This is a genomic window from Ensifer adhaerens, assembly GCF_002940685.1.
In the GTDB taxonomy this organism is placed as follows: Bacteria; Pseudomonadota; Alphaproteobacteria; order Rhizobiales; family Rhizobiaceae; genus Ensifer; species Ensifer adhaerens_E.
On the sequence record NZ_PNFP01000024.1, the window covers coordinates 1 to 84,625 of the forward strand.

General features: G+C 64.0%; 84 protein-coding genes and 1 pseudogene. 32 read left to right on the top strand and 53 right to left on the bottom strand.

The features are described 5' to 3' along the window. Positions 1-221 precede the first annotated feature (221 nt). The 4 genes from mmsB to C1A35_RS32030 form a co-directional block, all read right to left on the bottom strand. Positions 222-1,118 (bottom strand): 3-hydroxyisobutyrate dehydrogenase, encoded by an 897-nt coding sequence (mmsB, locus tag C1A35_RS32015; protein ID WP_104668275.1) that lies wholly within the window; start codon positions 1,116-1,118, stop codon positions 222-224. Positions 1,119-1,175: 57 nt separating this feature from the next. Next, on the bottom strand, positions 1,176-2,234 hold the full coding sequence (locus C1A35_RS32020; RefSeq protein ID WP_104668276.1) for an enoyl-CoA hydratase/isomerase family protein: 1,059 nt from the start codon (positions 2,232-2,234) through the stop codon (positions 1,176-1,178). Positions 2,235-2,257: 23 nt separating this feature from the next. Further along, positions 2,258-3,400, bottom strand: coding sequence for an isobutyryl-CoA dehydrogenase (locus tag C1A35_RS32025; protein WP_199773086.1), 1,143 nt, complete (start codon positions 3,398-3,400; stop codon positions 2,258-2,260). Positions 3,401-3,597: 197 nt separating this feature from the next. Then, positions 3,598-5,016 carry a helix-turn-helix domain-containing protein gene (locus tag C1A35_RS32030; RefSeq protein ID WP_104668277.1) on the bottom strand — a complete coding sequence of 473 codons (1,419 nt, stop codon included), beginning with the start codon at positions 5,014-5,016 and terminating at the stop codon, positions 3,598-3,600. A gap of 158 nt (positions 5,017-5,174) precedes the next feature. Between C1A35_RS32030 and C1A35_RS32035 the strand changes: the two genes are divergently transcribed. The 5 genes from C1A35_RS32035 to C1A35_RS32055 all read left to right on the top strand — a co-directional run bounded on the left by C1A35_RS32035 (position 5,175) and on the right by C1A35_RS32055 (position 12,692). Next, positions 5,175-6,707 (top strand): acyl-CoA carboxylase subunit beta, encoded by a 1,533-nt coding sequence (locus tag C1A35_RS32035; RefSeq protein ID WP_104668278.1) that lies wholly within the window; start codon positions 5,175-5,177, stop codon positions 6,705-6,707. An 8-nt stretch (positions 6,708-6,715) separates the two neighbouring features. Beyond that, the gene (locus C1A35_RS32040; RefSeq protein ID WP_234823092.1) at positions 6,716-7,009 is read left to right on the top strand and encodes a hypothetical protein; all 294 of its coding nucleotides are present in this window, start codon (positions 6,716-6,718) and stop codon (positions 7,007-7,009) included. 24 nt (positions 7,010-7,033) lie between these two features. Beyond that, positions 7,034-9,037, top strand: coding sequence for an acetyl-CoA carboxylase biotin carboxylase subunit (locus C1A35_RS32045; protein WP_104668279.1), 2,004 nt, complete (start codon positions 7,034-7,036; stop codon positions 9,035-9,037). A gap of 171 nt (positions 9,038-9,208) precedes the next feature. Continuing rightward, positions 9,209-11,347, top strand: a complete 2,139-nt coding sequence (gene scpA / locus C1A35_RS32050; protein WP_104668280.1) for a methylmalonyl-CoA mutase — start codon at positions 9,209-9,211, stop codon at positions 11,345-11,347. Positions 11,348-11,429: 82 nt separating this feature from the next. Then, entirely contained in the window at positions 11,430-12,692 is a 1,263-nt protein-coding gene (locus C1A35_RS32055) for a hypothetical protein (protein WP_104668281.1), read from the top strand. On the opposite strand, the gene C1A35_RS32060 is transcribed toward C1A35_RS32055, so the two are convergent. The 4 genes from C1A35_RS32060 to C1A35_RS32075 all read right to left on the bottom strand — a co-directional run bounded on the left by C1A35_RS32060 (position 12,673) and on the right by C1A35_RS32075 (position 15,070). Then, a complete protein-coding gene (locus tag C1A35_RS32060) occupies positions 12,673-13,212 on the bottom strand; it encodes a hypothetical protein (RefSeq protein WP_104668282.1) in 540 nt (179 codons plus the stop codon). The genes C1A35_RS32055 and C1A35_RS32060 overlap by 20 nt on opposite strands. Positions 13,213-13,222: 10 nt before the next feature. Further along, positions 13,223-13,816, bottom strand: a complete 594-nt coding sequence (locus C1A35_RS32065) for a hypothetical protein (RefSeq protein WP_104668283.1) — start codon at positions 13,814-13,816, stop codon at positions 13,223-13,225. After that, a complete protein-coding gene (locus tag C1A35_RS32070; protein WP_104668349.1) occupies positions 13,813-14,403 on the bottom strand; it encodes a hypothetical protein in 591 nt (196 codons plus the stop codon). The genes C1A35_RS32065 and C1A35_RS32070 overlap by 4 nt, the downstream gene beginning before the upstream one ends. 226 nt (positions 14,404-14,629) lie before the next feature. After that, positions 14,630-15,070: a hypothetical protein gene (locus tag C1A35_RS32075; protein WP_104668284.1), complete on the bottom strand. Its 441-nt coding sequence runs from the start codon at positions 15,068-15,070 to the stop codon at positions 14,630-14,632. 276 nt (positions 15,071-15,346) lie between these two features. On the opposite strand from C1A35_RS32075, the gene C1A35_RS32080 reads away from it, so the two are divergent. Then, positions 15,347-15,937, top strand: coding sequence for a VOC family protein (locus tag C1A35_RS32080; RefSeq protein WP_104668285.1), 591 nt, complete (start codon positions 15,347-15,349; stop codon positions 15,935-15,937). A gap of 90 nt (positions 15,938-16,027) precedes the next feature. Further along, positions 16,028-16,720 carry a glutathione S-transferase family protein gene (locus C1A35_RS32085; RefSeq protein WP_104668350.1) on the top strand — a complete coding sequence of 231 codons (693 nt, stop codon included), beginning with the start codon at positions 16,028-16,030 and terminating at the stop codon, positions 16,718-16,720. A 20-nt stretch (positions 16,721-16,740) separates the two neighbouring features. Here the strand turns inward: C1A35_RS32085 and C1A35_RS32090 are convergent, their stop codons facing one another. The 3 genes from C1A35_RS32090 to phnF form a co-directional block, all read right to left on the bottom strand. Then, complete coding sequence (locus C1A35_RS32090; protein ID WP_104668286.1) at positions 16,741-17,367, bottom strand: hypothetical protein; 627 nt, start codon at positions 17,365-17,367, stop codon at positions 16,741-16,743. 36 nt (positions 17,368-17,403) lie between these two features. Beyond that, positions 17,404-18,798, bottom strand: a complete 1,395-nt coding sequence (locus C1A35_RS32095; RefSeq protein ID WP_104668287.1) for a selenium-binding family protein — start codon at positions 18,796-18,798, stop codon at positions 17,404-17,406. A 169-nt stretch (positions 18,799-18,967) separates the two neighbouring features. Next, on the bottom strand, positions 18,968-19,699 hold the full coding sequence (gene phnF / locus C1A35_RS32100) for a phosphonate metabolism transcriptional regulator PhnF (RefSeq protein WP_104668288.1): 732 nt from the start codon (positions 19,697-19,699) through the stop codon (positions 18,968-18,970). A gap of 108 nt (positions 19,700-19,807) precedes the next feature. Between phnF and phnG the strand changes: the two genes are divergently transcribed. The 9 genes from phnG (at position 19,808) to C1A35_RS32145 (ending at position 25,903) form a co-directional block, all read left to right on the top strand. After that, positions 19,808-20,275, top strand: a complete 468-nt coding sequence (gene phnG, locus C1A35_RS32105) for a phosphonate C-P lyase system protein PhnG (RefSeq protein ID WP_104668289.1) — start codon at positions 19,808-19,810, stop codon at positions 20,273-20,275. Next, the gene (gene phnH, locus C1A35_RS32110) at positions 20,275-20,883 is read left to right on the top strand and encodes a phosphonate C-P lyase system protein PhnH (RefSeq protein ID WP_104668290.1); all 609 of its coding nucleotides are present in this window, start codon (positions 20,275-20,277) and stop codon (positions 20,881-20,883) included. The genes phnG and phnH overlap by 1 nt, the downstream gene beginning before the upstream one ends. Positions 20,884-20,886: 3 nt before the next feature. After that, the gene (locus C1A35_RS32115) at positions 20,887-21,996 is read left to right on the top strand and encodes a carbon-phosphorus lyase complex subunit PhnI (RefSeq protein WP_104668291.1); all 1,110 of its coding nucleotides are present in this window, start codon (positions 20,887-20,889) and stop codon (positions 21,994-21,996) included. Beyond that, positions 21,993-22,271 carry a hypothetical protein gene (locus C1A35_RS32120; protein ID WP_104668292.1) on the top strand — a complete coding sequence of 93 codons (279 nt, stop codon included), beginning with the start codon at positions 21,993-21,995 and terminating at the stop codon, positions 22,269-22,271. The genes C1A35_RS32115 and C1A35_RS32120 overlap by 4 nt, the downstream gene beginning before the upstream one ends. Beyond that, entirely contained in the window at positions 22,268-23,146 is an 879-nt protein-coding gene (locus C1A35_RS32125) for an alpha-D-ribose 1-methylphosphonate 5-phosphate C-P-lyase PhnJ (protein ID WP_104668293.1), read from the top strand. The genes C1A35_RS32120 and C1A35_RS32125 overlap by 4 nt, the downstream gene beginning before the upstream one ends. Beyond that, the gene (phnK, locus tag C1A35_RS32130) at positions 23,143-23,919 is read left to right on the top strand and encodes a phosphonate C-P lyase system protein PhnK (RefSeq protein WP_104668294.1); all 777 of its coding nucleotides are present in this window, start codon (positions 23,143-23,145) and stop codon (positions 23,917-23,919) included. The genes C1A35_RS32125 and phnK overlap by 4 nt, the downstream gene beginning before the upstream one ends. Before the next feature lie 3 nt (positions 23,920-23,922). Next, positions 23,923-24,630 (top strand): phosphonate C-P lyase system protein PhnL, encoded by a 708-nt coding sequence (gene phnL / locus C1A35_RS32135; RefSeq protein WP_104668295.1) that lies wholly within the window; start codon positions 23,923-23,925, stop codon positions 24,628-24,630. After that, positions 24,627-25,241, top strand: a complete 615-nt coding sequence (locus C1A35_RS32140) for a DapH/DapD/GlmU-related protein (RefSeq protein WP_104668296.1) — start codon at positions 24,627-24,629, stop codon at positions 25,239-25,241. Before phnL ends, C1A35_RS32140 begins: the two co-directional genes overlap by 4 nt. Positions 25,242-25,366: 125 nt before the next feature. Then, complete coding sequence (locus C1A35_RS32145) at positions 25,367-25,903, top strand: hypothetical protein (protein ID WP_158665220.1); 537 nt, start codon at positions 25,367-25,369, stop codon at positions 25,901-25,903. A gap of 28 nt (positions 25,904-25,931) precedes the next feature. Here the strand turns inward: C1A35_RS32145 and C1A35_RS32150 are convergent, their stop codons facing one another. The 8 genes from C1A35_RS32150 to C1A35_RS32185 form a co-directional block, all read right to left on the bottom strand. After that, positions 25,932-26,480, bottom strand: coding sequence for a DUF922 domain-containing Zn-dependent protease (locus C1A35_RS32150; protein ID WP_234823095.1), 549 nt, complete (start codon positions 26,478-26,480; stop codon positions 25,932-25,934). Positions 26,481-26,716: 236 nt separating this feature from the next. Further along, positions 26,717-27,241, bottom strand: coding sequence for a DUF992 domain-containing protein (locus C1A35_RS32155; protein ID WP_065773756.1), 525 nt, complete (start codon positions 27,239-27,241; stop codon positions 26,717-26,719). A gap of 339 nt (positions 27,242-27,580) precedes the next feature. Then, positions 27,581-29,299 (bottom strand): dihydroxyacetone kinase family protein, encoded by a 1,719-nt coding sequence (locus C1A35_RS32160; RefSeq protein ID WP_104668299.1) that lies wholly within the window; start codon positions 29,297-29,299, stop codon positions 27,581-27,583. A gap of 13 nt (positions 29,300-29,312) precedes the next feature. Further along, positions 29,313-30,251: a sugar phosphate isomerase/epimerase family protein gene (locus C1A35_RS32165; RefSeq protein ID WP_104668300.1), complete on the bottom strand. Its 939-nt coding sequence runs from the start codon at positions 30,249-30,251 to the stop codon at positions 29,313-29,315. An 89-nt stretch (positions 30,252-30,340) separates the two neighbouring features. Further along, positions 30,341-31,879 (bottom strand): tripartite tricarboxylate transporter permease, encoded by a 1,539-nt coding sequence (locus C1A35_RS32170; protein ID WP_104668301.1) that lies wholly within the window; start codon positions 31,877-31,879, stop codon positions 30,341-30,343. Between the two features lie 134 nt (positions 31,880-32,013). Continuing rightward, the gene (locus tag C1A35_RS32175; RefSeq protein WP_104668302.1) at positions 32,014-32,514 is read right to left on the bottom strand and encodes a tripartite tricarboxylate transporter TctB family protein; all 501 of its coding nucleotides are present in this window, start codon (positions 32,512-32,514) and stop codon (positions 32,014-32,016) included. A gap of 59 nt (positions 32,515-32,573) precedes the next feature. Then, a complete protein-coding gene (locus C1A35_RS32180) occupies positions 32,574-33,560 on the bottom strand; it encodes a Bug family tripartite tricarboxylate transporter substrate binding protein (protein ID WP_104668303.1) in 987 nt (328 codons plus the stop codon). A 78-nt stretch (positions 33,561-33,638) separates the two neighbouring features. Then, the gene (locus C1A35_RS32185) at positions 33,639-34,682 is read right to left on the bottom strand and encodes a 4-hydroxythreonine-4-phosphate dehydrogenase PdxA (RefSeq protein WP_104668304.1); all 1,044 of its coding nucleotides are present in this window, start codon (positions 34,680-34,682) and stop codon (positions 33,639-33,641) included. A gap of 203 nt (positions 34,683-34,885) precedes the next feature. Between C1A35_RS32185 and C1A35_RS32190 the strand changes: the two genes are divergently transcribed. The 3 genes from C1A35_RS32190 to C1A35_RS32205 all read left to right on the top strand — a co-directional run bounded on the left by C1A35_RS32190 (position 34,886) and on the right by C1A35_RS32205 (position 41,704). Continuing rightward, entirely contained in the window at positions 34,886-35,572 is a 687-nt protein-coding gene (locus C1A35_RS32190) for a GntR family transcriptional regulator (protein ID WP_104668305.1), read from the top strand. A 469-nt stretch (positions 35,573-36,041) separates the two neighbouring features. Beyond that, positions 36,042-39,698: a FecR domain-containing protein gene (locus C1A35_RS32200; protein ID WP_104668307.1), complete on the top strand. Its 3,657-nt coding sequence runs from the start codon at positions 36,042-36,044 to the stop codon at positions 39,696-39,698. Next, positions 39,698-41,704 (top strand): CHASE2 domain-containing protein, encoded by a 2,007-nt coding sequence (locus C1A35_RS32205; protein WP_104668308.1) that lies wholly within the window; start codon positions 39,698-39,700, stop codon positions 41,702-41,704. Before C1A35_RS32200 ends, C1A35_RS32205 begins: the two co-directional genes overlap by 1 nt. 22 nt (positions 41,705-41,726) lie before the next feature. Here C1A35_RS32205 and C1A35_RS32210 read toward each other — a convergent pair whose 3' ends face one another. The 5 genes from C1A35_RS32210 to C1A35_RS32230 all read right to left on the bottom strand — a co-directional run bounded on the left by C1A35_RS32210 (position 41,727) and on the right by C1A35_RS32230 (position 46,404). Further along, the gene (locus C1A35_RS32210) at positions 41,727-42,443 is read right to left on the bottom strand and encodes an ABC transporter ATP-binding protein (RefSeq protein ID WP_104668309.1); all 717 of its coding nucleotides are present in this window, start codon (positions 42,441-42,443) and stop codon (positions 41,727-41,729) included. Further along, the gene (locus C1A35_RS32215; RefSeq protein WP_104668310.1) at positions 42,424-43,188 is read right to left on the bottom strand and encodes an ABC transporter ATP-binding protein; all 765 of its coding nucleotides are present in this window, start codon (positions 43,186-43,188) and stop codon (positions 42,424-42,426) included. Before C1A35_RS32215 ends, C1A35_RS32210 begins: the two co-directional genes overlap by 20 nt. Beyond that, positions 43,188-44,192: a branched-chain amino acid ABC transporter permease gene (locus C1A35_RS32220; RefSeq protein ID WP_104668311.1), complete on the bottom strand. Its 1,005-nt coding sequence runs from the start codon at positions 44,190-44,192 to the stop codon at positions 43,188-43,190. The genes C1A35_RS32215 and C1A35_RS32220 overlap by 1 nt, the downstream gene beginning before the upstream one ends. Further along, positions 44,189-45,055, bottom strand: a complete 867-nt coding sequence (locus C1A35_RS32225) for a branched-chain amino acid ABC transporter permease (RefSeq protein ID WP_104668312.1) — start codon at positions 45,053-45,055, stop codon at positions 44,189-44,191. Before C1A35_RS32225 ends, C1A35_RS32220 begins: the two co-directional genes overlap by 4 nt. Before the next feature lie 176 nt (positions 45,056-45,231). After that, positions 45,232-46,404, bottom strand: a complete 1,173-nt coding sequence (locus C1A35_RS32230; protein ID WP_104668313.1) for an ABC transporter substrate-binding protein — start codon at positions 46,402-46,404, stop codon at positions 45,232-45,234. A 332-nt stretch (positions 46,405-46,736) separates the two neighbouring features. Between C1A35_RS32230 and C1A35_RS32235 the strand changes: the two genes are divergently transcribed. The 5 genes from C1A35_RS32235 to C1A35_RS32250 all read left to right on the top strand — a co-directional run bounded on the left by C1A35_RS32235 (position 46,737) and on the right by C1A35_RS32250 (position 49,780). Continuing rightward, on the top strand, positions 46,737-47,540 hold the full coding sequence (locus C1A35_RS32235) for a DUF899 domain-containing protein (protein ID WP_104668314.1): 804 nt from the start codon (positions 46,737-46,739) through the stop codon (positions 47,538-47,540). Next, positions 47,537-47,785 carry a hypothetical protein gene (locus C1A35_RS32240; protein ID WP_104668315.1) on the top strand — a complete coding sequence of 83 codons (249 nt, stop codon included), beginning with the start codon at positions 47,537-47,539 and terminating at the stop codon, positions 47,783-47,785. The genes C1A35_RS32235 and C1A35_RS32240 overlap by 4 nt, the downstream gene beginning before the upstream one ends. Before the next feature lie 304 nt (positions 47,786-48,089). Then, positions 48,090-48,440, top strand: coding sequence for a hypothetical protein (locus C1A35_RS36150; protein WP_158665221.1), 351 nt, complete (start codon positions 48,090-48,092; stop codon positions 48,438-48,440). 155 nt (positions 48,441-48,595) lie between these two features. After that, positions 48,596-48,916, top strand: a complete 321-nt coding sequence (locus tag C1A35_RS32245; RefSeq protein WP_051659531.1) for a FliM/FliN family flagellar motor switch protein — start codon at positions 48,596-48,598, stop codon at positions 48,914-48,916. 96 nt (positions 48,917-49,012) lie between these two features. Then, on the top strand, positions 49,013-49,780 hold the full coding sequence (locus C1A35_RS32250; RefSeq protein ID WP_104668316.1) for a 3-hydroxyacyl-CoA dehydrogenase: 768 nt from the start codon (positions 49,013-49,015) through the stop codon (positions 49,778-49,780). Between the two features lie 57 nt (positions 49,781-49,837). Here the strand turns inward: C1A35_RS32250 and C1A35_RS32255 are convergent, their stop codons facing one another. After that, positions 49,838-50,449, bottom strand: coding sequence for a helix-turn-helix transcriptional regulator (locus C1A35_RS32255; protein WP_104668317.1), 612 nt, complete (start codon positions 50,447-50,449; stop codon positions 49,838-49,840). A 167-nt stretch (positions 50,450-50,616) separates the two neighbouring features. Here C1A35_RS32255 and C1A35_RS32260 point away from each other — a divergent pair, with 167 nt between their 5' ends. The 3 genes from C1A35_RS32260 to C1A35_RS32270 all read left to right on the top strand — a co-directional run bounded on the left by C1A35_RS32260 (position 50,617) and on the right by C1A35_RS32270 (position 52,340). Beyond that, complete coding sequence (locus C1A35_RS32260) at positions 50,617-51,225, top strand: superoxide dismutase (RefSeq protein WP_104668318.1); 609 nt, start codon at positions 50,617-50,619, stop codon at positions 51,223-51,225. A 155-nt stretch (positions 51,226-51,380) separates the two neighbouring features. Beyond that, positions 51,381-51,977 carry a flavin reductase family protein gene (locus tag C1A35_RS32265; protein ID WP_104668319.1) on the top strand — a complete coding sequence of 199 codons (597 nt, stop codon included), beginning with the start codon at positions 51,381-51,383 and terminating at the stop codon, positions 51,975-51,977. Between the two features lie 30 nt (positions 51,978-52,007). Beyond that, the gene (locus C1A35_RS32270) at positions 52,008-52,340 is read left to right on the top strand and encodes a tetratricopeptide repeat protein (RefSeq protein WP_104668320.1); all 333 of its coding nucleotides are present in this window, start codon (positions 52,008-52,010) and stop codon (positions 52,338-52,340) included. A 66-nt stretch (positions 52,341-52,406) separates the two neighbouring features. On the opposite strand, the gene C1A35_RS32275 is transcribed toward C1A35_RS32270, so the two are convergent. The 6 genes from C1A35_RS32275 to kdgD all read right to left on the bottom strand — a co-directional run bounded on the left by C1A35_RS32275 (position 52,407) and on the right by kdgD (position 58,331). After that, positions 52,407-53,687, bottom strand: coding sequence for a TRAP transporter large permease (locus C1A35_RS32275; RefSeq protein WP_104668321.1), 1,281 nt, complete (start codon positions 53,685-53,687; stop codon positions 52,407-52,409). Further along, the gene (locus C1A35_RS32280) at positions 53,688-54,209 is read right to left on the bottom strand and encodes a TRAP transporter small permease (RefSeq protein WP_104668322.1); all 522 of its coding nucleotides are present in this window, start codon (positions 54,207-54,209) and stop codon (positions 53,688-53,690) included. A gap of 79 nt (positions 54,210-54,288) precedes the next feature. Next, entirely contained in the window at positions 54,289-55,266 is a 978-nt protein-coding gene (locus C1A35_RS32285) for a TRAP transporter substrate-binding protein (protein ID WP_104668323.1), read from the bottom strand. A 122-nt stretch (positions 55,267-55,388) separates the two neighbouring features. Continuing rightward, on the bottom strand, positions 55,389-56,261 hold the full coding sequence (locus C1A35_RS32290) for an amidohydrolase family protein (RefSeq protein ID WP_234823093.1): 873 nt from the start codon (positions 56,259-56,261) through the stop codon (positions 55,389-55,391). Next, a complete protein-coding gene (locus C1A35_RS32295; RefSeq protein WP_104668324.1) occupies positions 56,258-57,400 on the bottom strand; it encodes a mandelate racemase/muconate lactonizing enzyme family protein in 1,143 nt (380 codons plus the stop codon). The genes C1A35_RS32290 and C1A35_RS32295 overlap by 4 nt, the downstream gene beginning before the upstream one ends. Positions 57,401-57,419: 19 nt before the next feature. Beyond that, positions 57,420-58,331 carry a 5-dehydro-4-deoxyglucarate dehydratase gene (kdgD, locus tag C1A35_RS32300; RefSeq protein ID WP_104668325.1) on the bottom strand — a complete coding sequence of 304 codons (912 nt, stop codon included), beginning with the start codon at positions 58,329-58,331 and terminating at the stop codon, positions 57,420-57,422. Positions 58,332-58,622: 291 nt separating this feature from the next. Between kdgD and C1A35_RS32305 the strand changes: the two genes are divergently transcribed. Then, positions 58,623-59,411, top strand: coding sequence for an NAD-dependent epimerase/dehydratase family protein (locus C1A35_RS32305; protein ID WP_104668326.1), 789 nt, complete (start codon positions 58,623-58,625; stop codon positions 59,409-59,411). A gap of 111 nt (positions 59,412-59,522) precedes the next feature. Beyond that, complete coding sequence (locus C1A35_RS32310) at positions 59,523-60,260, top strand: FadR/GntR family transcriptional regulator (RefSeq protein WP_104668353.1); 738 nt, start codon at positions 59,523-59,525, stop codon at positions 60,258-60,260. 21 nt (positions 60,261-60,281) lie between these two features. Here C1A35_RS32310 and C1A35_RS32315 read toward each other — a convergent pair whose 3' ends face one another. The 5 genes from C1A35_RS32315 to pcaD all read right to left on the bottom strand — a co-directional run bounded on the left by C1A35_RS32315 (position 60,282) and on the right by pcaD (position 64,028). Further along, on the bottom strand, positions 60,282-61,337 hold the full coding sequence (locus tag C1A35_RS32315; protein ID WP_104668352.1) for a 3-carboxy-cis,cis-muconate cycloisomerase: 1,056 nt from the start codon (positions 61,335-61,337) through the stop codon (positions 60,282-60,284). 105 nt (positions 61,338-61,442) lie between these two features. After that, entirely contained in the window at positions 61,443-62,057 is a 615-nt protein-coding gene (pcaG, locus tag C1A35_RS32320) for a protocatechuate 3,4-dioxygenase subunit alpha (RefSeq protein WP_104668327.1), read from the bottom strand. After that, positions 62,057-62,806, bottom strand: coding sequence for a protocatechuate 3,4-dioxygenase subunit beta (gene pcaH, locus C1A35_RS32325; RefSeq protein WP_104668328.1), 750 nt, complete (start codon positions 62,804-62,806; stop codon positions 62,057-62,059). The genes pcaG and pcaH overlap by 1 nt, the downstream gene beginning before the upstream one ends. 12 nt (positions 62,807-62,818) lie before the next feature. After that, a complete protein-coding gene (gene pcaC / locus C1A35_RS32330) occupies positions 62,819-63,223 on the bottom strand; it encodes a 4-carboxymuconolactone decarboxylase (protein WP_104668329.1) in 405 nt (134 codons plus the stop codon). Beyond that, on the bottom strand, positions 63,216-64,028 hold the full coding sequence (gene pcaD, locus C1A35_RS32335; RefSeq protein ID WP_104668330.1) for a 3-oxoadipate enol-lactonase: 813 nt from the start codon (positions 64,026-64,028) through the stop codon (positions 63,216-63,218). The genes pcaC and pcaD overlap by 8 nt, the downstream gene beginning before the upstream one ends. A 93-nt stretch (positions 64,029-64,121) precedes the next feature. Here pcaD and pcaQ point away from each other — a divergent pair, with 93 nt between their 5' ends. After that, complete coding sequence (gene pcaQ, locus C1A35_RS32340; RefSeq protein ID WP_104668354.1) at positions 64,122-65,048, top strand: pca operon transcription factor PcaQ; 927 nt, start codon at positions 64,122-64,124, stop codon at positions 65,046-65,048. 34 nt (positions 65,049-65,082) lie between these two features. Here pcaQ and C1A35_RS32345 read toward each other — a convergent pair whose 3' ends face one another. The 6 genes from C1A35_RS32345 to C1A35_RS32370 form a co-directional block, all read right to left on the bottom strand. Further along, positions 65,083-66,768, bottom strand: coding sequence for a Na/Pi cotransporter family protein (locus C1A35_RS32345; protein ID WP_104668331.1), 1,686 nt, complete (start codon positions 66,766-66,768; stop codon positions 65,083-65,085). Positions 66,769-66,790: 22 nt separating this feature from the next. Beyond that, positions 66,791-67,396, bottom strand: a complete 606-nt coding sequence (locus C1A35_RS32350; protein WP_104668332.1) for a histidine phosphatase family protein — start codon at positions 67,394-67,396, stop codon at positions 66,791-66,793. Beyond that, positions 67,393-68,493: an ABC transporter ATP-binding protein gene (locus C1A35_RS32355; protein ID WP_104668333.1), complete on the bottom strand. Its 1,101-nt coding sequence runs from the start codon at positions 68,491-68,493 to the stop codon at positions 67,393-67,395. The genes C1A35_RS32350 and C1A35_RS32355 overlap by 4 nt, the downstream gene beginning before the upstream one ends. Beyond that, the gene (locus tag C1A35_RS32360; RefSeq protein ID WP_104668334.1) at positions 68,490-70,235 is read right to left on the bottom strand and encodes an ABC transporter permease; all 1,746 of its coding nucleotides are present in this window, start codon (positions 70,233-70,235) and stop codon (positions 68,490-68,492) included. Before C1A35_RS32360 ends, C1A35_RS32355 begins: the two co-directional genes overlap by 4 nt. A 57-nt stretch (positions 70,236-70,292) precedes the next feature. Further along, positions 70,293-71,411, bottom strand: coding sequence for an ABC transporter substrate-binding protein (locus tag C1A35_RS32365; RefSeq protein WP_440271584.1), 1,119 nt, complete (start codon positions 71,409-71,411; stop codon positions 70,293-70,295). A gap of 134 nt (positions 71,412-71,545) precedes the next feature. Beyond that, positions 71,546-72,382: a MurR/RpiR family transcriptional regulator gene (locus C1A35_RS32370; RefSeq protein WP_104668336.1), complete on the bottom strand. Its 837-nt coding sequence runs from the start codon at positions 72,380-72,382 to the stop codon at positions 71,546-71,548. Positions 72,383-72,898: 516 nt separating this feature from the next. Here C1A35_RS32370 and C1A35_RS32375 point away from each other — a divergent pair. Next, positions 72,899-73,945, top strand: a complete 1,047-nt coding sequence (locus C1A35_RS32375; RefSeq protein ID WP_158665222.1) for an ATP-binding protein — start codon at positions 72,899-72,901, stop codon at positions 73,943-73,945. Between the two features lie 96 nt (positions 73,946-74,041). Further along, a complete protein-coding gene (locus C1A35_RS32380) occupies positions 74,042-74,653 on the top strand; it encodes an outer membrane protein (protein ID WP_104668338.1) in 612 nt (203 codons plus the stop codon). A 156-nt stretch (positions 74,654-74,809) separates the two neighbouring features. On the opposite strand, the gene C1A35_RS32385 is transcribed toward C1A35_RS32380, so the two are convergent. The 11 genes and pseudogenes from C1A35_RS32385 to tdh form a co-directional block, all read right to left on the bottom strand. After that, entirely contained in the window at positions 74,810-75,280 is a 471-nt protein-coding gene (locus tag C1A35_RS32385) for an AAA family ATPase (RefSeq protein WP_104668339.1), read from the bottom strand. A 94-nt stretch (positions 75,281-75,374) separates the two neighbouring features. After that, on the bottom strand, positions 75,375-76,721 hold the full coding sequence (locus C1A35_RS32390) for an MATE family efflux transporter (protein WP_234823094.1): 1,347 nt from the start codon (positions 76,719-76,721) through the stop codon (positions 75,375-75,377). Next, a complete protein-coding gene (locus tag C1A35_RS32395) occupies positions 76,722-77,300 on the bottom strand; it encodes a peroxidase-related enzyme (protein WP_104668340.1) in 579 nt (192 codons plus the stop codon). Between the two features lies 1 nt (position 77,301). Continuing rightward, positions 77,302-77,808, bottom strand: coding sequence for a CMD domain protein (locus C1A35_RS32400; RefSeq protein WP_104668341.1), 507 nt, complete (start codon positions 77,806-77,808; stop codon positions 77,302-77,304). Positions 77,809-77,835: 27 nt separating this feature from the next. Further along, positions 77,836-79,305: an NAD(P)-binding domain-containing protein gene (locus C1A35_RS32405; RefSeq protein ID WP_104668342.1), complete on the bottom strand. Its 1,470-nt coding sequence runs from the start codon at positions 79,303-79,305 to the stop codon at positions 77,836-77,838. 13 nt (positions 79,306-79,318) lie between these two features. Further along, a complete protein-coding gene (locus C1A35_RS32410; RefSeq protein ID WP_104668343.1) occupies positions 79,319-80,389 on the bottom strand; it encodes an ABC transporter ATP-binding protein in 1,071 nt (356 codons plus the stop codon). Positions 80,390-80,394: 5 nt separating this feature from the next. Further along, a complete protein-coding gene (locus C1A35_RS32415; protein WP_104668344.1) occupies positions 80,395-81,186 on the bottom strand; it encodes an ABC transporter permease in 792 nt (263 codons plus the stop codon). Between the two features lie 10 nt (positions 81,187-81,196). Then, positions 81,197-82,177 carry an ABC transporter permease gene (locus C1A35_RS32420; RefSeq protein WP_051659597.1) on the bottom strand — a complete coding sequence of 327 codons (981 nt, stop codon included), beginning with the start codon at positions 82,175-82,177 and terminating at the stop codon, positions 81,197-81,199. Between the two features lie 76 nt (positions 82,178-82,253). Next, positions 82,254-83,354 (bottom strand): extracellular solute-binding protein, encoded by a 1,101-nt coding sequence (locus C1A35_RS32425; RefSeq protein WP_104668345.1) that lies wholly within the window; start codon positions 83,352-83,354, stop codon positions 82,254-82,256. A 63-nt stretch (positions 83,355-83,417) separates the two neighbouring features. Then, a complete protein-coding gene (locus tag C1A35_RS32430; RefSeq protein ID WP_104668346.1) occupies positions 83,418-84,413 on the bottom strand; it encodes a LysR family transcriptional regulator in 996 nt (331 codons plus the stop codon). A gap of 107 nt (positions 84,414-84,520) precedes the next feature. After that, positions 84,521-84,625, bottom strand: a pseudogene (gene tdh / locus C1A35_RS32435) (L-threonine 3-dehydrogenase); the annotation flags it as partial.

Consider the following 84,625-nt stretch of genomic DNA (forward strand, 5'->3'; position numbering starts at 1 on the left):
ACCAGGAAACTCTAGAGCGAAGGTCGTCGTCGCCAGCAGCGCCGCCGCCCTCGTCAGTGATCGGGCTTATAGACCCCACACCTCGCAGACGTCAACAGGGATTTTTGCGACCTCGATAGAAATTCCATAACACATTGAAAATGCGATATAAATTCTATTCACAGCCATGAACGGCAGATTTTCGCCCGGTTCGACGGGCGAAAATCGCCGCCACAGTCGGATCAGCCGGCCTTTGCCTCATCATTGCCGCGCAGCAGCCGGATCAGAGCGGAAAAGTCTTCGCCGCCATGGCCGAGTTTCTCGAACATCGAATAGAGCTGGGCTGCCTGAGCGCCCATCGGCGTCGACGCGCCGGCGGCGCTTGCGGCCTGCTGCGACAGCTTCAGATCCTTCAGCATCAGGCTCGCGGCAAAACCCGGCTTGTAGTCGTTGTTGGCAGGCGAGGTCGCAACCGGCCCCGGGACCGGGCAATAGCTCGTCAGCGACCAGCACTGACCGGACGAGGTCGAGGCAACGTCGAACAATGCCTGATGCGACAGGCCGAGGCGCTCGGCCAGAACGAAGGCTTCGCAGACGCCGGCCATGGAAATGCCGAGGATCATGTTGTTGCAGATCTTTGCCGCCTGCCCCGCGCCGGTTCCACCGCAATGGACGATCTTCTTGCCCATGGCATCGAGCAGAGGCTTGCCGCGCGAGAATGCCTCGTCGCCGCCGCCGACCATGAAGGTCAGCGTTCCGGCCGAAGCTCCGCCGGTTCCGCCGGAGACCGGCGCGTCGAGAGAGGGGCAGCCGATCTTTTCGGCGAGCGCATGCGCCTTGCGGGCGCTGTCGACGTCGATCGTCGAACTGTCGATCAGCAGCGTGCCGGGATCGACGAAGCCGAGAAGCTCATCCCAGACGTAGAGAACATGGGCACCGGCCGGCAGCATGGTGATCACGCATTCGGCGCCGCGCACCGCATGTGCAATCGAGCCGGCGACGGAGACACCGGTCTTTGCCGCGGCATTGCGCGAAGCTTCCGACAGGTCGAAGCCGGTGACCGTGTGGCCCGCCTTCACCAGATTGGCAGCCATCGGCCCGCCCATATTGCCAAGCCCGATAAAGGCGATCTTCGTCATGTCATTCCTCCTCGCATTGAAACTCGACCAGGCCGAAAGGGCGCCCATCCTCCGGCGCTAGAACAGCGGCGGGTGATCCTTGTTCGCAAACCGCGCGAGCATCGCGGGCGTGACGTCGGCCAAGCTCACCGACCATTTCGGATTGCGGTCCTTGTCGATGACTGCGGCACGCACGCCCTCGTAGAAGTCGGGATTGGCGAGCATTCCGAGCGTCGCAGAATATTCCCGTTCGAGGCATTCGTTCAGCGACGCGCTGCGGCGGCCGGCGCGCAGGAGATCGAGCGTCAGCTTCATGCTGAGTGCGGAGCGGGCGTTGAGGAGCGCAAGCGTCTCCCTGGCGAAATCGGAGCCGTCAGCCGTAAGCGCCGCCAGAATTTCTTCAACCGTGTCGAAGGCAAAGCAGCGATCGATGAGGTCAAGGTGGTGTTGAAGCGGCGTTGCCGGCGCTGCAGACGCGCGCCTGGCGATGGCCCGGTCAACATCGGAACTGCCCGCGGCCGGCTGCAGTGCGGCCAGATCCGCGATCAGCGCCTCCAGCGTGTCCGAAGCAACAAAGCTGTCGGCAAGGCGGGCATGGATCGCGTCTGCGGCAACGATATCCCGGCCCGTCAGACCGAGATAGGTGCCAAACTCGCCCGGCGCCTTCGGCAAAAGCCAGGTGGCGCCGACATCCGGGAAATAGCCGATGCCGGTTTCCGGCATAGCAAGCCGCGTCCGCTCGGTAACGATGCGATGGCTGCCATGGGCAGAAATCCCGACGCCACCGCCCATGACGATGCCGTCCATGATGGCGACATAGGGCTTGGCGAAGGCGCAGATGCGGCTGTTGACGACGAACTCCTCGCGCCAGAACTGCGCGCCCTCCTCCGGCCGCACGCGGCCGCTCTCATAGATCATGCGGATATCGCCGCCGGCGCAAAGCCCGCGCTCGCCCTCGCCGGTCACGAGCACGGCGGCCACCGCCGGGTCGTTCTCGAATTCGGTGAGAGCGGCCGCGATCAACCGGATCATCGGCACGTTGAGGCTGTTGAGCGCGCGTGTCCGGTTGAGCCTTATCCGGCCAAGCGCCCCCTGCCGCTCGACGATGACTTCCGGCGCTGGCGTCTGCATTTCCATGAATGGTCCTTCCCTGGTCCGACCTACTTCCGGCCGATGAGCGAGCGCGCAACGATCAGGCGCATGATCTCGTTGGTGCCCTCGAGGATCTGGTGCACCCGCAGGTCCCTGACAATCTTCTCGACGCCATAATCGGCGAGATAGCCGTAGCCGCCATGAAGTTGCAGCGCGTCGTTGGCGACGGCGAAGCAGCGGTCGGTGACGAAGCGCTTGGCCATGGCGCAGAGCTTGGTTGCCTCCGCGTCGCCGGCATCGAGCGCCGAGGCGGCGCGCCAGAGGAAGGTTCGGGCGATTTCGAGATCGGTCGCCATGTCGGCGAGACGGAACTGCAGGGCCTGGAATTCGCCGATCGCTTTGCCGAAGGCGCGGCGTTCCTGAACGTAGGCGAGCGCCCTTTCGAAGGCGGATTGAGCGCCGCCGAGCGAGGCGGCAGCAATGTTCAGCCGCCCGCCATCGAGCCCGCCCATGGCGATCTTGAAGCCGTCGCCCTCTCCGCCCAGCCGATTTTTCGCCGGAACCCGCACGCCGTCGAGCATCACGGCCCGGGTCGGCTGCACATGCCAGCCCATCTTCTTCTCGTTGGCGCCGAAGGTCAGGCCAGGGGTGTCCTTCTCGACGATGAAGGTCGAAATGCCCTTGGGGCCATCCTCGCCGGTTCGCGCCATGATCACGTAAAGACCGGATTCGCCGGCACCGGAGATGAACTGCTTCTGGCCGGTCAGGACATAATCATTGCCGTCCTTGACCGCTTTGGTCTTCAACGCCGCCGCATCCGAGCCGGAACCGGGCTCGGTAAGGCAGTAGCTCGCAAGCACGTCCATGGTCAAAAGCTTCGGCAGCAGCCGTTGCCGCTGCTCGTCCGTGCCGTAGCGGTCGATCATGCCGGCGCACATGTTGTGGATCGACATGAACGAGGCGACGGCCGGGCAGCCGGTCGCCAGCGCCTCGATGATGATGGCGGCGTCGAGCCGCGTCAGGCCCGTGCCGCCGACATCGTCGCGCACGTAGATGCCGGCCATGCCGAGCGCTGCGGCGCCGCGCAGCGTGTCGACCGGAAAATGCTTCTGCTGATCCCAGTCGATCGCGTGCGGGGCAATCTCGTCGCGGGCGAAATCGAGCGCCATCTGACGAATGGCCTCCTGTTCCTCCGACAGGCGAAAATCCATATGCATGTCCTCCCTGACCGCATACCGGCTGCAGGTTTGCTTGAAACCTGCAACCATTCAAAGTGCTACAGCGACCTTTGCGCGTCTCATGTGACGCGCCGCGCTACAGGCGATGAAGGCCTAGTTACACCAAACTTCGCACACGCCCATATGCAACTTCTCACAGGCCCTGTTCAAAAACGAACAGACGACCCCGATCAGCTCTCGCTTAGACGATACGGCAGAGCGCCGCGTAAGTCATGATCCACGATCAGGCGACGCTTCAAAGGCGGCACTGCGCGGCTCGCGCATTTCGTCCGCTCGCAGATGCGACAGGAAATGCCGATCGGATCGAAGGCCGCGCGGTTGCCGAGATCCATGTCGTCGGCATAGACGAAGGCATCGGCGTAGGAGACCTCGCAGCCGAGCGCCAGCGCATAACGCGGCTGCGCGGCACGGAACCCGCCACCGCCCTTGGTGATCTGGGTGGCGAGACAGAGGTAGCGGACACCATCCGGCGTCTCGGCCAGCTGGCGGATGATCCGGCCCGGCGTTTCGAAGGCCTGATGCACGTTCCAGAGCGGACAGGCGGCGCCGAAGCGGGCGAATTGCAGCTTCGCCGCGCTGTGGCGCTTGGTGATGTTGCCGGCACGGTCGATGCGGGCGAAAAAGATCGGAATGCCCTTCTGCCCCGGCCGTTGCAGGGTCGAGAGGCGATGGCAGACCTGCTCCAGCGAGGCACCGAAGCGGGCGGCGAGCAGTTCGATGTCGTGACGCAAGTCGCGGGCGGCCTTTAGGAAGGCCTGGTAGGGCAGGATCAGGGCGCCGGCGAAGTAGTTCTGCAGGCCGATGCGACAGATCTCATAGGCCTCTTCCGTGCGGAAACCGGCACTGCCGGCCACCCGGTCGATCTCCTCGCGGGCGTGGAGCTGGGCGATCTGCAGGGCGATCTGGAAATCGCGCGTCGCCGCCGGCGCGTAAGGGTTGAGCGTCAGGATGCGGGCGCGCGGATCGAAGCGTCGGATCGCCTCGTCGCCGGCGGCACCGCGCACCACCCGGACCCCGTGGCGCTGCTCCAGATAGCTTGCAAGTGCCGCATGATTGTCGCCCTCGCCGAGCCCGAGTTCGCTTGCCAAGCGCTCCGCGAGGATATCGATCTCGTGAATGTAGTTGTCGACGAAGTGGAAGAAGTCGCGCACCTCTTCGTAAGGCGTCGTTTCGACGAAGGGGCCGCCGCGGCCGATCGTGTCGTCGATGCTCGCAAGTTGCTCGCTGTTGCGGCGATAGGCCTGGTGGCAGGTGATCAGCGCATGCGCCAGCCCCGGCGCGTTCTGCGCGACGAGCTTCAGCTCCTGCAGGCTTGCCGAATAGCTCTCGAACAGCGGATCGCTGAGCGCTTCCGAGAGCGCGGAGAGCAAACGATCTCCTTCCCCGGTCGAAAGCTCGGCGATGTCGATCTGGAATTTTTCGGCGAGCGCCAGAAGCACCGCGGCCGAAACCGGCCGCTGGTTGTTCTCGATCTGGTTGAGATAGCTGGTGGAAATACCGATGCGCTCAGCGAACTGGCCCTGCGTTGCCCTGTTCGCCTCCCGCAGTTCCCTGACCTTGCGGCCGATATAGAGCTTGCCGATCGCCATGTTTGCAACTTTGCAATTTACGTTTCACAAATTTCTCTATTTCACATTTGCACATGAAGAGACGTTTTTCCATCCACCCTTCGACGCTATTGCGAAGCGACAAGCGCCTCTGCACAATTGTTGAAAAATTGAGCACTGAGAAAGAACCGGAGGGCACCATGCGCGCCATACTAGAACAGGTCGAAGCCCGGCGGGCGGAAGCAAGAGCCGGCGGCGGCCAGCGGCGCATCGACGCGCAGCACGGCAAGGGCAAGCTGACGGCGCGCGAACGCATCGAGGTGCTGCTCGATGACGGCTCCTTCGAAGAATACGACATGTATGTGACGCACCGCTGCGTCGATTTCGGCATGGAGAGCCAGAAGGTCGCCGGCGACGGCGTCGTCACCGGCTGGGGCACGATCAACGGCCGTCAGGTCTATGTCTTTTCCCAGGACTTCACGGTGCTCGGCGGCTCCCTGTCGGAAACCCATGCGCAGAAGATCTGCAAGATCATGGATATGGCGGTCAGAAACGGCGCGCCGGTGATCGGCCTCAACGACAGTGGCGGCGCCCGCATTCAGGAAGGCGTGGCGTCGCTTGCCGGTTATGCCGAGGTCTTCCGCCGCAATGCCGAGGCCTCGGGCGTCATTCCGCAGATCTCTGTCATCATGGGCCCCTGCGCCGGTGGCGCCGTCTATTCGCCCGCCATGACCGACTTCATCTTCATGGTCCGCGATAGCTCCTACATGTTCGTCACCGGGCCAGACGTCGTGAAGACCGTGACGAACGAGATCGTCACGGCGGAAGAACTCGGCGGAGCGCGCACGCACACCTCGAAATCTTCGGTCGCCGACGGCGCCTATGAAAACGACATCGAGGCGCTCGAGGCCACCCGCCTGCTCTTCGATTTCCTGCCGCTCAACAACCGCGAAAAGCCGCCGGTCCGCCCGTTCCACGACGATCCGTCGCGGCTCGAAATGCGCCTCGACAGCCTGATCCCCGACAGCGCCACCAAACCCTATGACATGAAGGAGCTGATCCTGGCGCTTGCCGACGAGGGCGATTTCTTCGAACTGCAGCAGAGCTTCGCCAAGAACATCATCACCGGCTTCATCCGCATGGAGGGCCAGACGGTCGGCGTCGTCGCCAACCAGCCGATGGTGCTCGCCGGCTGCCTCGACATCGACAGTTCGCGCAAGGCCGCGCGCTTCGTGCGCTTCTGCGACGCCTTCTCGATCCCGATCCTGACGCTGGTCGACGTGCCCGGCTTCCTGCCCGGCACCGCCCAGGAATATGGCGGCGTCATCAAGCATGGCGCCAAGCTGCTCTTTGCCTACAGCCAGGCGACCGTGCCGATGGTGACGCTGATTACCCGCAAGGCCTATGGCGGCGCCTATGACGTCATGGCCTCCAAGCACATCGGCGCTGACGTCAACTATGCCTGGCCGACCGCCGAGATCGCCGTGATGGGCGCAAAGGGCGCGACCGAAATCCTCTACCGCTCCGAACTCGGCGACGCCGACAAGATCGCGGCGCGCACCAAGGAATACGAAGAGCGCTTTGCCAATCCGTTCGTGGCGGCAGAGCGTGGCTTCATCGACGAGGTGATCATGCCGCATTCGTCGCGCCGCCGCATCGCGCGCGCCTTCGCATCGCTGCGCAACAAGCAGGTCGATCTGCGCTGGCGCAAGCACGACACGATCCCGCTCTAATGGAGGCGATGATGGAACGGGAGCCGGAGCGCATCATGACGCCGGAAGAGGCCCGTCGCGACCACTGGCAGATGCTACGCTACATGACCATCAATGCACTGATCGGCGTTGCGATCGGGGCTATCACCGCGGCTGCGCTGATCTGGCTCAATATCGGCGCGGTCGGCACCCATATCGTCCGCTCGACGAGCCCGGTGCTCGCCACGCTCATGGTCGTCGTGCCCTTCGCGCTGCTTTTCGGCGGTGCTGCCGCCGCCTCCTCGATCGCGCTTCTGCCTTACCGCCGCAAGTTCAAACGCTGACGCCAGGATTTGAAAGAGAAACAGATGTTCAAGAAAATCCTCATCGCCAACCGTGGTGAAATCGCCTGCCGCGTCATCAAGACTGCGAAAAAGCTGGGCATTGCAACGGTCGCGGTCTATTCCGACGCCGACCGTGACGCGATGCATGTGCGCATGGCGGACGAGGCCGTGCATATCGGCCCCTCGCCTTCGGCTCAGTCCTATATCGTCATCAACAAGATCATCGACGCGATCCGCAGGACCGGCGCCGACGCCGTTCATCCGGGCTATGGCTTCCTCTCGGAGAACGCCGCGTTCGCCGAAGCGCTCGAGAAGGAGGGCGTCGCCTTTATCGGCCCGCCTGTTGGTGCCATCCAGGCGATGGGCGACAAGATCACCTCCAAGAAGCTCGCGGCCGAGGCCGGCGTTTCCACGGTTCCGGGGCATATGGGCCTGATCGAGGATGCGGACGAAGCCGTCCGGATCGCCGCATCGATCGGCTATCCCGTGATGATCAAGGCGTCTGCCGGCGGCGGCGGCAAGGGCATGCGCATCGCCTGGAACGACCAGGAGGCACGCGAGGGCTTTCAGTCGTCGAAGAACGAGGCGAAGAACGCGTTTGGCGACGACCGCATCTTCATCGAGAAATTCGTCACCGAGCCGCGCCACATCGAGATCCAGGTGCTCGGCGACAAGCACGGCAACACGCTCTACCTCGGAGAGCGCGAATGCTCGATCCAGCGGCGCAACCAGAAGGTCATCGAGGAGGCCCCCTCGCCCTTCCTCGACGCCGAGACCCGCAAGGCCATGGGCGAACAGGCGGTCGCGCTCGCCAGGGCCGTCGGCTACCATTCGGCCGGCACCGTCGAATTCATCGTCGACGGCAAGCGCAATTTCTACTTCCTCGAGATGAACACCCGCCTGCAGGTGGAGCATCCGGTCACCGAGCTCATCACCGGGCTCGATCTCGTCGAGCAGATGATCCGGGTTGCTGGCGGCGAAAAGCTCGCCTTCGGCCAGGACGACGTGAAGCTCAATGGCTGGGCCATCGAAAGCCGGCTTTACGCCGAAGATCCCTACCGCAACTTCCTGCCTTCGATCGGCCGGCTGACGCGCTATCGGCCGCCGGCCGAAGGCAAGCGCGACGACGGAACCGTGACGCGCAACGACACCGGCGTCTTCGAGGGCGGCGAGATCTCGATGTTCTACGACCCGATGATCGCCAAGCTCTGCACCTGGGGACCGGACCGGCAGGCGGCGGTGGAAGCCATGGCCGATGCGCTCGATCGGTTCGAGGTGGAAGGCATCGGCCACAACCTGCCGTTCCTTTCAGCCGTCATGCAGCAGCAGCGCTTCCGCGAGGGCCGACTGACGACCGCCTATATCGCCGAAGAGTTCGCAGACGGATTCCACGGCGTCGCGGCCGATGCGCCGTCGCTGCGCAAGCTCGCCGCCATTGCGGTCTCGATCAATCAGGTGCTGCAGGAGCGCGCCAGCCAGATTTCCGGCACGATCGGCAACCACCGCCGCGTCGTCGGCCATGATTGGGTGGTCAGCCTCGCCGATCACGATCTCGCCGTGTCGGCCGGTTCGTCCGCTGACGGCTCCTATGTGCGCTTTGCCGATGGTGCATCGGTGACCATCGCCGGCGACTGGGCGCCCGGTCGCACGCTTGCCACCTTCAACATCGACAATGAGCCGTTGAGCATCAAGGTCGATCTGGTCGACACCGCCATTCGGCTTCGCTGGCGCGGCATCGACGTCATCACACGCGTCAGGAGCCCGCGCGTTGCCGAACTGGCGCGATTGATGCCGAAGAAGCTGCCGCCGGATACGTCGCGCATGCTGCTTTGCCCGATGCCCGGTGTCATCACCTCGGTCACCGTCAAGGCGGGCGACACGGTCGAGGCAGGGCAGGCGCTTGCGGTGGTCGAGGCGATGAAGATGGAGAACATCCTGCGCGCCGAGAAGAAGGCCGTGGTCAAACGCGTGGCCGTCACAGCCGGCGCCAGCCTCGCGGTCGACGAACTGATCATGGAATTCGAGTGACGACCTGTCATAGCCGTCCTCACTCCTGTGCTTGTCACAGGAATCCAGCAGCGTCGCGTCTGCGACGCGGAGAATTCAGTCTTTCACGCGAAGGACTTCGCGTGGCTGGATCCCTGTGACAAGCACAGGGATGAGGCGAGGAAGGCGCCCTTTTCGGGCAAGGAGCTAGCGATGAGCCAAAAGACCATCAAGGACTGGGAAACGCTTGCCGAGCGCGAGCTCAAGGCAACGCCGGAAAGCCTCACCTGGCAGACGCCCGAGGGTATCGCGGTGAAGCCGCTCTATACGGCGGACGATCTCGGTGGCATCGATCACCTCTCGTCACTCCCGGGCTTCGAACCCTTCGTGCGCGGCCCGCGGGCGACGATGTATGCCGGCCGTCCCTGGACGATCCGCCAGTATGCCGGTTTCTCGACGGCCGAGGCCTCGAACGCCTTTTATCGAAAGAACCTTGCGGCTGGGCAGAAGGGCCTCTCGGTCGCCTTCGACCTTGCGACCCACCGCGGCTACGACAGCGATCATCCGCGCGTCGAGGGCGATGTCGGCAAGGCGGGTGTGGCGATCGACTCGGTCGAGGACATGAAGATCCTCTTCGACGGCATTCCGCTCGAGGAGATGTCGGTGTCGATGACGATGAACGGCGCGGTCATCCCGATTCTGGCCTCCTTCATCGTCGCGGGCGAGGAACAGGGCGTTTCGCGCGACAAGCTCTCAGGCACCATCCAGAACGACATCCTCAAGGAGTTCATGGTCCGCAACACCTACATCTATCCGCCGGAACCCTCGATGCGCATCGTCGCCGATATCATCGAGTACACGGCGAGAGAGATGCCGAAGTTCAACTCGATCTCGATTTCCGGCTACCACATGCAGGAAGCGGGCGCGACGCTGGTGCAGGAGCTTGCCTTCACGCTTGCAGACGGACGCGAATATGTGCGCGCGGCCCTTGCCAAAGGGCTGAACGTCGACGAGTTCGCCGGCCGGCTTTCCTTCTTCTTTGCAATCGGCATGAACTTCTTCATGGAGGCGGCGAAACTTCGGGCGGCGCGGCTGCTGTGGACCCGTATCATGAAGGAGTTCGAGCCGAAGAAGCCGTCGTCGCTGATGTTGCGCACCCATTGCCAGACTTCGGGCGTCTCGCTGCAGGAGCAGGATCCCTATAACAACATCATCCGCACCGCGTTTGAGGCAATGTCCGCTGCCCTCGGCGGCACGCAATCGCTGCACACCAATTCCTTCGACGAGGCAATCGCCCTGCCGACGGAGTTTTCGGCGCGCATCGCCCGCAACACGCAGTTGATCCTGCAGCACGAGACCGGCGTCACCAAGGTCGTCGATCCGCTCGCCGGTTCCTACTATGTCGAGAGCCTGACGAACGAACTCGCCGATAAGGCATGGGCGCTGATCGAGGAGGTCGAGGCGATGGGCGGCATGACCCGTGCGGTCAATGCCGGCCTGCCGAAGCGGCTGATCGAGGAGGCGGCGACCCGGCGACAGGCCGCCGTCGACAAGGGCGAGGAGATCATCGTCGGGGTCAACAAGTATCGCCTCGACAACGAGGAACCGATCGACATCCTGGAAATCGACAACAGCGCCGTGCGCGCCGCCCAGATCCGCCGGATCGAGGAGACGAAACGGCGACGCAACAGCGCCGAGGTGACGAAGACCCTCGCTGCCCTTTCTGAGGTCGCCGCGACTGGCGAAGGCAACCTGCTTGCCGCCGCCGTCGAGGCGGCGCGGGCGCGCGCCACCGTCGGCGAAATCTCCGATGCGATGCGTGGAGCGTTCGGCGATCACGCAGCCACCCCCAAGGTGGTCAGCAAGATCTACGGCAAGGCCTATGAGGGCGAGCCGGAACTCGAGGTGCTGTCCGGTCGCCTCGACGAGGTCTCGGCGAAACTCGGCCGCAAGCCGAAGATCATGGTCGCCAAGCTCGGCCAGGACGGCCACGACCGTGGCGCCAAGGTTATCGCGTCGGCCTTTGGCGACATCGGCTTCGACGTGCTCGCGGGCCCACTGTTCCAGACCCCGGAGGAAGCCGCCGACATGGCGCTCGCGAGCAAGGTCAATGTGATCGGCGTCTCCTCGCTGGCGGCGGGCCACAAGACGCTGATGCCGCAGCTTGCCGAAGCGCTGAAGAAGCGCGGCGGCGAGGATGTCATCGTCATCTGCGGCGGTGTCATCCCGCGCCAGGACTACGACTACCTGATGGAGAACGGCGTGTCGGCCGTCTTCGGCCCCGGCACCAATGTGCTCGATGCCGCCCGCGCCGTGCTCGACCTGATCGAGGGAAAGCGGCGCAACATCTGATAGAGGGCGAGGCGGAGGGACTTCGTCTCTCCGCCTGTCCCGTGCGGTTGTCGTCGGTGGCCGGCGCAACTATGGTGTCGACATGACATCGATCGCCGAAGTCTTCGGACCCTTCGCCCTGATGGGGCGCCTCCTCGCCCGCTTCTGGCCGCAGCTTCTGCTGATCGGCGCCTGCGGCGCCATCGCGCATGATCTCCTGATGCGCGCGGCGGTCTGGATCGGGCTGCAGCATCCGCTCGGCGGCATGGTGACGCTCTCCTTCGTCGTCCTGGCAAAGCTCGTCGTCATCGTTCTCATGTTCATGGTCCTTCGCCCCGGCTTGCCGGCGCTCGAGGCCCTCCGACAGCAACCGGCCACCGCCCGTGTCGGGACAGCAGCGCAGACACCCGACCGCCGGCTGCTCGCCGTTACCGCCGCCGCCATTCTGCCGTTCTTCGCCTATTATGCCGCCTGGGGCTTCCTGGGCGATACCGTGCGCGAATACTCGCGCTCGGCGCTTCATGCCGTAGCCTTCGGCGAAAAGTCCGACTTCTTCGACATCCTGGGATCGCACGGCGTCCTTGTGTCGATCGCACTCTGCTGGCTGGTGCGCTGGGGCGCAAAACGCATGAGCAAGCTGAGCGAAGCGCCCTTCTGGCGGCTGCTGGTCGTAGCGGCCGACGCAAGCTGGATTTTCATCGGCCTCTATGGCCTGTCCATCTGGAAGGACCAGTTCATCACCTGGCTCGGGGCCGGCAAGCTCCTGAGCATGAATGGCCTCTCCTTCAGCGGCATCGCCCATGCCGCCGAGACCTTCGTCCCGGTGGAACTGAGAAGCCCCGATTGGGGCGCACAGGCCGAGAGCCTGTTCTTCTACGCGCTCCTTCCGATCATCTGGCTGGTCATGGCGGCCATTATCAACGGCTACGAGCTCTCAAGCGCAGCACCGCGCACGAAACCGTCACCACTCGGCCCTCGCCGCTCTCGGACCCTTCGCAAATGGATTGCCGATTTTCTCGACCACTTCCTCAGCGATTATCGTTCCCGCTACGCGCCGATCTGGACCTGCCTAAAGCTGACGCTCGGCTCGGGGCTTGCAGCACTTTTTGCCTTCATTATCGCCTACAACGCCTTTGCCTGGCTCGGCGCCTGGATCTGGTACGCGGCAACACGGACGCTAGGCGTGGGCGATCTGGCGAGCTGGCAGGTCGTCGTCGACGCCTTGAGCCTTTTCATCGGCAGTCCCAGCGATCTCAACGGCGGCATCCTGCTCGACGCGCTGCGTATCACCCTGCTGGCGGCGATGCTTGAGCACGCCGTGTCCCGTCAGGCCGAAAAGGCCGATGTCAGCTACGCGTCCACCTGAAGACCAGCGTCTCTTCGCTGGCGCCTGGAAACTCAATCCGGAGCGAAAGGTCCCGCGCCTCCGCCGGAACGATGAAGCTCTCGGCCATGCGAACCGCGGCGCCGCCCTTGGCATCGGTAAACGCAAGCGCACCGCAGCGCGGACGATCCGCCACCTCCGGATACATCTTGCGCACGGCCGGCTCGGCGAGCGCCACGGGTTCGAAGCGACGCCCCTTGCCGTCGACCAGCCGGACGCGGCAGGCGCCTTGCGACAAGATTGCGGGGTCGGTCGGCGATGCCTCGAATTCGGCGAGAATGATGCGCGCATCGTCGCTGCGCGGCAGGCGTCTCATGTCCAGAAGCTTCCACTGCCCGCCGGCGAAGGCCTGCGGCGCGCCATCCTCGGCGACAATGTCCACCTTGTGTATCGCCAGCCATTGGCTCTCGCGCAGGCTCTCCCAGGCGCGGACGACGAAGGCGAGCGGCAGCACGACGATCAGCGCCACAAGACAGGTCCAGAAGGTGCGCTTCTCGCTCATGGCGGCCTCCTCAGCGCGCGGCCAACGTCCAGGGCGCACCGCCGGCGCTGCGGGAAATGGTGACGGACGGTTTGATTTCGGTCGGTTTCCGGTCTCCGAGCGCAATCGAGAGTTCCTCGGCGAGCGGCATCACCAGGCTGCGGGCGACAAGCAGCGTGCCTTTGTCCACGGCCGTCTCGGGAAGTTCGAAGGCAAGGAGCACAGGCCTCGGCAGGCCCGGTTCGAGCCGTTCCGTCGGCAGATAGCCGGACACGGTCGAGAACCGCTGGCTGAGCGCGTAACGCACGCCATTGCCTGCCTGCCACTCCGCCGACATCAACGTCATCGTTTCCGTCTTGGCGACGGCCGCGCCCTCGATGATCAGCCAGACACCTGATGTGGAATAGTCCTTGACGCGCCCGAAGCTCTCGACCTTGACTGCACGCGCCAGGTGTACGCTGGCAGCGCCGAAGGCGAAGTCTTGGGTTTCCACCCGTTCGCCGACCGCACCGCGAACGGCGATCGGCGCGGTGATGTCGCCGTAGCCGGGCATGCTCTCTCGCATCGCATAGAGCATTGCAATCGCAAGCGCACAGAGCAGCAGCGTGCGGAGAGCCGATATCATTGCTCCGTCGGCTCCGCAGCTTGCGCGACCGCCAGTGCCACCACGGCAGCTTCGCCGTCACCGAACCAATTGGGTGCGCCGTAGAGGTTGTCGCGCGGCTTGTAGATCTGTTTGCCGATCGAGAGCGAAAGCGTCTCCGGTTCCGGGCGGTCCGCCGGCCATTCCCAGACGGCGATAAGCTTTTCCGGCATGTTCGGATTGATTGCGCTCGCGATCCACTTGTCCCGCGCCAGGTAATAGGTGGGCTTCGGCTGCAGCGGAGCGCCTTCATCCTTGATCGTGATCAGGTTCATGAAGGCATTGCTGCTGGCCATGGAGCGGTTGTCGAGTTCGAGGTCCACCAGCAGGAACCGTTTCGGCTCGAACGGTTTGGTCCCGGTCGGCGGCGTTGACGACATATGGGCGTCGTTGATCGTCACCCGCCACCGGCCGGTGTCGACGGTCTGGCCCTTGCCGATCGTCGGAACGGCGACCGGGTTGGCTGCGTCGTAAACCGCCGAGGCAAACGAAATCGCCGCCGCTGCCATGCCACCGATACCAGTGACAAGCATGACCAACAGGCGCCGCCTGATCTTCGACCGCCGCATGACCGGCATCTCTCCTCCACGCACCCTGCGCATACTGCAACCGGAAGATAGGAAAGTTTGCCGGGGAAATCAAAACGGGCGCGGCGAATACGGTTGCTGCCGCGGACGCGACCTCAGAACGAAAGCTCGAATGTGGAATACTGGAGCGTCGGAACGAAACCATGTGCCGTGTAAACAGCGCGGGCAGCCATTGCCGCCGTCGGGCCAGCGAGGCGCACGCGTTGGGTCAGATGCGGTGCATCTCTGTCGCCGGCTCCTCGGAAGCCGGATGCTTTTTCTCGAAGGTCGCGCGGATGGACATGGGCGCCCCGTCCCCTCGCGACACCACCATGAACATCTGCAATTGCCCGCCGCGCCGAACGAACTGGATGCCGAAGCTTCTGCCGCCATAGGCGCCGGAAACGGTCGGCTTCCACGCCCCCTTGCCGGCGGCAAGCTGCAGATCGGCGAAGCGCTCGATGTTCGCCACGGCCTGCCAGCCGTTGTTGCTGCTGACGGTCAAGAGGTCGCCGTGCCTGACGATGCCGATATAGCATATGTCGCATTGCCCGGCCGTCGAGGTCAGTTGCCGCCACTGTCCGGAAAAAGGATCGCCGTCGGCCCTGACGGCGGCGGCAGACGAAAGAAGCAACAGGCCGGCGACACCGGCCCCGTACAGCAACTTCATTCTTCCACTCCCTGATCGCACCTGTTAACGGAACTCTACACATGCAATGATTGCGACGCGCAAGAAAACAACCAAATCGCAGGCGGTCAAGATCAGGCGGCCGCAAAGCTGTGCATCGCCGCAGCGGCCACGTGAGAGGCTTGCGATTACCAACGTCTCGACCCACCCGTGATTGGCGCTTGCCTTCTGCTTGCGACGGGCGACAATTGCACGAGGCGGAAAGCGGGGCGACCAGCCGCTCGGCCCGTATCCTCCGCCGAACCGGGGAGGCCGGCAATGCGAAAACTGCAATCGCAAGGCGTTCACCACATCACGCTTGTCGGGGCGGACCGGCAGACATCGATCGACTTCTGGGAGGGGCTTCTCGGCATGCCCTTCATTTTCGAGCAGCCGAACCTCGACCGGGCGAGCGAAAGCCATCTCTATTTCGATCCCGGCGATGGCCGCCTGATCACCGTCTTCACGGACGAGAACCGCACGCCCGATCCCGAGCGTACCGCGACGGACATGGGCTGTGTTCACCACATCGCCTTTGCCGTTTCGCGCGCGACATTCACCCAGGCTGTGGAACGGCTCGACGAGCGAAAGATCAGGCACAGCGGCGTCAAGGATCGCGGCTTCATGGATTCGATCTACTTCGAGGACCCTCTCGGGCTTCTCGTCGAGCTCGCCTCCTATCGCTTTGAACCACCACCAGGTCATACCCACGCCGAGGTGCTAATGGAGGCCCACAAGGTCAGGGTCGCACGCGGCGACTACAACATCGCCGAGGTTCATCTGGCCGATGCGATCGAGGCACTGGTCGAGCGGACCCGGCCGACGCTTTCGCCCGATCGCTCGCCGAAGGACCCTTTCGGTCGGCGATAGTGCCATCTGAGGATTGTGCAGCTCAAAATGCGCCTGAGCGCCGACGCGGGAGCCAGCGTCGGAAGTATGGCGTTCGACAGGGAGGAGACCATGTCAGCAATCCAGCTCAACGTCATCAAACCCAGCGTCAACAACATGACGGCGCGCGTGTTTCTGAGAGCGGCCAAGCTCGATTTCAGTGAAAACGATGTCTATGGCCAGACGCGCTCACCCGAATATCTGGCGCGAGCGCCATCGCATCTGACACCGATGATCGAGACGGCGGATCTGCCCAAAGGCGCGCTTTGGGAAAGCTGCGCCATCATGCAGTACCTGTGCAACAAACATGGGCTTGATGACTTTTACCCAAAGGGCCCGGAAGCCCGCGCCATGGTCGACAGCGCCATGTTCTATCTGATCGGCACATTCTATCCGTATCTCGCCCGCGCCACCTATCCGACCCTGAACTTTCCGCTTTACGCAGGTGAAGTCGGCTGCAGCGATGCCGATGCGGCGACGAAGGAGATCGCCCGCCAGGCGGCGGTTGCGGCCCTTGCCGAACCGCTCGACGTTTTCCGCGCGTTCTATATCGGCGACAAGCCCTTCATCGGTGGCGCCAGGCCCTCGATCGCCGATATCCGGCTCGCCGCAACGCTCGAGTTCCTGGCCGCGATCGACTATGACCTGCCGGGCTGGGCAAAGGCTTACATGGCAAGCATCGAACGAACGCTCGGGGCCGCCTATACGGAGCCCGCCGCCGACGTCCGCGGCTATATCGCCTATGTGAAATCGCAGCGGCAATAGGTCGGCGGCTGCGATCGAGGTCATTGAAGGAGGAGTGCGACGCCGGTCGCTCCGAGCGCGAGCGTCCAGAGGCGATCGAAGTTGATCCAGGTGGAACGCAGAACCGCGAGATCGAACCAGGCGAAGACGGCAAGCGAGAGCGCCGCTGTGACAGCGAGCATCGCAATGCTGTGGACTGCGACGGCGGCGAGCGAGATCGGCAGCGAACTTGCCATCGCCAGCGCATCCGCCTGACCCGCGAGGCAGAGGCTAAGGACCGCTGGCACCAGCATCAGGCCGGCCCCGTGGCTCGTCGCCATCAGGAAGGACCAGAGTACCAGGCCCGCCATGCCGGTCCGCATCCCGATCCGCACGCGATGGCGATGGCCATAGAAAGCAGTGTAGCCGGCGGCCCCCAGAATGAGCACAGCCGCGGCCATCCTGAAGCTGTCCGGATCCAGCGTCGAGCCAAACGCCGCGACCACCGCGAGCACGATGGCGACGGAAATCGCGTGGCCAAGCGCGATCGGCCCAAGGGACAGCCAGACAACCCGGCTGCTCTGGCGATGAAGCCCGAGCGCCACGGCAAACAGCCAGCCCATCGCCGGATTGAGACCATGAAAGGCGCCGAGGCCGGCAAGCGAGAGCCAGGGCCAGACCGTCGTCATTCGCCGTGACCGGGCTGCTGCACTGCGCCCTCCTCCTCACGGATAACAATAGGAATCGGACGAGCAGTCGCCACCTTCGAGGCGAACCTGATGCGGACGATGGCCCTTCGGCCAGTCGACAAAGAACTTTTCATCGAAGGCTATTCCGCCGTTGTCGGCGACATCGAGCTTGACCATCCAGCCGTCGATGCCTTCGGGATAGAACTGCGGATCGATGGCGCCATAGAGCGAGTTGGTGAAATAGACCCGCTTGCCGTCGCGGCTGATCTCCACCATCTGCGGCCCGCCGTTCAGCGCGCCGTTTTTCGCCTTTGGATGGCTCGCGCGCGAAACGATGCCGCCGATCCGCACCCGGCCCGTCTCCTTCGGCGCGAAGGGGTCGGAGACGTCGTACTGGATCATGTCGCCGGTCCCCCAGCAGGAGACGTAGAGGAAGCGGTCGTCCATCGACAGGTCAATGTCGGTGACGAGCGGCGCAACCGCGCTGAACCCTTTCAGCACCGGCGGCAGCAGGTCCGGATCGGCCGGCTCGGCCGGAATCTCGATCACCTTCTTCACGGCCCATCGTTCGCCGTCGCGATACCAGGTCCAGATCGACGCCGAGAGGTCCTTGAGGCTGATGACGCAACCGACGAAGCCATAGGCCTTGGTCGGATCATGGGCCGGGCGCAATTCGAAAACGAGCTGATGCTCCTCGCCAAAATCGATCTCCTGCACATGTTTGCGCTTGTGCAGGTCCCAGAAATGCAACCGGCGTCCGTATTTCGAACCGAGCAGAACCTCGGGAACCAGCCCGTTCTCGAACGTATCCGGCGTGCCCCACTCACTGGTGATCATCGTGTCGTGGCCGAGGTGCCACCAGAAATCATAGGCGAGCTGCTGCGGTCCCCGGTCCATTTCCCATTGTCCGAGCACATCGAAACTCTGATGGTCGAGCAGGAAGATACCGCCCGGCGCCTTGCCGTCGCGATCGGCGAGCGCATTGACGTAGATGCCCTCAGGCCCGCAATGGGTGGTGTGCAGCCTTGAATAGTTGGCCTTCTCGGCGATTTCCGAGGGCTCGATCACCCGCACGATCTTCGGATTGCGCGGGTCCGGCTTGGTGTCGATGATGTGGAGACGCGAAGATCGCAGGCCCGGCACCACCAGATAGCGCCTCTCGACATGCGGATGCGGCGCGTTGGGGCACAGGCACGAAGAGCAGGCGTTCCAGCCGAAATGATGCAACTCGTCGCCGACATTCGGCATCTCGACCTGCCCGACGATCTGCGAATAGCTCGACGACGCCGGATCGACGTCGACGACGGCGATTGCGTCCGGCCGCCTTCGCTCCGGATCGAACGCCGCCACATAGGCGAGCGTCTCCTTTGGAGCCTTGGCCGCCATGCGCGGTGATGGATAGAAGGAAGGATCGGGTCGCCACGTCGCCATTGCCATTCTCCCTTTAGAGAATTCCCGAATGCGCGGTTCCTGATGCAGGCTTTGGTGATGCGGCAAAAACGCGTCGGAAATGCGGCCTTTGCCTTATTTCCTGACGGGACACGTGACGCCAAGGCGGGGCGTGGCTTTATCGCCATTGGCATCGGCTCGGCTGGCGGACTCAGGTCTCGATCTTCAGCTTCATCCTGTCGGCCGCAAACCGGCTGCGGGAATACTCCACCGGCCTACCGTCGAGATCGGCGTTGAGCGACTGGGCTTCGAGCACGATTGCGCCCGGCGAAAGCTTCAGCATCGAAAGCTCCTCCGCGTCGGCGTGCCGGGCGACGATCTCGGTCGAAACACGCACATAATCATCCAGACCGTGCGCGGCGAAGGCCTTGGTGACGGAGTGGAGCCGCTCGAATTCCTCGGCCATGCGTGGAAAGCGATGCGCCGGATAGTAACTCGACGACACAGACAGCGGACGGCCGTCGCCGCTGCTGACGGTCCGAAGCTCGGTCACCGGATCGCCGGGAGAAAGGCCGAGCGCCTTTGCGACCTCGCTCGTTGCCGGCAATTCGGCATGGCCGAGCAGCTGCGTGCCGATCTCCTTCACCTGGTGACCGAGACCTTGCGAGAATCGCGTGCGCTTGGAGATCGGGTAGCTCACCCGCTCCTTGCGCTCGATCATTGTGCCGCGTCCCTGGACGGCGCGAACGAGGCCTTCCTCGGCAAGCGCTGCCAACGCGCTTCGCACCGTATGCCGGTTGACGCCAAACTCTCCGGCAAGCACCGTTTCCGGCGGCACCATGCCGGTCGCGTCATAGTCGCCGTTGCTGATTGCCAGGCGGATCCGGTCGGCAATCTGCCGCCACAAGGCGACGCCCGTCTGGCGCTCCACCACTTTTCGCATTGCCGTGTCTTTTCGCATTGGCATGTCACAAGCCTGTCATTTGCCGCCGTTATGAAAAAGTATAAGATGTATAGTTGTCTAGATCAATAGACATTTGAGGTGAAGATGATGGATGCGAAGCTGAAACAGGAAAGCCCGCCGGATCCGGCGCGCAAGAACGCCATGGGGCTGCTCGCCCGCGCAACGCTCGGCGAGCTCGACGCCGCCTGGGAAGCGCTTGCCGACAAGCCCGAAGTTCATCCGGTCCGCGGTCCGGAAACCGGTCTCGTCATGGTGCGTGGCCGCATCGGCGGCGCCGGCGATCCCTTCAATCTCGGCGAAGCGACGGTGTCGCGTGCCACCATCCGTCTGTCGACCGGCGAAATCGGCCACGGGCAGTTGCTCGGAACCGACAAGGAGCGCGCTCGGCTTGCAGCCATCTTCGATGCGCTTTCCCAGCGTGACGGCAACAGGGCCGAGGTCGAGGCTCTGCTTGGCCGCGTGGCCGAGCGGCTTTCGAAGGAAGAACGCCGCAAGGCCGAAGAGACTGCGGCCACCCGCGTCGACTTTTTCACCATGGTCCGGGGAGACGACTGATGGCCAGCCAATCGCAGATCTACGCAGGCGCCTTCGCCGATCCGGTCTTTGCCGCCCAGTCGGGTTTCCGCCACCTGATGGACGGCTTTGCCCGCCCCGGCACGATCAAGCGCCTCGAGGCGGCGAGCACGCCTCCCGCCCCGCTGGCCTCAGCCGCAGGCGCTGTGGCATTGACCTTGTGCGACCACGACACGCCCGTCTGGCTGACGCCGACGCTCGCCAAATCGGCCGCTCCGCAATGGATCGCCTTTCATACGGGTGCTCAGGTCACCTGCAGCAAGACCGACGCCCGCTTCGCCTTCATCGAAAAGGGTGCCGCCTTCCCCGGTTTCGACCAGTTCTCGCTCGGCACCCAGGAATATCCGGATCGCTCGACGACGCTCGTCATCGAGGTCGAGGCACTGACCGGCGGCCCGGTTCTGACCGCCAAGGGCCCCGGCATCAAGGACGAGACGGATATTGCGGTAAAGGGCCTGCCGGATGTCTTCCTCGAATTCTGGAACGCCAATCGCGCGGTCTTTCCGCGCGGCGTCGATCTCGTGCTGACGGCCGGCGACAAGCTCGTCTGCCTGCCGCGCACCACCCGTCTTTCGCAGAAGGAAGCGTGACCCATGTATGTAGCCGTCAAGGGCGGGGAAGCCGCCATTGCCAATGCCCACCGCCTTCTCGCCGATCGCCGCCGCGGCGATCGCAACCTTCCCTCGATCACCATCGACCAGGTGGTCGAGCAGCTCGGCCTTGCGGTCGACCGGGTGATGGCGGAAGCCTCGCTCTATGACCGTGCGCTCGCAGCCCTTGCCGTCCGTCAGGCGCGCGGCGACATGATCGAGGCGATCTTCATCCTGCGCGCCTATCGCACGACGCTGCCGCGCTTCGGCTATTCCGAGCCCGTCGATACCGCCAGCATGAAGGTCGAGCGCCGCGTGTCGGCGACCTACAAGGATCTGCCCGGCGGCCAGCTTCTCGGACCGACCTTCGACTACACCCACCGCCTGCTCGACCCGTCGCTGATCGCCGACGAAACGGTCGAAGAACCCGCGGTCAAGGAGCCCGGCGAGCATGTGATGCGCGTCTCCGACATTCTCGACGGCGAAGGCCTGATCGAGGGTGACGGCCAGATGCCCGAAGGTCACGTCATGGGCGACCTCACCCGCGAGCCGATGGAGTTTCCGATGGCGCGTGACCTGCGCCTGCAGGCGCTTGCCCGCGGGGATGAAGGCTTCCTGCTGGCGCTCGCCTATTCCACCCAGCGTGGCTACGGCCGCACCCACCCCTTCGTTGGCGAAGTGCGCATCGGCGAGGTGGAGGTCGAGCTCGATCTGCCGGAACTCGGCTTCGCCGTCTCGCTCGGTACGGTCCGCGTCACCGAATGCCAGATGGTCAACCAGTTCATGGGTTCGGCCAAGCAGCCGCCGCAGTTCACCCGCGGCTACGGCCTCGTCTTCGGCCAGAGCGAACGCAAGGCGATGTCGATGTCGCTGGTCGACCGGGCGCTCAGGACCGACGAGTTCAGCGAGGACATCGTCGCTCCCGCCCAGGATCAGGAATTCGTCATTTCGCACGCCGACAACGTCCAGGCGACCGGCTTCGTCGAGCACCTGAAGCTGCCGCACTATGTCGACTTCCAGGCCGAACTCGATCTCGTTCGCCGCATGCGCCGCGACTACGAGGCGGCGAACTCTGGCGAAACGCCGAAGGAACAGCGGGAGGCGGCAGAATGATCGCGCAAGCCGTCTCCTTGGCTGGCGACCGTTCAGTCGCCGCCACCGTCCCCGCCGCCGCAATCGCCGCCGTCACCGGCATAGACACCACCGGCGTCACCCCCGCCGTCGTTCTTGCGCTTTCGGATATCCGGCTCGCGCGCTGGCCGACGAGCAATGCCGAACAGGCCGGCAACCGCGGAACACACGACGAAGATCCCAACCACCCAGACGAAAATCTCGCTCAAATCCTGGCCCCATCAGCGGTCGACACACTCAAGGGTAATCGGCGATGAACGACCTTGCCACCTATAATTTTGCCTACCTGGACGAACAGACGAAGCGCATGATCCGGCGCGCGATCCTGAAGGCGATCGCCATCCCCGGCTACCAGGTTCCTTTTGCGTCGCGTGAAATGCCAATGCCCTATGGCTGGGGCACCGGCGGCGTTCAGGTCACGGCTGCCATCCTCGGCCCGGACGACGTCCTGAAGGTCATCGACCAGGGTGCCGATGACACCACCAACGCGGTTTCGATCCGCGCCTTCTTCCAGAAGGTCGCCAATGTCGCGGTCACCACCCGGACGAAGGAGGCGACGATCATCCAGACGCGCCACCGCATTCCGGAGGAGAAGCTGACCGAAGGCCAGACCCTCGTCTACCAGGTGCCGATCCCGGAGCCGCTGCGTTTCCTCGAACCGCGCGAGACCGAGACACGCAAGATGCATGCGCTCGAGGAATACGGGCTGATGCATGTGAAGCTCTACGAGGACATCGCCCGCAACGGCCATATCGCCACGACCTATGCCTATCCGGTCAAGGTCGAGGGCCGCTACGTGATGGACCCGTCCCCGACGCCGAAGTTCGACAATCCGAAGATGCACATGTCGGAGGCACTGCAGCTGTTCGGCGCCGGCCGCGAAAAGCGGATCTACGCCGTACCGCCCTATACCGACGTGGTCAGCCTCGACTTCGACGATCATCCCTTTGAGATCCAGAGCTTCGACAAGCCCTGCGCGCTTTGCGGCGCCGAAGACGTCTATCTCGACGAGGTGATCCTCGACGACAAGGGCGGGCGCATGTTCGTCTGCTCCGACACCGACCATTGCGAAGACCGCCGCGCCTGCGGCCATCAAGGTCACATGCTCGCCCGAAAGGAAGCCGCAGAATGAGTACGCTCCCGCTCCTGAAAGTGAACGACGTCTCGAAGTTCTACGGAAGCCGCATCGGCTGCCGCAACGTCTCCTTCGATCTCTATGCGGGCGAAGTGCTCGCCATCGTCGGCGAATCCGGCTCGGGCAAGACGACGCTTCTGTCGTGCCTCTCGACCCGGCTGATGCCGACCTCGGGCATCGTCGAATACCACATGCGCGACGGCCAATACCGTGACCTCGCACGCATGGGCGAGGCCGAGCGCCGCTTTCTGATGCGCACCGACTGGGGCTTCGTGCACCAGAACCCGGCCGACGGCCTGCGCATGACCGTGTCTGCCGGCGCCAATGTCGGCGAACGGCTGATGGCCGTCGGCGATCGCCACTACGGCAATATCCGCGCTACCGCCAGCGACTGGCTGCAGCGGGTGGAAATCGGCGTCGACCGCATCGACGACCAGCCGCGCGCCTTTTCCGGCGGCATGCGCCAGCGCCTGCAGATTGCCCGCAATCTCGTCACCTCCCCCCGCCTCGTCTTCATGGACGAGCCGACCGGCGGTCTCGACGTTTCGGTGCAGGCGCGCCTGCTCGATCTGGTGCGCGGCCTCGTGCACGACCTCGGCCTTGCGGCGATCATCGTCACCCACGACCTCGCCGTCGCCCGTCTCCTCTCGCACCGCATGATGGTGATGAAGGACGGCGCCGTCATCGAACAGGGGCTGACCGACCGCGTGCTCGACGATCCGCGCGAGCCCTATACCCAGCTCCTCGTCTCCTCGATCCTGCAGGTGTAAATCATGGCAACTCCCCTCGTTGTTTCCGAAGTCGCAAAAAGCTTCACCATGCACCTGCGTGACGGCGTCCGCCGGCCCGTCGTCGCCAATGTCTCCTTCTCGGTCAAGGCCGGCGAATGCGTCGTTCTCGGCGGCCCCTCCGGCGTCGGCAAGAGTTCGATCCTGAAAATGCTCTACGGCAATTATGGCGTCGACGAAGGCCAGATCCTGATGGATCACGACGGGAAGCTCGTGAACCTCGCGACCGCCGAGCCACGCACCGTGCTTGAAGTCCGGCGCACGACGCTCGGCTATGTCAGCCAGTTCCTGCGGGTCGTGCCGCGCGTCTCCTCCCTCGACATTGTCGCCGAGCCGCTGCAGGCCCGCGGCATGCCGCTCGAAGAGGCACGCACCCACGCGGCCGAGCTCTTAAGCAAGCTGAACCTCCCGCGCGAGCTCTGGGGCCTGCCGCCGGCGACTTTCTCCGGCGGCGAACAGCAGCGCGTCAACATCGCCCGCGGCTTCATCACCGACCACAAGATCCTTTTGCTCGACGAGCCGACCGCTTCGCTCGACGCGAAGAATAGGGCGGTCGTGGTCGAGCTGATCGCCGCGAAGAAGGCCAAGGGCACGGCGCTGATCGGCATCTTCCACGACGAGGAAGTGCGCGACGCCGTTGCCGACCGCATCCTCGACGTCTCGGCCTTCTCGCCCAGAAAGGCTGCCGCATGAGCCAGAAACTCGGGCTCGAGCCCTTCATCCACCCGTCGGCGAGCGTCAGCAATTCGACGCTCGGCCGCTACACCGAGGTCCAGGAGCGCTCGCGGCTCGACGAGGTCGAATTCGGCGACTACTCCTACATCATGCAGGACGGCTCGATCTGGTGCGCGACGATCGGCAAGTTCGTCAATATCGCCGCGGCCGTGCGCATCAACGCCACCAACCATCCGACCTGGCGCGCGACGCTGCACCACTTCACCTACCGCGCGCCCAACTACTGGGACGATACCGAACTCGACCACGACCTCTTCGCCTGGCGGCGGTCGAACCGGGTGACGATCGGCCACGATGTCTGGATCGGCCACGGCGCCACTATCCTGCCGGGCGTCACAGTCGGCAATGGCGCGGTGATCGGCGCCGGCGCAGTCGTCTCGAAGGACGTCGAGCCCTACACCATCGTCGGCGGTGTGCCGGCCAAGCTCATCCGTGCCCGTTTCAACGACGGCATCGGCGAACGCATGGACGCGCTTTCCTGGTGGGACTGGGACCACCAGCGCCTGCGCCGCGCGCTCGACGATTTTCGCGAGCTGACGGCAGAGGAATTTCTGGTGCGTTATGCCTGAGCGACTGAAAAACCAGAGCGCCGGACACAGTTTCGGCGCTCTGGTTGCGGAGAATCAGCTCCTCACGATAGTGATAGTGGTGATGAACAACGCCCAGTTGGCACTGCCACCCAGGAGCAGAACCCGTGAAACGACTTGGCATTGTGTTGCTTGCCGCATGTGCGATTTGCCCGCGAATGACCTATGCCGGAACGACGCCATGCCCGCCGGAAAAATCGCTGTACGCGTTTGACTGGGGCGATGAAGATGGGACGCGTACGGTATTTATGCATCAGGTTGTGCCGCCAACAGAACTGCCGCCTCGCGCAACGGACGTACGCTTCGAAACCTGGCGGAAAGGCAAACTGATTTGGTCAGTTGACGGCGAAATCTATTGCTCCGACGTCGTTCCCATGTGCAACCTGAAGCTCGAAAGTACGGATGGCATGAGGCCGAACGAAGGGCACGAACAATGCGCCTCATTCCCTCTTGCAGTTGAGCAGATCAGAGAAGGAGAGCAGATCGCCTACACGGTGTTTGGGGCACTTACGGCCTATTCCATGGGTTGCGGAAAATACGCAGCTATTCGAGTGCAGGATAAGGACAACCTAAGCGCCTTCGAACGAACCGAGAAGATCTTTCCACTCCCATCGTATGTTCGATTCGAATCCTGCAAAGACTGACGAGACTTGACCCGAACAATCTACGGCCCTACGGCCCGTTCACAAGCCTCAGGATCAGCTGGTGGATATTGCCGCCATCCGTCAGCTCCACCTGGTCGAAGTCGCGGCTGCGCTGGCGCTGCGTCTGCGAGAGCGCACCGAGGCGCTCGGTCATGACGGTCCTGATCTTGCGGCATTTCGGGTCATCTGGAACGCTGAGACCCAGCGTCGCCTGCTCGATCGCGCGCACCATCTCCTTGATGAAGTCGCCGTGCACGAGTTCGTGCTTGCGCACGCCGTCGATGAAGATGTCCCAGTTCTCGCGCGTGCCTGCGGGCAACGGCTTTGCCGGCTTCGGCAGCGTATAGGTGATGATCAGCTTCGGCTTTGCGGTCGTCAGAACACAGGCGCCGCCCTGTACTTCGTATTTCCGCGTCCAGGTCAGCTTGAAATTGGTGTGCGCGATCGCCCTGCCGATCCCGGCTTTCGGACCGCGTTCGCCGATCGACGCGTAGAGCTCGGCACCCGTCTGACCGTTGATGGTGTAGAGCGCCTCCTTCTCGACCGGCTGCCATTCGGCAGATGCGAGCTGCGGCATGGACGCGAGGCAAAGGGCAGCGACGCCCAGGCAAAGGCTTTTGTTCAATCCGAACCCTCGAAGTTCGCCTTTTCGGCGCGCGAATCCTCGCCGCATTCCTTAAACGCGAATCGGCCGATGGCAACAGGTCAAAATACAAAGGCACCGCAGGCCATCTGGGCGCGCGGTGCCTTTGTCGTCCTGTCCGGTCTGTCGGCGCTCCGTTGTGGGAGGTGCAACGGGCCGCGCAACCGACCTTAGTTGACGGCCGTCAGCGTCATCGACGTGCCGGTGGCCGCCAGGTTGAGGCCGATCTGGCCGGTCACGCTGACCGTCTGCAGATGGATCGAACCGGAGGTGCCGCCGACGAGGATGTTGGCACCAATGCCGGCACCAACCGTCGCCTCGGCCGTAGCACCCTGGTAGAGGCCGCCGAGCGAACCGCGGTGGTAGCCGGCCGTCGGTGCGAACACGGCCCAGATCAGGCGGCTCTGCGTCGTGAAGCCGACATCGACACCCATCTTGCGGATGGCGCCGGAATAATGGTCGGACGCTTCGGCGCCCATGGTCGAGCGGAAGACGCAGTCGACTTCCTTGGCGGACCCGAGCACATAGCCGACGCCGCCAGCGATGTTGCAATCGAGATAGCCGATCTTGACGCCGTTGCTGGTGTCGGGCTCAGGCTGCGGTTGAACTGTCGCGAGATCGGCTGCGTTTGCGGCGATCGCGCCAGCGAGAACCAGAGACGCTGCGGACACCTTTACGGCAAAACTCTTTTTCATTCTTGTCTCCTTCTCGGAACGTCAGAAATGATTGTCATTTGACCGGCGGCACACGAACTCAAGCACATAGCGCACGCTGCAGGAGAGCAAAGCCATAGCTCGCGATCGGGCAATTCCGTGGCAAGCCTTTAGCAGATGATAAAATTGGTCGGGTTTCCCCAACAATGCTGCAGATTGTGTTGAAAAAGCCACGGAAAAGCGCGCCAGCAGCGTCTTACCGATCCCCAGCGGGCACGCGGCTTGGGACGGCGGCGCTGGTTGGCGCGGAACTGGCGGTCACGCGGAGCAAGAATTTCCGATCGGGCGACGGCGCCGCCCGATCGCAGGAGATGGCGACACTTAGGCCTTTGCGGCCTGGGCCAGGAAGCCGCCGGCAACACGCGCCGTCAGTGCCAGCGAGACGGCGCCGGCGTCCGGATGGCCGATGCTCTTTTCGGCGAGCGGCCGGGCGCGGCCGAGCTTCGGCGTCAGGCTCGACGTTGCCTCGGCGGCGTCGGTCGCAGCCTTGGCAGCGGCCTGCCACGCCGCGATCAACGGTTTTCCGGCGGCAAATTCCCGCTCCAGGGTTTCCACGAAAGGCACCAGCGCATCGACCAGAGTCTTGTCGCCGACACGGGCGCGGCCAAGGCGTGTGACGCCATCGAGCGCACGGCGTGCGCCGTCGACGATGGCCGCCTCGGTCGGGGCTGCATCGTCGTTGAAGGCATTGCTCCAGGCGCGCAGCAACAGACCCCAGATCGCGCCCGACGTGCCGCCGGCCCGATCGGCCCAGGCGTCACCCGCCACAGCCAGAACGCTTGCAGCGCCTGCGCCGACCGCGACAGCCGCCCTTGCCGCTTCGTCGGCCGCCGCCGAACCGCGGCGCATGCCCTGTCCGTGGTCGCCGTCACCGGCAAAGGCGTCGATGCGGCCGAGTTCGTCTTCCGCCTGCTTCAAGCTTTCCGCGACTTCGGCGATCAGCCGAGCGATGCACTTCCCGCTTTGACGGGAGTCCTCGGAGGCAGGGGCGAAGGAAATGGCGTCGTCGTCATCCGTGAGCGTATCGGTCGCGGGTTCCGTCGCGATGATCGCACCTTTGCGCAGCACCGGCGCATCGCAGGCCGCGCGCCAGTAGGTCTCAAGCTCTTCGTCTAGCCACATCAGCGTCAGCGAGCAGCCCTGCATGTCCAAGCTGGTGACGAACTCGCCGCATTCCGGATCGACGATTTCGAGACCCGCCGCCTTCAGTTCCTTCTCGATCGCGACCCAGAGCACGAAGAGTTCTTCATACTTCGTCGAACCCAGGCCGTTGAGGAGCGGTGCAACCTTGTGAACGTCGGCCGGACGTTCGGCAAGCAGCTTTCCGACCAGAAGTTTGGCCAGTTCGCTCGCCGAAACCGTTTTCTCCTCGCGGATGCCCGGCTCGCCGTGGATGCCGAGACCCAGCGCCATCTCGCCCTTCGGAACTGTGAAGAGCGGCGCCTTGGCACCCGGAAGCGTGCAGCCGCCGAAGGCGACGCCGAAGGACACGGTGCGGTCGTTGGCAAGACGGGTGATACGCTCGACGTCATCGAGACCGAGGCCCGCTTCCGCCGCCGCACCGGCGATCTTGAAGACGACGAGGTCACCGGCGATGCCGCGGCGCTTGGCCGGCGTTTCGGCGGACGCACTGGCGACGTCATCGGTTACCGGCACGATGCGCACGTCGATGCCCTCGGCGCGCAGGCGCTCGGCGGCAACGCCGAAGTTCAAGACGTCGCCGGCATAGTTGCCGAAGCCGAGCAGCACGCCGCCTCCCTGATCGGCCAGCCGGCAGACACGGGCAACCGCTGCGGTCGAGGGCGAGGCGAAGACATCACCGGCGACCGCCGCATCGGCCATGCCCGGGCCGACATAACCGGCAAAGGCCGGATAGTGACCGGAGCCACCGCCGACGACGACGGCGACCTTGCCCTTCGGCACCTTGGTCGAGCGCACGACCCCGCCCTTCACGAGACGGACATTGCGCGCGTAGATCGAGCTGAAGCCGGCAAGCGCGGTCGTCGCAAACTCTTCCGGTGCGTCAAAGATTGTGGTCATCGCGTCTCTTCCCTTAGTCGCGAGGCAGAATACGCCTCAGATAGTCCCGATTGGCGGCGCTGACGGAGAGGCCGTCGCCACCGTAATGTTCGCAGAGGAACGGGCTGTCGAAGCCATGCGCCAATGCCATGCGGATCGCCGCGCGGTAGTTGATGACGCCGAATTCCAGCGGCGCCGGATGCGTAACCACCAGGCCCGAGGTCTCATCCTCGGTGCGGTAGTAGTTCTTGACGTGCCAGTATTTGGCGAAGGGCGCAACCTTCGCCATCATCGGCTGCCAGTGCTCAACCGGGCGGTGAAGGCGCACGAGATTGCCGAGATCGGCGTTGATGCCGACATTCGGCAAGCCGACATCGGTGACGAAGCGCACTGCGCTGTCGGCCGAGCCGATATAGGTGTCCTCATACATTTCGAGCGCCAGCTCGATGCCGAGTTCCTCCGCATGCCGGCCGAGTTCGCGGATACGCTCGACCGCTTGTCTCCAGACCGCCGGATCGTCCGGGTTCTTGACGCCGTCGACGGTCCAGAACCAGAGCGCCTTCTTCTGTGCCTCGGTCAGCGGCCCGAAGAAGCCGAAGGAAACAGAGCCGGCGCCGATCGCTGCGGCGGTATCGATAACCCGGTGGCCGTAGGCCAGATATTCGTCACCATGGTCCGGATCGATGACACTGCGGCGCGCGGTCGAGATCGCCGGCATGGAAAGGCCGAGCTCGCGCGTCAGCCTGACGAAGTCATCGCGCCGCGCGGTCGAGAGATCGGCGAGCCGGATCCAGCTGTCGGTCGGGTCGAGCTCGGTGAAGCCCGCATCGACGACATCGGCCAGCGTCTCGGCCCATTGTTCGACCGACTGATCCTGTACCGAGCTGCCGTCGGCAAGCATGTTGGGATATTGGATCATCGCAGCCGCGATCGGCCAGGTGTCACGGGTCCATTTGCGCGTTGGGTTCGCCATGGTTTTCCTCACTCCATTTGCGACGCAGTTTCGAATGGAAACCGCGCCGCGCTATTGCGGGTGCGCTCGTTTGGGGTGCGGCGGCTCCGTCAAGCCGCCGCGCTACCGTCGCCATGCGGTGTGGCCGCATCGGGCTTGCGCTTGCGGGTGAGGCCGATCAGCCCGAAGACAAGCGGCGACAGCAGAAGGGCAAGAGCAAGCGCCATCAGAGAGGAAACCAGCGGGTTTGACCAGAAGATGTTCAGGGTGCCGCCGGAAAGAAGCATCGACTGGCGGAAGGCGTCCTCAGCCTTGTCGCCGAGCACCATGGCCAGAACCAGCGGCGCAAGCGGATAGTCGAGCTTCTTGAAGACGTAGCCGAGCACGCCAAAGCCGATGACCATGAAGATGTCGGAGACCGAGTTTGCCACCTGATAGGCGCCGGAGAAGATGACGGCGACGATGATCGGGCCGATGATCGCAAAGGGCACGCGCAGGATCGATGCATAGAGCGGAACGGTAGCGATCACCAGGAAGACGGCGACAACGTTGCCGAGATACATGGATGCAATCAGGCCCCAGACGAAATCCGGACGCTCGGTAAAGAGCATCGGGCCGGGGGTCAGGCCCCAGATCATCAGGCCGCCCATCATGACGGCCGCCGTTGCCGAGCCGGGAACGCCGAGCGCCAGCATCGGAAGCAGCGCCGAGGTGCCGGCCGAGTGGTCGGCGGTCTCGGGTGCGACGACGCCGCGCGGGTCGCCCTTGCCGAACATCGACTTGTCACGGGCCGAGCGGCGGGCAACGCCATAGCTCATGAAGGAGGCCGCGGTCGGGCCGGCAGGCGTGATGCCCATCCAGATGCCGATGATCGTCGAGCGAAGGATCGTGAACCAGTAGCGCGGAATCTCGATCAGCGTGCGGCCGATCTCGGCAAGCTTGACGCGCGCCTTGATGCCCTCGAAGCGCAGGCCCTCTTCCGTCGTCAGCAGAAGTTCGCCGATGCCGAAGAGACCCATGACCGCGATCAGGAAGCTGACGCCCTTGATCAGCGTCGGGATGTCGAAGGTCAGGCGCAGGTCGCCGGAAATCGTGTCCATGCCGACCGAAGCAAGCGCGAAGCCGAGCATCATCGAGACGAGCGTCTTGAAGGGCGATTGCGCCCCCATCGAAATGAAGCTCGCAAAGGCGAGCAAGTAGACCGCGAAATATTCCGGCGACGAGAAGCGCAGCGCGAAGTTGGCGACCCAGCCGGAAAGCAGGGTGATCATCACGACGCCGGCAAGCGCGCCGATGCCGGCGGATACGAAGGCAAGCGTCAGCGCCCGGCTCGCCTGCCCGGCCTTGGCCATCGGATAGCCGTCGAACGTGGTCGCCACCGACGAGGGTTCGCCGGGAATGTTGAACAGGATCGATGTGGTCGATCCGCCGAAGAGTGCGCCCCAGTACATGCAGGAGAGCAGGATGATGGCGGAGATCGGGTCCATCGAGAAAGTCAGCGGCAAGAGCAGCGAAACGCCGTTCGGCGCCCCGAGGCCGGGCAGCACGCCGACCAGAATGCCGAGCGTGACGCCGATCATCATCAGCAGGATATGGTTCCAGCTGAGGATGTGGCCGAAGCCATCGATCAGAAGACCGATATTTTCCATGTCATTCCTCCCGGGGCTTAAAGCGCGTCGCGATCCTTCGGATGCGCACGCTTCGCTTTAAGTCTTTGATTTTCTGCATGTCGTTTTCGCAAAACCGTGGTGCACTTTCGCGCGACATGCCTTGGGCGTCGGGATCAGTAGATCCCGAACCAGGCCTCGATCGGCCCCTTGAGCAGCGGAACCTTGAAACCGAACTCGAATACGATGAAGAAGAACAGCGAAACGGCGATGCCCGACGGCAACGCGATCCACCATTTGTAGCGCCCCTGGAAGAGCATGGTCCCGGCGATGTAGAGCGCGGTTCCGACATAGAGGCCGAGCCAGGCGGAAACGCCGGCAAAGGCGACCAGCGGCAGCAGGAACGATCCCACCACCTTGACGCGGTGACCGTCGATGAAGATCTCGCCGGATCCGCGATGTTTCAGGAAGGCGTGGATCGCGTTGGCGACGCTTCCAAGAAGGATCAGAAGCCCGACATAGAAGGGAAAATAGCCGGCTTCCGGACCGAACTCCGTCCATCCCGCGCCGATATCGAGAGATCCGTAGCAGACCGCAGCGCCGAAGGCGCCGGTCAGTGCGGCAACGCCAAGCTCAACCGCGAAGCGGGAGACCCCATTCGCACCGTTCTCGCTCATGATCGTGACCTTTCAAAGCGAATGACGGGTGCCCGAAGGCACCCGTCCCAATGTCCGCCTTAGTTGGCGAGCCAGCCTTCGCGCTTCAGCACTTCGCCGACAGCCTCGCCATCCATTTCGATGGCGGCCTTGAAGTCGTCACCGGCGATGTAGGACGGCGACTGCGAGGTGTCTGCGAGGTACTTCGCCCATTCCGGCGTTTCGGAAACCTTGCGCATCAGGTCGGCATAGAACTTGACCACATCCTGGTCAACGCCGGCCGGCAGCCAGACGGTGCGCGGCATGGAGTAGTTGTCGATGGCGATGCCCGTTTCCTTGCAGGTCGGGATGTCGCTCCAGGCCTTGTCGCCGGCAACCTTGGTGTCGTTCGAAAGCTTGACGCTCTTGAAGACGCAGAGCGGCTTGACCATGCCGGCCTGCCACTGGCCGAGGTTTTCGCTCGGGTTGTTGACGTTGGCGTCGAGGTGCTCGCCGGCGAGCTGGACGGCTGCTTCGCCACCGCTCTTAAAGGGGATGTAGTTGATGGTCGCACCGGTCGCCTCGTTGATCATCGAGGTCAGGATCTGGTCGACGTCCTTCGACTGGCTGCCGCCGATCTTCAGGCCGCCTTCCTTGGCCTTGGCGGCAAAGTCGGCTGCGGTGTTGTAGGAAGCCTTGCCGTTGACCCAGAGGACGAACTCGTCGGAAGCGAGCGCTGCAACCGGCGTCAGGTCTTCAGCCTTGTAGGGAACCTTGGCGCGGACCGGCAGCAGGTAGGCGTTATTGGTGCCGAATGCCAGCTTGTAGGCGTCGCCCTTGTTGGTCGCCGCGTAGACGAAGCCTTCGGCGCCGCCGGCGCTGCCCTTGTTGGTGACGACAACAGGAGCCTTCATCAGCTCGTACTTGCCGATGATCGCCTGGATCGTGCGGGCGAAGATGTCGGTGCCGCCGCCAGGGCCGGCGGTGACGATGAATTCAACCGGACGGTCGGGCTCGAAGGCGGCGGCCGGAGCGGCAACACCGAAAACGGCTGCCATGATGCATGCGATGGAGACGGTATTCTTCAAGTCGGGTCCTCCCGTTTTTTTGTGGTTCTGCGGCGCAAGACCTCCTCCTGCGCCGGTATTGCTTGAAAGCGTACGAAATCAGGCAGCAGCCTTGAGGGCGGCCTTTTTCTTCGCCATGCGCACTGCCAAGAGCAGTGCTTCGCGGCTGGCGCCGACGTCAGCAATACCCTTGCCGGCGATGTCGTAGGCAGTGCCGTGGGCCGGCGTGCAGAGCGCGAAAGGCAGCCCGCCCATCATGGTCACGCCCTTGTCGAAGCCCATCAGCTTCATCGCGATCTGGCCCTGGTCGTGATACATGGTGAGGACGGCGTTATAGCCTTCCTTCAGCGCGCGCCCGAAGACGGTATCGGCCGGGAACGGTCCTTCGACGTTGAAGCCGAGCGACTTGGCCTTTTCGACGGCCGGCTCGATGATGTCGATCTCTTCCATGCCGAAGCTGCCGCCGTCGCCCGCATGCGGGTTGAGACCGGCAACCGCGATCTTGGCCTCCTCATGACCGGCCTCCTTGAGGCAGGCCTGGGTCAGCTCGAGCTCGGCAATGATGCCGTCGATGGACAGGTTATCGGCCACTTCCTTGAGCGGAATGTGCGAGGTGACGCGCGCGTTCCAGACTTTTTCGAGAACGTTGAACTCGCGGACCTTGCCGGTGAAGCCGAGAACGTCGGCGACGAAACGGATCTCGTCGTCGTAGCCCGGATAGGCAAAGCGCATCGCCTTCTTGTTGAAGGGCGTGAAGCAGACGGCGTCCGCCTTGCCGGCATGCGCCAGTTCCAGGGCGGTGCGGAAGTTGCGGGTGGCGAAAGTGCCGCCGGCAAGCGTCGCCTCGCCGCGAACGACGTCAGCGGGATCGAGGTGCGCGAGATCGACGAACACGTGGCGCGACGTTCCGGCTTTGTCGAGATCTTCGAGCGTCGACGGCTCGAGATCGAGCGTCACGCCGGCAGCCTTGGCACCCTCGTCCAGAATGCGGCGGTCTCCGATCGTGATGATGTGCGCGGCTTCGCCAATATCGGAAAGCGCCAACAGCTTTGCCGTCAGTTCCGGGCTGATGCCTGCCGGATCGCCCATCGCGAGCGCAATGACAGGACGCGCGCCGTTACCGGCTGCACCGTTGGTCGTCATGAGAGATGTCCTCCACTTCATTCTTTCGAGAGCCGTCATACGTTATTCAAAATTCTGCATCAAGTCTTTTGTATTCTGTATGCAGCATTTTCTGTTGACGATGAGAAGGCCCATCTCCATGCTTTAATGAGACAGCGCTGATTCAATCGGCGCCAACGGGAACAGACGGCCGACGCCCAGTCGCCAGGCGCAGAAGCAAAACAATGAACGAAATCACATCTTTGGAGAGGCGGCCGGATGGCGGCCCCGGTCCGATCAGGCGCACGGCGCTGCACGACACGCTGGTCAGCCACCTGCGCGACATGATCATCGAAGGCGACCTGTCGCCCGGCACGCGGCTGCATGAAGGACAGCTGGGCGAGCAGCTCGGCGTGTCCCGCACGCCACTGCGCGAAGCCATCAAGTACCTCGCGAGCGAGGGGCTGGTGGAACTCGTCCCGAGCCGCGGCGCCATCGTCAAGCGTTTCAGCGCCAAGGACGTGCACGACATGCTGACGGTGCTGCGGACGCTCGAAGAACTGGCGGGCAAGCTCGCCTGTGAGGCGGCAAGCGACGCCGGCATCGCGGAAGTGCGCGCGCTGCACGACGAAATGGTCGCCCGCTACAAGGCCGGTGACCGGCTGCAGTACTACAAGCTCAACCAGCAGATCCATTCAGCCATCGCACAGCTCGCTGCAAACGCCGCATTGGCGGACATGCACGCGATCTTGCAGACGCGGCTGAAGCGCATTCGTTTCATCGGCCACGAGGGACCCGAAAAATGGGCCGCGGCCGTTGCCGAGCACGAGGAAATGATCGTCGCGCTCGAAGCGCGCGACAAGGCAAGGCTCTCCGAAGTTCTCGGTCGGCACCTCATGAATGCGTGGGAGCGCGTGCGCGCCGCGGTTTAAGCGACGCGGCGGCCCCGGCGCAAGCGAGCCCTGGCGGGGCTCGCGCAGTCACGCCTTCTGTCAGAATTTCGAACAGGCGTCCGCAACGGTCTTGGCGTTTGCCGCAGCCGCCTGCTTTTGCAGCGCGAGAGCCGCATCGCGCAGCGCCGGGTTTGCGACCCGCGCCTCGTATCCCGAGACATCCAGGCTCGAGAGTTCGCAGAGCAGCCTTGCACGCCCAGCGAACCCGCCAGCCCGCCCGGCGAAGCCGCCGGGCCTTTCGGCAACGTCAAATACGCTGGAAACAATGTGGAAACAGTCCGCCGTCAAGGAACGGCAAGCGTAGCCCCTTGCTGTCCTCCTGGTGTTACAGATTTGCCTCCCGAGCGAGCTGCATTGCTTGCAAAGAAATTAAGAATATTCGAATTCAATTGACTTTAACCTGATCGAAATTCACTGAATCCACGGTGGGGCGGAGACGGGAACGAGGATGGGGCGGCAACGGCTTCGGAGACTGCTTGCGACAGTGGCAATCCTCTGTCCAGGCGCAGGCCTGGCGGAACCAATTCAGCGAACGCCGCCCGTCGCCGGATCGGTGATCGCCCGCAAATCCGGCGAGGAAGTTCGCTTCGTCGATGTCTCGGCCTGGCGCTTCGTCGATCTCGCACAGGACCTCTTGTCCGGCGACGTCTTGCGCACCAATGCGACCGGGGCACTGGCGGTGCTCTTCTCCGACCACACCCAGATCCGGCTCGGCCGCAATACGGCGTTGCGCGTCAAGCGCATGGGAACGGGCAGCGATGCCAATCTCGAACTGCAATCGGGCACGATCTGGGCGCGCGCGGAGCGCGGCGGCCAGGGTCTCACCATCGACACGCCGGCGGCAACGGCTGCCATCCGCGGCACCGACTGGACGCTGACGGTCGCCGGCGACACGACCTCGCTGACCGTGCTTGAAGGCGTGGTCGAACTCAGCAATGCGCTTGGCAGCGTCACGGTGAAACAGGGCGAAGGTGCCGAGGCCGCGATCGGCAAGGCGCCGACCAAGATCGTGATCGTCACGCCAAAGGACCGCGAACAGATGCTCTTCCATCTGTCGCTGCGCGACGCCTTCGCCTTGATGCCGCCAACCCCGCTCAAGGTGCGTGACATGCGCCAAGAGCGCGACCGGATCGAGGCCCGGCCGGAAGCATCCCGCTCGGCCGAAGACTGGCTGACTCTCGCCGAAATCCAGCTGCGGTTCGAGGGAAAGGCCAAGGCGACGGCGGCCCTTCGACAGGCCCGACGACTGGGTCTGAGCCAATCTCAGACCGCGCGCGCCTATCTCGTCGAAGCGCTGGTTGCCGGCGCGGAGAACCGCTACAGCGATGCGGCAGGGTTCTTCGCAAAGTCAGCTCCCGGGCTCGACGCCGATCGCCGCTCCGTGGCTGCCTTCGGCGGCTACTTCGCGCGCGCGCTGGCAGACCCGGACCGGATCGAGCAGCCGCCCTCTCAGGCGACGGGCGCCTACGGCGCCTTCGCCGCGGCCTGGACCGCGGGCTTTCGCACCGACATCCGCGCGGCGATCGAAACGATCAAGAAGGCGGAAAGGCGATATCCGGACGACCCTTTCCTTCCGGCGGCCCGGGCGCAATTCGCGATGCTGCTCGACGATCGCGATGAAACCCGCGACGGCATCGAGAAGGCGCTTGTCAACGATCCCGACGATCCGACCGCGCTGGAATCGCGTGCCAAGTATCGTTTGCTCATTGAAAACGACCGAGCCGGCGCGCTTGCAGATCTCGAACGCGCCCTGGAAATCACGCCGGGCGACCCGTCGCTGTGGAACTGGGTGGGCCTGGCAAAGAGCGACCGCGGCGACAATCGCGGCGCCGAGCAAGCGTTCAAGACAGCCGTGGAACTCGATCCGGCCGACCTGCTCTACCACGCCAACCTGGCCTATCAGTACCTCGACGAAATGCGGCTCGGCGAAGCAAAGCGCGAGATCGATGCGGCGCTCGCGATCGATCCCTCCTTCGACCTCGTACTCGTCACCCGCGGGCGGTACCATTTGCAGAACGGCGATCTCGACAAGGCCATCGACGACCTCCTGGCCGGCTCGACAGCCAACCCCGCCTATTCCAACGCCCAGTTGCTGCTCTCGGCGGCGCACTATGAAAAGGGGGATCGCATCCCGGCGGCACAGGCCCTCGACAATGCCGACCGGCTCGACCCGAACGACCCTGTCGTTGCGACCGTGCGGACCGCCATCGCGATCGACGAATACGATTCCGATGCGGCGATCCGCTACGCGCAGGACCTCATGCGCAGGACGCGGGCGCGTGGCGGCGAGAGCGCGCCGCTCGGCGCCAACCAGGACGCCGGGTCGACACTCAACGACGCCTTCCGCCTGCAGGGGCTGAACGCCTGGGGACAATATTACGGCGACGTCGTCTTCGACCCGTTCACGGGATCGAGCTATGTCGACCAGGCCATCCGCGGCAGCGTCAACCCGCTGTTCAACACCTATGATTTCGACGGCAGCCCGGTCGTCAACACCGCCAATCCGCAAAGCTTCTCCGCTTTTTTCCAGGGGCTATTGATCGAGCCGCATATGCTGGCAAGCCGCGAGCGCACTGCCAACCTCGTCCAGCGGCCGTTCTTTGAAGCCGCGCTTGGCGGCGGCATCATCGCCGACAGCGATCACGAGGGCTGGATCGGCGAAGCGGAACTGCGCGGACTGACCTTTTCGCCCTTTCCGATCAGCGTCTACGGCAACCTCCAGTGGGAGAAGCCGCGCGACACGATCGATATCGGCAACGGTCTTGCGATCGAGCGCGAAGCGCGCCTGCTCGGCGGCAACGGCTACGTGACGGCCTCGCCGACGCCGGATGACAGGGTCGTGGCCTACGCCAACCATGCCAGCCTCGATGACACGCGCAGCATTCTCGGCATCCCGGATCCGCGCGCGATCCCTTTCAAGCTCGACGGGATAAACGACAACGATGCCTCGCGACTGCTGTCGGGCGTGGCATGGAGCCATACATTCGGCTACCGCAATGTCGCCAACGCCGCCTTCTTCTTCTCCGACGAGAACATCACGGACAGCGAGCGGGTTCGCTATTCGGACGTGCGGTTTCCCGATCTGGCCACGAGCCGGAGCGAGGACAAGCAGAGAACCTATGTCGCCGCCATCAACCACCTTTACGGTGACGGCGATTTCACCTGGCGCTACGGCATCGAAGGCGGTGTCGTCAGGTCATCGCAGTCGTTCGACATTTTCGATCCGCTGGGTGTCAGCACCGGCAGCAGCAATGTGCCCGTCATCGCGTCCGGCTCGACGTCCGCGACACAGACCGTCGCGAAAGCCTATGTCGATACGATCTACGAAATCACGCCGGACCTGAAAACGGAAGGTGCCCTCTTTGCCCGCTACATCGAGGGCGTCAACGATGGCGATGTCAGGCTCGAGCCGAAGCTCGGCATCGCCTGGGCACCGGCCGAAGGGCATTGGCTGCGCGCCGCAGCCATGCGCGATGGCCTCAACTTCGACGCCGCCACCCTGGCGCCGATCGGCATCGTCGGCCTGCAGCCGAACCAGCTGCGCTTTGGCGCCGAAGGCTACGCCGATACGCTGGCACTGCGTTGGGACGCGGAGTGGAACAGCTGGTTTTTCACCGCACTCGATTACCAGCACCAGGAGGTGCGGCAACTCGCGCTCGACATTCCGCTTTCCACCACCAGCCTTGCCTATGCCAGGGTCGGGCTCGACCGGGTTGCCGCGACTGCGAACTTTGCCATCGGCCACGGCGTCGGCGTCTCCTTGACCGCGGCCCACACGGAAGCCGACGTCAAGGAACACACCGGCAACCAGCCGGACGAACTGCTGTTCGTACCGGAAAACACCGGCCAGGCGGCGCTGACATGGGTCAGCACGGCCAACGTCAAGACGACCGTTGCCGCAAACTATGTCGGCTCGCGCCCCGGCGGTGGAAAAATCCTCGACGATTTCTGGACGCTCGACGCAGCCTTGCAATGGGAGCCGTTCGACAAGCAGATTGAGGTCGATCTGGCGGCCTTCAATCTGCTCGACGAGGACTTCGACCTGGGCACCGGCCTGCCGGGCTGGGGACGAACGTTCAAGGGCACGATCAAAGTGCGGTTCTGATGGAGGAGCGCGTCGCCGTGCAGGCATCGAGCGGTCGGTCTGGACGATGGGAAAGCCCCCGTTTCCCGCAACGGCGGCTGAAGCTTCTCGCTCTTGCGGTTTTCGTCGCCATCGCGCTGTCACTGGCGACCTTGACCAATGCCTGGCGACTGAACGAACTGCGCAGCTTCGACTACCTGTCGACCATCGCCGGCCCGGCGCTGCCGGAGGAGAGCCCGATCATCGTCGCCATCGACGAACCGTCGATGGCCGAAATCGGCCGCCAATGGCCCTGGCCGCGCGCCCTCCACGCCCGCCTGATCGAGGCGCTGCGCAAGGCCGGCGCCCGCGCGATCGGCATCGACGTCATTTTCGCCGAGCCTTCCGCCGATCCGGCCAACGACGACGCGCTGGACAAGGCGCTCGGCGCGGACGTGGTCCTTGCCGGCGATCAGACGCTCGTGGAGACGCCGCAGGCCGACCAGTTCGTGCGCACCGAACCGCTCGCCCGCTTCATTGAAAGGGGCGCCTGGACGGGCATCGCCTCCGTCAGCCTCAGCGGCGATGGAACGCTGCGCGCCGTTCCCGACTATCCGGACGGGTTCGCCGCCGTGCTGGCGGCGATCGCCGGCGCGAAATCGCAGGCCCCGCCTGGCGATGCCCTGATCCAGGTCTTCGGGCCGGCGCGAACCTATCCGACGGTTTCCTATTACCAGGCCCTTGATCCCGACAACTTCCTGCCCGAAGGCCTCTTCGAGGATCGCGTCGTGCTTGTCGGCCTCAGCCTGCAGAATGCGCCGTCGATCGCCGATGGCGGGGCAGACGCCTTCACCACGTCGGACACGGTGCATTCGAACAAGCTCGTCTCCGGTGTCGAGATGCAGGCGACCATCTACGACAATCTGGCCCACGGCCTTTTCATCAAGCGCGCTCCAAGGCCCTTCGTCGTTGCAGCCATTGCACTGGCAGCGGTGGTGGCGGCCCTGTCGGTGTTGCGGACGACCGGCTGGCGCACGCTTGTCTTTGGCGTCATCGCCATTGGCCTCATTATCGTCGCAAGCTACGCCACGATGCGTCTTGGCCACATCTTCCTGTCGCCGCTTGGCCCCGGCCTGGCGTTCCTCGCCGTCACCGCAGGCCAGGCCGGGCTCGACTATGCGGAGGAACGCAAGAAACGCCGCGAAATCACCCGCGCCTTCCAGCAGTATCTCTCCCCTGCCCTTGTCGAGCGCCTGGCAAAGGACCCGTCGCACCTCAGGCTCGGCGGTGAACGGCGCACCCTGTCGATCCTCTTCTGCGACATCCGGGGCTTTACCACCATCGCCGAGGAAATGAAGGAAGACCCGGAACGATTGACCGCGCTGGTCAACCGCCTGCTGACGCCGCTCTCGGAAGCCGTTCTCGACAAGGGCGGCACGATCGACAAATACATCGGCGATTGCCTGATGGCCTTCTGGAACGCGCCGCTCGACGATCCCGACCATGCCGTGCATGCGGTTGGCGCAGCGCTCGACATGCTCGCCCGGCTTGAAAGGGTCAACCGGGAACTCGAAGGCGAGGCGAAGCAAGAGCGCAGACCGGCCCAAACGCTGAGGATCGGCATCGGCGTCAACACCGGCGAATGCGTCGTCGGCAATATGGGCTCGCACCAGCGCTTCGACTATTCCGCCCTTGGCGACGCCGTCAATCTGGCCTCCCGCCTCGAAGGCGCATCAAAGGACTACGGCATCTCTCTGCTCCTCGGCGAGGAGACGGCGCGGCTTGTCGAGAAGGCCTTCCCGATCGCCGAACTCGATCGCATCACCGTCAAGGGCCGCACCGCCGTGTCTCCCGTCTTCACCGTCGCCGTCGGCGCGAAGAAGGAGGCGATCGAACGCCACCAGGCCTTCATACAGGCCAAGTATGACGGCTCCCTTCAGGCCCATGACGCGGTCTTCGACCAGTTGAAGAGCGCCCTGCCGCCGCTCGCGCGCTACTACGAAAGGGAGCGCTCCCGCCTCGACGCGTCACGACGGGAGCAGAAGTGAAACGGCACAAGCGAACTCGGCGTCAATGTAGCCCGCCGACACCCAGCAGCCGCTCGACGGCGTCGTGATCCCCAGCCAGGGCTTCCGGCGTTCCTGTCCAGGCGATCCGGCCGCGTTCGAGCACGATCACCCGGTCGGCAAAATCGAGCGCGCTCTGAATGCGTTGCTCGACCAGAACGATCGTCATGTCGCCGGTCTTTGCCAGTTCGGCGAACGCCTTCATCAGCTCTTCGCAGATGACGGGCGCCAGGCCCTCCAACGGCTCGTCGAGAAGCAGGATCGACGGGCGGCCGAGGATGGAACGCGCCGTCGACAGCATCTGCTGCTCGCCGCCGGAGAGCTGGCTGCCGAGATTGCGCCGCCGCTCGAAGAGGCGCGGGAACATGTCGTAGGCTTCCTGGATCGCGCTTTTCGGGCGGTTCTTGAGGCCGACGAACAGGTTCTCCTCGACGGTCAGCGTCGGGAAGACGCAGCGCGCCTGCGGCACGAAGCCGAGCCCCTGCATGGCGCGGGCAGCGCTCGCCAGCCCCGTCACGTCGGTCCCGCCCATACGGATGCGCCCGTCATAACGTCGCGTCTGGCCGGCAAGGGTCGCAAGCAGCGTCGTCTTGCCCATGCCGTTGCGGCCGAGCACGGCGAGCCGGGCGCCAGCCGGAACGGCAAAGGACACACCCTCGAGCACGCGCGTCGGCCCGTAGCCGGCGGACAGGTTTTCCACCTCAAGCGGCGTGGCTGGCATTGGCATAGCTCCCGAGATAGGCTTCCCGCACGCGCGGATCCTTGGTCACGTCAGACGGCGAACCGTCGAAGATGATCGCGCCGGCCGCCAGCACGACGACGCGTTTGGCGAAGCGGAAGACGAGGTCCATGTCGTGCTCGATCATCAACACGGCGAGATCGGCCGGCAGGTCGGCGAGCGCCTGTTCGATGCGACCGGTGTCGCTCTGCGGCACGCCGGCGGCGGGCTCGTCGAGCAGCAGCACTCGCGGCTTCAGCGCCAGCGCGACGGCGATCTCCAACAGCCGCTGCTGGCCGTAGGCAATCTCGCTCACCTTGCGGTGCATCAGCTCCTTGAGCCCGAGCTTGCCGAGAAGCTCTTCCACCTCGGCCATGACATCCGGCATGCCCAAAAAATTGCCGAAGAGGCGACCGGCGCGGCCGCTTCGTTGCAGAACGGCCAGCGCGACATGTTCGGCCGGCGTCATGTCGGCAAAGAGCCGCGTCACCTGGAACGAACGCACGAGCCCTCTTCGCACCCGGCCGATCGCATCGATACCGGTGACGGCCTCGCCGCCGATACGAACCTCGCCGGAATCCGGCTTGAGATTGCCGGTCACGAGATTGACGAAAGTCGTCTTGCCGGCGCCGTTCGGTCCGATCAGCGCAACGCGGTCGCCCGGCGCCATGCTGAGGCTGACGTCATTGGTGACGGCAAGCCCGCCAAAGGCGCGCTTCAGGTTGCGGACTTCGAAAATCGGCTGCATCACTGTGCCTCCTTGCGGCGGGCAAAGAACGCAGCCGCGGTGCCATAGATACCCTTCGGCGCGAACAGCACGACGGCGATCAACAGTGCGCCGACCATCGTCAGCCAGTGGAAGGGATTGGCCGCCGAGACCACGTCCTCGAAAAACATGAAGACGACGGTGCCCGTCAGCGCGCCGAACAGCGAGCCCGTACCGCCGAGCACCAGCATGACGAGGCTTTCGGCCGACATCGTAAAGGAGAGGCTGTCGAGGCCGACCACCTGGGTGGAGATCGCATTCAGCGCGCCGCCAACGCCGGCAACGGCGCCGGAGATGACATACATTTTCGTCAGCGCCATCTTCGGCGACGCGCCCATGGAGCGGATGCGGATCGGATCCTCCTTGATGCCCCGGCACAGCATGCCGAAGGGCGAGCGCACGATCAGGCGCAGCACGACGAAAACGATGGCAAGCAAGACTACGCCGAAGACATAGGCCGTGCGGCCCCAGAGATCGAACTCGTAGAGCCCGAGAAGCGCTGTCGGCGCGATGCCGGAGAGCCCGTCGCTGCCGCCCGTCCAGGACGAGGCCTTGTTGGCGAACTCATGGAAGAGGTGGATGAGCGCAATCGACAGCACCAGTTGCGGCAGCCCGTGTGCGCGAAGGATGACGACCCCGCAGACAAGCCCGGCCACCGCGCCGGCGACGATCCCGAAGGCGAGCATGGCGAGCGGATCGTTGATGCCGTAATGCGCCGAGGCGATGCCGGCGGCATAGGCGCCGGCGCCGAACAGGGCAGCGTGCCCGAGCGTCGCGACGCCGCAATAGCCGGTGACGAGGTCGAGCGAAAGCACCAGAAGTGCTGCCGCGATGATCCGGGTCAAAAGCGCCAGATTGTTGGGAAAGAGGAAGTAGCCGATCACCGCAACCAGCAGGATAACGGCCAGACCGGCAAGGTCGCCGCCGCCGAACCGCCGGCGGACCGGAGCGGTCGCGATCAAGTCGTTCGTCGTCGTCATGGTCATCCCTTGGCCCTCCCGGCGAGGCCGCGCGGGAAGACGCAGATGATCGCGATGACGGCCAGATAGAAGAAGAACTCGCCGAATTCCGGCATGAGATATCGGCCGGTCGTATCGATCGCGCCAAGCAGCAGGCAGGCGACGAGCGCGCCCGGGATCGAGCCAGCGCCGCCGACGGAGACGACGACGAGGAACGTCACCATGTAACGCAGCGCATAATAGGGCTCCACCGGTAGAAGCTCCGCGCCGACCACGCCGCCGAAGGCGGCAAGCCCGACGGCAACGGCAAAGCTCACGGCGTAGACGATTTCCGTGCGCACCCCGAGGGCCGCCGCCATCGCCGCATTGTCGACGGAGGCGCGCAATTTGACGCCGAAGGCGGTCTTTTCGATCGCGTACCAGAGGCCGGCCGCAACCACGAGGCCGCAGAGGATCGCAAAGATGCGATGGGTGGCGATCGCCCGGAAACCGAGATCGACGGACCCCTGCAATTCGCCAGGCAGCGGCACCGTCTTCAGCGTCGGGCCGAAGACATAGTTGGCGATGCCGATGATGCAGAACGTAATACCAATGGTCATCAGCACCTGGGTCAGTTCCGGCGCGCCGTAGATCCGCCGATAGAGCAGCCGCTCGATCGGTACGGCGATGATGATGGTGCCGAAGATCGCGAGCAGCACGGCAAAGCCGTAGGCAAGACCCAAATCGCGCGCTGCATAGGAGGCGATGTAACCGCCGATCATGGCAAAGGCGCCATGCGCCAGATTGACCACGCGCATCAGGCCCATGGTGACCGAAAGGCCGATGGAGATGACGAAGAGCACCATGCCATAGGCAAGGGCGTCGATCGCTATGCTGAGGACGGTTTGCATGGGGCTATCCGTTGCCCTTTCTTCCAAATTTGGCTGCGCCGGATTCGGTGCGCACTATGCGCGGAGCGGCAGTCAGGCGCCAGCATTCGCGGCGCTGCAGGCGCGCCGGTCCGTTCACGTCCAACCGGTCAGCGCATCAGCGGTGTCGGCGGGCGCCGAGCGCCCGCCTAAATCAACTACTTCAGCGCGGCGAGACCAGGGTCGCCCTGTTTTTCGAAGGTCTGGATTTCCTTGTTGTAGTAGGTGCCGTCATCGGCCTTGGCGACTTCACGCAGATAGATGTTCTGGGTGATGTGGCGCGATTCCGCGTCGATGCTGACCGGCCCACGCGGGCTCGTCCAGGAGAGACCCTTGACGGCTTCCACGGCCTTCGCCGCATCCTGCTCGCCGCCAGTCGCCTCGATCATCTTGTAGATCACATGCATGCCGTCATAGGCGCCGACCGAGGGGAAGGAGAGCTCGGCCGGGTTGCCGATCGCCTTGCCGGCCGCCTCGACGAAGGCCTTGTTTTCCGGTGAATCGTGCGAGACCGCATAGTGGAAGGTCGTCTGGATGCCGAGTGCCGCTTCACCAAGCGCCGGCAGGTCGGACTCCTGCGTCAGGTCGCCGGGCGCGAAGAACTTGATGCCGCCGTCCTTGAGCCCGTTTTCCTTGAAGGCCTTGACGAAACCGAGCGTCGTCGGCCCGGACGGCAGGAAGGCGAAGACGCCCTCGGCGCCCGAATCCTTGATGCGCTGCATGATCGGCGAGAAGTCGTTGGTGGCGAGCGGCATGCGGATCGCCTCGACCACCTGGCCGCCGGCCGCCTCGAAACCCGCCTTGAAGGCGTTCTCGGCATCAACGCCCGGGCCGTAGTCGCTGACGACGGAGATCACCTTGGAGACGCCCGCGTCCTTGGCGACCTTGGCGATCGGCGTCGAGGTCTGCCAGGTGGTGAACGAGGTGCGCACGACGAGCGGGCTCTTGGTGACGATCGCCGAGGTCGCCGCGTTCATGATGACGAGTGGCACATTCGCTTGCGTGAGCAACGGCGTCACCGCCATCGCATCCGGGGTGAAATAGAAGCCGGCGAGATACTGCACGCCTTCCTTGACCACGAGTTCCTGCGCCAGCGCCTTCGCCTGCGCGGGGTCGGCCTGCGGCACGTCGCGGTAGATGATCTCGATATCGTCGTCGCCAACCTTGCTGCCGTTCAGAGCCATATAGGCGTCGATGCCGGCCTTGAAATTCTTGCCCTGGAGCGCGAAGGGACCGGAGAATGGTCCGACGACACCGATCTTGATCGTATCGGCATAGGCCGCGCCACCCATTGCCAAGGCCGCAACTGCAGCCAGAATCATGCGTTTCATATTTCCTCCCTGAGATGCCGGCCACTCCCGTACCCGCATCCTCCGTGCAAACGCCAGACAATTTGATAGTCGTCAGCTTGCCATGCCAAACGGTAATGTAAAAATGAAATATGGGGCGCCAATCATAATTTGGGGGTTATGTTTTGGTGCTTACCACGACCGCCGACAAACATACTTTCGGCGGTGGTCCCGCCCATCCGGCAGCTCCCTGGAAACACCGTCACACTTGTTACTCCCGCCGATCCTCTCGGGGTGTCAAGCTGTTCAGGACTGCGAGGCAGACACCTGGCCTTGCGATGCCAGGCTTTGTTGAAACGAGGAGATACGGCACCATGACCCAGACAATCGAGAAACGCGAGAATGATCGCACGGACGGCGGAGCTGCCATGCAGAAGCCGGCGGTGGTTTCGCCGCAGGCATGGGAAGCGGCGTGGCAAAAGATGCTGGCGAAGGAAAAGGCCCACACCCGCGCCAGCGATGCGCTTGCCGCCGAGCGCCGGCGCATGCCCTGGATGGCTGTGACCAGGGACTATCTGTTCGAGGGGCCTGCCGGCAAGGCGAGCCTGCTCGATCTCTTCGCCGGACGGCACCAGTTGATCGTCTATCGCGCCTTCTACGAGCCGGGCGTCTACGGCTGGCCGGATCACGGTTGCCCCGGCTGTTCCATGGTCGCCGACCAGGTTGCGCACCTGTCGCATCTCAATGCCCGCGACACGACCCTGGTTTTTGCCTCGCGTGCCCCGCAGGCGGATATCGCCAGGCTGAAGGCGCGCATGGGCTGGACGATGCCCTGGTACACCATCACCGACAGCTTCGACGCCGATTTCGGCGTGGACGAGTGGCATGGTCACAATGTCTTTTTCCGCGACGGCGAGCGGCTGTTTCGCACCTACTTCGTCAACAATCGCGGTGACGAGCAGATGGGCGGCACCTGGAACTATCTCGACATCACGGCGCTCGGACGCCAGGAAGCCTGGGAGAATTCCCCTGCCGGATACCCCCAGACGCCGCCCTACAAATGGTGGAACTGGAACGACAGCTATGTCGAAGGAGCAGCCCCCGATAAGAGGTGGGTGGAGGTATCGGATGCCGGAGAGGCTGCAATGCGCGCCCCCGACGCGAGCCCGAAGCCATGAGCGTCGGCGCCCGTTCCGGCGAGCGCGACGGGCGGATGCCCTCCCCCACCCGTTGGGTGGCAGCGGCTCTGGCCCTCGCCGCCGCCCCCACCTTTGCCCTGATGGCGGTCCTGACGAGCGCGGATCCGATGCTGTGCGGCGGGACCGAGCAAACGGCGATCGGCGGGATGACAGCCATGTACCTGCTGATGGGCGCCTTTCACCTTCAGCCCTGGCTGAAACTGATCGACATCAGAAGGGGCTAAGGGATCAGCCTCGGCCTCGCTCAGTCAGGGGCGGGCCGGCCGCTGAAAACCTGCCGTGCGACGGGCTTCTGTCGCACGGCACGCAAAAGATGTGGAAACGCCGATGGGCATATGTCCCTGAAATCGGTCCGTGGGCATGCTGTCCGAGTCGGTGAAGCAAGCGACTTCTCGGCTTGAAGTACGGAACGGTTCCACTAGGTAGATTTGGCGAGGTCTCCGGCAATTGCATCTGCCGGAAACGCTTAGTCGCTTTCCCGGTGTGATCGGTTCCGATCGGGAAATACAGCGAATCAGGAAGTTGACCTTGAGTGTTGCCGCGCCTCAACCGAACCCGACACGTATCAAGGGCCGCCTGTTGCCTTGGGCGGGCGCCCTGCTGCTCTGCGCTACAGCCGCTGCATCAGCGCTCTACTATCTGACGGGAGCGAGAGAGCCTTCTTCGGAAATAGCGGCAGTCGCCGCGACCGGCGCCGATGGCGAAGCACCGATGGTGCGTCCGCCGAGCTTCGAGATCCTCTTCAGTGACGGCGATCGCGGGCTGATGGTCTACGAGGGGTACGTCTATGTCGTGCGACTCGGCGACAAAATGCCGAACGGCCGCCGCATGATCGGATTCCAGAAACGGGACGGAAACTGGGCTGCGGTGACGCTTTGACGGCTTGCGCCGGCCCCGCATTGTGGATGTTAACGCTTTGTTAACGCTCGCTTGCAAGGCAGGGATAACCCCCATTTAGCCACGGTTGCCACCCAGGGCGAACTGGCGCAACTCTTTGTTAAAGAGTCGTGAATCAGTGCTTTGGATGGTAGAGAATGATTAACAAGAAGCTACAGGATGAGCTGGTCGAGCTCGACGAAAGCCCTGCGTTCGAAGGCCGTTCCGTCATGAGCGAGCGCGCCGTGCAGGGAATTCCACTCGCAATCGAGGCGGTGATCGGACGCGCCAAGCTGACCGTATCGCAGATCTCGAAACTCCATCAGGACGATACGATCCACCTCGACCGAAACTTCGGCGAACCGGTGGAACTCAAGGTCAACGGCATGGTGATCGGCCGCGGCGAGATCGTCTTCGACGAAGCGACCAACGCCATCGGCATCAAGATCATCGAAATATCCCCGATCGGCGCCCAATAGGCGCAGGTCGCCGGTCGTCGGCGGAACTTGGCTTCGACGGCCAGCAAGGCTATGTCGTTAGCTCAACGACACGATCCGATACGGGAGGAGCCTCATATGCTGATCGATGGAAAAGTCTTTATTGTCACCGGTGGCGGCTCGGGTCTCGGTGCAGCCGTCGCACGCAGGCTGCATGGTGCCGGTGCCCGTGTGGTGCTCGCCGACGTCGACGCGGCGGCCGGCCAGCAGATGGCCGACGAACTGGGCAGCAACGCGCTTTTCCAGAAGACCGATGTCACCAATGAAGCGGATGGGGTCGCCGCCGTGGCGGCAGCGCTCGGCCGCTTCGGCCATCTGCACGGGCTTGTGAACTGTGCCGGCATCGCGCCCGGAGAAAAGGTGCTCGGCCGCGACGGCCCGCATCGCCTGGAGAGCTTTTCGCGCGCGGTCACGATCAACCTGATCGGCACGTTCAACATGCTCCGGCTTGCCTCCGAGGCGATCCAGCGGGAGGAACCGGGTGACGACGGCGAACGCGGGGTTATCGTCAACACCGCATCGGTTGCCGCCTTCGACGGCCAGATCGGCCAGGCCGCCTATGCGGCTTCCAAGGGCGGCGTCGTCTCGATGACGCTGCCGATCGCCCGCGAACTCGCACGCCACGGCATCCGCGTGGTCGCCATTGCGCCGGGAATCTTCGAAACGCCGATGATGGCCGGCATGCCGCAGGAGGTACAGGATTCGCTCGGCAAGAGCGTGCCCTTCCCGCAGCGCCTCGGCAAACCCGAGGAGTTCGCGGCGCTCGTCGAACATATCTGCGAGAACCGCATGCTCAATGGCGAGGTCATCCGCCTCGACGGCGCGCTGCGCATGGGCGCACGCTGACGAGACCCTTACCGCGCCGCCGGTCCTCAGCCGGCGAAACGAAGGCTATCGCGCCGCTCAGGCGGCGCGATCGGCAGGCCTGACGATATAGGCGCAACGCCGCGCGCCGGCGAGAATATGCTCTGTTCGCTCGACGTTAATGCCGGGGCCGAGCACGGCGCAAAACACGCTCAACTCCGCCCGGCAGAAGCCCTGGCAACTCGTTGCGGCGGCACAGATCGGGCAATGGTTCTCGACGAAGAGCAGCGTGCCGTCGCCCGGGTCCTCGCAGGCAGCCATGTAGCCTTCCTGCGAGCGCAGCCGCACCAGTTCGTCGACCCGTTCGCGCAGGCCCGTCTTCTCCGCCATCGCCGTACGATAGTTCTGACGCGTCTCGTCCTCGCGCGCCGCGATCAGCCGATCGATCGCCGCCTCGCCGAGTGTCTGCCGGATCGTCCGCAAGAGCTGGACGGTCAGCTCCGCATGCGTATCGGGAAACTCCGCATGGCCGGCGGCCGTCAGCCCCCAGAACTGCGACGGACGTCCGACACCCTTTGCCTCCGACCACGACAGGACGAGGCCTTCTTCGGCAAGACGCACCAGCTGCTGGCGTGCGGCCTCGCCGGTAATGGAGAGGCGCCCGCCGAGTGCGGCGGCCGTCTGCGGACCATGCAGCTTGAGCGCCAGCATGATGCGCTCGCCCGGCGTGCGGCCGTTGCTTTGCTCTGGATTTAACAAGGGATCGCTTGACATATTCCCGGACACAGATTTACAAAGAGTTGTCTTGCTAAATACACGTTCAGCGGTTCGCAGACAAGTGATCCGTCGAGCGTGTCCCGCCCGCAAAGGAATTGACCATGGCCTTCGAACTTCCCGCCCTCCCCTATGCACCCGCAGCACTCGCCGAAAACGGCATGAGCGCCGAAACGATCGAGTTCCATCACGGCAAGCATCATCAGGCCTATGTCACCGCGCTGAACGGTTTCGTCGAAAAGGACGCCTCGCTCGCCGGCCTGTCGCTGGAGGAGATCATTCGCCTCAGCCACGGCAAGGCGGAACTGGCGCCGGTGTTCAACAATGCCGGCCAGCACTGGAACCACATCCTGTTCTGGAACAACTTGTCACCCAAGGGCGGCCAGATCCCCGGCGCGCTCGAAAAGAAGATCGCGGAAGACTTCGGCAGCGTCACCGCCTTCAAGGATGCCTTCAAGGCGGCCGCCACCGGCCAGTTCGGCTCCGGCTGGGCCTGGCTCGTGCTTGGCACCGACGGCAAGCTCAAGGTGACGAAGACTGCCAACGGCTCCAATCCGGTCGCCACCAACGAGGGCAAGGCGCTGCTCGGCCTCGATGTCTGGGAACATGCCTATTACATCGACTTCCGCAACCGCCGGCCGGATTACACCTCTAACTTCCTCGACAAGCTCGCCAACTACGAGTTTGCCGAAGCGGAACTGAAGTCCGCCTGATCGGTAAAGACCGCCGCAAAGCCGGAACCGGCGCCCACGGGCGGTCGATCAGCGAATTTGCGGCAGCCCCCTCGCCCCCCGCCTGAGCCAGGGCTTCCGCAGACCCCGTGGCGTCTCCCCGCCGCCACGGGTAATCCTCAGTTGGAACAAGATCCATGCGCCAGACACCTCCGCTTTCCGTCGACATCGACGCCCACGCCGATCTCGCCGTATCGAAACCGGAGTTCGCCGACACGCTGTCGCATCTCGCCGCCACCGTCTGCGTTGTCAGTGCCGGCAAAGGCACCGGCAGTCTCGGTCGCACCGTGACGGCGACTTTCTCGCTTTCCGCCAACCCGCCGTCGATCGTCGTTTCGATCAAGGCGGATAGTCCGCTTGCCGCGCTGATCACGGCCGAGCAGGGCTTCTCGCTCGCCATGCTGGCCGAGGGGCAGGACCTGATCGCGGATGCATTTGCCGGCAGGATCGAGGCATCCAAGCGCTACCTCGTCGGCATCTGGGCCGACTGGCCGAGCGCGCGGCCGAGGTTGCTCGGGGCCGCCGCCGCGCTCGACTGCCAGCTCGCCGCTTCGATCGAGGTCGGCGACCACATGCTGTTCGTGGGAACAATTGTCGCAACCGAGACTTCCACCCATGCCGACCCCTTGATCTGGAGCCGCCGACGGTACCAGTCTCTCGACAGGACGAGATCGTTGCCGGCGCGACCGAGCAACGGGCATGCGACCCTCACCCCAAGCAAGCCTGCGGCCTGAACGGGCGCTCGCGCAGGAGGAACGCCAACAATGCGGCAAACACTCGAAAAGCTCTTGCAGGACGGCAAGGACGACGCCCTGCTGCGCTTCACGCTCGGCAGCATCTGCCTTCAGGAGGCGGACCTCGAAACCGCGCTTGCCCACGTCGAGCGGGCGATCGCCTTCGATCCGGACTATTCGGCCGCATGGAAACTGCGCGGCGCGATCCTGCACAAGCTCGGCCGCCACCAGGAGGCGATCGACGTTTGGCGCGAAGGTCGTACAGTGGCGGAACGCAAGGGCGACCTGCAGGCGGCAAAGGAAATCGCCGTCTTCCTGAAACGCCTTGAGCGCCAGTGCATCGCCGCCAACAGGAACGAATAGCCCCACCCGGAACCTGGAGCAGGCCCGGCAGCGGTGCCGAGCCCAGACCTAGCGCTAGGGCTCAACTCACTTGAAGACCGACGGCAGCCACAGCGACAGCGCCGGAATGTAGGTGACGGCCATCAGCACCGCGATGCTGGCACCGAAGAACGGCCAGATCGTGCGCATCGCCTCGCGAATGGAGATCCCTCCGACAGCGCAGCCGACGAACAACACGGTTCCGACCGGCGGTGTGTTGAGGCCGATGCCGGCGTTCAGGATCATCACCACCCCGAAATGCACGGGGTCGATGCCGAAGGCCTTGACGACCGGCAACAGCACCGGCGTGCAGATGATTACCATCGGCGCCATGTCCATGAAGGTGCCAAGGAAGAGCAGGATGATGTTGATGACGAGCAGCACGATGATCGGGTTTTCCGAGATCGCGCTGATCGCACTGATCATCAGCGCCTGCACCTGCAGGAAGGCCATCAGCCAGCCGAAGGACGCCGCCATGCCGATGACCAGCAGCACCATCGCGGTGGTGCGCACCGCCCCCATGACCGCCTCGACGAAACCCGCCCAGTTGAGTTCGCGATAGACCAGCATGGCAACGAGGAAGGCGTAGAGCACGGCGATGCAGGAGCTCTCGGTCGCCGTGAAGACGCCAGAGCGCACGCCGCCGAAGATGATGCCGATCAGCACGATGCCCGGGAACGACGCGAGCAGGTAGTAGAAGACCTTGGAAAAGCCCGGAAACGGCTCGGCCGGATAGCCGCGGCGCCGTGCAACGACGTAGGCCGTTACCATCAGCGCAAGCGCAAGCAGCAGGCCCGGAATGATGCCGGCGGTAAAGAGATCGGCGACCGAGACATTGCCGCCGGCGGCGATCGAGTAGAGGATCATGTTGTGCGACGGCGGCACCATCAGCGCGATGATCGCCGCATTGACGGTGACGTTGACGGCATAGTCGCGGTCATAGCCGCGCTTTGCCATCTGCGGGATCATCAGGCCGCCGACCGCCGAGGCATCGGCGACAGCCGAACCGGAAATGCCGCCAAAGAGCGTCGAGGCGACGATATTGACCTGTCCGAGACCACCGCGCAGGTGGCCGACAAGGCCGGCGGCAAACTGGATCAGCCGGTTGGCGATGCCGCCGCGCACCATCAGGTCGCCGGCGAAGATGAAGAACGGGATCGCCATCATCGCAAAGACGTTCATGCCGGAGTTCAGCTGCTGGAACACCACCACCGGCGGCAGGCCGAGATACAGTACGGTGGCGAAGGACGCGATACCGAGGCAAAAGGCGATCGGCGTGCCGATGAACATCAGCAGGGTGAAGACCCCGAAAAGGATAACGTAAGCCATTCAGGCCATCTCCTGCACGACGACATCGGCAGCGACGTCGACGCCCAAAACCAGATCAACGAAGCGCTCGGCAGCAAACAGGGCGATCATCAGGCCGCCGACGATCAGCGGAAAGAAATCGACGCCGCCTGGCCAGCCGAGAACGGGAATGCTGGCGGTCCACGTGCCGAGGCAAAGAAGCAGGCCGTAATAGGCCATGGACGCCCCGAATATGACGATCAAGCCGAGGCTCGTCAGATCCATGGCCAGCTGGACGGAGGGCTTCATCACGTGGCGGATGACATCGAGGCCGAGATGCACGCTCTCGCGCACGCCGACGGCGGCGCCGAGCATGATGAACCAGGCCATGAGGTGCAGCGCCAGGGGCTCCGACCAGCTTGGCGAGTCATTCAGGACGTAGCGGGCAAAGACCTGCCAGCCGACGATCAACGTCATGGCGACCATGCCGGTGCCGGCGATGTAGAGCGACGCGCGGCTCAGCACCCCGAGAGCCGGACGGATCGCCCGCATGAAACGACGCATGTTTCTTCCTCCTCCGCAAATGCGATCCGATGAACAGTTGGCAAGGCCGGCTCCGATGCCGAAACCGGCCCCGCTGCCGTCACTTGACCGCCTTCACCCTTTCGAGAAGGTCTTTCAGTTTCGGATCGCTGACGAACTGGTCGTAGACCGGTCCCATGGCAGCGGCGAACTCTTCCTTGTTGACCTTGATGACGTTCGAGCCGGCGGCCCGGACCTTCTCCTCCGAAGCCTTCTCGCGCGCACTCCAGAGCTCTCGCATCTTGCCGACGCTGTCTTTTGCGGCCTGACGAAGCAGCGTCTGGTCTTCGGAGGAAAGCTTGTCCCAGCTCGTCTTGGAAATGACCAGGATTTCCGGATTGAGCGAGTGTTCGGTGAGCGAATAGTTCTTGGCCACCTCGAAATGGCGGGCGGATTCGTAGGACGGCCAGTTGTTTTCGGCACCATCGACGACGCCGGTCTCGAGCGAGGAATAGACTTCGCCCATCGGCATCGGCGTCGGGTTGGCGCCGAAGGCCTGCATCATGGCGATCCAGAGGTCGGACTGCTGCACACGGATCTTCAATCCCTTGAGGTCGGCGAGTTTCTCGATCGGCTTCTTGGTGGTGTAGAAGGAACGCGCGCCGCTATCGTAGAAGGCAAGGCCGACCAAGCCATGGGGCTCGAAGGCCGCCAGAATTTCGTCGCCGATCGGGCCGTCGACGGTCTTGTGCATGTGTTCCGTCGAGCGGAACAGGAACGGCATGCCGAGAACCATCGTCTCCTTGACGAGGTTGTTGAAGGGTGCGGCGTTGACGCGGTTCATGTCGATGACGCCGAAGCGGGTCTGCTCAATCGTGTCCTTCTCGCCGCCGAGCACGCCGTTGTTCATGACCTCGATCTTGATGCGCCCGTTGGTGCGCTCGGAGAGCAGCTGCCCCATGTATTTGACGGCATCGACCGTCGGGTAGCCGTCCGGATGGATGTCGGCCGAACGCAGGGTGATTTCCTGCGCCTGCGCCGCTGTGCCGGCAAACGCCAGCCCCATGGCGACGCAAAGCATACCTGCAATTTTCTTCATGTTTTCCTCCTCCACTTATTCGTGCTTCGGCCTCTCCCAAGGCCGCGTTTGCGCCCATCCGGACCGGCATGCGAATTCCTCATGTCATGGGTGCCGCGGAAGCCCAGGGGCTTCCACGGCAATTACACGGCGGCCAGGACCGGCAGTTTGAACAGCTGCTCCGGGTTCTCGACGAGGGCCTGCTGTCTGGCCCGTTCGTTCGGAAGCCAGCCGAGAACCAGCTCGGCCAGCCGCGCATCGTCAGGGTAGTCCTCCGTCTTGCGGATCATGTTGTGCGGCCAGTTCGAACCCCAGACGATGCGCTCCGCCGCATGTTGGGCAATCCGCCGCGAGAAAGCCGCCACGTCGGCATAGGGCCAGCCGTCGCGCGAACTCTCGTAGACACCGGCGAACTTGAACCAGACATTGCCCCGGTCGATCAGCTTCAAAAGCGCCGCGATCTCCGGCCCATCCGGATCGACCCCGGCAAAAAACTTGCCGTGGTGGTCAAGCACCCAGCGCGACCGGATGCGCTCCAGCCGCGGCAGGTGGTCGAGCAAGCGGTTGCCGTCAAACTGGACGGCGAGCATCCAGTCGGCGGCGTGCGTCCGCGCATCGACCGCCTCGAGCGCATCGAGCCCCACCGCCCCGCCGGGCAAGTCCATGATACGGGCACCGACAACACCCGCGTCGCCGAGCGTGCGCATGTCCGCATCCGACGTCGCCTCGTCGACAACGGCGACGCCACGTGCGACGTCGCCCATCTCGGCCAGGCAGGCGAGCAAATTGGCGTTGTCCTTCTGATGCGCGTTGCCCTGGGTGATGATCACCCGGTCGATGCCGAGCCAGGCCATCACCTGGCGGTAGGCGGCCGCATCCGGCAACGGCTCGGCCGGCAGAGGGGGGCCGCCGGGAAGCGCCGGATAGCCTGGCCGATACATGTGCATCTGCGCATCGACCGTGCCCTTTGGCAGGCGCGGTTCAGGCGGGCGGCCGGAGAGGGTGCGCTCGATCATCGCGCGATCTCGGGCATCTTGAACTCGGCGAGCGCGTCACGATCGACCTCGATGCCGAGACCGGGCGCATCGGGAATGGCGACGACACCGTTCGCCGCCTCGATCGGCGTCTTCAGCACCGCCTGGCGGAACGGATTTTCCGTGCGGTCGAATTCCATGATCGGTTCGATCGGGTTGACCCTGACCGGGTCCGGCGTCATCGCCGCCATGAATTGCAGCGCGGCGGCGATATGCACGCCGGTGCCCCAGACATGCGGCACGATGCGGACACCGTGCAGCGTCGCGAGGCTCGCGATCTTCGCCATTTCGGAGAACCCGCCGCAGCCGCAGAGATCGGGCTGCAGGATATCGACGGCCCGGCTCTTAATCGCCGGCCACATGCCATAACGGCTGTGCCAGGTCTCGCCGCCGGCGACCGGGATCGGCTGGCCGGCCCTGACCTCGCGATAGGCGGAGAGCTGTTCGGGCACGACAGGCTCCTCGAACCAGTCGACGTCATAGTCCGCCGCCGCCTTGCCGAGCCGGATCGCCTCGGTGACGGTGTAGCCGTGATTGCCGTCAATCATCAGCCGCATCTCGTCGCCGATCGCCTCGCGCACCGCGCGGATCACCTGCAGGTCCTCGTCGATCCCGAAGCCGATCTTGATCTTGCAGGCGTGAAAGCCCTGCGCCCGGCGCTCCGCCATCTCCGCCGCATTGTCGGAGACCCGGTCGACGCCGTCTCGCTTGAAGCTGCCGGTCGCATAGGCGCGCACGCTCTCGCGCCAGCGGCCGCCAAGCAGCATGGAGACGGAAGCGCCGTAGTGCTTGCCCTTGATATCCCAGAGCGCGATGTCGATGCCGGAGAGGGCCGTGACAGCCAGGCCACGCTGCCCTTGATCGCGCAGCGCATTGTAGAGGATCGCCCAGAGCTTTTCGGTCTGGCGCGGATCCTGGCCGATCAGCCAGGGAGAGTAGGCGGCCACCACGGCCGCATTCGGCCTTGCCGGGCCGAGGCATTCACCCCAGCCGATCGTTCCGTCGTCGCATTCGATCTCGACAAGCACATGGGCGCGACGATCGAAGCGCGCCGAGGCGCTTTCGAAAGGTACGGCCAACCGATGTTCGAGGAGATGGGTGCGGACGGCGGTGATCTTCATGGCTGCCCTCCCTTCCCCGTCAGGCTTGGCGCTTCTGCGCGCCGATAAGTGCGTCAAGCATCCGGACTTCCTCACTTGTCAGGTCCGTGAGCGGACTGCGTACGGGGCCGGCATTGAACCCCTGCAGGCGCACGCCGGCCTTGACCGCCGAAACGGCATAGCCCTTGGCCCGGTTGCGGATGGCCATGAAGGGATAAAAGAAATCCTTGAGGATGCGCTCGCAGGTGGCACGGTCGCCGCTGCGAAGGGCTGCATAAAATTCGTTGGCAAGACCGGGCACGAAGTTGAAGACGGCCGAAGAATAGGTGGTGAACCCGGCGCCGAGATAGGCCTCGGCAAACAGTTCCGCCGTCGGCATGCCGCCGAGATACATCAACCGGTCACCCATCCTGGCGGTGACCTGGCGCACCAGACCGATGTCGCCGGTGCCGTCCTTGAAGCCGATAAGGTTCGGGCATTCGTCGCAGAGCCGGGCGAGCGTATCGGGCTGCAGCACCGAGTTGTCGCGGTTATAGACCATGACACCGATGCCGACCGACCGGCAGACCTTCTTCACATGGGCATAGAGCCCTTCCTGCGGCGCATCGATCAGGTAGTGCGGCAGAAGCAGGATGCCATCCGCCCCGACGCGCTCGACCGACCGGGCAATCTCGACGGCCATCTCCGTGCCGTAGCCGCAGCCCGACACGATCGCCGTCTCCCCGGCCACCTCCTTGGCGGCTTTGACGATCTCTGGGATTTCATCCGGCTTCAGCGAGAAGAACTCCCCCGTACCGCCGGCGGCAAACAGCACCGGCGCCCTGTAGCCGGCAAGCCACGCCACATGCGCCCGGTAGCTGTCCGGCGCGAAACGGCCCTCCGCATCGAAATGCGTCACCGGAAACGAAAGGAGGCCTGAACCAAGAGCGGCCTTGATCTGCTCGGGGGTCATTTCGTGCGGGTCCTCCCTAAAACTCGACGTGCCCTACTAAGCAAGTCATCACACACATGTCAATATGTCATAATACATGTTGTCATATGACATATGGAGATTTTCAAATCACTCAGATCGAAGCGAAACGCTTTGACACGTCGGATCACAGCGCGAACCGTTCGGCGAAAGAGACAATTGACTGCCTCACTCATATTGCGAAGACGACGTATTATATGTTAGCCGATATCATATGATATGTTGGCGCGCCATTCTCGACGAACGCTTGCGCCGGCCGAGGGAGGACAGGCAATGGAACGACTTCTGATCACCGGCGCGGCGGGCCAGTTGGGCCGCGTCATGCGCAAAAGGCTGGCGCCCTTGGCAAGGACGATCCGTCTTTCGGACCGCGCGCCGCTCGATCCGCCGGGCGAAAACGAAGAATGCGTTCAGTGCGACCTCGCCGATGCCGGTGCCGTTCACGACCTCGTCACCGGCTGCGATGCGATCGTGCATCTGGGCGGCATATCGATCGAGCGGCCGTTCTTGGAAATCCTCGACGGCAATATCCTCGGCCTCTACAATCTCTATGAGGCGGCACGCGCCAACAACCAGCCGCGCATCCTCTTTGCCAGCACCAACCATACGATCGGCTACTATCTGCCAAGCGAACGGCTCGGCCCGGACGCACCCTACCGGCCGGACGGGCTTTACGGCGTATCGAAGTGCTTCGGCGAAGCGCTTGCGCGCATGTATTTCGAGAAGTTCGGCCAGGAGACCGCTCTGGTGCGCATCGGCTCCTGCCTGCCCGAGCCGATCAACTACCGCATGCTCTCCACCTGGCTTTCCCACGACGACTTCGTCTCGCTCGTCGAAGCCGTCTTCCGCGTGCCGGTTCTCGGTTGCCCGGTCATCTGGGGCGCATCGGCCAACGACGCCGGCTGGTGGGACAACGCCCATGTCGGCTGGCTCGGCTGGCGACCGAAGGACAATGCCGAGGTCTTCCGCGAAAAGATTGCCGAAAACACCCCGAAACCACAGCCGGGCGATTCTCTCGTGCGCTACCAGGGCGGCGCCTTCGTCGACGATCCGATTTTTTGAGACGCCGGCCTTGGCTCCCGACGCCTTTGCAGTCAGCCAGTGGATTGCGCCCTCGATCGGCAATGGCGTATCCAGACACCCAACAGCCAAGTCGCAGAAACGGTCATGCCCATGAGTAACGTCACCGCCCCCGACAACACAGCCGCTCAAGGCAGGACGCTGGTGGCCAAGGTGACGGACGCCCTTAGCGGCCAGATCGGCACCGGGCATTACAAGCCGGGCGACCGCCTGCCTTCGGAAGCGCAGCTGACCCAGGAATTCGGCGTGAGCCGCACGGTCGTGCGCGAGGCGATCGCGGCGCTGCGCTCCGGCGGCCTGGTCGAGGCGCGGCACGGCATCGGCGTCTTCGTGCTGGAACCTGCCCCTTCCACCCCGCTGCCGTTTCACGGCATCGACCTTGCGCGCGTCTCCTCGCTGATCGAAATGCTGGAACTGCGGACCGCCGTGGAAGGCGATGCCGCAGCACTTGCCGCCCTTCGCCGCTCGCCGGCCCAGGAAGAGCAGATCGCCGAAGCTTTCGACAGCTTCTGCGCCAGCGCTGCGGAGGGTCGGCCGACCGCGGAGGCCGACTTCAACTTCCATCTGGCGATCGCCCAGGCGACCAACAATCCGCGCTTCAGCGAATTCCTGCAGATGCTCGGCACCGCGCTCATTCCCCGTCGCGCGGTTTCGGCGAGCGGAGAGGAAACCGTTCTGGCCTCGGCGGAACTGTCGCGGCTGATCTCGGAGCACGAGGCGATCCTCATCGCGATCCAGGATGGAGACGAGGAACGGGCACGCAGCGCCATGCGCCAGCACCTCAAGAACAGCCAGGCGCGCTACCGCTCGATGTTGCGCGCGGCTCGCTGACGAGCCGCGCAGCCGGTGCGCTCAGGCGCGGCCGAGCCTTCGTATCTTGCCAACGAGTTCGTCCGCCAGGCGAAGGGCTGCCGCCGTTGCGCCGGCCATCTGCGGCATGATCAGCCATTCGAGCGTCCAGGCGGCGCCGGAGCGCTCCTGCTCATGCACCAGCGCATGGTGCATGCCGGAAAGCTGGGTCGCATTGAACCGGGCGAGCGACACCAGAACCTCTGCCGCCACCGGGTTCTGTTTGTGCGGCATGGCCGAGGAACCACCGCCGCCTGCAAGCTCGATCTCGTCGCCCTGCTGCGCCATCAAGGCGATATCCTGGCCGATCTTGCCGAGGCTGCCCGTCACGAGCGACAGGGCGCTGGCGAAGTCCGCCACCTCCGAGCGCTGGCTGTGCCATTGCGGAAAATCGGCGAGATCGAGTTCTTCGGCAAGCGTCGCACGCACGTCGTCCGCCCGGTCCTTGAGCTTTTCCAGCGTGCCCGCGGCGCCGCCGAACTGAACGGCGAAGAGATCGCGGTCCATGGCTTCCAGCCGGTCCTTGTGATCGAGCAGCGGCTCGATCCAGCTGCGCAGCCGGTCAGACACCGTGATCGGGATCGCTGCCTGCATGCGGGTGCGCCCCATCAGCGCGCGCTCGCCCCATTCGTTGTCGCACTCCTCGAGCACCGTGACGATGCCGCCGAGCCGGACGGCGAAAAGCTCGGCGACCGCCTTCATCCTCAGCATCAGGCTGGTGTCGATGACATCCTGGCTGGTTGCACCGTAGTGCACATAGTCCGCCGCCTCGCCGCCAACGGTGGCCCGCAGTTGCCGGATGAGTTCGGGAACCACGACCCCATCGCTCGCCACGGCGCGCTTCAGCGCATGGATGTCGGGCGAAAAGGCACGGCAGGCCTCGGTGATCCGGTCGGCGGCCTTTGCCGGAATGATGCCGTGCACGGCCTCGGCCCGCGCCAGCGCCGCTTCGAAGGCGAGCATAGCGTGGATGTCTGCGGAAGCCGTGAATTCGGCGGCAACCGCCTCATCGCCCAGGAGCCCGGAGAGATAAGGGTGGTCGAAGGCGGAATAGGTCATGGTTTCCCCGTTTCTGGTCGCGGATTGCGGCTCGCCGAACGAAATGCCACCTGCTGCTGGAATGCCGCCCGTGTGGCACTCCATGTCCAGGCGTGACACTCCTGTTCAGATGTCGAGGAAGACCGTTTCCTTCTCACCCTGCAGGTGAATGTCGAAGACATAATTAGGCGCGCTTCCGGTCGCGACAAGCGTCGCGACGCGATGACGATGCTCGATGCGCGCAAGCAGCGGGTCGGCGGCATTGGCCTCTGCCTCATCCGGGAAATACATGCGGGTGTGAAGCCCGACATTGATGCCGCGCGCCACGATCCAGAAGGTGATGTGTGGCGCCATTTGCCGATCGTGGCTATAGGGAACTCGACCCGGCTTCACGGTGTCGAAGGAAAAGATCCCGTCTTCGGCGTCCGTTGCACACCGCCCCCAGCCGGTGAAGTTGACGTCCGCCGCACCGCGGATCTCGGTTGGCGAGTTGTAGAGCCCGGCGGCATCCGCCTGCCAGATTTCGACCAGTGCGTCCTTCAGCGGCGCGCCCGCCCCGTCGATGACCCGACCGGTGATGGTGATGCGCTCGCCGCGCGTCTTGTCGTTGACCATCCGCGATCCGAGATCCGTTTCGTAGACGCCGGCAATGCCGCAGAAGTTCGGGGTCAGGCCGATATGCACATAGGGACCCGCCGTCTGCGAAGGCGTTTCCTTGAGGTAGCCAAGTTGCTGAACCATCAGTTGCCCTCCAGCCGGTTTTCAAACAGCGTCGAGCGGCGTCCCCGGAGCACGATGTCGAACTTGTAGGCGCGCGCATCGAACGGGATGGTGTTGGCCCAATCGAGCGGCGCGATCAGTTGCTCGACGGCCTGGCGATCGGGGATGGTGTTGACGATCGGACACTTCCAGATCATCGGATCGCCCTCGAAATACATCTGGGTGATCAGCCGTTGCGCAAACCCGTGGCCGAAGACCGAGAAATGGATGTGCGCCGGGCGCCAGTCGTTGACGCCGTTCGGCCAGGGATAGGGGCCGGGCTTGATCGTGCGGAAAGCGTAGCTCCCTTCCGCGTCGGTGATCGTGCGGCCGCAGCCGCCGAAGTTCGGATCAAGCGGCGCGAGGTAGCTTTCCTTCTTGTGACGGTAGCGACCGCCGGCATTGGCCTGCCAGAATTCGAGCAGGGCCCCCGGCACTGCGCGCCCGCGCTCGTCAAGCACGCGGCCATGCACGATGATGCGCTCACCGATGGCGCTCTCGCCGGGCTTGGCGAAGTTATGGATGAGATCGTTGTCGAGCTCATCGATGAGAGAATGGCCGAAGACGGGGCCGGTGATCTCCGAAATCGTGCCGTCGAGCGAAAGCAGCGCCTTCTGCGGCGAGCGCAGCACCGAGGTCTTGTAGCCGGGCGTCAGCGCCGGCGCATGCCACGCACGATCGCGCGGGAAGAAGGCGCCCGTTTCCGGCTTGCTGTTCGTTCTCTCGGACATCATCTTCTCCCGTCAGGCCGCAGCGCCGGCATCGATCTCGGCAAAGACCTGCTTGGCGATCTTGATCGCGTGATTGGCCGCCGGCACGCCGGCATAGATCGCCACATGCAGCAGCGCCTCGCAGATATCCTCGCGGCTCGCGCCGGTGTTGGTCGTCGCCCGCACATGCATGGCCACCTCGTCGTCCTGGCCAAGTGCTGCGAGCAGCGCGATCGTGACGATCGAGCGCTCGCGCTTCGTCCAGGTCGGCCGCGACCAGACATGGCCCCAGGCCGCTTCGGTGATCAGCTCCTGGAAGGGTCGATCGAACTCGGTGGAAACCGACTGCGCCCGATCCACATGATTGTCGCCGAGCACCGCACGGCGCGTGGCCATGCCCTGGTGATAGCGGTCGGAGGGCGCAGAAGCGTCACTCATGGGTCCTGTCTCCATGCATTGCGATTTCGAAGAAGGCGCGCAGCACCGCGGTAAGCGCCTCCGGATTTTCGACGCAGGGGATATGGCCTGCATCGCGAATGACTTCGTAGCGGGCGCCGGGAATGAGGCGGGCGGTCGAAAGCACCACCTCCGGCGGCGTCGAGCCGTCCTGGTCGCCGACGACGCAGAGCGTGGGCACGGCGATGCGCGCGGCGGCCTCCGTATAGTCGGCGTCGCGGATCGCGGCGCAGGTGGCCACGTAACCGGTGACCGGCTGACGGACGAGCATGTTGCGGTAGCCGACAAGGGCAGTGTTTTCCGGCCGGCGAAAGGCCGGCGTGAACCAGCGCTCGAGCACGCCATCGGCAATTCCCGCGATACCATGCTCCTCGATGGCGGCGATGCGTGCCGCCCACATCTCGGCGGTGCCTATCTTATGGGCCGTGTCGCAAAGGACGAGCGCCCGCACGAGGTCGGGACGCCGCTGATAGAGCGATTGCGCGATCAGGCCGCCGACCGAAAGGCCGCAGATGATCGCCTGCCGAACCGAGAGCATGTCGAGCAGGCCTGCAAGGTCGTTGGCATGGTCCTCGATGGCATAGGGGGGCGGCCCGATATCCGAGAGGCCATGACCGCGCTTGTCATAGAGGACGATGGCATAATCGCCGGCAAGGCGGACGACGACGTCGCGCCAGATGCGGAAATCCGTGCCCAGCGAATTGGCGAAAACCAGCACCGGCCGGTCGCCGGTGGCGCCGATTACCTGATAGTGGATCGTGATGTCGTTGATGCGGGCAAACTGCACGGGCTCTCTCCTCCGCCACCAAATTGGATATTTAATCTGGTTAGGTAAAATGATATTTCATGGCATTTCATTAACTTGAGGGTTATGAATTCCATGATCGACGCCCGGGTCAAGTTTCGCCATCTGCAGACATTTGTCGAGGTCTCCCGGCAGAAGAGCGTGATGAAGGCAGCCGAGCTGCTGCATGTCAGCCAGCCGGCCGTGACCAAGACGATCCGCGAGCTGGAAGAAGTGCTTGGCGTCGCCGTTTTCGAGCGCGACGGGCGCGGCATCAAGATAACACGCTATGGCGAAGTGTTCCTGCGCCACGCCGGCGCGGCCCTGACGGCGCTGCGCCAGGGGCTTGATTCGGTGTCGCAGGAACGCGCCGGCGACGGCGTGCCGGTTCGCGTCGGGGCGCTGCCGACCGTCTCGACGCGGATCATGCCGCGCGCCATGACGCTGTTTCTCAAGGAGGAGACCGGCGCGCGCATCAAGATCGTCACCGGCGAGAACGCCGTGCTTCTCGAACAGCTGCGCGTCGGCGATCTCGATCTCGTCGTCGGACGGCTTGCTGCTCCGGAAAAGATGACCGGCTTTTCGTTCGAGCATCTCTATTCCGAACAGGTGGTCTTTGCCGTCCGGGCCGGGCATCCGCTGCTTGCGGGCGCGCATTCCACCTTTGCACGGCTCGCGGATTTCCCGGTGCTGATGCCGACGCGCGCCTCGATCATCCGCCCCTTCGTCGAGCGCTTCCTGATCACCAACGGCATCGCCAGCCTGCCGAACCAGATCGAGACCGTGTCCGACGCCTTCGGTCGTGCTTTCGTCAGGGCGAGCGACGCGATCTGGATCATTTCCGCCGGCGTCGTCGCCGCCGATGTCGAGGACGGCACGATCGCAATCCTGCCGATCGACACCAGCGAGACGAAGGGTCCGGTCGGCCTGACCATGCGCGCAGACGCAGCACCCACGCTCGCCCTTTCTCTGCTGATGCAGACCATCCGCGAGGCCGCGGCGGCGATCTCGGCCAAGCTCTAGCCGCACCACGCCGATTGGCGAGGTCACCTTGCGGTCATCTCGCGCCGGCAACCGCTCCAGCATCCAATATTCGGCTGCTGCTTAGCAAGCCGGCGGCCTGCACCAGCGGATAACCGGCCGCGGCGATATCGGAATTGATCCGGTGGAGGTCGCGCACGAGATCGATGAAGAGGGCATTGTCTCTTGCACCGGCCGCCGTCTCCGCATGCTCGCCGCCAAGATGCCGCCGGACGATTTCGTCCTCGAGTTCGCGGAAACGGTCCTTTTGTGCCGCCAGGCGGGAGGCTGCCGTAACGTCCCTGGACGAGAGGGCCGCAGGCAGCAATCTCAAAGAGGCCGCGATCACCTCCGAGAGCGCCTCGATCGCCGCGCGCTGGCTCGCGGAAAACTGGATGTTCTGTTTGATCTTTACCCGAATGCGATCGGCAAGGCTCAGCTTGATGACGTCGCCTGCATGTTCGAGATTGCTCGCAAACAGCATGATTTCATGGGCCCTGCTGGTCTCTCCGGCCGGCAACCCGTCCTGGGTCAACTGTCCGAGATAGGCGTGAACCGACGCCATGTAATTGCCGAGCCGCGCATCGACGGAAAGCAGCTCCTTCAGATTTTCCAGCCTGCCGGCCTGCAAGGACGTCAGCGCCATCCGGAACATGCGCTCCAGCAATTCGCTCATGCGGATCGTTTCCGTCGTTGCGTTGCTGAGCGCGATTGCCGGCGTCTCCAGCGACATGCTGTCGAGATAGCGGGGGGATGCCAACGGATCGGCGGCGACCGGCGTCGGCGGGACAAGCCGCTCGACAAGACTGACGACGAGCGACGACAGCGGCAGGAACACGGCCGCGACGATCAGGTTGAAGGTGACGTGAAGGCCGACGGCGACGTGCAACGGATCCGTGGGCAGACGGCCGGCAATCTCCACGATCTGCCGTGCGAAAGGCAGCAGCGACACGGCCAGAATGCCGCGGCAGAAGAGATTGGCGATCGGCAGCTTGCGGGCGGGTGGCGGCTGGTCGAGCGTTGCGCTGACGGCCGGCAAGCCGCCGCCGAAATTGATCCCGAGGATGAGCGGGACGGCGCCTGCGACTTCGAGGCTGCCGTTCATCAGCAGCGAGGCGACGAGCAGGATGACGGCGAGCGTCGAATGGAACAGCCATGCGAGCATCGCGCCGACGAGGAAGCCGAGCACCGGCTCGGTCGCAACCGCTTGCAGGACGTCGTGGAAAAGTGTGGCTTCGCGCAACGGCGCGGTCGCCGACACGATCACCTTCAGGGCCATCAGCATCAGGCCGAGGCCCATCAGGATGCGGCCGGCGTTTCGTGGCCGAAATTCGCCGGACACGCTGAACGCGACATAGCCGGTCAAGAGAAACAGCGGAGAGAGCACGCCGGCAAGCGACGAGCCGGAGGCAAAGAGGCCGGAGACGAGCGCCGAGCCGATATCCGCGCCGAGCAGGACGGCAAGTCCGGTTTGCGCCGAGATCGCGCCGGCACCTGCAAGCCCGGCGACGATCAGCGCCATCGCCGTGGCGCTGCCGAGCACGGCGGTGGCAAGAACCCCGCCACCGAAGGCGGTCAACCGGTTCGACAGGCGTTCTTCGACAAAGCGCTGCAGCCGGTCGCCCCAGCCGCGCATGACGCCGGTGCGCACCATGCGCACGCCCCACAGAAGCAGCGCCACGCCACCCAGAAGTTCCAGGATAACCAATGTTCCGGAGTTCATCTCATGCCCCTCGCCGCAAGCTTCAATCCGCGACAAAATCGTCGGGTGCGACGGATCCGATGTTGTAGCCCTCCAGCTGCGCGGCCATGCTGCCTTGCCGCGGGAAATGCAGGATGGTCGCAGTCCCCGGCGTCACCGGGACGACGCGCGAGGGAGGAAGATCGAGGAACTCGTGGCAGGCGGCGCGCACGACCCCGCCATGGGCGACGACCAGCAGGTCCCCCTCGGTGCGCGACATCCAGTCATGCACGCCCTCGGCCACGCGGCCACGGAAAGCGCCCCAGGTTTCGCCATTGGCCGGCGTGAACGTGCCGGCGCGCCAGGCGGCATATTCCTCCGGGCGCTCGGCGATCAGATCCGGCTTTCGCCGTCCCGTCCATTCGCCCATGTCCAGTTCGCGGAAGCGCTCGTCGGTCGGCGCGTCCGGATGACCGATGAGTGCCACCGTCTGCCGGGTGCGGCCGAGATCGGAGGCGATGATGCGGACCGGCTTCAACGCCTTGGCATAGGGCCGAAACCGCCTCACCTGCGCGACCCCGCGCTCGGACAGGAGCGAGTTGTCCTGTCCCTGGAGGCGTTGTTCGGCGTTCCACTGGGTCTCGCCGTGGCGCATGAGGATGAGCCTCATTGATGGATCCTTTCTCCGGTGGCGGCGAATACCGCGTCGGGCGTGCGAATGAAGGAAAGGGGGATCGTCTCCCCCGGGGTGGCGGTGAAGTAGCTGTCGGCCATCGCCGTGATGCGCAGGTCGCCGATCATGGCGGTCACCATGGTCCGGCCCGCGATCGGTGCCGCTTCGGCAAAGCGGGCCATGAGCGTCGGTACGCCGGCGACCGCGCCGACGCTGACGTCCTCGGCACGGTAGAGCAGTTGCGCCTCGTCGCGGCCGGCGGCCAGGGAAGCCGGCGCGAGCACCAAATCGCCGAAGACGAGGCCGTCGCCGACGCGGTGCACCGGTATCAGGTTTGCCGGCGGCGTGCCGAGGAAGGTCGCGACGAAGGTGGTCTGAGGATTGCGCAGGAGATCGATCGGCTTGCCGAACTGTTCGACGCGGCCATTGTTGAGCACGGCGACGTGGGTCGCCATGGTCATCGCCTCGACCTGGTCGTGGGTGACGTAGACCGATGTCGCGCCGGTGGCCCGGTGGATGCGCATCAGCTCGCTGCGCATTTCGATGCGCAGCTTGGCATCGAGGTTCGACAGCGGCTCGTCGAAGAGCAGGATGCTCGGCTGCGGCGCGATGGTGCGAGCGATCGCCACGCGCTGCTGCTGGCCGCCGGAGATTTCGGCCGGGTAGCGTTCGGCAAGCATGTCGATGCCGAGAAGCGAAAGCACTTCCCTGACGCGTTGTTCGCGCTTGTCGCGTGGCCATTTCGCGACCTTCAGCGGCCAGGCGATGTTGCCGGCGACCGTCATGTGCGGCCAGAGCGCATAGCTCTGGAACACGAGGCCGGCATTGCGCCGGCCGGCGTCGGCGATGACGCCGCCGGCACCGCTCGACACCGTCTGCCCGACGAAGGCAATTTCGCCTTCGCTTGGGCTTTCAAGCCCCGCCAGCATGCGCAGAAGGGTCGACTTGCCGCAGCCGGAGGGACCGACGAGCACGAGGAAGGAGCCGGCTGGCACGGAGATGTTGACGTCCTTGACGGCGGTGAAGGCACCGAACCGTTTGACGAGGCTGCGGATCTTGATGGCGTCCGCGGTGCCGGTTGCTAGGGCATTCATTGTGCTTTCCATTTCTGGACACGGTTCTGCAGGCTGTGGGCCACGAAGGAGGCAGCCAGGCAGACGACGAGGATGACGAGGGTGATGGCATTGGCAAACTGCATGAAGCCTTCCGCGGCGTAGCGGTAGGCGACCATGCTCAAGACCGGCGAGGTGGCGGTGAACAGGAGCACCACCAGCGAGAGATCCCGCACCATCTTGACGAAGACGAGGATCGCGCCGGCAAAGAGGCCCCGGATTACCAGCGGAAAGATGATCGCAAACAGGCGACGGATCAGCCCCGCACCGGTCAGCCGGGCGCTTTCCTCGATATCGGCGGAGATCTGGCCGAGCACCGACCGCCCCGACTGAACGGCAAAGGGCAGATTGTGCGCGGATGCCGCAATCACCAGCAGGGCGAAGGTGCCATAGAGCGAGGGCAGCGGCCCGATCGGTGCGCCGAAGAGCGCGATATAGGCGGCGGCAAAGGCGATGCTCGGCACCAAGAGCGGCAGGAAGGCGAGCTGGCTCAGCACCGTCGCGAGCAGGCTGCCGCGACGCTGCACGATGGTATAGGCGAGCGCCAGACCGAGCAGCATCGTGGTGAAGGCGACGACGAGCCCGAGGCGGATCGTGTTCCAGATCGCATCGATCAGCACCGGATTGCGGAAGATGCCCGCCTGCCCCTGCGCCATCTCGCCGCCGCCTTCGCCGATCCAGAAATGCAGCGTCCAGTTGGAAAAGAGCGCGCCGCTCTGCGGTGCCAGGCTCGATGCTGCCAGCACAAGGACAGGCAAGACGGTGGTCAAAAGTCCGATGACGACGGCGACGGCAAAGAGCGGCCAGCGCCAGGCGCCGAGCGGGAAGCGCTTCGTCCGCCCGCCTTTGCCGGTCACGGTGATGAAGGCCTTGCGGCCGGAGACGATACGGTCGGAGAGCCACAGGAACAGGGCCGACACCGCAATCAGCAGCAGCGCGAGCACGAAGCCACGTTCGTTCTGCCCGGTCTCGATCATGCCGAAGAGGCGGGTGGAAAGCGTCTGCATGCGCACCGGCAGGCCGAGCAGCGCCGGGGCCGCGAAGTTGGCGACGGCGCCGGCAAAGGTCAGCGACGCCGCCGCGATCAGCGCCGGCGTGACTACCGGCAGGATGATGCCGAAGAAGATGCGCGGGCGCTTGGCGCCGGCCATCTGGCCGGCCTCGACGAGATCGGCGCCGACCGAGCTCAACGCCGCGGCGATGATGGTATAGGCGAGCGAATAATAGTGTGCGATCAGCACGATCGCCGTCGGGATCAGGCCCCAGGCAAGCCAGTCCGGGATGGCAAGGCCGCTTGTTTCGAAGAAACCGGCCGAGCCGCCGAGACGCGAATTGCGAAACAGCGTGCCCCAGGCAAGTGCCGCGGCGAAGCTCGGGATCATGTAGGGCAGCGAAGCCATCAGGCCGAGGAAACGGCGCCCCGGCACGTCCGTCAGCACCACCAGCCAGGCGAGGAAGCCGCCGATGAGCAGGCAGCCGCTGGCGACGCTGAAGCCGAGGATCATGGTGTTGAGCAGCGGCCGCCACCAGAGATTGGTCGAGAGCGGACTGACGAGCACGGCCTTCCAGGCCGCGATGCCCTCGGGCGTCAGCGTCGTGAAGAGGATGCGCAAGAGCGGAGCGACGACCAGGATCGCGACGATGGCGACGAGAATTGCCGGCAAGAGGAACCCCGATCGGAGCAGCCGGCTGCCCGATGGTGCGGATATCGATAGGAATATCATGTGCGAGCCTCGGCGTCAGCCGGCACGTCGCGAACCCGCGCCGGCTGACGGTTTCCGTTACTGGAGCGTGATGATCAGGTCGGCGATGCGCCCGCGCGCCGCGGCCGTCTTTGCCGGATCGATCGTCCAGGCTTTCAGGTCGCCGAGTTTGACGGAGTCCGGATGGTGGGCGATCGTCTTGCGGGTCGCGTAGTCGCCGGGGACGTTGAACGGCTCGAAGCCGGCGCCACCGCTCGGCGTGTCGTCGCCGAACATGAAGTCGATCAGCAGCCGCGCGGCGGCCGGATGCGGCGCCTTGTCGGCAACCGTCAGCACCGCCGGGAAGAGGATGCCGTTGGCCGGTTCGACATTGTTGGCGATCTGCAGCGCCCAGCCCTCCTTCTCGTTGTCGCGGCGGTCGGAATAGGTGCCGAAGCCAACGGGCGGGTTCTTGGCATTGACGTCGCCGACCGACTTGTTGAGCACGTCGCTGTTCGGAACCAGGATCAGGTCGTTGGCGAAGAGGTCCTTGATGTACTGCTCGCCGGCGCCCTGAAGTTCTCCTTCCACTTCGATATCCTTGCCGAAATGCGCCTTGTAGGCGGCCGCCATCTCGTCTGGATGAAGCGCGATCTCGGTCAAAAGATCGAGCAACTCCCCGCGCTGGCTCGGATCGACCATCAGCACCCGCCCCTGCCACTCCGGCTGGGTGAGCTGCCAGAGATTGGTCACAGGCGAACCGTCCGGAAAGGCCTTCTCGTTATACATCAGCACCTTGGTCGAGAGGCGCTGGGTCAGAAGCGGCCCCTTGTAGCGATCCTCCAGTTCGTTCGCGACCCGCGGCGGCACGTAGTTCACGATCCGCTTCCCCTCCAGAAGCTTGGTGAACACGACAGGCGTATCGGCGATGTAGAGCACGTCGACGGCGTGCACGCCGGCCTGTTGCTCCGCCTCGACGCGGGCGATCTGCTTGGTCGAGCTCATGTCGAGGCCGATGAGGTCGATGCCCGGATAGGCTTCCTCGAAGGCCTTTTCGATCTTGGCGATGCGGCTCGACAGCGAGAAGACGGTGACGCTTCCCTCCTTCTGCGCAAGCGGCAGCAATTGCTGCGGCGTCAGGCCGTCGAGATCGGATGCGACCGCCATCGACGGCAGTACGAAACAGGCGGCAAGTGCGGCATTGCTCAGTCTTTTCAGCATTTCTTTCTCCTCCCTTTGTAGTTCCCCGCCAGAGCATCCCGCCTTCAAGTGGATTCACCTGCGGGCGGAAAGATGCTCTGGATTCAAAGTGCTAGAGCATACTTTGTGCGTTCACATGACCGCACCGCGCTCTAGTCGAAGTCGTTGAACAACTCCGACAGCTTCTCCAGCCTGCCGATCACCTGCCCCTGGTGGCGGCCGGCGATCGTGAGCACGATGGCATTGACGATCGCAAACGGGATCGTCGGTGTCTGGAATTCGCTGCCCGAGCGTCCCCTCGGCGCTGCGAGCATCAGATCGGCGGCGGGCTCCATCAGCGGCCCGACCAGATCGGAAACGAGGATCGCCTGCGCGCTGACCCGTGTCGCATGCCGCATCAGCGGGCCATAGCTTTGCGGCTGCTTGCGAAAGGCGAGCGCCACGACGAGGTCGCCGGCGTCCATGCCGACCAGGCGCTCGGCGATGTCCCGGCCGCGCCCGGTCAACTGGATCGTGGTCATGCCGAAGCGGTCGAGCCGGCGCTGCAGGAAGCCGGCCACCGATTGCGCATGGCCCTGCCCGAAGATGAAGACGCGGCGTGCGGAAAAGATCATGTCCGCAGCCCGGTCGATGTCGGCCTGCTCGACCGAGCGGGCGAGCGTTTCGAGCGCGGTGATCTCGGCGGCGATCAAGTCGGTCAGATAGTCGCCATGCTCGACCTTCGAGACCGAGCGGCGCATGCGGTTGGCGGCATCCTGATCGTCCAGCACCTCGCGCTGCAATTGCGCGCGAAGGTCCGGAAAGCCTTTGTAGCCCAACTTCTGCGCAAGCCGCGTCGCCGTGGCCTCATGGACGGAAGCGCGCTGGGAAAGCTGCGGCCCCGACAGGAACGCCGCTTCCGCCCGGTTCTCCAGCATGGTCGTGATCAGTTTCTGATCCGCATCGGTCAGCCGCCTGGAATGCGTCTTAATGCGATCGAGTATGGTCATGACGTCCCCGCAAGTTCATTTGCAGGATCCATCGTTCCTGCAATCTTTCGTGCCGTCAACGGGAGTGATGCAAGAATCTTTGCAATGACCTGCAAGAGCGCCGGAGACCCCGTTGCGAACAGGCTTTCCACCCTGCATGCCGGCGCCCAAACGCCCCGAAGAACCTACCTTTGCGCGCCATGGACGAGCACACCTGCAACCTTCGCGTTCGCCCGAAAGATTCTTTGCAAGGAACCGCAAATCAAACTCGTAGCCACCGGCTCCCACCGATCTGTGACGCGTGGCGCGCCGTCCCGAACGAATTCTCCTCATGTTTCAGCGTCATCTTCATGCAATCCACGCACGGCCTCAACGAAAACTGTGCGTGGCGGTTGCATCGCGTTCTTCAGCGAAACTCCGAGAGCCACGATGAGCGATCCTCAAACGACAGACCGTGCCTTTGGCCCAGCCTCAGGCAGCCAATCCAAAAATCGCGAATGGTCGAGCGGAGGCTTCAGTTGGCTTCTGACGAAGCACATGTTTCTGGTGGTGACGGCCACCATGGCGGTCCTGACGCTGGGATCGTGCGTCTACATGTACATCTTCTATCTGATGCACCCCGACACGGCCTTTGAACCGATCACCCTGGCAGACTTCCTGACATTGGGTGCGGTGCTCACCGTCAGCCTCATGATCGCTGCGATCATCGGCGGTCGTCTCAGCCAGCGGATCGTGTACGCGCTGGTGCTCATCCGCGATGCCGCAAAAGCGATCGCGATGGGAAACTTCTCTACCCGCGTGCCGGTTCGGTCCGGAAGGTTGGGGGAAGTCGACGATGTGATCGACCATTTCAACCGGATGGCTGAACTGCTGGAGAACGCCGAGAACGAGCTGCGATACCAGAACAATGCCATCGCCCACGAGCTGCGGACCCCTTTGACCGTGCTGCGCGGCCGCCTGCAGGGCATGCGCGACGGCCTCTTCAAGCCGACTACGGAGCTTTACGATGGGTTGATCGGCCAGATCGACCATCTGACCGGCATCGTCGAGGATCTGCGCATTCTTGCGCTCTCGAATGTGGGGCGGCTGGAACTGAGGCCCGAGCCGGGCGACATGGGCGATGAGGCGGAGACCGCCGTTGCGACGATGCTCGGCGAGTTCGACAAGGCCGGGATGCCGGTCTCCCTCAACCTTGACCGGGTACCGATGACGCTTGATCGGCTGAAGGTGAGGCAGGCCCTGCTCGCGATCCTGCACAATGCGACCCGATACGCCCCGGGGAGCAGGCTTTCCATCGTGACAAAGACGAGAGGCTCCCAGGCGATCTTCCAATGCCAGGATTCCGGCCCCGGCATGTCCGACATCGACATTGAACACGCCTTCGACCGGTTCTGGCGCGCCGACGATTCCCGATCGCGGGCGAGTGGCGGAAGCGGCCTCGGGCTCTCGGTCGTCCGGGCCATCGCCGAGGCACACGGGGGTTCGACCAGCGCGAGGAGAAACGAGTCCGGTGGAATGACCTTCGAGATCGCATTGCCGACGGACTGTGGGAGCAGAGGCGCGCAAAGTGTTCTCTCTCCATGAAAACTGGACGAACTCTGCGCGGAACCCGCAAGCAGGTGTGTCAAATCGATCTCATTGAACGGGCCGACCGGTCCGCGACAATAAAGGAAACGATCGATGACTCTCAACTTCAAGTCGGCCGCACTTGCCCTGGCCGTTGCCGCAGCCGCTTCGGCCGCCCAGGCCGCTGATCTCAACAATCCGGGCGTCGACTTTGCCAATGTGGAACGTTGGACCGGGGCCTATGCAGGCGGTCACATCGGCGCCGGCTCCTCGAACCAGAAGGGCAGCAAGAACAAGATCAATGGCGGCGTCCAGGTCGGTTACAATCAGCAGTTCGGCGATTTCGTGGTCGGTGGCGAGATCGAGGCGGCGCGCGCCGGCGGCCTGCAATACAAGGTCGGCAAAGGCGGCATCTTGCAGCAGACCTGGAGCGGCACGGCCAGGGCCAAGGCCGGTTACGCAATGGACAACGTGCTCTTGTACGGCACGCTGGGCGTCACCACGGCGCGCTTTGAAGGCAAGGGCGCCGTGACCTCCGGCGATCGCTGGCACACGGGCTGGTCCTATGGCGCCGGCGCAGAGATGGCCTTTACCGAGAACATCTCCGGTAAGGTCGAATACACGCAGACCCGCTTCAACGGCGTCGGATCCACGGTCGGCGGCGTGAAAGGCTCGGACAACCTGGTCAATCACGCGATCAAGACCGGCCTGAACTTCCGCTTCTGACCCGGACAGCGACCGGTTCTACTGTCCCCCTAGCACCGGGCGGGCGAGTGGCAATCGCTCGCCACCCGGCGGCGCCTGGCAGGCGCCGCCACCACACGGGCCAACATGGAGTCGTCCGTAAGCGCACCGGTCGTAGTCTGACCGGATCACGCGCCCCTAGCGGCCTTCGCGCGCCAGGACGCGGGTGATCGCTTCGGCCGTTTGTCTCGGTGTCAAAAGAGTGGTGTCGAGCGTTTCAAGACCGACTTTCCGGTACTCTGCCGCGTCTGAAAGCGCTGCACCTATTGCCGCCTCGGTCTCGCCTCGTCGTGCGAGCCTGTTCACCCGCTCACTGTCGCTGCAGTCAAGAACGAGCCATTGGCCTTCGGGCCAATCGGGCAGTTCATCCGGCGTACAAACGCCAAGCAGGATGACACGGCTGGGATCGGCAACATCGACCACCTGTCGCACGAGTGCGGCATAGGGCGACCACATTGCCTCGGTTTCCCGAATGTCGCAGCCGGCAAGCAATCCGGCTGGCGCCATCAACACATCCCAATCAAGGACCACCGACTGCGGGAGCAGGCAGCGCAAATGCTCGATTACCGCCGTCTTTCCCGATCCGGGCGCACCAAGGACATACCACATTTCGCTCTCTCACGGTCACTGCCGAACGAGATGAAACTCTGATTTCCCTGTCGCCATCAAGCCGAAACTCGACTTGGCCGGAACATCAGGCCAATCATTGTCGCACGGTCGAAAACGTCCGGTCGGCCAGCCGCGGCAGCATCAGCCGGAAGGCGACGCTGCGGGCACTTTGGAACAGGATCAGCGCGATCCACAATCCGTCATTGCCGAAGACCGGCTGCAGGATCGCCCAGGCGGCAAAGTAGATCGCCAGCGACGCGACCATCAGGTTTCGCATCTGTCTCGACCATGTGGCGCCGATATAGACGCCATCCATCTGGAAGGCGACGATGCCGAAGATCGGCAGAACCGCGACATATGGCAAGTACGCGTGGGCTAGTGCTGACACGCTTTCCGACGGGGCGGTGATGCCGATCACCCAGTCGCCGGCCACGAAGAGACAGAGCGCGACGAGCCCGGCAAAGACGAAGCCCCATACCGTCGTCAAACCAACGGCACGGTCGAACGCCGGCCGGTAGCGCGCGCCGACGGCACGGCCAGCCAGTTGCTCCGCTGCCGTTGCCACCCCGTCGAGAAAGGCGACGCCGAAGAAATAGAAGCGCAGCAGGATCGTATTGGCCGCAAGGATTTCAATGCCGAGCATGCCGCTCTGGCGGGTGAAGAAGGAAAGCCCGATCAGAAGCGCGAAGGAGCGGATCATCATGTCGCCATTGACCGAAAAGGCGCGACGAAAGGCTGCAAGGTCCGGCAGGTTCCATGCGGTCCGGTCGGTCTTTGTCCAGATGAGGTAGAGCCCCGCCACTGCCGTGACGGCCTCTGCCACCAGCGAGGCGGCCGCCACGCCCGCCACGCCCCAGCCGAGGCCGAGCACCCAGTGCACGCTCAAGCCGGCGTTCAGCGCATTGAGCAGGGTTTGCAGGATCATGCCCCAGAACGCATCGCCACGCCCGATGATCCAGCCGAAGACCACGAAGTTGAAGAGGACGAAGGGCGCCGACCACACCCGCCAGGCGAAATAGGTGGCGGCCGCTTCGGCCACCTTGCCTTCCGCGCCCATGGCGGCAAGGCCTAGGGCGCCGATCGGCTTTTGAAGAACCAGCAGTGCCAGGCCCGCCACGAGTGCGATGATAAGGCCGCTTGCGAGCATGCGCTGTTCTTCGCGCCGGTCACCGGCACCGAGCGCCTGGGCCGTAAAGCCCGTGGTCGCGCCGCGCAGGAAGTTGAAGGTGACGAAGATGACGTCGAAGATGACGGTCGACAGCGCCACGCCGCCGATCAGGGTCTCGTCGCGCAACTGGCCGATGACGCCGGTTGCGACGAGCCCGACAAGCGGGCTCGACAGATAGGCGATCATCATCGGCAACGCAATGCGAAGCACGTCGCGATGCGCGATGTCGAAGGGACGGACCGTGACCGCAGCGTGATCGGAAGCGTGTTTCACTCAATCCAGCCGGTGTGGTTCGCCGAGCGTATGCATCAGCCGATTGGCCCAGCCGAAGATCGCAACCGCGTGGATAAGGTCGAGGATCTGCAGGTCGTCGAGGCCGATCTCGCGCAGATGGTAGAACTGGTAGGCCCCGACATTGTCCGGATGGGCCGTCAGGTCGACGCCGAAATTGAACAGCGCCTGCTCGAATTCCGGCAGGTTCGCGTCAAGGCCGCCGCCATAGATCTCGTCGACCACCTCCGGCCGCTTTTCGAGCTGGATGTAGCGCGCCGCATGGACCGAGGCGCAATAGATGCAGCGGTTGACGAAGGACGCCGCAAGCGCACCGATCTCGCGGCCGCCACGGGAAAGCCCGCCCTCGCTATACATGATGTCGTTGAAGAGCGGCGTGCGCTCCTTCAAGGTTTCCGGTTCGTTGGCAAGGACCAGCACATAGTCCGAGATCTTCTTGTTGGACGGCGTGATCTTCAGCGCGTCGAGCTGTTCGGGCGTGGCGGTCTCGACATCGACCGGCTTGACATAGGGCTTCCAGTCGAGCGCTTCGACGGTGAATTCGTGCACGGCTTGCGACATCTCAGTTATCTCTCAGCATCTTGAGGCCGGCCACCACCAGCACCTGATAATTCACGAAGGCGATGAGGCCGGCGAGCGTGACGATGTCCCGGTCGTCGAGGCCGGCAGTGGTGAGCTTTTCGATATTGGCGCGCGTCGCCTCCTTCGGCGAAAGCGTGACAAGGTCGACATGGGCGAGGATCGCCTGCAGGCGAGGATCGGCGGTATCGGCGGCGCTGCCTGGATTGGTGATCGACGCCAACGCCGGGCCCTCCTCCTCGCTTTCGAGCAGCGCCCGGAAATGCGCGGAAAGTTCCTGCGACTTCCAGAGTGCGGCCATGCGTGCGGCAAGGGCTGCTCGGAGCGCATAGGAGAAGTTGCGCGGGTCGGCCGGGCGAAGGGCTGCCTGATAGCTCGTCTGGCTCAAATGCTTCAGCTTCGCCCGTTGGTCGCGCAGCGCCTGCAGGTCGGGAAAGCGATCGAGCCCGAGCACGGTGTCGATCACGTCATTCGTCGATGGAGCGGTCATTGGTTTTCCAGTCATCTGAAATGAGGTTCATGCCGTCTTCTGCGCCGGGGTCGGCGCGTCCGCATCCACCCATTCGGTCCCGTCGAGCTCCGGCTTTTCGTAGGCGATGAGCGCCTCCCAATGGTAGTCGACGTCACGGATGAAGAGCGAGGCGGCGACGCCGCGTGCAAGCCACAGGGCGCCTTCGCTGATGGCCGGGATGTCGCCGCTGACCTTGCCGACGCTGACGGAGGCGCCGTAGTTGAAGCAGTGGATGTCCTTCAGCCAGGGCGCCGTTCCGGGCTCCTTCTCGGTGAAGGAGAAATCTCCGTTCAGCCAGGGGAAGCGCCCGAGACCGGGGTTCTCCTCGCCCGCCGGCGGCGCGTAGCGGTCCTCCCAGCAGGCGATCTGGTCCTGGTAAGGCGCAAGCTCGCTGCGGCTTAAGGGATCGATCGAGAAGCCGGTGCCGAGGATGACGAAGTCGGTGCGGAAGATGCGGCCGTTGGTGGTGGTGATGACGACCTCGCCGCCCTCTTGCCTCATCGAGCGGATGCCGCAGTCGAAGTGGAAATAGGCATTCGCGTGCCGGCTGACGCGAAGCGTCGAATTGTGCGGCGCCGGTGTCTGCTGCTTGGCCGCATAGTCCATCAGCCGCCAGCGCCATTCCGGTGAAATCTCGGCAAAGCCTGCGGTGACGCCATAGGAACCGATGCCCATCAGCTTGTTGACGGTCGGCATCTCCTTGCGGCGGGCAAGAAGCCGCACTTCCCCTGCCCCCTGCTCCAGCGCCTCGGCGGCGTTGTCGACCGCCGAAGCACCGACGCCGATGACGACGACGCGCTTGCCCTTCAGGCGAACGAAATCGATCTCGTCGGCCGAATGCGCCCAGGACCTGTGCCGCTCGATGCTCTTGACGAAATCCGGAATGGTCGGCTCGCCGAGCCCATCGCGACCGGTCGCCATCACCAGCTTGCGGGTGATGATCGAAGGCTGTTCGCCGCCGGCGATCTCAAGTTCAAGCAGACCGTCGGCGCGCGGCACGACGCGGGTGACATGGGTATCGTTCTCGACCGGAATGTCCATGACCTCGCGATACCAGCGCAGGTAATCCATCCACATCGGCCGCGGGATGCGGAACAGGTCCTCCCACTCCGCTTCGCCATAGAACGCCGTGAACCAGGCGCGGAAGCTGAGCGAGGCAACGCCGAGCGCCGGGCCGAGGAGGATCTTCGGCGAGCGCAGCGTCTCCATGCGCGCATAGGTGACCCAGGGCCCTTCGAAACCCTTCGGCGCGCGATCGACGATGCGCAGGTTGGCAATGCCGGCGCGCGTCAAGGCATGCCAGGCAACAAGCCCGCACATGCCGCTGCCGATCACGACCACATCGCTCACGTCATCGCCCGCCGCCGTCGTGATAGGCTTCGACCAATTGGCCGGCGGATAATTGAGGTAGCTCAGATCCTGCCTTACCCGCGCATTGAGCTCGGCAAGCCGCTGTTGCTTGTGACTGTCGGTCATCCCCGGTCTCCCTTCATTTCGCCAGCAGGACGGCATCGCTGTCGCGCCACCCCACCCAGACGTCGTCCCCTTCGATATGCGAAAGCGCCACCGGGTCGATCTGCGCCACGAGCGCGCTACCGTTGTCGAGCATGACGGTCAGCGAGGTGTGCGCGCCCTTGAAGACGCGCTGGTCGATGCGCGCTTTCAGCGACGGGCGATCCTCCGGCTTGCGCGAAAGGCAGAAAACCGCCTCCGGACGCAGGGCAACGGTGACATGGTCTCCCGGTATCGGCGAGGTGCCGTTCACGTCGGCGCGCACGAGGTTGCCGCGCCACTCGACGGCGGCGATGCCGTCAGACACCGATGCGACCGTGCCTTCGAGAAAGTTGCTCTGGCCGATGAAGTTTGCGACGAAGCGGCTGCGCGGCCGGGCATAGAGCTCGTCCGGTCCGCCCATCTGCTCGATCCTGCCCTTGTTCATCACGACAATGACATCGGACATGGTAAGCGCCTCCTCCTGGTCGTGGGTGACGAAGATGAAGGTCTTGCCGGTCTTCTTCTGGATCGATTTCAGCTCGATCTGCATCTGCTGGCGGAGCTTCGCGTCGAGCGCCGACAGCGGCTCGTCGAGGAGCAGCACATTCGGATCGGGCGCCAGCGCCCGCATCAGCGCCACGCGCTGACGCTGTCCGCCAGAAAGCTGCGCCGGCATGCGCTCGGCGTGGTCCTCAAGCGAGACGAGGGCGAGGAGCTCGCCGACCCGCCTGTGGATCGCAGCGCTTCCCATGCCCTTCAGCTCCAGGCCGAAGGCGATGTTGCGGCCGACGGTCAGGTGCGGGAACAGGGCATAGTCCTGGAAGACGATGTTGACGTTGCGCTTGTTCGGCGGCAGGTGCGAGATCGGCTTGCCCTCGAGATAGATCTCCCCCGTGGTCGGGCTGTCGAAACCGCCGAGCATGCGCAGCGTCGTCGACTTGCCGCAGCCGGAAGGGCCGAGCAGCGTGACGAACTGGCCGGGCGCGATCGCAAGATCGAGATCATCGACGGCGGTCAGCGCCCCATAGGACTTGTTGACGTTCTTGAAATGGACGACAGGCTGCATTTGCGTCAGCTCCTGGAACGGCGGGTGATGTGCTCGGCGTAAACGCCGACAGCGGTGGTGACGACGAGAACGATGGTCGCCATGGCGTTGATTTCCGGCGACATGCCGCCTTGCACCTTGGCGAAGATCAGCATCGGCAGCGTCGGCTGGTAGCCGCCGAGGAAGAAGGTGCGGACGAAGTCGTCGATGCTGGTCAGCACGCAGAAGATCATGCCGCCGAAGAGCGCCGGCATCAGGTAGGGGATGGTGACGCGCAGGAACGCGATGAAGGGATCGGCGCCGAGATCGCGCGCCGCATCCACCAGATTGGCCGGCATCGACCGCAGCCGCGTCAGAACCATGATGACGACGAACGGCACGGCATGAACCGTATGCGCGAGGATGATCGCGAAGGTCCCGGTCGGAATGTCGACGGCGCGGATGAAGATGCGCATCGAGATCGCGTTGATCAGGCCCGGCACGACGGCCGGAAGACAGGCGAGCGCGAAGATAACCGCCTTGCCCCAGATGTTTTCCGCCGAAACGAGAAGTGCGATCCAGACGCCGATGATCGTCGCCGAGACGGTGGTGGCGAGCGCTATGCCGATCGAATAGAGCGAAGCTTCGAGGAATTGCTTGTCCTGAACCACCTTGCCGTACCAGGACAGCGTCCAGTTGCCGATCGGGAAGGCGATGAAGTTCGCATCCTTGAAGCTCATGGCCATCATCAGGGCCAGCGGCAGCACCAGATAGACGGCGAAGATCCAGTAGGAAGCGCCAAGCGCGGTTTTCGGAAGGTCATTGAAATAGGTTCGCATCGGTCCACCCTCACATCAGCCGGACGGAGCGGCCGCCGACGACCCGCATGAACAGCCCAACGGTCGTCAAGGACACGACGAGCATGATCATCGAGAAGGCAGCACCCTCCGGCCATTTGTCGTTCGACCCGTGGAACAGCGTCGCGATCACTTCGGGGAAGATCACTGAATTTGGGCCACCAAGCAGCAGTGGCGCTGCGAAGACGCCGACGGCCGTCAGGTAGACAAGGCTGCAGCCGGAGACGATGCCGTCCTTGGAGAGTGGCAGGATGACCCGGCGGAACCGTTGGAAGGGCCCGGCGCCAAGGTCGGCCGCGGCCTGGATCAGCGGCGTCGGGATCTTCTCGATCGCCGAATAGAGCGGCAAGAGCATGTAGAGCGCCAGCAGATAGATGACGCCGAAGCTCAGCGAGAAGAAGGTGTAGAGCATCGGGATCGGGCGGTCGATGAAGCCGAATTCCCTAAGGAGCACGTTCAGCGCCCCGCGGTTGGCAAGCAGCATGATAACCGAGAAGGTACGGATCAGTTCGCCGGCCCAGAAGGGTATGAGCAGCAGCAACAGTGCCCGCATCCGGTTCTTCGGCTGCACAATCTTTGCGACGTAGTAGGCCACGGGATAGACGATCACGAGTGTCGAGATCGTGACCACGGCGGCAAAGATCAGGCTGCGGACAAAGGGCAGAAAATAGAGCCGGTCGGAAAAGAACAGCGCGTAGTTCGCAAGCGTGTATTCGCTGCTCTTGTCCGGCTGCGGCGGATAGTTGGCAAGAAGGCTGATATTGGCCATCTGCAGGATCGGCCCGATATGCAGCATGGCGATCCAGAAAAGCGGCACGCCCGCGAGCACGGCGAGACGCACGCGCCGGCTTTCAACGAGCAGTCCGATCGTATGGCGATAAAGCCCCGAACGCGCCGCCTTGCCGATCCATCCGGCATAGCGCGGTACCGTCGACAAACCGACGGATGGCGGTTGTGTTGTCGTATCCAGCATTCTCTTTGTTCCCGGCTCTGGAAGAGTCCATTTTTTGACGGGCGACCGGCCGCAGCCGATCGCCCGGTTTCAGACGTCAGGCGGACTTGATCTCGGCGGTTGCCTTGTCGATCATCTCGTTCTTCATGTCGCGGTTGACCGAGCTGAAGAACTGGATGCGGTCGACCTGCTCGGGCGGCAGCGACAGGGCGGCGCGTTCCTTCTCGTCCAGCACCTTGTCTACGCCGTCGAAGGCCGACGAGAAGCCGGACTGGCGGGTCATCGCAGCACCGATCTCCGGCGACGACAGGATGGCGTCGAGGAAGGTATAGGCGGCGTCCGCGTTCGGTGCGTTGTTGACGATGTTGAACGAATAGAGGAAGCCGAACGTGCCTTCCTTCGGCACCGAGATCTCGATCGGATGGCCATCCATGATCAGCTTTGCGGCCGGTCCGGACCAGGCCTGCGCCAGGTAGATGTCCTCGTTGACGAACATCTGCTGCAGCTCGGAGCCGGCATCGTAATACTTGCGCACCTTGTCCTTGTGCTGGATGAGGAAATCGCGGGCCTGGTTCGTCGCGGCCTGTGCGACATCGGGCTTGTCGCCATAGGTCACATAGTCGCCGTCATTGCCCTGGTAGCGCATGACGATCGAGAGGAAGTCGCTGACGATGTAGGACGTCAGGTTCTTGTTCTCGTCATCGAACATGATCGCCCAGCTGTCGGAGGCCTTGGCGTATTCGGTGTTGCGCACGAGACCCTCGAAGCCCGCAAGCAGCGGCACGCCGAAGGTCTTGCCGTCGACGGTCAGTTGCGGGGCGCCCTTGTAGGCGGCAGCAAGCTTGCCCCAGTTCTTCAGCCGCGCGGTGTCGAGGGTCGAGAGCAGGTTCGACTTCATGAACTGCGACAGGCGGTGGCCGGTCACGGTGACGATGTCGGTGGAGGGTGCGGCCCCCTCGGCGGTCAGAAGGTTGTACTGCTTTCCCTGGTCGTCGGTCAGCCGGATGCGGACCTCGATGCCGGTATCCTTCTGGAACTGGTCGATGAAGGACTGCGGTACGAACTTGTCGTAGGTCGTGATGTTGACGACCTTGCTCTGGGCGAAAGCCGGGCGGATGATCGAAGGCGCTGCGAGCACGCCGGCCCCGGCCGCCAGCAGCTTCATTGCCGATCGGCGGGTTACGTCAAAATTGTTCATCTCGTTCTCCTCATTTTAGCAGGCTCGATTTTCGTGTGAGCGTTCAGAGCTTTTTGCTCCCCTTTATTTCGCCGCCGGTTTGTCCGGCGGCGCGCCATTGCCGGCGTTCCTGCCGGCAAAGTTCCTTTCGGCGATACGCGCCATCTGCTTGGGATCGTGCACGGTGAGATCCGGCATCCGCTCCGACGCGATCCGCGCTATCAGTTGAATGAGTTCCCGGACGCCAGCCGAGAGCGGGCGCGAGCCCGCCGACAGGATCGCCCACAGGAAGGGGATCTGGACATCGAGCGGCCGAACGACGATGGGCGCCGATTGCAGCCCGTAGGCCGTCGCCGGCTCGATGATCGCCACGCCAAGCCCGAGCGATGCGACCTGCACGGCGTTGTTGGCCGCGTTGGTCGCGATGATCCGGTTGGGCCGCACGCCAGCCGCATCGAGCACCTCATCAACGCTATGGCGCAGCCGAAACGGGTTGGACATGGTGACGAGCGTGCGCCCGGCAAGATCGGCGATCGAGATCACGTCTTTTTCGGCGAGCGGATCGTGCGGCGCAACCGCGGCGACGCAACAGCCTTCGAAGAACCCCTGCACCTCCAGGCCCGGCTGATCGGCCGGCAGCGAAGTGACACAGAAATCCGCCGTGCGCGCGAACACCGACTGCACGGCGGCCTCGGCCGGCATGCTGCGCAGATTGATCGTGCGAGGCAGCAGATGCTCAGGCAGTTTTGCGAGCGCGATCGGGATGATGCCGCTCGCGAATGCCGGGGTCGCAGCGATCTCGATCGGCTCGGGCTCCTTGCCGGCGATCGCCTTGGCGCGGTTGCGCAGGTGCCCGATGCCGCTGACGAAGCGCTCCGCATCCTCGTGGAAGGCAATGCCCTTGTCGGTCGGCGCAATCCTCGGACCGTTCCGCTCGAACAGCGCAAAGCCGAGCGACGTCTCCAGGTCCTGAATCAGGCGCGTCACCTGCGACTGCGAACGGTCGAGCAAGCGGGCGGCACCGGTGATGCTGCCCGTCGACATAACGGCGAGAAAGGCCTCGAGATCGCGTACTTCCATCGGCTATCATGCGCTCCTTGCATGCTGGTCGATCAATAGTGCATAAAACGCATTCTCAGTTCTAGTGACAAAAGACAATTTTCTTCGTTGGTTCGGCGAGCGCCTGCTCACCAGTCCATGACGACCTTTCCGGAATTGCCGGAGCGCATGGCCTGGAAGCCGTCGCGGAACTCGTCGATCTTGATGCGGTGGGTGATGACGGGGGACAGGTC

What these genes read in the sequence shown, in the direction of transcription:
- C1A35_RS32120 (WP_104668292.1), top strand. Translation starts at nt 21,993, where the DNA reads ATGATCGCGCAAGCCGTCTCCTTGGCTGGCGACCGTTCAGTCGCCGCC.
- C1A35_RS32020 (WP_104668276.1), bottom strand. Translation starts at nt 2,234, where the DNA reads ATGGAAATGCAGACGCCAGCGCCGGAAGTCATCGTCGAGCGGCAGGGG.
- C1A35_RS32160 (WP_104668299.1), bottom strand. Translation starts at nt 29,299, where the DNA reads ATGACCACAATCTTTGACGCACCGGAAGAGTTTGCGACGACCGCGCTT.
- scpA (WP_104668280.1), top strand. Translation starts at nt 9,209, where the DNA reads ATGAGCCAAAAGACCATCAAGGACTGGGAAACGCTTGCCGAGCGCGAG.
- C1A35_RS32210 (WP_104668309.1), bottom strand. Translation starts at nt 42,443, where the DNA reads ATGCCAGCCACGCCGCTTGAGGTGGAAAACCTGTCCGCCGGCTACGGG.
- C1A35_RS32255 (WP_104668317.1), bottom strand. Translation starts at nt 50,449, where the DNA reads ATGCTGGCGCTCAAGCTGCATGGTCCGCAGACGGCCGCCGCACTCGGC.
- C1A35_RS32235 (WP_104668314.1), top strand. Translation starts at nt 46,737, where the DNA reads ATGACCCAGACAATCGAGAAACGCGAGAATGATCGCACGGACGGCGGA.
- C1A35_RS32085 (WP_104668350.1), top strand. Translation starts at nt 16,028, where the DNA reads ATGTCAGCAATCCAGCTCAACGTCATCAAACCCAGCGTCAACAACATG.
- C1A35_RS32185 (WP_104668304.1), bottom strand. Translation starts at nt 34,682, where the DNA reads ATGACGACCAACGGTGCAGCCGGTAACGGCGCGCGTCCTGTCATTGCG.
- phnH (WP_104668290.1), top strand. Translation starts at nt 20,275, where the DNA reads ATGGCCAGCCAATCGCAGATCTACGCAGGCGCCTTCGCCGATCCGGTC.
- C1A35_RS32260 (WP_104668318.1), top strand. Translation starts at nt 50,617, where the DNA reads ATGGCCTTCGAACTTCCCGCCCTCCCCTATGCACCCGCAGCACTCGCC.
- kdgD (WP_104668325.1), bottom strand. Translation starts at nt 58,331, where the DNA reads ATGACCCCCGAGCAGATCAAGGCCGCTCTTGGTTCAGGCCTCCTTTCG.
- C1A35_RS32150 (WP_234823095.1), bottom strand. Translation starts at nt 26,480, where the DNA reads ATGCCGCAGCTCGCATCTGCCGAATGGCAGCCGGTCGAGAAGGAGGCG.
- C1A35_RS32385 (WP_104668339.1), bottom strand. Translation starts at nt 75,280, where the DNA reads ATGTGGTATGTCCTTGGTGCGCCCGGATCGGGAAAGACGGCGGTAATC.
- C1A35_RS32425 (WP_104668345.1), bottom strand. Translation starts at nt 83,354, where the DNA reads ATGAACAATTTTGACGTAACCCGCCGATCGGCAATGAAGCTGCTGGCG.
- C1A35_RS32285 (WP_104668323.1), bottom strand. Translation starts at nt 55,266, where the DNA reads ATGAAGAAAATTGCAGGTATGCTTTGCGTCGCCATGGGGCTGGCGTTT.
- C1A35_RS32290 (WP_234823093.1), bottom strand. Translation starts at nt 56,261, where the DNA reads ATGATCGAGCGCACCCTCTCCGGCCGCCCGCCTGAACCGCGCCTGCCA.
- phnF (WP_104668288.1), bottom strand. Translation starts at nt 19,699, where the DNA reads ATGCGAAAAGTGGTGGAGCGCCAGACGGGCGTCGCCTTGTGGCGGCAG.
- pcaQ (WP_104668354.1), top strand. Translation starts at nt 64,122, where the DNA reads ATGATCGACGCCCGGGTCAAGTTTCGCCATCTGCAGACATTTGTCGAG.
- C1A35_RS32045 (WP_104668279.1), top strand. Translation starts at nt 7,034, where the DNA reads ATGTTCAAGAAAATCCTCATCGCCAACCGTGGTGAAATCGCCTGCCGC.
- C1A35_RS32345 (WP_104668331.1), bottom strand. Translation starts at nt 66,768, where the DNA reads ATGAACTCCGGAACATTGGTTATCCTGGAACTTCTGGGTGGCGTGGCG.
- C1A35_RS32430 (WP_104668346.1), bottom strand. Translation starts at nt 84,413, where the DNA reads ATGGAAGTACGCGATCTCGAGGCCTTTCTCGCCGTTATGTCGACGGGC.
- C1A35_RS32420 (WP_051659597.1), bottom strand. Translation starts at nt 82,177, where the DNA reads ATGCTGGATACGACAACACAACCGCCATCCGTCGGTTTGTCGACGGTA.
- C1A35_RS32040 (WP_234823092.1), top strand. Translation starts at nt 6,716, where the DNA reads ATGATGGAACGGGAGCCGGAGCGCATCATGACGCCGGAAGAGGCCCGT.
- C1A35_RS32095 (WP_104668287.1), bottom strand. Translation starts at nt 18,798, where the DNA reads ATGGCGACGTGGCGACCCGATCCTTCCTTCTATCCATCACCGCGCATG.
- C1A35_RS32165 (WP_104668300.1), bottom strand. Translation starts at nt 30,251, where the DNA reads ATGGCGAACCCAACGCGCAAATGGACCCGTGACACCTGGCCGATCGCG.
- C1A35_RS32230 (WP_104668313.1), bottom strand. Translation starts at nt 46,404, where the DNA reads ATGAAACGCATGATTCTGGCTGCAGTTGCGGCCTTGGCAATGGGTGGC.
- phnG (WP_104668289.1), top strand. Translation starts at nt 19,808, where the DNA reads ATGGATGCGAAGCTGAAACAGGAAAGCCCGCCGGATCCGGCGCGCAAG.
- C1A35_RS32400 (WP_104668341.1), bottom strand. Translation starts at nt 77,808, where the DNA reads ATGACCGCTCCATCGACGAATGACGTGATCGACACCGTGCTCGGGCTC.
- C1A35_RS32380 (WP_104668338.1), top strand. Translation starts at nt 74,042, where the DNA reads ATGACTCTCAACTTCAAGTCGGCCGCACTTGCCCTGGCCGTTGCCGCA.
- C1A35_RS32350 (WP_104668332.1), bottom strand. Translation starts at nt 67,396, where the DNA reads ATGAGGCTCATCCTCATGCGCCACGGCGAGACCCAGTGGAACGCCGAA.
- C1A35_RS32205 (WP_104668308.1), top strand. Translation starts at nt 39,698, where the DNA reads ATGGAGGAGCGCGTCGCCGTGCAGGCATCGAGCGGTCGGTCTGGACGA.
- C1A35_RS32225 (WP_104668312.1), bottom strand. Translation starts at nt 45,055, where the DNA reads ATGCAAACCGTCCTCAGCATAGCGATCGACGCCCTTGCCTATGGCATG.
- C1A35_RS32035 (WP_104668278.1), top strand. Translation starts at nt 5,175, where the DNA reads ATGCGCGCCATACTAGAACAGGTCGAAGCCCGGCGGGCGGAAGCAAGA.
- C1A35_RS32280 (WP_104668322.1), bottom strand. Translation starts at nt 54,209, where the DNA reads ATGCGTCGTTTCATGCGGGCGATCCGTCCGGCTCTCGGGGTGCTGAGC.
- C1A35_RS32065 (WP_104668283.1), bottom strand. Translation starts at nt 13,816, where the DNA reads ATGATATCGGCTCTCCGCACGCTGCTGCTCTGTGCGCTTGCGATTGCA.
- C1A35_RS32305 (WP_104668326.1), top strand. Translation starts at nt 58,623, where the DNA reads ATGGAACGACTTCTGATCACCGGCGCGGCGGGCCAGTTGGGCCGCGTC.
- C1A35_RS32220 (WP_104668311.1), bottom strand. Translation starts at nt 44,192, where the DNA reads ATGACCATGACGACGACGAACGACTTGATCGCGACCGCTCCGGTCCGC.
- C1A35_RS32190 (WP_104668305.1), top strand. Translation starts at nt 34,886, where the DNA reads ATGAACGAAATCACATCTTTGGAGAGGCGGCCGGATGGCGGCCCCGGT.
- C1A35_RS32310 (WP_104668353.1), top strand. Translation starts at nt 59,523, where the DNA reads ATGAGTAACGTCACCGCCCCCGACAACACAGCCGCTCAAGGCAGGACG.
- C1A35_RS32125 (WP_104668293.1), top strand. Translation starts at nt 22,268, where the DNA reads ATGAACGACCTTGCCACCTATAATTTTGCCTACCTGGACGAACAGACG.
- C1A35_RS32030 (WP_104668277.1), bottom strand. Translation starts at nt 5,016, where the DNA reads ATGGCGATCGGCAAGCTCTATATCGGCCGCAAGGTCAGGGAACTGCGG.
- phnL (WP_104668295.1), top strand. Translation starts at nt 23,923, where the DNA reads ATGGCAACTCCCCTCGTTGTTTCCGAAGTCGCAAAAAGCTTCACCATG.
- C1A35_RS32375 (WP_158665222.1), top strand. Translation starts at nt 72,899, where the DNA reads ATGTTTCTGGTGGTGACGGCCACCATGGCGGTCCTGACGCTGGGATCG.
- C1A35_RS32405 (WP_104668342.1), bottom strand. Translation starts at nt 79,305, where the DNA reads ATGACCGACAGTCACAAGCAACAGCGGCTTGCCGAGCTCAATGCGCGG.
- C1A35_RS32060 (WP_104668282.1), bottom strand. Translation starts at nt 13,212, where the DNA reads ATGAGCGAGAAGCGCACCTTCTGGACCTGTCTTGTGGCGCTGATCGTC.
- C1A35_RS32170 (WP_104668301.1), bottom strand. Translation starts at nt 31,879, where the DNA reads ATGGAAAATATCGGTCTTCTGATCGATGGCTTCGGCCACATCCTCAGC.
- C1A35_RS32370 (WP_104668336.1), bottom strand. Translation starts at nt 72,382, where the DNA reads ATGACCATACTCGATCGCATTAAGACGCATTCCAGGCGGCTGACCGAT.
- C1A35_RS32155 (WP_065773756.1), bottom strand. Translation starts at nt 27,241, where the DNA reads ATGAAAAAGAGTTTTGCCGTAAAGGTGTCCGCAGCGTCTCTGGTTCTC.
- C1A35_RS32410 (WP_104668343.1), bottom strand. Translation starts at nt 80,389, where the DNA reads ATGCAGCCTGTCGTCCATTTCAAGAACGTCAACAAGTCCTATGGGGCG.
- C1A35_RS32360 (WP_104668334.1), bottom strand. Translation starts at nt 70,235, where the DNA reads ATGATATTCCTATCGATATCCGCACCATCGGGCAGCCGGCTGCTCCGA.
- C1A35_RS32070 (WP_104668349.1), bottom strand. Translation starts at nt 14,403, where the DNA reads ATGCGGCGGTCGAAGATCAGGCGGCGCCTGTTGGTCATGCTTGTCACT.
- C1A35_RS32175 (WP_104668302.1), bottom strand. Translation starts at nt 32,514, where the DNA reads ATGAGCGAGAACGGTGCGAATGGGGTCTCCCGCTTCGCGGTTGAGCTT.
- C1A35_RS32025 (WP_199773086.1), bottom strand. Translation starts at nt 3,400, where the DNA reads ATGGATTTTCGCCTGTCGGAGGAACAGGAGGCCATTCGTCAGATGGCG.
- C1A35_RS32080 (WP_104668285.1), top strand. Translation starts at nt 15,347, where the DNA reads ATGCGAAAACTGCAATCGCAAGGCGTTCACCACATCACGCTTGTCGGG.
- pcaG (WP_104668327.1), bottom strand. Translation starts at nt 62,057, where the DNA reads ATGGTTCAGCAACTTGGCTACCTCAAGGAAACGCCTTCGCAGACGGCG.
- phnK (WP_104668294.1), top strand. Translation starts at nt 23,143, where the DNA reads ATGAGTACGCTCCCGCTCCTGAAAGTGAACGACGTCTCGAAGTTCTAC.
- C1A35_RS32275 (WP_104668321.1), bottom strand. Translation starts at nt 53,687, where the DNA reads ATGGCTTACGTTATCCTTTTCGGGGTCTTCACCCTGCTGATGTTCATC.
- C1A35_RS32090 (WP_104668286.1), bottom strand. Translation starts at nt 17,367, where the DNA reads ATGACGACGGTCTGGCCCTGGCTCTCGCTTGCCGGCCTCGGCGCCTTT.
- C1A35_RS32355 (WP_104668333.1), bottom strand. Translation starts at nt 68,493, where the DNA reads ATGAATGCCCTAGCAACCGGCACCGCGGACGCCATCAAGATCCGCAGC.
- C1A35_RS32200 (WP_104668307.1), top strand. Translation starts at nt 36,042, where the DNA reads ATGGGGCGGCAACGGCTTCGGAGACTGCTTGCGACAGTGGCAATCCTC.
- C1A35_RS32055 (WP_104668281.1), top strand. Translation starts at nt 11,430, where the DNA reads ATGACATCGATCGCCGAAGTCTTCGGACCCTTCGCCCTGATGGGGCGC.
- C1A35_RS32240 (WP_104668315.1), top strand. Translation starts at nt 47,537, where the DNA reads ATGAGCGTCGGCGCCCGTTCCGGCGAGCGCGACGGGCGGATGCCCTCC.
- C1A35_RS32415 (WP_104668344.1), bottom strand. Translation starts at nt 81,186, where the DNA reads ATGCGAACCTATTTCAATGACCTTCCGAAAACCGCGCTTGGCGCTTCC.
- pcaC (WP_104668329.1), bottom strand. Translation starts at nt 63,223, where the DNA reads ATGAGTGACGCTTCTGCGCCCTCCGACCGCTATCACCAGGGCATGGCC.
- C1A35_RS32265 (WP_104668319.1), top strand. Translation starts at nt 51,381, where the DNA reads ATGCGCCAGACACCTCCGCTTTCCGTCGACATCGACGCCCACGCCGAT.
- C1A35_RS32295 (WP_104668324.1), bottom strand. Translation starts at nt 57,400, where the DNA reads ATGAAGATCACCGCCGTCCGCACCCATCTCCTCGAACATCGGTTGGCC.
- mmsB (WP_104668275.1), bottom strand. Translation starts at nt 1,118, where the DNA reads ATGACGAAGATCGCCTTTATCGGGCTTGGCAATATGGGCGGGCCGATG.
- C1A35_RS32075 (WP_104668284.1), bottom strand. Translation starts at nt 15,070, where the DNA reads ATGAAGTTGCTGTACGGGGCCGGTGTCGCCGGCCTGTTGCTTCTTTCG.
- C1A35_RS32395 (WP_104668340.1), bottom strand. Translation starts at nt 77,300, where the DNA reads ATGTCGCAAGCCGTGCACGAATTCACCGTCGAAGCGCTCGACTGGAAG.
- C1A35_RS32215 (WP_104668310.1), bottom strand. Translation starts at nt 43,188, where the DNA reads ATGCAGCCGATTTTCGAAGTCCGCAACCTGAAGCGCGCCTTTGGCGGG.
- C1A35_RS32270 (WP_104668320.1), top strand. Translation starts at nt 52,008, where the DNA reads ATGCGGCAAACACTCGAAAAGCTCTTGCAGGACGGCAAGGACGACGCC.
- C1A35_RS32245 (WP_051659531.1), top strand. Translation starts at nt 48,596, where the DNA reads ATGATTAACAAGAAGCTACAGGATGAGCTGGTCGAGCTCGACGAAAGC.
- pcaH (WP_104668328.1), bottom strand. Translation starts at nt 62,806, where the DNA reads ATGTCCGAGAGAACGAACAGCAAGCCGGAAACGGGCGCCTTCTTCCCG.
- C1A35_RS32115 (WP_104668291.1), top strand. Translation starts at nt 20,887, where the DNA reads ATGTATGTAGCCGTCAAGGGCGGGGAAGCCGCCATTGCCAATGCCCAC.
- C1A35_RS32250 (WP_104668316.1), top strand. Translation starts at nt 49,013, where the DNA reads ATGCTGATCGATGGAAAAGTCTTTATTGTCACCGGTGGCGGCTCGGGT.
- C1A35_RS32315 (WP_104668352.1), bottom strand. Translation starts at nt 61,337, where the DNA reads ATGACCTATTCCGCCTTCGACCACCCTTATCTCTCCGGGCTCCTGGGC.
- C1A35_RS32140 (WP_104668296.1), top strand. Translation starts at nt 24,627, where the DNA reads ATGAGCCAGAAACTCGGGCTCGAGCCCTTCATCCACCCGTCGGCGAGC.